Raw genomic sequence first — 115,343 nt, forward strand, 5'->3', positions numbered from 1 at the left:
GGACGTCGCGTCGAAGCGATTCGACCTGCTGTTCCAGTTTCGTACGCTCACTGTCCGGTGCTGGCTTCTTCTGGCGTTTCATGGATGCTGGGGCTTCACGACCGAGTAGCTGGTTCTTCCAATTGTAAAGCGTCGGCCTGCTCACGCCTGCTTTCTGGGCAAGCAGGCCCACGCTTTCCTTTCTGGTGCACAGTTCAATGACTGCAGCCTGCTTCACCGCTGGCGATTTCGGAATGCTGCCAGTTGCTCTGCCGACAATGCGTTTTCCGATTTCAGGATGCAGCTCTTCGATCCAGGCGGCGAGGGTTCCCCGACTCGGATATCCCAACGCCCTCAAGGTCGCAGCAGCACAACGGCCATGGCCCAGATAATGATCGACGGCCACCTCCTTCTGTACAGTCGAATACCTCGGCCGAGAACGAACATAGCCAGTACGCAAATCATGACTCTGTTCGTATTCGCGATGCCAGGATTTGAGAGAGTTCTTTGTCGGGTACCCCAGTTGTCGAATGGTCGCTCTGATGCGCTTGCCCAACTTTAAGTACAGCCGAACCGCTCGAAGACGGTCTTCGTACGAGTACATGGACTACCTCCAGGTAGTCCAAGTTTTCGTCCGCACCCCCGGATCAGCCGTGGTTTGAGGCATCAAAGCATCTTGATTGGTACGAGATGCTTAAGCGAACGGCGTACGCGCTAGTACGGAGTTGGAAGGTGGGTCACTATTCGCGACTGAACAGCTACACTCTTTCGCGCCTGCCGCAGATTCGTGCCTCGAGTAACTTCAGCGAAGAACGGCAGGCGCATTATATCTTCGACTAAGTCTGACGCAAGCTACTTTGCAGATGGGTGCTTCATATTTGCTTAAGTCAGATTAATACCAGATTAATTGCTATCACAGCAATTAATCTATAAAACGTTGCAGCCAACCAAGGTCAAAAAAACATTCTGAAGAATGGATTGGATGGCTGTGCCTCACCGCGAACTGGTCCTTAGATCCGCTTTCTCACATTCCTTCATGGTTTTGTTATATTCGATCTCGGCATGCGTCTCGCTTGTACGTGTTCCAGATGCGTAAGTCTTGATCAGCTTCCACAACAGTTGTCCCATCGGTAAGCGATAGATATCGCTGTGCGCTCCGCCGCCCGAACCAGGGCTGTTGAACATGGTCACTGTGTCGCTGGCATCGATATACAAGATTTTTCGGTTTTCCGAGGAGGATTTGAGGTTACATGCCTCCGACGCGTCACTATCCTCGCAAACCTGGAAAAGATGTGGAGGTATCCAGGTAGCGGGGGTCGAAGGCGAACTAACCTCCGGTACAGCCACGCTCTTTCGTTTTGAGTCGGTACGCCGGCAGTCGAAGATAGTCTTTAAATCGTTAGAGTCGGATTTGCAGATGCTCTCCCATGTGCGATACGACCCGGAGGGCTTATACCAGAGTGGGAATGCGGTCGCGCTGTCGCCCCGAGAAGCGGTTAGCGCGACCTGCGTGTTCATCAACTTTCCAAAATCCCGGTAGGGTGCACCCTCGTGGCTTCGCTGAGGGATAAACCTGTTGATGCTGACCGCACCCTGTAATCCAACGAGCAGATTAACTTCGGACACAGGGCGATCGGTGACGGGCGGAGTCGGAAGAAGTAGTGGGCTACTGAACAGGGCACGCATAGCGGCCCGGGCACCGAAGCTATGTCCAATCAGAATCACATTGGGTCGTACATTAGCTTGGGATAGCACGACGGGAATCGTGCGATTGACGATGACATTAAGCCATGAAAGCCCTAGCTCGTCTGCATCGTCTGCCTTATTTGCGTAGCTGAAAAGATTCGTGAACGAGTTACTCCAGTACGAAGGCCATGTTACGCCGAGAACGAGGGGCCTGAATGGTGCTACCTTCTTAGTCACCGGGTCGACATCCTCGTTACGCGCCTCGATAATGTTGCCGATGATATCGTTGAAATTGCGAATAGCTTCGTCCTGCGAAGTATTCCAACCCATGACTAGCACCAGTAGATGAGTATATCCATCCTGGTGGATGTGTGAGGATAGCCCGCATTCAAGCTTTTTCATTGCATCCAGGCCCCCACCATAAAGATCGTGCACGGGACGAGGCGCCTGATACTGCGCCTGTGTGAGATCGATCTGTTTGCGTGTCGCGGGGTTGCCTTCAACCTCTTTGACAATTTCTTTTTTGGTGTTTGGGTCAAGCTTTGATCTGGTCAGCGTATTGTCCGGGCCAAGGGCCAGCCGTGGGCAGTGATGCCAGACCATACCATGGAAGTCCACGCTAACCTGCGAGGGTTTGGCGCCAGGAGGTGACATATCGGACTCAAACGCGTTATAGATGAAGCATTGATCGATAAAGCGACCATTGTCGTTGTTAGTCGGGCCCTGGTATTTAATGATGTGCGAAACGAAGAGTGATTTCCGGTCACGTTTCTGGAAGCCTTCGATGAGCTCTTTCGTGTCCCGATCATGACCGTTGTTAGTTTCCGTACCCAGATACGCCGCGCGGGAATCAACTATCCGTTCGGACGGTGGTTGATCGATGATTGCTTTAGGGCTTTTCTCGAACGCGATGATGTAGCCGGGATAATGAAGCGCCTCGCCCTTTGGAAAATATAGGGTGGTATGGAACTGGCGCTCAGTTTCGTTTGATATATCCAGGGCATCTTCCTGGCGTTCAAGCGCAGTTGGAACACGACCGCAGGATGCGAGTAAAAGGAGAACGCCAATTGCGAAGCATTTACGGGCATACATACGACCCTCCTGAGAACTCAGACTGATGACTAGAACCGGGCGGTTCAAGGTCGCGCTAAATTCAGATGGTAAGGACATAACTATCCTGTCGAGCTCAGCGGGCCGAGATAGGATGCGTCCGGTGCCTCGGGGGCATGGATTCATATCATGACGGTCAGCTTCCAGGCGCACTGGTGGCCTTTATGCGAAGGCCGTGCAACCCGTTTGGCTCGCGTTTGAGCCGGTCTCGTCGCGTTTGCGGGCGGGAGGTCGGTACGCAGCAACGGCAACGCGTGTACAGGAAGAGATGCAGTCGGCAGGTGAGCTGCGGTGCCGCCCCTGACATGCCCCGTCAGAAAACAAAGCGGGAGCGAAGAAAAAAGCCGTGCAATAACGATGATAGTCATAGGGCCCTCTCTATGACGATGACGCTGCAATCCCTGGGCAAAAGCTGTAGCAGCGATCAGCGGGACCGTCGCCACTTGTCCAGGCGTTCTCTCTCTCTCTCTTGGTTTTTGTTTGCGTCAGTGACGTGAGTTAAATCTCTACGGAGCGCAAACTACGAGTTTGGTTTTTCGAGACGCTAGCGCTGAGGCTAAGCTTGGACGGTGCGGTACCGTACACTACGGTATGGAAAAGGAAAATCCGATTAGTGAGGTATTTTCTCAGAACGGAAAATGCCAATCTTCAGGCCTTAATTGCTTCCCTTCTACAGCATAATCAGCGAAAGAGGTAGTAAGTACTGAGCGAATTATAGAACTATCTCGGTGCATCCATCGATACAGATGTCCTCCAGGAAGTGATGCGGGCATGTTGGGACTGACTCAGAGTGACGAGTCTCGTGTTCGGCAACGAGTAACGGCAGGGAGCCGTTTGTAGATTCTAATGGCGTCGCAGCAAACGGCAACAATGCCATTTCGATAATGGGTGCCCGTGAAGAGGGTGAGAGTTATTTGAACCATTTCTTCTTCACCTGCTCGACTACGATTGTGGCATGCGCGTCGGCACTAGATTTGGTTTGAACCAGCTCAGAGGGCGTCTGGCTTGCTGTCATGCACGCGTTACGGTAGGTTGGCGATGCGATTGCACACGCGAGCGCCATCTGGTTACTTAACTGAACATCCCCTGTCCGCTGATAAAACGCGATTACTTCTGGCCATAGCTTCGGTGCTTTCCCGAAATACTGAAATTGCTGGTCGATGAATTGACGTGCTCTGACCTTGTCCGTTACCGAAACACGGTTCGCAATCTCAAGCTGGACTCGCCATGAGCGTTCGGTGGACTTCAGGTTTCGCATGAGTATGTCTGTGACTGATCCCTGCTTCAAAGTCCGTGTTTCCTCACTGGCCGTAGCAAGTGTCTCGACCATTGTCGCATCATGAACTGTGAGTCCTGAAGCGGCCTGGCTGGCTAGTCTCAGGCCAGCTTGTTTTTCTGGGCTCGCCAGAAGGTCCATAGCCTTCCATACCATTGAGTAGTGTGAGAGGATTTCCGCTGTTTGTTTTTGCTTTCGCGCTGCGTCCCACTCGTGCGTATGAGCGGGCAGCCGATTGCGTTTAATCGCATCAGCAAACTGTTGGCTTAGGTAATCTTCGCGCAAGCTGCCGTCGGGATGGGTCTCCCGGATCTGAGTGATCGTTGTTCGGATGGTGACATTGACGGAACGCCGGACATCGAACGAGCCTTGATCGAGCTTCACTTGTCCGTCAATGAGGGCCGTATTCATCTGCGACAGGACGTTGCTGAGGCTACGAAGCATCGACGATGGCCCATCCTGCGATCCTGCTGTCGCGGCAGCAGGCGAAGACGCTCCCTGCTGGGTGGTTGCGGCAATTCGCGCCAGTGTCTGCTTCTTGACGAGCTCACGCGCGGTCCGCTCTTGTTCGCGCTCTATGGCTTCACGTTCCTCACGCGCCTTTCTGTCGTAGCTGTCGATGCGTTCGAGAAAAGCCTTGAACCCGTAGATATATGAGTATCCACTCCGCAAGCTGATAGTTTCACCAAACATGTCAGCCTGCTCCTCCAGGCTGCGTTCCCACGCCGGCATGAGTACGGTGGTACCGACAAGTTGCACCATCTGGATCTTGTCTACACCGTTCCAGCCAGTATCCGCCGCTTTACGGTTGGCGTAGCTCCATCCCAATGATGCGAGTAATAGCGATGTATCACCGAGATTACCGACCGTATGGGCTGAATGATGTCCAAGGAAGACATGACCCCATTCATGACTCAGTACACTGTATATCTCGTCTTCCGATTCAGCGGATTGTAGCCAGCCGAGAGAGATGTAGATATTGCCTGCTCCGCTTGAACTCGCGGTCAGGGCAGATTCGGCAGTGATGTGAACGCTGCCGGGCCAATCAGAGGTATCCGATGCGGCTTTGATCTTCCGCAGAAGACCGTTAAGGTAGGTTTCCATCTCTGGCATCGAGACAAGACCCCAGCCATCAGCACGATGCTCGTTAAGGTCCAAGTCACTCTTTATCCAGACACGGTCGGGCGGCGCAGGCAGTTCTCCTGCGACAGTAATGGTAGCTCGGCCTGAGCCGATCGCGGCAACATCTACGACACCCGCTGGCAGCGACAGGTTCTGACATCCGGCGCACAGTAGGGTGAGAGCAGCTGTGGCGGCTTTACGCTTTATTTGCATCGGTTGCTGCCTGCGCCAAAGTCGGCGGCAACGGGATCGTTTGGGCCTACAGTACGCGTGCACTTGGCCACGACGGCCAGGTCGGCATGGACGTCGAGAGAGTCCACCCAATAGACCCTGCCCCTCAGTCGAATTTTGTAGAAACCTTTTTGGTCGTCTTCAATTTTCCATGGAAGTGTGGACGCCGGAGCCGAACCCGCCTGCGTGCTTCCGTCTGGGCTCGAGTACAACGTGACTGGATCCGCTTTGGCGCTCACTACCGCTTTCGCCGACGTTGCAGCAGTTGCGTCGAGCCCGTCAAGGAGCAGCAGGCTCGCGAACGCAAGCGAGCAAAGCCAGTGTTTGAATGGGTGGCCGTCAGTTGTGTGCATGAGTTGAGTTTCCGTGTTCTGGGTAAAGCCACGTAATGAGTTTTTCGTTCCACTCGAACCATTCCGCTGCGAGCGAAAAGGTCGCAACAGAGATCACGCTGAAATAACCGATGTTCAGCATGTGTTCGCCGATCAAGAGCAAGCCCGCGACGGCGATCACTGAAAAGAACGCTTTCAGGCTGAACGCGGCCAGTGCCCGTAACGTCACGTGTCGTCTTCGAGACGTGGTCTGCTTCGAGGCGGGCAGCGCTTTAATCCGAAGATCCCGTTGAATCTCCTGATGCAATTCGGACGTGACGAAGAGGCCTGTATCAACAAGATATATTTTGGACGGTGGTGCGTGGGGCGGCGACGGAGGAGCGATTTTTTCTATTAGCCAGGCGTCGATGCTTTTGCGTATGTAGCGAAACGCAATGACGCAAATCAGGCTGACAAGACCTAGTCCGAGCAGTTTGTAATGGTCGACGTCGACTGTCGGGGTGAGTCCCGGTGCACGCTTATAGTTAGAGCCATACGTCAGGAGGTTGTCCAACGCCATGGCGTGAAGGTAGACGCCAGGGATTCTGTCGTGAAGCGGAGATGTGACGAAGTCGTTGGTGTACGTCCGCGAGGTTCCAATCATGACGATCCGGTCGCGGAGGCTGGCGGATATCTGACGGTCGTCATCAGGTGTTGCATTCGCAAGGTCATATGCGTAAACGGTGTCATGAAAGACACACAAAGGCTTTTGCGCGTCACGGTGAAACAGACGTTGTAGGCCCGGTGGCAACATCTCCAGTGCGCCATGCGGCGAGCGACAGTAAGCGGATGCATCTACATCAGGTTGTGCACCCGGTGGGGCTGACATCGACGAAACCCATCGAAGACCGTGCCCGGAGGGTTTGAAACCCCATGAAATCGCCATCGGTACAGTCGGGGTAATCAACGACTTGCCGGAAACGTCGTCGTAGATGGCCAAAGCGGCGCTCCTGGCGACCGTGCCGTGCGTTGAAGAGGCAAGCTCATAAGTCCATGTGAGATGGTCAACCTCGTCTGGCTGGTAGTTCACGCTGACGCTTGTAAAGCAGTGACCGGAAACCTTTTGCAGCTCTGGTCGTAAAGTCAGGCTGCCAGTCGGCGTACGAGACGCCGCAAGATAGACCCGTGCGCCTGCAGCGCCCACCTTACAGATGGTGTCGACCAGACGCTGGATGGACGGGTCGTTGCGCTCACTGGTGAGAATGACATCCAGGAAGATTGCTTTTGGGTGGTAATACGAGATTCCACGTAGCAGACGCGCGTAGAAGCTGTAGGTAGGCGGCCACGTTTGATCGGCCTGGATAAGGGAGTTATCGTCGATGACAACCGTGCTGATGTACTTTCGCGATCCCTCATCGTAAAGCCAGGCGTCGAGCGGGGCGTAAAGTTTTGCGGACTCACGCGCAGCGAAATCCTCGCCCATGACAGCTGGGATTGCGATGGCAGCGAACACGCCAATCAGTACAGACGTGACGGCCGGTAGCAGCACGCCTGCTTTCTTCCCCGATACGGCGATTCGCAGGGGCATGTTTTGCCAAGGGCTCTTGTTCTCTCGCTTTTTCACGTCTTCTGTTTCCAGTTCTCTCTGCCGTTTTATCGACGGTGAGAGCGAAAACTTAAGCCATTCTCTGCTATCTGGATGACGTCAACAGGTCAGATGGCCTCGGGAACTGTGGTCGAGGGTGTCGGGCAAATCATGTTACTGCGTAACACGCAGGTTTTAAGGGTTTTACATCAATTTTTCGGCAAAAAAAGAGGTTTTTTATAGCGTTATCAGGTATTTCAGGCGCCCGAGATCCAAGTATTGAAGCCACCACCTATTATCAATTCGGTAAATTGCTGCTACCGTCGCAAAAAGAGCAAAGAATTCCTGAGAGAGCGACTACACACGGATCCCGCGTCGATATGCGGCAGAGTGTGGTCGGTGGCTGTTTCTTATTCCGAGGCGATCGATGAACTTTGATCTGCGCAACGCCATCAATGCGATTTCTGACGTAGTTCAGAATCGACCTCCTCCGTTACGAGAATTCGACCAGATTTACATGAAGGTCGCGGACATGGTTGTCCAGGCCGAGTATGTCGCTCGAGTCTTCGATGGAAAGGATGTCGTTTTCGTGGGGGATGGCGATGGAATCGCATTGTCCGCCGCCCATCTCAAGGCACAGGACGTCATCTCCTACGGACCGAAATCGATCACGCTGCTCGATTTCGACGAGCGAATCGTGCAGTCCTTCCGGCGGTTCGGAGAGAAGCTGCGTGACCGCGTTCAGATTTCAGCGCACCTGTATAACGTCGCCGACCCGTTACCGGACGAGCCTACGATATTCGCGACTGTCAGGCACAAGATTTTCGCGCAGGCGCCTTGGAGTTTCCGCTGCGTCCGATCGATGCTAAAGATGCGAGAGAGTCTCTTTCAGTTCTTACCGATTAGCGTTATAGTTGGTAACTTCTTCCATTTCCGAGAATTGAACCGCCAGGAAGAGTCGATTGCCAGGTTGGCAGTCGGGCGCATGAGAGACCACTAGAAAATGAATATCGATTTCCACTACGGCGTGATCTACGTCGTGGCACGGCTTGCGGGTATGACATCCGTTGACGCCGAGATCGTCGCACACGCCTGTCAGTACGTTGACGATGCGACTACCGATGGCGTGCTGGTGTTCCAGACAGGTGAAACCTTTGAACGTTTCGCTAGCGCGCATTCAATGCATGATTACCAGAACGCAAAGAATGGTCTGAACCGGCTGGTTTGGGCGCCATTTCACTTTCTGCCTGCAGGTGAGGGACAGACGCTCGAAGAGCGTGCTGTGTGCCGGCCTGATAGCGAGATAGCGCGTGAAACTGTCCGTTATGCGATTCGTAACGCTGGGTCGGAAAACGCGCTACATCGACTTGGTGTGACGCTCCATACCTACATCGACACGTGGGCTCATCAAGGATTCTCCGGGATCGCGAGTGACCTCAATCGGGTGCGAGACATCGAGTCGGTTGACATGAATCCGGCACGCTGGGTTGAGCGGATCAGACAGTTCGCTGGACATTTGTTCACCGAGGCTGAAACAGACATCATCTCCAACGTCTTTCCGTTAGGGCACGGCGCGGCGCTCCATTATCCGGATCTGCCGTGGGCCGAATGGTCGTATCTCGATTCGCACGGCGTACGCGTCTATCGCAACAACTTGCCGGAGTTTCTTACGGCCGCTGATATGGCGTGTCGAGCAGTGAAAGGGTACCTCGCGGGGGACGAGCACTTTGAACAAATCAACGGGCTCCCCGATGAGGTCAAACGGGCGCTCGAGCTTCTGTTGTTAACAAATCGCAATAACGATCCGGATGCGCGGCTCTCGAGCTTACTAGACTCAGTCGTGAGTGGCAGCATTCCTGGCCTGCAGGAACGAATTCCGACGTATATCCCCAAAGGCGAAGGTTCGTGGAAGCACATCGGCACAGGCCTACTGACCGACGGTGATGGCGACGAAAAGCCGGTCTATACGGCGTTGTTCGAGACTAGCGATTACCGCCATTTCCACGATGCGGTGAAGGAACATCGGTTCGCTGTGACGCAGGAGATACTTCCCCAAGCGGGTCTACGTATAGCTTGAAAAAACCAGAGTCGGTTTTTGAGGCTTCTCATCGAAGCACACGTCTTTGGTTCCCGGTCCGTACGAGCCAGACGAACTGCAGCACAAGCTGCTGCGTTCGCGCTGCCTTGTGCTTCAGATTTTTCATCAATAGCGCCACGTTCGCGCGTTATTAGCAAGAAGAAATAATGGGTGAATTTTTAAAGGCAGTACGCTCGGGGGCGATTGCTGGGCCTCGCCGAAGTAAGTTTAAGGCTGACAAATGGAAGAACGCGTTTGATGGTTTCGTTGATTCAGATGATGAAGATCAAGCGCTCTACGATGCGGGCCTCGTCATTCATGCAAAGCTTGAAAACATCCGGGCGCGCTTGAAGTTATCCACAACGCCAAAGCTGAAAGCGGTGGAAAAAACTCGAGCATTTGTCGCAGCGGCAAATCACGGTTTTCTGGTCACGCAAAGTAAGACGCGTGACGCATTCGAGAGAGTTGGTGAGCGATTTGCGGGCCGTGGGGCTGAAGGCTTCCGGCCTGATGAAGTGTTCGCCGAAATCAAACTCGAGTTGCCGGGCGGCTTCGACTGGTCGCCCAATGAGATTGTTGAAAGTCTCGTAGAAGGTATCGAGGTTCCAGTTCGTTTTGCCTTGTCGAAGAATCCCGACTTGAGTGGGAATCCACGTATGGCACACGTGACTTGGGAGGACATCCAGCTTGAGCTTAACCTTGGGATCATGTATCGACACACAGAAGATCTCTGGGATGAATGCTTATGGAACAGCTACGAAGTGATGTCAACGAAGCTCGGAAAGGTCTTTTTCCCTATCGAGGTCGACGTGAAGCGCGCGCAAGCGATCGGCATCGCGAGACGTACCTCATTGTGGGCGGGTTTCACGTTCATGATGCTTGCGCAGTATCGTCAGCTCATGGCGCGTGGGGCCACAGCTCGTATCCGGGACATTAGAGATGTCCGTAAAGATGGCAAACGACAATTGATCAGCGTTGCAAAACCAGGTGAAGGTGATCCTGCAATGCAGGAATCGTTGGCTGTACTGCATGGACTGGCTTCGGAACCGTACTACGAAAAGATAACCGAGGTCAAACTCCCAACGCTTGAGGGCGTGACGCTGTCGGACGTGCTCGATGCGTGGGCGGTTGTCTCCCGCATAGCTTCGATTCAGCTGGAAGCGCTGACCAAGGCAGAGAAGGAAGTTGATCAGGACGAGGACCAGGCTGCGCACAAATGGCTCCCCGCCTTCGTGCCGGTGCTACAAGTTGACGCGCTCGTCCAGGCACTGCTCTTGTCTGCGGATATTCCGCCAGTGAAAGGCCGACGAATCATCGAATTTTTCACATTCAAGGGTGAAGCTGGGCAGGAGCTTTGGGATTGCCCCCTCGTTCCCATCGGGCCGCGCACGGTTTCGCCAGTATTTCCCGCGATTATCACGCCGAATTTGCGACGTCTGGTAGATGTGTGGATGCGACGCGGCGGAATCGACCTTGAGGTCCGTGGTGCGCCCTTTGAAGCGCACATTCGACACGTTGCTCAACGCAGCATCGCTCAATCGGAAATTCTCGCAAACACTGCCGCCGTAATTCCTCACGGCTACAAACTCAAACCGTCGGCGGGCCGCGACGAAGAAATCGATCTTGTTGTAATCATTGGTTCGACGGTGATTCTCGGAGAGTCCAAATGCATCCTCGAACCGACAGAAGCGAAAGGCTTTGCGATGCATCGGCATACGGTGTTTCATGCTGCAGAACAGGCGCAACGGAAAGCGCAGGCTTTACGCGACAATCGTGCCCAATTCGTGAGCGACGTACAGCGACTTGGAATCCCGCTTGACGAAAAGTTTACCGTCGTACCCATCATTGTGGTTAGCACGTCGACGCACGTCGGTGTGCCGGCGAATGGCGTGCCAGTCGTTGACGAATACATCCTGGCCAAATTTCTCGTGGGCGAGCTGGAGGACGCTGCAGTAGATGGGGCCAGCCTGGAAGTGCTTCGCGCAGTCAAGCAGGTGTTCTATAACGACGTCGCAGACGCGGAATCCAAGGCTGCAGAGTATTTCTCATTACCGCCGCAGGTCCGGAAACTCGTGGAAGGCACAGCCGGTCGCATGATTCCTCTTCACGCGATCGATGAAAACGATTGGGAAGGTTTGATGCTCACGATCGAATGTGTGCCTCGAACCGAAAATGACAGACTGGCACCAGGACAGTAAGCTACTGTTCTACAGCCCGGATGAGACCACGGCGAGCGCCGCGTACTCATCCGGGGCAAATGTCACCTAATCGAAGTAGCTGCCGTCTCTTTCAGTTGCTGAAGTAGATCCTTAGGCTTGATTTCGGATACGTGCGAAATATATCGTGCATGTACCCTGTCTGCAGCGCGTTGCCCCTTCGCGGTCGACGCTGCATCCAACACAACCTTCAGATTTGACGAAAAGCTTTCCGACAAGCGCTCCGTCATCTTGCTCATTGCTTGCCCTACCTTGTCACAAGAATCGATAGCAAAGAGAAGATAGGTCAAAGTATCCGTCGTCAGCGAGAGCGGAGGTAGTTTGGCATGGTCAAGATAAATAGTCTTTACCATCGGCGCATCGGGCTCGATAGACTGCAACGACGCTCTCACGTAGCCAGCAACTTCCCGGGCAGCGGGACTAGGCTGAGTGATGATCACAATCTCAAAAGTCTTGAGCGACGTTGAGTGCAAAAATTCCGACTCGAACTGATAAGTCGAGAGGACATCCCGGGGTGCAACGAAGCCGGGGATAAGTCCAGTGACAGAACCAATCGTGCTGACTGCAACTCCAGATGCCGGATGTTTGTTCCAGAGCGTCTGGAGCATATCGACCTCATGGCGATCGCTGCGAGAAACCTGTGGCAGTAAGTGTTCGAAGGTTCGGGTCCGTTCAAGAAAATGCCCGGACGTTACATCTCCCCGCGCAGAAAAGGATAACCCCCGCTTGGTAAGTTCAAGAGGTGGCTTGGGAGAAGCTCTATCTTCGCTCGGCTTAACAGGATGGATCTGGTCAAGAAAATCCAAAACACTCGTCGACGTCGGCCAATGAGGAATCAATGAAGGCTTAGGGCCATGCACCACATAATGAGGAATCAAGCCTCCGCCCCTTGGCTTACCGTTAGGGTCAAACGGGGCCGTCATCCGCACTTTTGCAGACATCTCGTGTGAGAGAAGCAATGGGCTAGCGTTTGACCCGCCGGCGAACGACGAAGGAAGTACGACATCACCAACGACCGTCGTAGTACGTTCGGGACTTTCATGTGGAGTAGTCGCTCGTACTCGCCGTTCTAAAGCAACTAATCTCTGCTGACTCTCAGCAAGCTTAATCAGACTACTTTCCGCACCGGGAGAGATGAAAGCAGTTTCAAGCGTAGACTCGGCCTGTTCCAACAACGCAGTTGCGAGTGCGAGTCGATTACTATCGAGAAATGCGTTTGCCCGCCGAATGAGTTCGTTGGCGACGCCGATCGAGAGATTTGCGTCTTCATCGGTTGACCATGTTTCGCCACCCGGCAAGCTATGGGCTAGGGTCGTAGATGCCTGCTGCAGAACCGCTTCAATGGCATCTCTGCCGACTGATGTTAACGTGTAGACGTTAGAGGGGGCGCCTCGTCGGTTTTTTGCCTTTCCCTGGGCGAACCAATCCGAGGACGTACGTTTGAGCACTGTCCTTACGGTGGCCGTGTTTGCGCCGGCGGCCTTCGCTAGTTGCGGCACAGTGAACGCACGTTCACGAGCGGCCGCAGCAAGAATCCTGATTCGTTCCGACATATCGAGGCTCCACGATGGCCCTAGTATAGCGCCCGGAGGATTATTATTCAGGTGACAAATTAAGCGAATTCTTACAAAAATTGGGGTAGCAACTCCATAATGTTGCCTTCGCGCTGGAAATTCTTGAGTGCCTTTACCAACTGGTCGTCTGTTACGGCCGTTGCAAACCGCTGAGCGCCAACCAACCTCTTTGTAACTCCTTCGACGATCTTGCCGCGTTCTGCATCCGACATATCTGACGCGTTAAGCAGCACAGAAAATCGAATCGTCTGTTCGAGCCCCATTATTTCCCCCAGAACAGCACGACAAAAGCCGGCGAACGCGAGAGCGGCGCGCTTGCCGAAGGCATTGATCTCCGTGTCTGACGTACGATCGACCCGTCGAATGTCACACCGCCAGTTATGGGCTTTCAGGCTGCTGTCCAGGAAGCCCGACAGGTCAGCGGCGACGGCTAGTGGCATGTCCGCGCCTTTCTGGAGATGTGAGTGCAAGACCAGAAACGCAACGTAATCCATCCATCCTTCGTGAAAGCGATCAGAAAGATAGCTGGAGTCACCATTTAGCTTCACACCACACAGCGCATGGACAAAGCATTCATGAAAAAGCGCGTAGAGCAGCTGCTCGAAATCACCGAAGTCGAAAGCCGGAACGTGAAATGAGATGCAGACTTCCCGACAATCTCCGTTCGAATCAGCTTCAGCCGAGGATGCGCTGAATGCGATGTTCGACGCTTCGTTGTTCCGAGTAAGGTGGCCTGTACAAAAGCTGATCTGTTTCGGAACATACGCATCACCGATATGGCGACGATATGTCGCCAACGCAAGTGTGTGACCTAAATCGCATAAGCCACGGAAAGGCGAAAGACACGCTCCGCCGGTCGCAAGTCGCTCACTGTCCAGCAGGGTGTCGTGACCGGTGCAAGGGGCTGATGCGCTACAGTTAGCGCAGATGTCACGCGTAGTTCGCTGGGCAAGTTGCTCGTACAGGTCAGTTGCGCGTCCAGTCGCCCTTGCTTCGGGAAAGTCCTCCTGAACGCGTTTCCAGAAACGCTCCAGAGACGCGGTTAGCGTCGGCACGCCAGCCACTTCATGCGGCGTGATCATGTTGGCGTGGTTGTAGTACGTATCGATGAGCGTCCGTCCCTCATGGACGACGTCATGAACGTACTCTCCTTGCTCGAGGATTGCTTCGATAGCTATGAGACGTGCCGATAAAATCGGCACGTGGCGCCAACCGATCTGTCTCCCCATTATTGTGTCAAGCCTCGGGTGGTCAGTTACGGCTTCGGTTGATCGTTCGCGGTGTCCGCCTTACGAGCTTTCTTCTTTAGAACATTCGTACCGTACTTGTTTTGCAGATAAGGGAGAATTACCGTGGTCCAGAGGTCACGAGTCCCCACCCTGATGCCTTCACCGACGACGGACGCGGCTTTGCTGCCAAGAATAGCGACGGCTACTTCCACAACGGTATGGTCCAGGCCCGCTGCGGTTTTCGTAACCGCAATACCCCGCTCCGACTCAGACGGATCGGTGTTCAGATCGCACTGGTTGGCGATCGCGATACGGTTAAGTTCTGTGCCCGTGGTGTGTGCATCATCCCACGCACGATAGATTTCCGCAGCGATCACGCTGAAGGATACGTCCGAGCTGGTGTCGATGGCGTAATCGAACTGTTCTTTTTCTTGGGCCATGTTTGCAAAGGATAGAGTGAGACGTGAGCGAACCGTTTTGCTGGGCGGTTCTTCGACCCAGAATGTCGGTGGATATCTATCGGCAGATCTAGAATCAGCATCCGGAATGCATGATTGTAGCGGTGGACGTCAAATCTAGTAAGTGCTTGCGAATGAATGCGTTGCATGGTTGCGACGAGTCGACGGAGCGATACGTTCGACGGATTAGCGTTGCAGGCGAGGCGCAGGTAGCGCCAGCACTCATATTCGACTTTGCTAATGTTAAGCAGCGCAGGAACGTCATCCGCTTTGACGAGGCTTCGCTCAAATGCGGTCGCCGCCGCATGCTCATCGCTGAACAAGCGCTGCAGCCGCGCGGCTTCAGTTGACAGTGGCTGGGAAATCGCCGTCGTCTGTTTGTGGGGCGACAACATGATCGGTCGAGGTGGTCTCTGTCGCGGTTTAGAGTTAGCCAGTTGGTCCGGGAAATATTGAAGGGAGAACGCTTCGCGTGGATCCGCAACCGCCGATAAGACAGTCAGAGTCGATTGCGCGGAAACCGTGTCATCCCATCGCGCGCCGACTCCGCGAATTCCAGCGTATGTACCCGTCGACGTGCGTTCCACGAGATATGAGATATCGTTGGTGATGTCGGCCTGCGAAACGTAAAGCCGTTGAAGGCTTGAAAACGGTGTTCCAGCTGCATAAGCTCGATATGCCTCGATGACCAACGATGTGTTTAATTGCCGACGTGCCCTGACAAGATGATCCGGGATCAGGGATGGACCGTCGGAATTGAGAAGGCGGACTGTGTCCTTGTGGTCACGCAGCCCAAACAGGCCCTGAAAGCGGCCAACCACAGTGCCAGGCTTGAGTCACTACTTGGTAATAGTGAGACAAGCAATGTTGTTGCATTAGTACCAGTGTCATTTGAGGATGCACACATAACTGATAGATATCCGTATATCTCCTGGTTTTATCGCAGAAGATCTGGATCTTCTGCCAATCCTGAGACGTCACCATGAGTATGCTTCTGCAATTTCTCACGCACGGAATACTTATGCCAGAGGCGTGCAGAGTTGGCTCGGTCGAGAATAACGATTCTGGCTACGTTACTCAGTAACGAATAGCATTTTCCGTCGTGCTCTCAAGAGGTTCGATGCTTTGGCAAGGACGTGCGGCGGGGAAGTGCAACGCAGGTGTTTCGCAATGGCGGTTCATCAAGCAACACATGTGACATAGGATCGGCACGCCGCGCTGTTGCGGAAGTCTGGACTAGCGCGGACAAATCCGGGACTGCTTGACGACCATATCTTCTACTCTGGAGTAGGTAATTAACCAGCAAGAGGAGGTGGCTCGTGGCTCAGTGGCTATTCAGTTCGGTTGGTCGACCGGTGGCGTTCGTCTCTGGCGAACATGTGTTTTCGGACTCAGGGGAATTTCTCGGTCGGCTCTATGGGGATGAGGTGTGGCACGACACGTATAAAGGCGAGATTCAACGGGATAACCGGATATTCTTTGGTGTGTCGAAGGCTGGCGGCGTCCGGAATGCGGCTAGTGTTCCGGTCCGACCAGGCATTCCTGCAGCCCCCGTACGTCCTCACCCGGTTGAACTTCCTGGTGGCTATCGCGACATCTGACGCGTAGACGTCTTGCAATTGAGGCTGCGAGTATTCAGGCAGACAAAAATAACTTGGCTACTCGTTGCTCGCTACGCCTCAGAGTTAACGTTCAAAGACAGCTCGATATACAACGATTCTCGGTTACCAGCCCTGCGTGATTACGCGCGTGGCGTGCGGCACTTCCTTGCGGCGATCCGTGAGTGAACCTCAATGTTTTCGTAGCCAACCACTGAAAAATGCCCTCTGCACTATCGCTTCCTGCATGAATGTTTCGTGCGCTAGCGCACAGCGAACACAACGCATCGCTGTACTCTCGTAAAAGCGGTGTCAAATATTCAACTTCAAACATCGTGCACTTACAGGGCTTAACAAAATGACGTTTTCAGTCGTCTCCAGCAGATGATGCAGCATGCGATTTTCATGAAGGCTTCGTGGATGAATGCAAGACGTTCGAAGCGGATGCGCAGCCGTCGGAAGTTGTGAAGCCAGGAGATGGTGCGCTCGACGACCCAGCGGGTTTTGCCCAGTCCGCTGCCGTGAGGTTCGCCTCGTCGGGCGATTTCAGTGTCGATGCCGGCAGCGTGTAGTGGACGGCGGTATTTGTCGTGATCGTAACCTCGGTCGTCTTGAACGATCCGGGGTTTCGAAAGCGGGCGGCCAGGTTTGCCGGCGATGCGCGGGATGGCGTCAACCAGCGCGTGAAGCTGGGTGACATCGTGGCGGTTGGCGCCAGTGAGGATTACCGCGAGCGGGATGCCTTGTGCTTCTGTGATGAGGTGGTGCTTTGAACCTGGTCGCGCACGGTCGGTGGGATTGGGTCCCGTTTTTGACCCGCACCAACCGCGCGGATCGAGGAGGAGTCGACGACGACGCGCGACCAGTCTATGCGGTCCACTTCGCGTAGCTTTGCAAGAAGCAGTTCGTGCAGTCGGTCCCAGACACCGGCGGCCTGCCAGTCGCGCAGACGGCGCCAGCAGCTCATGCCGCTGCCGCAACCCATCTCGCGCGGCAGCAGGTCCCAGCGCAGGCCAGTCTGCAGGATGAACAGGATGCCGGTGAGCACTGCCCGGTCATCGAGTGGTTTGCGTCCGGGGTAGCGTGAACGGCGTGGTTTGGGTGGGGGCAGCAGGGGTTCAATGAGTGCCCACAGCTCATCATCGAGTATCGGCTTGGCCATGTCCTTTCCGTTACCGAAACAATGATGAAGTTAACATCAATCGCTGCGAGTTAACAGCCCCTGCATCATTTTGTTAAAGGTTCTTAGAGGCGTTCGGAAAGTGTTGCCAACCTCGTCGCCTGTGTCGTTGGAGCCTACGCAAGCTTTCTCATCAGAGCGCTTGACCAAAAGAGACTACTAGCTCGATGCGACGTATCGAGCGGGTGCTATTCAACTACTTTTTCGGTGAGCAGCCATGCGCTATACGATTGTGTCGATTCTGGCAGCAATCCCGTTGCTGTTTGGTTGCGCCGTTGGCGGTGTGTCACCCAGTGGCAGCGCCTCGTTGCCGTTACAGCGCTGCGATGGTGCAAACACCGTGAATTGCATCATTAATTACGACTCCGGTCGTGTCGAAGAGGTGCGTCCTACAACTGATGTATATCCGCAACTCGGTCTTGCAATGTCTGGTGGCGGTTCCAAGGCAGCTCCGTTTGCAATGGGCGTTCTCAAGCGATTTGTTGATGGCCCGTCTGGTGAACAATGGATTTACAAGACAGACTACCTGTCGTCTGTATCGGGTAGTGGGTACGCGGTGTTCTATATGTATTACAAGGCGTACGAGCTCGCGCAGCACGAGTACCGATATGACCCAGCCTTCCCGGGATTGCAGCGCTTCTTTGTCGACGCTAGACGCATGAACAGCAACAAGGACTGGCCTTACTTTGTCGATCTTCACTCTTTGGATCTCAAGGGTGCGAATGACGTTCAGAGCGTAGCTGAGTCGCAAGATGGCTGCACGCGGCTCTCGGTTCAGAACTATGCTCAGCCAAACGGTCATCCGCCGCCTCCAGGTGTGATTGATCGTCACTACGCGAATTACCAAGGATGGGTCGAATGTTACCAAGACATCCTGATGTCCAAACACTCGGCTATTTCAACCTCTCAACGAGACCGGGGAGAGCTGGGGGGGACCTTCGCGTCAATGGTGACGGAGTCGATCGTTTCGGTCCCATTGCACTACTTCGCGAATCTACTTTTCGACTGGCGTAAGCCATTTTCACCGTCGCAGTACGATTACCTGTTTGGTATTGAGCGAACCTACGCCTACATGCCCGAAGCGGGGACGCAGTTGCCTGTCGGACCACACGATCAGCGGTTCCAGCGGATGGCCAAGGAGCTGACGTTCGCGGATCTCTCCGTAATCTACACCGGCGATGAGGCAGTAACGAAGGCTACGGTAGGTGGCTACCTTCCAAAATGGGTGCTGCAGGCTACGGGTGCGTCGGGAAATATCGGTCTGGATCTTTCTCGAGCACCCTACGATCTGGCGACTGATGTTTTCGAAATCACGTTCGACGAGTTCGGCTCGGGACGCTACGGCTATGTCAGAGGTTCGCCAGAGCTCGTTGGATTGACCGTGCCGCTCGCGGTGCTTGCATCCGCTGCGTTCGCAGACACGGCGCAACGCTCGCTCAAGTATTCACGAGCGGCAGTAAATGCATTGCTACAGGGTCTTAATGTGCGCTGGGGATTCGATATTCCCAACTACAACGAATCAAATGCGAGCCGGGTCAAGCATTCTTTCCTGATCTGGCCGTTCTATTTCCTCGATGATGACGTGACGTCACCTACCGGACCAACTATTCACTTGTCTGATGGTGGGCAGAGCGGAGACAACCTCGGGATGATTTCACTTCTCAGACGGAGCGTTCAGAATATTGTCGTTGTCGCTGGCGAGAATGACTGGCATCGCGACCCGAAAAGTGATGGGTTCGTCTCTCTATCCTCGCTGTGTTCGGTGAATTATTACCTGGTTCAGCATGGCTACACCATGATTTTCGAAGCGGATCCCCGTGATCCGGGAACCGGTCCGACAACACCATTTGACCTGTCAAAACGATGTCAGTGGGATGCAAACCATCGAAGTATATCGATCCCCAACGCGCTTGCGTCGAGCGCAAACCCGACAAAGGACACAACGAACATCACTCCATTTAACTGGCGTCGCCGGGTATGGGTCGCAGACGTGGTGAAGCTGGCTCCAGGTGTGACAGAGAGCCTGACGTTGAATCATGTCGGCCCTGCCGTCGAATATACGCCCAAAGGGCTGGATACAGTAAAGGTCTACTATCTGATGTCAGCGCTTGACCAGAAAGCATGGATCAAGGTGGCCCGAGAATGGTATCAAGCGGCGCCGGAGGGCGTTTCGCGCCCTGTCAGAGTGTGCCGAGGCGCTGTCAAGGGTGAAAGCGACGGTTTAACCTATTCGTGTGGCCTGGTTGAGTATATTCACAATACTATGATCTCATCTGTTCCAGAAGGTGAAGATAGGATGTCTCCCGAGGAGCGAATCGCTGCGGAGGACGGTGGTAAATGGGTGTTCCCACAAAACAGCACGGCGTTCACGACGTACAGCAATAGCATCTATTTGTTCCGCGCTTACCGGGATTTGGGTTGGCTCTATGCAAATGAATTGCCAGACGTCTCGGACCGCATGGCAACCCTGCTCAAGCGCGAGCCGAATCAGCGGCCACCTGGTCTGGACGGCATCTACAGCCCACAAGCCATGGAGTCATCTGCGCGATAAATAGTCAACCGTTGAACGCAGGGCACATGGGCGCATCGCGCATGTCAGGAATCAGAGAGTCCGATCTTGCATGGAAAACTGACCAATGGAGTAACGCTAATCCGATAGCGCTACACACAATAGTAGTCGAGGATTGCGCCGGCTCAATCGAAACCCGACTCACCGCCGGCTCGGATGACGATTGGATGTTGCAACCGCAATACATGCTAGTTAAGGACAAATTCTATGTCTGGCGATCCTCGCACCGAGCATCTGTCTTATCGTCACAAATTAGCGTTCGAGATCTTCGAGGGGCTGCTGTGGCCGGCGGCGGCTGGCAACGTGCTCTGGTCGCTCATAGCCCTGACCACTCTAGAACCTAAACCGTTAACATATCCGATGGTAACTCGAGCATCCGTCCTTCTTCTCCTCGGAGCCTATCTTTGTCTTGAGTGGATACGAAACTATCGCAGCTTGCCGAAGCCAATCACCTGGCGGTTTTGGGTATTCGATCTACTTCATCTTTTGGCCGTAGCCTGGACGGCAATTGTCACCTCTGACGGCTCTGATCTTCTTGTCGTTGCTCTCGTTGCCTACTTTATTATTACCGGTACCGGTCATCTCTCTGGCGCGTACAAATACGCCCAGGGCACAAGGACAGAAACTGTTGGGCTTGCTTTGATCAATTATCTGGGCGTAGCTATCATCTACGCTGGCTACCTGACAGGACACGATTATCGAGCGTCAATGCAATGGACGCTTCCTCTCAGCTTGCTGATTGTCATCGTTCTGTGGCTAGGATGGCGCTGGAGACAACTCTGTGAGCTTCTCGGGTTCGCTGTGTAAATGAAGTAGTGATGCTCGACATTGAACAGGTTCACGGAATATCACAGCCTATGCTTAACGGTGGCGGTTCGAATCGCCGATACTCGAGTGTGAATGGTCGGATGGTCTCAAACCCTTGTAATATCTTAAGCGGAATCCCGTCTTCCTTTAAGTAGGTGCGTATGTGAGAGAGCGTGATACCACTACCTGCCATGGGGGGCAGGGTATTGCTCAGTGGCGCAAACAGGCTGTCCCAATGCGTTACAACAACGACAGACGGCTTAACGCAGCCGACCGTATTTTCGTAGTATCGGCGATGGAACGTCTCACCTCGAAACCCGACACCGCCGATCGGCAGAAATATGGCGTCCGCATGAACGTTGCGTAACGCTCCTTTCAGGTAATTAGCTGAGCCTTTGACCAGCATTGTGTTCGTCCCGTGCGCGATGAGAATGTCGAATGAGCCACCTTCGACATACTGGGACTCTCTAGCTGGCTGGTTTAGTGGCAACGCGACATTTTCGCCAAGGTCATCGTTGACGAACGGAATTGGTGGCGAGTGTTTTGACAGATAAATACGCACACGAAACGTGCCGATAGAAATCCAGCTGTCGCGATTAAAGCGTACGAGCCGGTCTTCGTGCAGTGGCCAACCCCTGCCGATGTTTAACGTACTTTCTGAGCCATACAGTACTGCGCCGGTTTTTTCCGCAATGAACGCGACATCGAGCGCGTGGTCGTAATGCGAATGTGTCACGAAGATTGCGTCTATCTTTGTCGCGCCTATGTCGGTCAGGATGCGACTAACGAGCGCTTTGTTTGTCTCGATTGGGCCGCTAATTACTTCAGGCAGCGGTGGTCGCGTGAGAAAACCGTCGATCAGAATGCGAGTCGTACCATCTTCGATGAGAAGTGTGGTCGTACCAAGAAACGTTACCTTGACTTCTCCTGGTTGCGATGATTCATCAGTTGCAGACACATGTTCTTCAGGCTGCACGTTGAGTGAGGAGCAGGCGCAAAGAAATGTTGTCGCTAAAACCGTGACGAGGAGTCTTGACCAGTTGTGCATGAGTCTGCTCCTAGGTGCAAGCTCAGATCAGTGGCAACCTGGACTACGGTTGCAGGGGCAAAGCGCCCTGACGTCACCGAAAAGACGCTGAGACATGCCATTAGCTGGACCGAACCGTGTGCACAGCCCGCAACATAGCGTAGATCGTGAAAACTGCGTTGTTGCTTTCTAGTTGACGTACGGTTTTGGTTGAACGCGACGAAAAATAGCCTATTGGCGATTGGAGCAGGAGTCAGGGATGAATGCATGTACGCTAACACACACGGTCAGTCGTATTTGACTTGCCGCAGGCGCAGGATTTCTGCTTAAAAATATGAAATTGAGCACCTCCCTGATTTGCGTCGCGATGGCATTTAAGTCGGAATTTCATCGAAATAACCAGTCCTACCTGGAGACTGATATGCACGATTTCCCATCTCCCTTCTGGTGGCTCTCGGCACTAGAGCAGCGAATTGCATGCGCTGTCATGCTTGCGGCAATGTTCGGCTTAATGACATACCTTTCGCACGCGCAAGCGGTATTAACCGGAGTGGTACCGAACGGCGTAGTCGAACTGGAAACACCGCTAACGACGAACAAAGCGGCGGAGATGATCAAAAATCTCAAGGATGCGCACCTGATTGACGAGGCACGTCGTCAGACATACTGGGACTACGCGTTTTTGTTGGTGTATCCAATAGCGCTGTCGCTCGGCTGCGCGATAGCGGCAGGTGCAACAAGTGGAAAGACAGCTATCATCGGGATGTGCATTTCGTGGGGCGTGCTGCTCGCATGTCCGGTCGACGCAGTCGAGAATTTTGCAATTCTGAAGATGCTGGGGGAAAGGACTACCATGCCCTGGCCACTGCTCGCAACGATTTGTGCGTGCATCAAGTTCACATTGGCAGGCGGCGGATTGTTATTCGTTCTCTACGCACTTGTCATCAAAGGATGGGAGTGCATCAAGATCGCGCATTGACAGCGCTGAGGAGATCTCATTTGTCAGCGGTGTGCGAGCGATGTAGGAGATGACGCTGGACGAGTGCTCGTTCCAGGCTTACGAGAATGGATCACACGCCAACGGCAACTTGCAAAGGCTGACGCGTCGGCGGTGATTTTTGCGTTACCAGAAGTGGTCAAGCGGCTTCGACTACCTCTTGAACAACGACTTCCGGGTCACCGTAGATGCGACCGGAGATGCTCAGGTTCGCCGGCGGATGTTCGTGCAACACGACATTGATGATCTTGGGATCGGAGCCGATGGCTCAGGTACGACTTCAGATCTGATTGGCTGCCACGGCTTGAGAGCTAACTAAACAAGGCACCGATTCGTTCCGTCGAGTCTCATTGCTGGAGAACAGCAAGCGAACGACAGATGGACATCAGATATCCGACACTCAGTCGACAGACCTTCGGGCGACCGTAGAGGGTCAGTTCCGCGCGTTCACCGTCGGCCCGGGTTCGGCCAGAAAAGTCACTCGCCCTCTGCGTCGCGCAGGCATCCAGGTCGCAGCTCCGCCCAGCCAACGGCCATTCGATCGCCGAAAGCGTCACTTGCTTCGGCCGTTATTATGGTGAGAAAAGTATCGATCGCGGGTTAAGCGATGTTTTCGGAACCTCTCACTTCTAATCAATGGCAACGAGCGAATTTCGACGCATCCCATCATAGGCGACTGAATTTGATTGTTGTATCAACGCTATGAGCTATTTGACGCTTAAATGTTTGATTGGAGCCCCGTTGTCTCCCTCGCGGATTATTTCTGTGGCGGGAAATTGCCCCTTAAGAGCAGTGATCGACGAATCGTCAAAGTATTTTCGACCCAAATAAAGTAATTTCAGGCTTGGTAGCTGGCTTAGAGCGTTGACATCCTTGACTGGTGTCCCAATTAATTGAAGTTGCGACAAATTCTTTAGTTTTCTTAGCGGAGTAAGGTCGGACACATTTGAATCGGCAAGAGAAAGTCTCTCTAGATGGTTCATGCCGTTTAGTGCGCTGATTTCCTTTATATGACACTCAGCGAGATTAAGGTTTTCTAAATTTTTGAGGCTTTCTAAAGCCTCAATTTTCGTTATCTTTGTCTTCTCAAGATCCAGAGTTCGCAAGCTTGTGAGCGTACTTAAGCCCTGTATATCTTGAATCTCAGTAAAGCCTAGGTCGAGCATCTCAAGGTGCTTCAAACCGGTCATAATTCCAATTTTGCTGAGTGGCGTCCGCCTCAACCTCAATACGCGTAGATTTGGCATATTTTTTAGTGTGCTAATGCTCGTAACCTTGGTGTTTGTCAGGTCTAAAACTTCAAGATAGGTTAGTCCACTTAGTGCCTCGATCTTGTCAACGGGAGCATCTTTAAGTTCTAGCTCGCGTACCCTAAGTCGCTCAAAGCTCGGCGCATAAAGCGATAAATTAAGACTTGAATCTAAAGACGAATATTTATCTAAGCGAGCGGCATCGCTGGCAAATCGTTCCCAAGCGAAACAGCGTCCGTCGTATTGATGGTCAAGCAGGCACGGAGTATTAATAAAACCTCCTTCGCCTAGCACCAATCGGTCGTGACTGTCTTGCCATCCGCGAAAAAGCGCTGGTAATGTTAATATCGACCCGAACCAAAGAATCAGCCCGCAGCTTATAACCCAGGGTCTCACGCGATTCCAAGTCGAAACGTGCATACCAACGAGAATGCGGTCGTAGAGACTTGCGATAAAATCATGTGCCACTTCCCACGTGCCCTGCATATTGTTCAGTTCACGAACGATTCCTTTGCTTGCAAGTTGCAACAGATAGCCGCGCACCTGATTATCGTTGAGGCTGGTGCTGTTGGCGATTTCGCTTTCTGTTATGGGATATTTTGTACCATTGCTGGTAATCATGCACCGAAGAATTCGTGGAGCCACCGTCCGTAGATTCGGCTCCAGAAGCAGGGAGCGTAAATAGGAGCGGAGCAGCGTTCCACGCCGAAATTCCTTGGGAAGAACTTCGAAGCTGCGCAGTACAAGTCCGAAAAGGTTGACTGTTATAGGTCTTATTAGGCCCGGTGTCTGCTCTACTTCACGAGCCTCATCGCGAATCTCGTTTTCACGATCTTTATTGATTTTTAGACCCGATGCGCGAAGAAAAGCCATTGCGTCGCGCTCAAAAAATGGCGGCACTTCTTTAGTGCCATTTTGACATTCAGGCAATCTCAAAGTCGCTAATAAGGGACGATAATCGCTGCGGAGAACCATCAACACCTGCACATTATTTATCGGTCTCTCTGCCAATGCGCGCAAAAGTCTGGTAAATGCTCCCCGCTGTGCTTCTTCGGTGAGAATTAAAAATTCCTCGAACTGGTCGAGTATTAAAAGCAATTTTTTGGGCGCAACTTGACGCGCCGCTTTCATCATTAATTCATCAAGAGTATGAACCTCGTTCGTCGGAGGTTGTTTCCATATCAAGCCCGGAACGGTCAGCGCGGTAATGATCGCGGATATCGGGTCATCGACGATCCTGACGCTAATTACACAGAGCGGCACATGCTCCTCCGCAAGTTTAGGCAGAACCCAAGCCGCCAAAATCGAGCTCTTTCCAGATCCGGATACGCCGCAAAGATAGAGGAGTGGTGCAGGATTGTCCCTCAACCACCGATAAACAGCCTCGTGAAAGTTATCCGCTCTATGAAAGGTCGCACCCAATTCATAAGAGGTGAGGCGGAAGTATTCGGGGTATTTGAGGACGCCGGCAATTCCCCACTTCGCGGCGGCGTTTTTGTGGTGCTGTTCAAGCCACACCGGAACCATCCAGAGGGAGATCAGTGCGGCGGGGATTATTGAGGCAATCAGCCCGATCGGCCAAGGTAGTCCCCACGCGATCGTCAGTTTTGCGACAACAGCAGGGATGCCAGCAAACGCAACAAGAAGCGCAATATAGAGTTTAGTCGCCTTATAGACAGCCTGCAGGGTCGAGAGGAAGGTTCGTTTCTTTGCTCGCGGGGCCGTCTTATTCATCTTCGGGCCGCCAGACGGTGGATGATTCGCAGGCATATAGCGCTCCCGCATCCTGCCTCAGGGTTCGTGAAATTGGGCGCACTCTTGGAAAGGCAATCACGCGCGCACTATCTACATTAGCAGTCGGCGCCGTGAGCGTCGATGGCGCGAGATTTCGAGCGACCAATGCTAATGGTATCAAGGACGTCAGCTAGGCGCGATATAGCCTTCACATCTTTCATAGATGACCATTCGCTCAGCTTCGAGTCGATGACTCGTTCGGGGATGAGACGGCCGACGGCCATCAGCGGCCTGACGGTCGCGCTCCTACGAAGACGATCGTACGTCCGCTATGGTGTCGAGGCCGTGTGACAACGCAAAAATAATCGGTTTTTGGATGCCGCGTTACCCTTCCCGAGTCGCCACCAGGCCGATATGCGGCGATCCGAAGGGTCGTGTCCGATTCGTCCTATCGCGTGCCTGGCGGCGGAGTGGATCGATCGGGACTAGGACTTGTCGATCGTTGGGATGATCGCTCGGCGTATCGGCGCACATGTCGAACTCGGGAACGCAGCGTCGCGCGGGCTCATGGCACTCGTGAAGTTCTGACGTTTTTGAATACATGGACAGCGCAACATTGCGCGTCACTGGTCGCCGTCCAGAAGAAAATATACTTTTTTGTGTGTGCTTTCCAACATCATTTTACGTTCGTGACTTTACTGTCTGCCGCGCGTCGCCTTTCATGTTCTTCACGGCTCTAAATAAACGACAAATACTCGATCAGGGCCGAGACATGGTGTTTGGAAAAGTGAACGTGATAGTTCGTATTCGGATGCGCTGGACAGTAATGCCGGCGAGCGAAGATTCACCACCAATCGGCTCGAGGACGGCGGGTAGCTCGGAAACGCCGAGTTTTTTTGGCGCTCCCATGAAAGCAACTCTCCACCAGAGAACTAACTTGGGGTGATGGATGTGCGGAAGGCCGCGCGCTAGTACATCGCGACGAGGACACATCAATACCTCTTGCGAGGGCAAGCCAAATGAAATCCAAAGAATATGCACTAAGCTTCGAAAAGGTCCAAGAGGAGGAGAAGGCGGAGATCCTGAAGTCCAGGCAGCGCAGCGGACTCGAAAAGCCGGCCGATGAGAACCTTTGGCGCCCGCGTGGGTTGGCGTTTTCGGGTGGCGGAATCAGGAGCGCGACGTTCTGTCTCGGCGTGCTGCAGGCGATTTGCGTGAAGAAGCAACTGAACAGCTACGACTATCTATCGACCGTGTCTGGTGGCGGCTACATCGGTGCGTTTCTCACGACCTGGATTCAGCGCAAGGATGGCGACATTGCGAAAGTCGAAGCGGCGCTGGCGCGGTCCGCACCGACCTCCGACAAGAGCAATGCGGCTGTCGACATGCAGGAACTCGACTGGCTGCGCCGCTATAGCAACTACTTGACGCCACGTGCTGGGCTTCTGTCATTGGACACGATCACGCTCATCGCGGCGTGGCTGAGAAATGTCGCGCTCAACTGGATCCTGATCGTTTCGTTCTGGTGGCTTGTGCTTTTGGCGCCGCGCGTCGTCGTCGTGAGCGATAACCAGCTGCGTCAGCTCGTCAGTCCCTTGCTTCTCAAAGGCGTGACAGGGCTGAGCCTTTGGATCATCGTCGCGGCGGCCGTGCAACTGCAGATTCAGTCCTGGGATCCGGTCAGCCGTGACCGCAAGCAAACGCCATTCCTGGTTCGGAACAGCGATACGCTCGCCAATTTGACGCTGGTGATTCCGATTGCACTCTGGGCGCTCGTCATGATGTTGTGGCTGCACGATCAACCCGCGCTCGTTTCGTGGACATGGGAGAACCGATCGACTATTGAGAAATTCGTCGTCGTCGCGTTGGTTGCGATTTTGTTGACCGAGATGCTCGGGTCGTTACTCAAAGCGCAACGCGCGCGGGACTCGCATCCGGACGCTGCAAGACGGGTGCTGGACTATCTGATCAACGCGACACGCCCCTGTCTCGTCATGTTGCTCTCGTCGGTTTGCGCGCTGACGGTCGGTTTCTGCTTGCTCCTCTGGCTGCAATCGACCTTTTCGATGGATGATTCCAGACAAGCGCTCATCTCGATGTACACCTTCCTGCCGCCGAGCTTGATAGGCGTGTTTTGCTTGATGGGCGTAGTCTTCGTCGGGCTGGCCGGGTCGTTATATCGCGACCGCACGAGAGAGTGGTGGAGCCGGCTTACTGCGCGGTTGCTGGTCGTCGCGCTGCCGTGGCTGGGCGCGTTTTTGTTCGCCTTTTATGTGCCGCCGCTCGTCCGATGGGCTTTGCTCAATGCGCCGTACTGGCTGTCGCTGGTGAGTCTGGGCTGGGTCGTCACGACGCTGCTCGGCGCCACATCCAAAAGCGCGGAGCGTCTGAACACTACCAATCGCGAACGTTACGGGGCGGCGCTCAATGTCGCGGCCGGCGTCGGCGTCATTCTCATTTGCGCTTTGCTGGCGTGGATCCTCGATGCGCTTTTGCCACCCTTGTCGCAGCACAGCCTCATCTTCGATGACCCGATCCGCAACTTCACGCATGGCCATCTCCCGGACTGGTCGGATCTCGCCGCGTCAGCTAGCGCGCGGCTCCAGTTCCTCGAGGGCATGGGCGCAACGGTGTACGGACACCATATTCCGTTCATTGCTGAACCGGTGATCGTGCTGTCGGTGATCTTTCTCGTATTCGGCCTGCGCATCGAGATCAACCGCTTTTCGTTGCAGGAGGTGTACAGGAATCGACTCACGCGCTGTTATCTTGGCGCGAGCAACGAAAAGCGCATGCGCAATCCGTTCACTGGGTTCGATCTCGGAGACGACATGCCGCTCAAGAATCTGAAGTGCGAGGACGACACGATCGTTCGGCCGTTCCACCTGTTCAACACCGCCATGAATATCGCGCAGGGCAAGAATCTGGCGTGGCAGGAGCGCAAGGCCGCTTCGTTTGTCCTAACGCCGCTGCACGTGGGATACCGGCTTTCCAGTGTGCAGGGCGATTGTACTGACCGGATGGGTGGCAAGGAAACTCACTTTGGTTTCCGTCCGATTGCTGAGTTCGCGCGCGGCGCGGACAATGAAGAGGAAGGCATCTCCGTGGGCGGCGCTGTTGCGACATCGGGCGCTGCGCTCAGTCCGGAGATGGGTTACCACACCAAGCCGACTTTGTCGTTCCTGCTGACGCTGTTCAACCTTCGGCTCGGCAGATGGTGCCCGAACCCATCGAAGGAAGACTCGTGGAAATCGCGTCGAAGCGGCTTCGCACCCTGGCGGCTGCTTCAGGAACTGGCCGGCCGCACGAACGAGTACAACCAATACATCTGCCTGTCCGACGGCGGCCATTTCGAAAATCTCGGAATCTACGAACTGATTCGTCGTCAGTGCGAGTTCATCCTTGCCGTCGACGCCACGGCCGACGGTTCACGAGCGTTCGAGGATTTGGGCAACGCGGTGCGTAAATGCAGGATCGATTTCGGGGTGGAGATCAACTTTGATCTCAATCCACTGAGAGGGCAGTCGCCTGAGAACTTACCTCAGGTGACCTACGTCGTGGGTAACATCCGCTATCCGGACGGGCAGCACGGACGAATCGTGCTGATCAAGGCATCGATGTGCCGACCGCCCAGGGAGCCTGCCGATGTCCAGTCCTATGCGACGCGGTTCACGGGTTTTCCGCATCAGTCGACTGCTGATCAGTTCTTTGACGAGAGCCAGTTCGAGAGTTACAGAAAGCTCGGCTATCTCGCAGGATGCGCTGCAAGCACCGCTTGCAAGCATCTAAGCCCACACCGATCCGCGCAAGCTGGGTAAGACGAGAGTGCTGTTGAGGAACGTTAGAGTACTACGAACATCAGTGCCTGAAGCAGGTGACATGAACTCTCGCCACAGTTTTATATCCGACCCAGAAGGTCCGTTTTGCGGTGTCCCGCAATTGTCCGGGGGTGAAACTGCAGAATCTCTGCAACCGGCCACAAACAGCCGTTTGGGAATTCGGGAGGCCTGCCATTGGAAAGGCTGCTTTATTTCCAGAAGCTGACTGACGTGCTACGCGCACAATTCGGCCATTGCTGACGTTGGAGTTTCGACCACTGTGAGGCAGCTGATAGGCGCTTTGCCGCCGTCCGCGCCATCGTAGCCTCGAAAGTCAGGTGCCGATGCAAGTGAACGAGTACTCGCGACCCACTGCGGCCGCTCGTCCCTGCGCCGTCTCAACGACAGCTTAAGAATTGCAAAACGGTCGTTGCGCCACACGCCGCCCGGTTGGACGTAACTGGAGGAAGCCGATTCGTGTTCGTCGTCTCTAGGCTACATGATCCATCCGGGTGTTGGCAGGCAAAGTGCCTTGCATACAGCGGTCCGGCTATTGTGAACCGAATGCTTTTTCGAGAGCAACAGCATATGCCGCGAGCAATCTGGCTCGCGAGCGAAGGACGCTCCTCTCCGTCTCATCAAGTTCGCCGAGCGCTGGCGCAAGCCGCTCAACCAGAACCTCTATAGGCGGAGGATCCGGTGAATGTAGTTTCGAGTAGACCTTGCTGAAAGCCGCGACCGTCAATAGGTCGATTTCGAATAACTCCATGCCGATGCTTAACATTTCACTAGCTCCTTTCTCTTTCTGAAAGTTGGTGTTCCTGGATGGAGTTGACGGCATGCGGCCCAACGCGTTTCCGGCCACCGCATACCGCACTCAATTCACTGTTTGAATCCGACGAGAATCCCTTGGGTTGCCAAGCCACCGCCAATTGCAAGTTGCGGCAACGCTGTGACGAAATACGTATGTGCTTTACCAACTGAAACAGAGGCCACGAGACCGTCCAGCCCGGCACCAGTCGGAAATGCGTTGACCGAGACTGGGGTTCCTGTTCCATCGCCGTCAGGGTTTAAAAAGTCATCTTTCGGCGGTACGGGAGTCGATTCGGGCGCCTCCGTGATCGTAGTACCCTCTGGCGAGGTCGTTGTGGTAGTGCCATCGGTCGTGGTCGTGGTCGTTGTGGTGCGGTCAGGCGTGGTGGTAGTCGTGGTCTGATCTGGCGCTGTGGTCGTGACAGTACCGTCGAGCGCGTTATCGGTCGTCGTGCCGTCGAGAGTTGTTGTTGTGACGGTGCCATCGAGTGCGACCACGGATGTTGTCCCGTCACCCGCAACGGTCGTCACTTCGCCGGTTTTTTGGTCACGGGTCGTGATTGTCCCATTTGTGAAACTTCCCGCCCCATATCCATGGCGCAGAAACGATTCATCAACTCAAGTGTGAGGCGCTGTCCGGAGACGCAGGGGCAAATCCAATGATCTCGACGCGAAAGAATTCGCAGATGCGAAATAGCAGCTCGTTGCCAAAGCGCGGCAACTGGTCTTGCATGACCAGCCCCGAAGGGGCGACACGTCCTCAAAGGATTTGATGCAGCAATCGCTGCAAACCTCTCGTGCGGTAATTCAATCTGGTTCCGAGGTCTGAAATGACTTCGAGCCCATCAAAACCGCTCTCGACGCAATGCTTCTCCAGTCGCAAAGCCTGCGTCTTTCGCTGTTCTGCCTGGTCGTGTGAGCAAACACGGACGTAGCAGATCGTTTTGCCGGTTGAAGCAGGCTCAGCTCCGGTCCCGGTCCGCACGGCATCGCGCTGGTCGCACCGGTGCCCGCCGATAGTCCTGCAAGCTGACATCAATAGTCCCTGCCGATGCCAACGTCGCAATGTGCCCACCGCTATGCCCAGTTCAGCCGCAAATCGCGAAGGCGATGTTGGTGGTATGCGTCATTAAAGTCCAGAGAAAACCATTGCTTAAAAACGAAAGCAATAGAAGTCTGTTCTCTGTGTTTACGACGACTATTGATTAATCGTTGAAAACAAACTGCTTGTTATTAAAGCCTCCGTGAATACCATTGGACGTCAACTTCATGTGCGGGACCGCACATATCTCAATAGGTTGAAGCGCAGATTCAATCATTGGAGTCTAATCTCCTATCGCCAGGTTATGGTGCGTAAGGTAATTGACTATCAAATGAAACGTGCCAAGTGAGCTGAAGTAGCCTTCGGCAAAAACCGTGTGACGCGTATTAACGAAGCGAGTGGATATAAAAGCGCGGGATGGACAAGCCTGATGTCCTGCGAGCACACACGTCCGAGATCAATAGATATTGAACTTCATCTAAAGAGGGCCAAAATGGATCCAATTCTCGACCAGACATTGTCATGGAAAAATGCGCACGCAGCGGTCTCGCCACAATCTGCGGCTGAGCTCGCAATGTTGAATGATCTGCAAGGAAATATTCTTAAAGGACACGGACGGACCTACACAAGCAACCTGTTTGTTGCATTCGACAAAACTAAAGCGCAAGCAGCGCGTCAATTTGTAGCGAGTGTAGGGGATGACGTGAATGCGGCGTTGGATCAGTTATTGGATGCAGAAGCGTTCAGGAAATCGGGGGTTAGCGGAGGAACGTTCATCGCGTTTATGCTGACAGCGAAAGGCTACGATGCGCTCGGATGTACGAATGCAAAACCTGTCGATGAAGCGTTCGAAAAAGGAATGAAAGCGAGAGACTTGGGAGATTCAAAGTTCACCGAGTGGGAGAGTCACTTTGCCGCTGAAATCCACGCGATGATACTCATCGGGTCAGCGAACGAAGGAACGCGAAACACTGAACGCGACAAGATGGCTGCTCGCATTAATGCGACGGCCGGCGCTGCCACCCTTTTGAATCCGGGATTTGGGGAAGACGGTCACGTGATGAAAAACGATGACGATCACGGCATCGAGCACTTTGGCTACGTAGATGGCATCAGCCAGCCACTCGCGCTTCAGGAAGACATTGACGAGGCGAGGAAGAATGCCGGAGGAACATTTATCTGGGATCCGACAATCAAGTTGAGCCAGCTTCTAGTCCCTTGTCCAGGCGGAAAACTCAACGTCAGTTTTGGCAGCTTCTTTGTTTTTCGGAAACTTGAGCAGGATGTTCGTGGCTTCAAGACCCACGAGAAAAATGTATCAGATTCTCTGACCAAGAAACATAAACCGTCCCGAGACGTAGATGTGGGTGCAAGCGTGATTGGGCGATTCGAAAATGGTGTTCCGTTTGCGTTGACGCCGGATGAAAAAGGTCTTGCCGTCGACCCACCGAACAACAACTTCGATTTCGCCAATGATCCTAACGGACTGAAGTGCCCGTTTGCTGGACACATCCGGAAGTCGAATCCTCGTTCAGACGTCGACAAATCGAAATCACATTTGATGGCGCGTCGCGGTATCCCGTACGGGGCGCGGTCTGACAATCCGAATGACGAGCAGCTTGACAACAAGCCGACGGGTGGCGTTGGCCTGCTCTTTATGGCTTATCAAAGCGACATTGCAAAACAGTTCGAGTTTGCACAGCAGAAGTGGGTCAACAATCCAGACTTTAGCGAACCGGGTACCGGTCGTGACGGTGTAATCGGACAGCCCAAGGGTCCGTCCGGTCAACGATGGACAGTCGAATGGGGAGAAAAACTTAGCGATGGGGGAGAAGACGAGCAGTTCTCAGGTTTCGTGACTCTCAAGGGCGGTGAATATTTCTTCGCGCCGTCGATCACTTTCCTGAAGTCGCTGAAGTAGCGCGGTGAAACGGTTTAATGGTGCCAGCAACAATCGTCGATCGTTGACGGCTGAATCTCAGCATCAATGGTTGCTGGCATCGCGACCCGCAAAGCGTAGCGTACCGAACGGGGTACCTCGTAATCATCGCATGGTGCAGTGCCTTGCATTGCCGGGCCTCAACTCGATCGCTGGTCACCTTTTGGAGGGATCAACTCGCCGTACTGGCCAACATTGGTGTAGCGCAGCCTTTCTTCGTTCAATGTTGTTCCCGTGGATGTCAGGTGCGTCCTGTTCGACACGCTGCCATGTCAGATACTCTGCCACTTTCGTTTGCTGCGAGAGCGCCTTAACCAGGCGTTTCGCGCCTTCAGTTGGGGTCTCGTTAAAAACGTCCTCGGGAGTCATTTCGTTTACGATTTCCTCGATTTTGTCTGAGGGAAGACTGTCCTTCGCTTCATTGTCAGTCATCGTGGTTTCTCCGAAATTTGCAACGAAATGGCGTGGGGACGGACGTAACATTGCTGAGGCCAGATGCCGCGTCCGTGCTACGGGTACCAACTCAAGATTCGCGTGCCAGACTGCTGCGGAAGAAGGGCGAGCGCAAACATCTCATCATCAGCGACGTGACATTCAATCACGACCGTGCGGCGCTCGACGAGGCGCTGGACGCGAATATCGCGCTCACATGGCGGCTGCACTGGGACGGGAAGCACTGGCGCGCATTCGTGTGATTCGATCACGCTGCGGCCCGAAAGGTCACACTCGATGCTCAGCATGGCGCGGTTGGGATCGACTTCAATGTTGATCACCTGGCCGTGACCGAGACGGATCCGTTTGGGAACTGGTCTTACGTTGCTTCGATTTCGTCGTGCTCATCGTGGTGCTGTCGTGGATGAAGACCAGTATTGCGTGTGGTTTTATCCGGGCACGACTTGTATCGTCGCTCGGACGACCGTGTTCGTTCACTCGTGTGACGACGGCCGAGAGGTGTGAGTTTCCGACGATGTATGGCAGGCAATCGTTAGGCGTTTAGTGAATTTCAACGGGTTGCAGAGGTCTGAAAGGTTTGAGTGCGTGGCTCATTCACACTGTAAGCTTGTTTTCAAGATATGGCCCTTTACGTTGGACATTTTGCGGTTTGAGTGATTTGCGTGAAGTGCGATGCCGTGGAGGAGTGTTCTGCACGTATGTTCGATACAGCCATCTTGGCCCCGCCGAACGGGCAGTTCACAACATCGTGAATAGTGTTTGACGTCTTTTTAGGCAGAGGCGCTTGATGCTCACGACTTCGATCAAGTGGGCTCGTGGGGCAGATTCGCTGTAAGCCTTTATACGTCCAGACGGTCGTTTCCATCTTTAATGAATCGTGACAACGATCAACCGGTTCGGGGAAACACGCGATGCGTGAGAAGACAATAGACCTGGTGGGCGTGGACGGCTGCAAGGGCGGCTGGTACGCCGTCAGGCAGCACGCCCGGACGGGCGCGATCGAGACGCGAGTCTGCGCGACGTTTGCCGGGTTGCTTGCGTGGGCGCCGGCGCCCGCCATCGTGGCCGTCGATATGCCGATCGGTCTGTCATCGACGGGCTATCGCGCGTGCGATGCCGAAGCGAGGCAGCGTCTGAAGTGGCCGCGCAGCGCGTCGGTGTTTCAGACGCCTGTGCGTCAGACGCTTGGTGCCAGGGAGTATCGAACGGCGTGCGATCTGAACCGCGAAGCGACGGGCAAAGGAATCTCGCAACAGGCCTTCAACATTCTCGGCAAGATCGCCGAAGTCGATACGTCGTTGCGCGCCAGCAGGAGCGATGCATCGCGTGTGTTCGAGGTGCATCCTGAGCTTGCCTTTATGCAGCTTCAGATCGAGCAAGGCGGCGAGGCGGCCGGGCTCAAGGAGGGCAAAACGTCAGAAGCGGGACACGCGAAAAGAAGAGCCTTGCTTGACCCCGTATTCGGCGCCGTTCTAAAGACCGCGCTTGACGAACGCGTTGCCCGGCACGCGCAGAGAGACGACGTGCTCGATGCCTTTGCGGTGCTGTGGAGCGCGCGCCGCATCGCGGCGGGCAGCGCCGTCATGCTGCCCGACGATGAACCGCGCGACGACGCGCTTCTGCCGATGGTGATCTGCTACTGAGCGAACGTTGCGGCCCGCGCTGTTCCGCAACGTTTCAGCACTCGCGCCAAAAGAATCACTCCGCTCCGCGCACGATGCGCAGATCGCGCTCGACGCCATTTCCCAGCGCGGCCAACGCCTTCTTGTACGCCTCGCTGTCGTAGGCCGCGACGGCCTGCTCGTAGGTCGGGAATTCGATCACGACGGTGCGGTCCTTCAGGCCTTGTTCACGCACTTCCTCGGCGAGACCGCGCACGAGAAACTTGCCACCCGCGGCCGTGATGGCCGGCGCCGCCAATTGTGCGTATGCGGCCAGCGCCGCTGGATCGTTCGTCTTACGGTAAACAGTGACCCAGTATCCCTTGCTCATTTCACGTTTCCTCACGTTTAAGGTTTGGCCATGGCGACGCCAGCCGATCCATCCATCTGTCCGTCCGCGCCGCCGACGCCCACGATTCTCGCTCAAGCGCAGCGAGCGCGCTTGCGCGTATCGCGACGCCCGACAGCCTCAGGACTTTAACGCAGCCGACGCGGCCAGCGTCGCGTGAGGGTCGAAGTCGGTCGGCGGCGCGCCGAGTTCGCGGCGGAACATGTCGCTGAAACTGCTCGGCAGATAGCCGAGTTCGCGCGCGATGGTGCTGACCGCGCGTCCTTCGGCGAGCCCCGATACGGCGACGGCCAGCTGCACCTGCCTGCGCCACTCCGCGAAGCCGATACCCAGCGCCCGCGTGAAGAGCCGCGCGAGTGTGCGCACGCTCGCGCCCACCGACGCCGCATGCTGCTCGAAGCTGATCGCATTCGACGGATTGTCGATCACCGCGCGGCACAGCGCGTCGAGCCGCCGGTCCGAAGCATCAGGCAGTGGAATGCGCAGCGACGAGCGCGGCGCCTGTTCGAGTTCGAGCATGGCGAGCCGGTACGCTGTGCTCAGATAGTCTTCGTCGCGCGTATGCGCCTCTTCATGTTCGGCGATCGACGCAATCAGTTCGCGCAGAAGGCCGTTGATCTCGAACACGTCGCTGCGTGCGCTCAGATGGCCGATGCTGCGTTCGTGGAAATACAGATTGCGCATCTCGACGTCGCTCATCATGTGGATCGAGTGCTCGGTGCCGGCGGGTAGCCATACGGCGCGCTGCGGCGGGACGACGAGCGCCTCGTGCCCGGCTTCGACCCACATCACACCCGACACGGCATACAGCACCTGCGCCCACGTATGCGAATGCGGATCGATGCGCAGCCCGCGCGGATAGTGCCGCGCGAGTGAATGGCCTTTGTCCGCGTCATGCAGGGCGGGTGGAGTTGCTTGTGTCATCGCTCAGTGCGCGTCCTTGCGAGGCTTACGGTCCTTGTCGTCATCGCTTTCGCTCTGGTCGATGAACGGCGAGTCGGTGTCGGTGCCGCCCGAGCGCAGCGCACTGCGTGCTTCTTCGGCGAGTTGCTCGTAGCGCTGGCGAAAGCGCCCGAGATCCTTTTCGTTCAGTTCTTCGAGATCGAGCAGCGCGTTGTGTGCGCCGTCGAGCGCGCGGATCAGTTCGTCGAGCTTGATCTGCATCGCGGCCGTGTCGCGGTTTTGCGTGTTCTGGATCAAAAAGACCATCAGAAAGGTGACGATCGTCGTCGATGTGTTGATCACCAGTTGCCAGGTGTCGCTGAAATGGAACATCGGCCCGCTGATGGCCCACACGACGACGAGCCCCACGGCAATCACGAACGTCGCAGGTTTGCCGGCCATCGTGGAGAGACCCGTCGAGAACTTCGAGAACCAGTTGCTGTTTGTCACTGGGCGCTCCTGTCGTGTGAAGTCCAGCCTTGACGATACCCATTCCCCCGCGCGTGCGCCACCGCACCCGTTGGGCCTCGCAGCCGCGAAAAATCCCGCGACGGATTTTCGCCGCTTGCGCGTTTAACCCTAAAACCTGCCGATTTCAAACCGGCAACCGTTCCAAGGGATAACGCAATGAACATGCAAAAACCGGTCCGCATGCTTGCAGCAGGCGTGGCCGCGCTGAGCGCCTCAGCGGCGTTCGCGCAGGCGGTGATCGTCGCGCCGATGGCACCGCCCGCCGCGCGCGTCGAAGCCGTGCCGCCGCCGCGCGCGGGCTACGCGTGGGATTCCGGCCACTGGCGCTGGGCGGACGGCCGCTATGTGTGGGTGGCGGGGCACTGGCAGACCATGCGTCCGGGCTATCGCTGGGTGCCTGGGCATTGGGTTACGCATGGTCCGAACTGGCGCTGGGTGCCCGCGCACTGGGTGCGCTGAGCGTGGCCACGGGAGACTGAAAGATGAAGAAGCTGATGTTATTGGCCTTGCTTACCGCGACGCTCGCGGGTTGCGTGGTGGTGCCGGCGCACCCTTACTACTACCGGCCGGCCGTCGTCGTATATTGAACGGCCTTGAACAGAGGTTGACAGAGCGCATCGCGGAGTTCGCGGTGTTCCTGTGAAGGTGAAGTCACTCGATCAGAACAACAGGGAGCGACAGCAGTGACGACAGCACATCTCGTCGCGACACATGCCGCGCGTGACACGCGGCACGCGTGGAATATGCGGCATACCCGGAGCCGCGCGCGTTGAGCGAACGCGATCCGGACGCGGAACTGGTGGCGGGCGTCGGCAGGCAGGAGCCGGCCGCCGTCCGCACGCTTGTCGCGCGCAAGTTGCCGCGTCTGCTGGCGCTCGCCACGCGGATGCTGGGAGACCGTATGGAAGCGGAAGACGTCGCGCAGGAAGCGTTCATGCGCATCTGGAAGCAGGCGCCGCGCTGGCGCGAAGGCGAGGCGCGTTTCGATACGTGGCTGCATCGCGTCGCGCTGAATCTCTGCTATGACCGTTTGCGCGCGCATCGCGAGGAACCCGCCGACGAACTGCCCGACGCCGTCGATCCCGCCGCCACGCCCGATGCGCAACTCGAAGCGCAGTCGCGCGAGGCACGCGTGCGCGCGGCGCTCGCCGCGTTGCCGGCGCGCCAGCGCGAGGCGCTCGTGCTCAACTATTACCAGGAACTGTCGAACATCGAGGCGGCCGCGCTGATGGGCATTACCGTCGACGCGCTCGAAAGCCTGCTGGCCCGCGCGCGGCGCAATCTGCGCGCGCAGCTGGCGGGCGACGATCTTGCCGGAACGAGGACCAGCCGATGACTCCAGAGAGATTTCGCGCAATCGTCGATGCGTATGGCGCCGATGCGCGCCATTGGCCCGAAGCGGAGCGCGCGGCCGCGAGCGCGTGGGCCGCGCAGCATCGCAGGGAGGCGGACGCTTTGCTTGCACAGGCCGCGCAACTCGACGCATGGCTCGCGAGCGATGCCGCCGCGACCGATATGGCGCCGGATGCAACGCTCATCGAACGCGTGATTGCTTCGGCGCCCGATAACCGACAACCGCGACAAGCGCGCCGGCCGCGCTGGCTGTCGTTGGCCTGGCTGGGCGGTGGCTCGGGGCGCGCGGGCTGGTGGTGGTCGGGCGCGGCGTTCGCGGGCGTTGGTTTGATCGGCGGATTGGCGGGCGCATTCGCGGTGTCGTTCTTCCTCGTGACGGGCAACCCGTCGCCGGGACCGGAGTCTTCCTATCTGACAACTGGATTTGGCGGCACGGCCGCAGACTGGAGTGACGAATGAGCGGACGCGCCTGGAAATTTCTGTTGGTCGGCTCGCTGGTGCTCAACGTGTTTCTGATTGGCGGCGTCGCGGGCGGCGCGTATCAGTGGTTCGTCGCGCATGGCGGCGCGACGGCCGCCACTCAACCACAGCCGCGCGCGCTGCGTTTCGCGGCGGAAGGGCTGTCGGCGGAGCGCCAGCAGCAGTTCGTCGATGCCTTGAAGGACGCGCGCCGCGAAGCGCGCGCGTACGCGCGTGACGGGCGTGAGGATCGGCGCGAGGTGCTGCGGCTGCTAGCCGCGCCGCAACTGGACCGCGCGGCGCTCGACGTGGCGCTGAACCGCACGCGCGAAGCCGATATCGCGCTGCGCTCGCGGGTCGAGCAAAGCGTCGCCGATTTCGCCGCGACCTTGTCGCCCGATGAACGCGTGAAGTTCGCGGACGGCTTGCGCGAGCGTGGGCAATGGCGGCTCGCGCAGGCGCAACAGCGCTTGCAGAAACTGGGCAATCAGCCCGCGAGCGATTGATCGGCCGCGACTGAAAAAAGCAGCGACGGAAAAGCGCCACTCACTCCGTTTAACGCACATCGAACCACGCACGACAGGCGAGACAGGAGCGAGCATGGCCAATTCATCTGCAACTACGGCGCCGCCGTTGAGCACAGCCGCGATCGCGCTGAACCGCTTCGGCCTCGGTGCGCGCGCCGACGAAGCGCCGCCGGTGAATCCGAAGAACTGGCTGCTCGCGCAGTTCGACGCCTATCAGCCGATGCCCGCGGCATGGGCGGCGCAACCGACGTCGCTGGCCATTGCCGCGGATCTGGCCGACGAACGTCAGCAGGCGATGGCAAACACGGCAACGAACGCAACGAACGCCACCGCGAGTGGCGCGAATGCAGCCAGCCCGCCGAACCTCGCCAGCAACGCGGATGACGCGCGCAAAGCCGCCCGTCAAGCCGCGAACAAGGCGCAGCGCATGGAATCGCGCGACACGTACCGCGCGGCCGTGAACGCGCGCGTCGCGAGTGCGCTGACGACGCCCGCGCCGTTCGTCGAACGGCTCGTGCATTTCTGGTCGAATCACTTCGCAGTCTCCATCGACAAAGGCCGCGTCGCGCCGTTCGCCGGCGCATTCGAAGCGGAGGCGATCCGCCCGCACGTGCTCGGGCGCTTCGAAGACATGCTGGTGGCCGTCGAGCGTCATCCCGCGATGCAGCTTTTTCTCGACCAGACGCGCTCGGTCGGACCCGACAGCGTCGCCGCGTTGCGTGCCGCGCAGCGCAATCCGAACCGCAAGCCCGGACTCAACGAAAACCTGGCGCGCGAGATCATGGAACTGCATACGCTCGGCGTGCGCAGCGGCTACACGCAGGACGACGTCACCGAGTTCGCGCGCGCCATGACGGGCTGGAGCATTGCGGCAGCGCAAGGTCCGCAGGCGAGCAACGCAAACAATGCGAACACCGCGCCGCCGGGCGCGTTCATGTTCCGTCCGCAACTGCACGAGCCGGGGACGCGGACCATCATGGGCCGCCGCTACGACCAGCCGGGCGAAGGGCAGACGCTCGCGGTGCTGCACGATCTGTCGAGCGCGCCTGCCACTGCGACGCATATCGCGACCAAGCTTGCGCGCCACTTCGTCTCGGACAATCCGCCGCCCGACGTGGTCGACCAGCTGGCAACAGCCTTCATGCGAAGCCGCGGCGATCTGCCCACGGTTTATCGCGCGCTGATCGACAGTGACGCCGCGTGGTCGCCCGTAGCCGTCAAGTTCAAGTCGCCTTGGGAATGGACGGTTTCGTCGATGCGCGGCCTCGGCATGCACAACCTCAACGACGGCGCGAACACCGTGCAGATGGCGCCCGTGCTGACGCAACTCGGCCAGCAGGTGTGGCGTCCGGGCTCGCCGGCCGGCTATGACGATATCGCCGCGAGTTGGGCCGCGCCCGATGCGCTCGTGCGGCGTGTCGAGATCGCGCAGCGTTTCGGGGCGCGCGTCGGTGACCGGCTCGATGCTCGCTCGCTCGGGCAGACGCTGACGGCAGGTTCGCTGAGCGAGCCGACGCAGCTTGCCGTGTCGCGCGCGGAAAGCGCATCGACGGCGCTCGCGCTGCTACTCGTCTCGCCCGATTTCCAACGGAGATGACCATGCTCACTCGCCGCAGTTTCGTGCGCATTGCAGCCGCTGGCGCGGGCGCGATGCTCGTCGCGCCGCAGATCGTGTTCGCACGCGCTGCGACCGACCGCCGCTTCGTGTTCGTGATCCAGCGCGGCGCCGCCGACGGGCTGAACATCGTCGTGCCGTACGCGGACCCTGCCTATTCGACATTGCGTGGCGCGCTGGCCGTCGATACGTCGGCTTCGACCAAGCTCGACGGCACGTTCGCGCTGCATCCGTCGCTCGTGCAGATCGGGCAGATGTACGGGCGGCGCGAGGCGCTGTTCGTGCATGCCGTCGCGTCGCCGTATCGGGACCGCTCGCATTTCGACGGACAGAACGTGCTGGAGACGGGCGGATCGTCCGCGTATCAGGTGAAGGACGGCTGGCTCAATCGGCTCGTCGGCATGATGCCGGGCGCAGCGTCGACGACGCACGAGAACGCGATCGCGTTCGCGCCGACCGTGCCGATGGCGTTGCGCGGCGCGTCGAACGTCGCGTCGTATGCGCCTTCCGGGCTGCCGCAGGCGCCCGACGATCTGCTCGCACGCGTCTCGCAACTCTACGAACAGGACGCGCAGTTGCGTCCGCTGTGGGAATCGGCGATGGCGGCGCGCGGTCTCGCGGGCGATGCGGGCGCGCGCCAGGACCCGGCGAGTCTCGGCAAGCTGGCGGCCGGGTTTTTGTCGCGCGAAGACGGGCCGCGTATCGCGATGATCGAAACGGGCGGCTGGGACACGCACAGCGCGCAGATGCCGCGCCTCGCAGCGCAACTCAAGGCGCTCGACACGATGCTCGCAGCATTGCGCGACGGACTCGGACCGGCGTGGAACAAGACGACGGTGCTGGTCGCCACCGAATTCGGCCGTACTGCTGCGGCGAACGGGACGGGCGGCACGGACCACGGCACGGCATCCGTGGCGATGGTGATCGGCGGCGCGGTGGCGGGCGGGCGCGTCGTCGCCGACTGGCCGGGCTTGCGGCAAAGCGATTTGTACCAGGCGCGCGACCTGAAGCCGACGGCGTCGCTCGATTCGTTGATTACGGGCGTCGCGAGCGAAAGCCTCGGGCTCGATCCGCACAGGACTTCGCGCACGCTGTTCGCGCAAGCGGGCAGCGTGCAGCCGATGACGGGCCTGATCCGTGTCTAGGACGCGCGAGCCGATTTAACAATCAAGCCAACAACCGATCAACAGGGAGATGAACTCGACGATGAATGGTCTGAACCTGAAATCCACGAAACTACGCGCGCTGCTGGCGGCCATGCTCTGCGCATCGACACTTTCCGCCTGCTATGTCGTCGAGCCCGCACGGCCGGCGCAGCCCGCGCCCGTCGCGGAGGTGATACCCGCGGCGCCTGCGCCGGGGTATCGGTGGGTGAAGGGTCACTATCGCTGGGAAGGCAATCACTGGGCATGGGTGCCGGGGCACTGGCGGCCCGTTTGACCCCGTTCGATCCGGTTCGAAAAAAATATCGGTCGCGCGTGTCGATCTGAAGGTGGTTCACTCGTCGTAGTGGTGAAGACTCGCTAATCGGGCGAAACTTCGTCACTCATGAAACTCTTCACATCAGGAGACACGATCATGTCCACGCCAGCCGTCAAGCCCATCCCCGAAGGGATGCACACGTTGACACCGCACATCATCGTTGCGGGCGCGGCCGAAGCAATCGAGTTCTACAAGAAAGCGTTCAATGCAGTCGAGCAGGTGCGCCTGCCCGGTCCCGGCGGCAAGATCATGCACGCACAGCTGAAAATTGGCGATTCGACGCTGATGCTGGTCGACGAAATGCCCGATTGCGGCAACGGCGCGTCGTTCGGGCCGAAGGAACTGAAGGGCACGCCCGTCGTGCTGCATCTGTATGTCAACGACGCGGACGCCACCATCGCACAGGCAGCGGCAGCGGGCGCGAAGGTCATCATGCCCGCCACCGACATGTTCTGGGGCGACCGTTACGGACAGGTCGAAGATCCGTTCGGCCACCGCTGGTCCGTCGCGACGCACAAGCGCGACGTCACGCCCGACGAAATGAAATCGGCGATGGAGCAGATGGCGCAAGGCCGTCAATAACGACCGTCGCGGGCGCGTGAATCGATGCGCGGTGATGCATCGCGCATTTCACCGCACGCTGCCGCGCCCGATACAACCATCCAAGGAGATGTGATGGACAAGATTGCCACGTGCCTGTGGTTCGACGGCAATGCGGAGGAAGCCGTCCGGTTCTACACGGGCATCTTCGGGAATTCGAGCATCGGCGACATCACGCATTACGGCGAGTCGATGCCCGGCAAGGCGGGTGAAGTGCTGACGATCACCTTCCATCTGGAAGGCCGCGAATTCCTCGCGTTGAACGGCGGCCCGCAGTACACGTTTTCTCCGGCGATTTCGATGTTCGTGAAGTGCGAATCGCAAGAGGAAGTCGACACGTTGTGGGACGGGCTGCTCGAAGGCGGCGGCTCGCCGGTGCAATGCGGCTGGCTGACGGACCGCTACGGCGTGTCGTGGCAGATCGTGCCGACCGCGATGATGAAGTTTCTGACGGACAAGGATCAGACGAAGGTTCAGCGCGCGATGCAGGCCATGATGCAAATGGTGAAGCTCGACGTAAAGGCGCTCGAAGCGGCTTTTAACGGGCAGTGATTTCTGTTGAGCGTGGCGCGCGCCGCGCGTGAATGGCTTTTGCTGCGGCGCGCGTATCTGCGATCATCGGCGCTTTCCTCTCTGCCGGCTCCTGCCGGGTACGCGCGATGAATCCTTCCGTCCTTGAGCTTGAAACCGATCGTCTGATCTTGCGTCCTCATGTTCGCGAGGACTTCGACGAGAGCTACGCGCTGTGGTCCGATGAGACCGTTACGCGCTTTATCGGCGGAAAGCCGTTTAGCCGCGAAGAGGTATGGTCGCGGCTGCTGCGCTATGCCGGGCATTGGGCGCTGCTCGGCTACGGCTACTGGGTGATCCGCGAGAAAAACAGCGGCCGATTCGTCGGCGAGATCGGCTTTGCGGACTACCAGCGCGACATCGAACCGCCGCTCGACGCACCTGAGATAGGCTGGGCGTTGATGCCGTCGATGCATGGCATCGGCTACGCGACGGAAGCCGTGCGCTGCGCGCTGACATGGGCCGATGCGAAATGGCCGGAGCGTGAGACCGTGTGCATCATCGCGCCGGATAACGTGGCGTCGCGTCGGGTCGCGGCGAAATGCGGCTACGTCGAGGCGCGGCAGGCGACATACAAAGGGCATCCGACCGGGGTGTTTTGCCGCGCTGTCTAGGAGTTTTTCGGGCCTTTCCTAGGGTTCCTATATCTTCCGGCCGAATTGTTTGAGGCCGCCGCCGATGCGAAATTAACTACGCGAATGCATCGGTCATCTGAACCACCCAATCGCACGTAGATACAGCGTTGACACATCAACCCGCGCCGCGTAGCATCAAGGTATCTACATTGTAGATACGCGCGGCGCTTCTGCTCCCTCGGGGGTTTCAAAGGAGGCAATCGTGTATCTGGATTTCTCGGGCGAAGGTGGGGCTATGGCTATTCAGACAATCAAGCGGTGGGGCAACAGTCTTGCGGTGCGCATTCCAGCAAGCCTGGCGGACGAACTGCACCTGCGCGAAGATCAGGAAGTCGACATGGTGGTAGCGGATGGAGCGCTCGTCGCAACGCCCGCCATCAGGACGTTCAATTGGGACGAGTATCGCGAGCAACTCGCGGCGCGGCCCGGCGACGTGCATCCGACCATCAATCTTGGCGTGGCTGTGGGTTCCGAACTTGCCGATCCAACGGGCCAGGACGACTGGTAAGGAGCAACATGAAGAACGGCGTTCCCGAGATCGGCGATGTGTGGTGGATGAGTCTCGAACCCGTGGTCGGGCACGAGCAGGGCGGCAGTTATCCTCGGCCCGTGGTGGTGTTGTCGCACGACGAGCACAACGGTCCGGCACAGCGCATTGTCGCCGTGCCGTGTACGTCGAAGATACGCGGCTTTTCGACGGAGATTCCCGTCTCCGCGTTGTCCAAGCCGTGCGTCGCGCTGATCGACCAGGTCACGACGCTCGACTGGGTGGCGCGGCGCGGTGAATTCAGGGAAGAGCGGATCGCGCAGCCCGAACTGGATGCGATCCGCCGCAGTTTGAAAGCATTCCTGATGATGTAACGGCGTCGCCGCGTTACGGGCGTTGTGCCGCAATGCACGCCTGTAACGTGCGCCGCTGTGTGCCCTGCACGTCGAAGTTCGCTTCGTCGAGCCATTGCGCGAAGCCGGCGCGCAGCGCCGGCCATTCGCTGTCGATGATCGAGAACCACGCCGTATCGCGGTTACGGCCTTTGTAAGTCACGGCCTGGCGGAAGATACCTTCGTACGTGAAGCCGAAGCGGGCCGCCGCGGCGCGCGAAGGCGCATTCAGCGAATCGCATTTCCATTCGAAGCGCCGGTAGCCGAGTTCGTCGAATACGCGCTGCATCAACAGGAAGATGGATTCCGTTGCCATGCGCGTCTTTTGCAGACGCTGCGAAAACACGACGAAGCCGACTTCGATCACGCCGTTCGCCTTGTCGATCCGCATCAGCGAAAGCGTGCCGATGGCTTTGCCCGTCGCGAGATCGATGACGGTGTGATGCAGCGGGTCGGGGGAAGCCGCGCAGGAAGCGAGGAAGTCGCGGTACGCTTCCCGCGTGTCGAACGGGCCTACCGAAAGATAGGTCCAGTCGCGGGCGTCGTGCGCGGCGCTGTAGGCGTCGTACAGATCGTCCGCGTGGCGTTCGACGTCGACCCGTTCCAGCCGGCAGTAGCGGCCTGTCATCGGCTGATTGCCTGGCGCCTTCGCGGGCTGCCACTGTGCCATGGGTTCGCCGATAGCCTGGCCGTATTCGTTGACTCGTTGCACCACGTCATTCTCCCGTCGCGTGTAGCGTTTTGAAGTATGCCAAGCGGGCAAGATACGGCAAAGGCCGCGCGTCTGTAAGAACCAGGTGGGCGCGATTCGATGGAGCCAGCGTCGTGGTGTCTCGCCGCCGGTCGTGAAAGGTGCGCCGATTGCGAACGTTTGGAAGTGAAAGGCTGCTGGTTCAGAATGATCGCGATCATTCCCCATTCGTGAGAGGTCCGCATGCTCGACGTTGCTGATGAAATCGCCCGGTTCAATGCGGGCCGTGACCCCGACCGCCTCGCGATGAAATACGCGCGCATGCGCGCGTCGCCATTCGTGTTCCTGCGCGGAACCTGTCATCTGTTCTACAAGCGTCTGTCCAAAGGCACGGTGCTGGACGGCTCGCCGCACGCGTGGATCTGCGGCGACATGCATCTGGAGAATTTCGGCAGCTACAAGGGCGATAACCGGCTCATCTATTTCGACATCAATGATTTCGACGAGGCGTGTCTTGCGCCGTGCCTGTACGAAATGATCCGTCTGCTGTCGAGCGTGCTGGTGGCCGCCGACGACCTGAAGCTTAGTCGCGCCGAGGCGCTCGCGCTGTGCCACACACTCACCGACGCCTACGCCGCCGCGCTGCGTTTCGGCAAGGCGCGCTGGATCGAAGAGGAGACGGCCGAGGGCATGGTCGGCGAACTGTTCGCGGCTTTGCATCAGCGCTCGCGCGTCGATCACCTGAACCGGCGCACCGAATTGAAGGGGAAAAAGCGCACGCTGCGCGTCGACGGCAAGAAGGCGCTGCCTGTTACAGCCGACGCGCGCGCCAAGGTCGTCGCGTTCATGAACGATTTCGCGAAGCGCGAGCCGAATCCGCAGTTCTACGAGATCATCGACGTCGCGCGCCGCATTGCCGGTACGGGCAGTCTGGGCGTCGAGCGCTATGTGATTCTCGTCGAAGGCAAGGGCTCGCCCGACGGCAATTACCTGCTCGACATGAAGCTGGCCTTGCCTTCCGCCACTGCGCCGAACGTCCATACGCCGCAGCCCAAATGGGGCAGCGAGGCCGAGCGCGTCGTCGAGATTCAGAGGCGCAATCAGGTGGTGTCGCAAGCCTTTCTGCATGCCGTCGAGTTCGAACAGCGGCCGTTCGTGCTGCGCGGCCTGCAGCCATCGGAAGACCGCGTCGCGCTCGACAACTGGAACGGCAAGCTGCCGAGGCTGGAGTCCGTCGTGCGCAACATGGCCGAGCTGGTCGCGTGGGCACACTTCCGCAGCAGCGGAAGGCAGACTTCCGCGATCGCCGACGACCTGATCGCGTTCGGCGAAGACAGCAAATGGCAATTGCCGTTGATCGAACTCGCGACACAGTGCGAAGCGCAGGTCGTCAGCGACTGGAAGGCATACTGCGAAGCGTTCGATCGCGGCGCCTTTACGCTGAAGGCGAAAGCGTGAATGTTCGCGGCCGAACGTTTCGGACCGTACGTTCGATAAATCCGAATATGTTGCCGGGCTTTACGGCGACAGGCGAGATGTGTAAATCTGGTGGTGCGTCGTGGTCAAAAAGTGCGTCGTTTTCTGGGTCCGTTCGCCCTGCAAATCCCGGACCGCGCCATGACCCGACGCCGTGAGCGGGCGCGCCGCCCGTAAGGCATAAACAATGCCTCCCTATGAGTCACTTCCACGACAGGAGACGGCACTATGGAAATCGAAGCGACCGCATGGTACCCGCTGGACGACTATGCGCCCGTGCGAGATGGGTGGTACGAAGTCCAGCTGGTGAGCGGAGACACGGCATTCGCTAAATTTATCGAAGGCGGATGGTCGGAGAAGCCGCTTCTCGTGTTCACCCACTGGCGCGGACTGAGCGAAGATCCCGCCCGCGTGGACGAACCGGAAACCATCGACGCGGAGGCCACGGCAGCCGAGGGCGTGCGCGCCGCATGGAACGCCTTCTTCCCCGGCGCGAACGGCGAAGCGCACAAACCGCTCGACGTCACGCACGGCAAGCCACCGACTACGCACTGAATTTGCATCCTGCGGATCTGCGGGCGGCGCATTGGCGCCGCCGTTTTTTTGCCCCGCGTTTTTGCATCTGCATGTCGCACAACGCACGCTCGTCCGGCAACTTTTCCGCCACGACACGAAAGCTTCGCGTTTTGCCCGCCTTCGCTAGAATGCAGCGATCGATATCGCGAAGGTCTCTCATGCAATCATTCCGGCAACCCGTCGATCTGGCGCGCGCGACGCGCCTTCTGAACCATGGTCCCGTCACGTTGATCACGAGCGCACACGACGGGCGCTCGAACGTGATGGCGGCTTCGTGGGCCATGCCGCTGGATTTCGTACCGCCGAAACTCGTCGTCGTGATCGACGCGAAGACATTGACGCGCCAACTGGTCGAAGCGAGCGGCGTATTCGGCCTGCAACTCCCCACGCGCGGCTTCGCGCGCCATACGCTCGCGGTCGGCTCGAACGCAGGCGTCGAAATCGACAAGTTCACCGCGCTGCAGCTCGAGACATTTCCGGCCGAAAAGATCGACGTGCCGATGCTGGAAGGGTGTGTGGCGTGGTTCGAATGCAAGGTGATTCCCGACGACGCCCAGCGGCACGATCTGATTCTCGCCGAAGTGGTCGCGTGCTACGCGGACAGCCGCGTCTACTCGGACAACCGCTGGCACTTCGGCGACGATCACGACATGCGCACCTGCCATTACGTCGCGGGCGGCACGTTCTTCGAAACGGGCGACACATTCGAAGTCGAAGCAGCGCCCGTTGGCGGCACGCGCTGATTCGCGTCTGCGCCGGGTTCGCGCTTCAGTTCCTGAGCGGCAGCCAGATTTCAACGCCGCCCATGCCCGTCACGGGATTGAACTGCTCGCTGTAGCGCTCGAAGTTGGGTGCATCCGCGGGGGCGTGCCCGGATTCCGGCAGCCATTTGTTCCAGATTGTGTTCCACGTGCGGCGTATCGTCGAAATGTGCTCGCTGTGCGTGAACACCGCGTAGCGCTGCGTGCCGATGCGCACGCGGCTTAGTTCGTCGGGCAAGCCCGAGAAATCCGCGACTTCAACGCCGCACAGATAATCGAAGTTGCCGGAGTCGTCGGCGTTGTAGCAGACGCCGTACGCGACACGGCCGACCTGTCCGGGTATCTTGCCGAAGATCGCGTTGAAGCGCTGCCATTGCGCGGGAATGCCCGAACTGCTTTCACAGTGATAGCGTTCGCTCGATCCCGCGACGAGCAACGGTTTGCCGTCCACGAAACGCGGCGGCTCCAGATGGGCAAGAAGTGATTCATCCATTTTGATCGGCTCCATGAGTGCGAGGTTGTCGAGATGACCTTGCGCGCGCAACGCTTCGGGCGTGAGCCCGAACTGCTCGCGAAACGCGCGCGTGAATGCCTCGTGAGAGCCGTAACCCGCATCGACCGCGACGGCGAGGATATCCGGCGCGCCGCGCGCTAGCCGCCGTGCAGCTTCCGTCAGGCGGCGCGCGCGTACATAACGCATCACCGCAAAGCCCGTTGCCGCTTCGAACGCGCGCGACAGATGAAAGCGCGAGACGCAACCGCAACTGGCGATATCGTCGAGCGACAGTTCCTCATGGAAGTGGCTTTCGATAAACCACAACGCCTTTCCCGCAGGGTTTCCGATCAAGTTCATACGGACTCTCGTTTCGGCATGAACCCAGCATATCGATCGGACGGACTGTTCATTTGATCGCGCTTGCGGTTCTGCGGATGCAGCGGCCGTCAATCCGCCGATACGTCTTTCGCGGGCGAACCGAAATAGACCTGCACTTCGACGATCTTGCCGTTCTCGACCCGGAAGAACTCGGTGTTGCGAAACGCCTCGCGATTCATCGGCTTGCACGCATAACGCACGAACGCTTCGTTGCCTTCGCTGAACAGCTTCTCGATCTGAAAGAGCTCGACTTGTTCGTTGAACGGCCAGCAGCGTTCGAAGTATTCGCGCCGGTCGATATGATCGTCGCGCGGACTCGTGAAATGAAAATCGTCGGCGAGGATCGCTTCGATCTCAGCACGGTCCTTGTGCTGATACGCCGCGAAGCAGCGGCGAACCAGATCGGGAACATCCGTGGTCTTGCTCATGGCGATTGCTCCATTTGCTGCTTCAACGTGTCGTCGTCGCGCTCCCGTTGCGCGGCGGAGGATGAGGCGGCCCGCAGCAAGGCGCCGCCGATCGTCGCAGCCATGGCCGCAAAGATCGCGCCGACGAGAAACGCAACGTGATAGCCGCTCGCGAGCGCAGCGGGCGTATCGGCTTGCTGCGCACCGCTGTTCGCCGATTGCGCAGCCGCGAGACTCGCCAACACCGCGAGTCCCAATGCGCCGCCCATCATGAACGACGTGTTGACGATGCCCGACGCGAGCCCGGAATCGGCGGGATCGACATCGCTCATTGCGGCGAGCAGCATCGGATTGAACGCGACGCCCGCGCCCACGCCGAGCAACACCATGCCGGGCAACACATCGACGACGAAGTGTCCATCGACGGGGGCGCGCGCAAACAGCAGCAGCCCGAGTGCCGCGAGAAAGAGACCAACGGCGAGCGGCCTCCGGATGCCGAAACGCATCACCATGCGCGCCGACAGGCCGAGCGAGAAGAAGCCCATGATGAGGTTCGCGGGCAGAAACGCGAGGCCGACCTGAAGCGGCGCATAGGCGAGCACGCGCTGCAAATAAAGCGCGGAGATGAAGAACCACGCGAACATCGCCGCCGCCCACAACACGCCGACCACGTTGGCCGTCGCGACATTGCGCAACGTGAAGAGCTTGAGCGGCATCAACGGATGCGCGACGCGCGCCTCGATGACGAGAAACGCACCGAGCAGCGCCAGCGCGACGACAATCAGGCCGACGGTTTGCGCGGACAGCCAGCCCGCCTCGTTGCCGTTGACGATCGCATAGACGGCCAGCATCAGCGACGCAGTCACGGTTGTCGCGCCCGCGACGTCGAGCCGTTCGCCATGCGCGTGTCCACGGCCCGCCGGCATCAGCGCGATGCACGCCCCATACACGGCGATTCCGATGGGCAGATTGACGAGAAAGATCCAGTGCCAGCTCAGCAGATTGGTCAGCAATCCGCCGAGCAGCACGCCGATGCTGCCGCCGCCCGCGCACACGAAGCCGTAGACGCCCATCGCCTTGGCGCGCTCGCCCTCTTCGGTGAACAGATTCATGATGAGCGACAGCGAGACGGCAGACACGACCGCGCCACCCAGACCTTGAATGGCGCGCGCGCAAACCAGCATGACCTGCGAGTTCGCGAGTCCGCATGCGAGCGACGCCAGCGTGAACAGCGTAATGCCCGCGAGGAACAGCTTGCGGTGTCCGTACAGATCGCCGAGCCTGCCCCCGAGCAACAGAAAGCCGCCGAAGGTCAGCATGTACGCATTGACGACCCACACGAGCGCGGTTTCGGAGAAGCCCAGATCGGCCGCGATCGACGGCAGGGCTACATTGACGATCGTCGTATCGAGCACGATCATCAGCACGCCCATGCATAGCACGATCAGTGCGAGCCAGCGTTTCTTGCCTTCGATGTTATGCGTCATGCGCGCGTGTCCTCCTTGGCTGTCGATGCGCTTTCAGTCTAGCGAGCATCCGTTCCAGACGGCAACTGCAATTCCCTGCTCGCGCACGTTTCTATTCAAGCGACGATCGAATGCAGCCGGAATCGACACGGCTCAGCTCAATAAATCGTACTTGCCGCCGCGTTCGAGCGCACGCTGATAGGCGGGCCGGGCATGAATCGTGTCGAGAAAACGGGCGACGGACGGATATTTCGCATCGCGGTTGCCGCGAGCGGTGGCGGCTTCGAGCGGGAAGCTCATTTGAATATCGGCGGCCGTGAATTCGCTGCCGACGAAATAGCCGGTTTCGCGCAGCGAATCTTCGATAAAACTCATATGCAGCGCGATCTGTGGATCGATGAAGGTGGATTGCAATGTCGACGAAATCTTCTTCGCAATCGGCTTCGCGAAGAACGGCATCGGCGCGCTGCCGATGCGCAGCGCAACCAGCTTCAGCAACAGCGGCGGCATTGCAGAGCCTTCCGCATAGTGCATCCAGTATCTGAACTTCTGGCGCTCGGGCGTGCCGGCAGCCGGTTCGAAGCGGCCTTGTCCGTAACGTTCGAGCAGACACTCGATGATCGCGGCGGACTCAGCGAGGGTCTGACCATCATCAGTGACGACGGGCGACTTGCCGAGGGGATGAATGGCCCGCAGTTCGGGCGGCGCGAGCATCGTCTTCGGATCGCGCTGGTAACGCTTGATTTCGTACGGCACGCCCAGTTCTTCGAGCAGCCACAGCACGCGCTGCGAACGGGAGTTGTTCAGGTGGTGGACGGTGAGCATGAGCGGGCGGCGAGTCGTGCGGAAAGGCCGTGTATCGGCGGAGCGAACATCATACGAGGCCGCGCGAGAGGGCGGCCTCTATTCTTCGCGATGCTTTACGATGTGCGCGCAACCATCACGCCGACCACTTGTCGCCCATCAACTGATTGGACGGCAGCTTCTCATCGAGCAGCTTGCGCGCGCTCTCGATGCCCGCAACGGGCAGGCCCTTCGGATCGAGCAAGCCGACCTGCACGAGCACGGAAGCCTGATCCCAATAGATATGCTCGTTATACAGCTTGTCGCCGCGAAAACAGACGACGGCGAGCATCGGCACCTCGAAGTATTTGCCCGTCGGCGCGACGCCCGGCAGGAGCCAGTCGATCTCGCAACTATGCGTGCAGGCAAAGATGAATTCATCAACGATGCGATCGGAACCGATGGTCCGCGAGATCGGAATCAGCTTCGTGTCCGGTGGATTCGAATTGACGAAGTGATTCGTGTAAAAGCGCTTGAGATTGTCATAACCGACGCCTCCCGTCATCGTCGGCACGTGGTTGACGTATGGCTGCGCGACCATGGTTGGCATCACGGCTTCGACGTCGCGCGTCGCGAACTCGAAATAGCAGTGCTGTTCCCACAGCGTATTTAGATCGTAGATCGGGCCAAGCACCTTGCGCAGCAGCGCGAGCGTGCGCGAGTACGCCATCATCGCGGCGGGCTTGTCGTATTGCGGGCGCGCGGGCGCGGCAAACGCGTGATCGCAGCCGGGATACACATACTGCTCGATGTTGGGATGCGCGCGAAGCGCGGTCATGATCTGCTCGCGCACGGGCGGCGGGCAGTACGCGTCGTTCTCGGGGAAGTGAAACACCATCGGGCAACGAATGTTCTTCACTTCGTCCAGATACGCTTCGAGCCCGACGCCGTAATAGCTCACCGCACAATCGACGTCCGTGCGCGCAGCCGCGAGCATCGCGAGCTTGCCGCCGAGGCAATAGCCGACCGTGCCGATCTTGCCTTGTTGCTCGGGCAGCGCGCGCAACGCATCGAGCGTCGCGGCAATATCCTGCACGGCGAGATCGACATCGAACTTCGCGTGGAAGTCGAGCGCGCGTTTCATGTCGTCGCCGTCATAGCCGAGCACGACATTCGGCTGCATGCGCCAGAACAGATCGGGCACGAGCACGACATAGCCTTCTTCGGCGTAACGGTCGGCCGTTTGCTTCAGATAGTCGTTGATGCCGAAAATCTCTTGCAGCAGAACGAGGCCCGGACCGGACCCCTGCGCGGGGCGCGCCATGTATGCGTTGAAACGGCCGCCATCGCGAGCGGCGACTTCGATAAAGGAACCGGCCATCAAATGCTCCTCGATTGTGGGACGACGGGGACTGCGCGCATCGCCGCTCGCCGTTATCGAATGAAGCGTGATGCGCTACATCGCACGCAAAGCGAACCGCTTGATCTTGCCGGTTTCCGTGCGAGGCAGCGCGTCGATGAAGGCGACGACGCGCGGATACTTGTACGGCGCAACGGTATTCTTCACGAATTCCTGCAACTCCGCGACCAGTTTCTCATCGCCGCTATAGCCCGCATTGAGCACGACGAATGCCTTTACGATCTGTCCGCGCGTCTCATCGTGTACGCCGATCACGCCGCATTCGGCGACGGCCTGGTGCTGCATCAGCACGCTTTCCACTTCCGGGCCGGAGATGTTGTAACCCGCCGAGACGATCATGTCGTCGGCGCGCGCCTGATAGAACACGTAGCCGTCTGCGTCGATATAGACGGAATCGCCGGGCAGGTTCCAGCCGTCGCGCACGAACTTCAGCTGACGCTCGTCGGCGAGATAGCGGCAGCCGGTCGGTCCGCGCACGGCGAGCTTGCCGAGCGTGCCGGTGGGAACCGGGCGCATGTCGTCGTCGACGGCTTGCACGACATAGCCAGGCACGGCCTTGCCGATCGCGTGCGGCCGCACATCGTGTCCCGCCGACGAGATGAAAATATGAATCAGCTCAGTGCCGCCGATGCCATCGATCATTTCGATTTCGCTCGCCTCGCGCCACAGCACGCGCGTCGAATCGGGCAGCGCTTCGCCTGCGGACACGGTCTTTTTCAACGACGCAATGTCGAAGCGCGGAATCAACGGCGCCATCTGCCGATAGAACGTCGGCGCGGTGAACATCACGGTTGCCTGAAAGCGCTCGACGTTTTGCAGCAGCGTTTCGGGCGTCTGCTTTTCGATCAGCACCGTCGATGCGCCCGCGCGCAACGGAAAACACAGCAGCCCGCCAAGGCCGAACGTGAACGCGAGCGGCGGCGTGCCGCAGAAGATATCGTCGACGGTGGGCTTCAGGATGTGGCGCGGGAACAGATCGCACATCGCCAGCACGTCGCGGTGGAAGTGCATGCAGCCCTTCGGCGCGCCTGTCGTGCCGCTCGTGAAGGCGATCAGGCAGACGTCATCGGCGGCTGTGTCGCAGGCCTTGAATTCAACCGGCTTTGACGCCGCCAGTGTTTCAAGCGAACCTGCTGCGTCGTCGTCGTGAAAGACCAGCGTGTTTTTCAGGCCTTCACAAAAATACTCGTCGCCTTGCGTCGCGCAGCGCGCGAGTTCTTCCGTCAGACGCGTGTCGCACAGCGCCGCACCGATTTGCGCCTTGTCGATGATCTGCTTGAGTTCCTTTGCGCGCAGCAACGGCATGGTCGGCACGACGACCAGACCCGTCTTCAACGCCGCGAGAAACGCGACGGCCATCTGCAACGTGTTCGGCCCGCGCAGCAAGATACGGTTGCCCGGCCGCAAACCCATCTCGTCGATCAGCACGTGTGCGCTGCGATTGACCATTGCGAGCAGTTCGCCATAAGTGGTCGCATGCGGCTTGCCGTCGACATCGGACCAGATCGCAGGCCGGTCGCGATGGCCATTCTCGACGGCACGATCGAGCAGTTCAGTCGCGCAGTTGAAACGCGCCGGATATGCGACGTCCGGATTGTCGAGCAGGAACACCGGCCATTGGTCCTGTGGCGGCAAGTGATCGCGCGCGAAAGTATCGACGTGAGCTGACGGTTCCATCATGAAACTCCCCTGCCATACGTGCGTGATGTGCGAAATGGTTTGGACTGCGCGGCTCGAAGCGCGGCTAGTCGGTAATCACGGCGGTTGCTTCGATTTCAACCTTGGCGTCGTCCTCGATCAACGCGACGACCTGTACGGCGCTCATCGCGATGTCGTAGTCGCCGATCAGCTCGCGGAATGCCTGGCCGATTTCCTTGAGCGACGCGAGGTACTCGCGCTTGTCGGTGACGTACCACGTCATGCGCACGAGGTGCTCAGGCTGTCCGCCTGCTTCGCGCAGTACCGCGAGCACGTTGCGCAGCGCCTGCACGGCCTGTTCGGCGAAACGGTCGCTCGTCATGCGCGCCTCTTCGTTCCAGCCGATCTGTCCGGCGATATACACCTGCGTGCCATTCGCCGCGACACCATTGGCATAGCCCTTCGGCTTGACCCAGCCTGCGGGCAGAAGCGATCGTTTTTTCATGAGCGTTGCTCCTCGGATTGAACGGCATGCGGCGCGAATGCCGCGAGCGCGGCGGCGATGTCGTTGGGAATATCGATCGACTGGCCGCTTTCCAGTGACGTCGTGACGAGCACTTGCGCCGAGCGAAAGCGCACTTCATCTGCGCAACGGGCGACGATTGCGATGCCTATCGAACGGCGTCCGATGCGCGTGACATCCAGCGAAAGCGTGATCGTTTCGCCCATGCGGCTCGGCCTCGAAAACTCGCAATCGAGCTTCACGATAGGCAGGCCGACGCGGCGCGTCTGGATCATGTGCGCGTAGTCGATGGCAAGACGCTCGTTGAACCACTCTTCGACGAGCATGTTCGTCATCACCAGATACTGCGGAAAGTAGACGATGCCCGCCGGATCGCAATGTGCGAAGCGGATGCGCATGGGCATGTCGAACGTTGCACTCATGATTCGCGTTCCTGTTTCGCGGCTGCATACGCCTTGAGCAGATCGCGTCCGACGATCAGTTGCTGCACTTCCGTCGCGCCTTCATAGATGCGCAGCGCGCGAATCTCGCGATACAGCCTTTCGACCGTCGTGCCGCTTTGCACGCCCATGCCGCCCCACAGTTGCACGGCGGCATCGATCACCTGCTGCGCGCCTTCGCTTGCGTGCCACTTCGCCATCGCGGCTTCGCGCGTGACGCTCTCGCCCTGATCGCGCAGCCATGCGGCGCGATAGACGAGCAGCGCGCTGCTGTCGATGGTCAAGGCCATTTGCGCGAGCTTCGCCTGCGTCAACTGAAAATCGCCGAGCGTCTGGTTGAACATCTTGCGCGACGCGGCGCGATCGAGCCCTTCCTGTAACGCGCGTCTTGCAAAGCCCAACGATGCCGCTGCGACCGACGTGCGGAAAATATCGAGCGTGCGCATCGCGATCTTGAAGCCTTCGCCGGGCGCGCCGAGCATCTGGCTGCGCGGCACGCGCGCGTTGGCGAAATGCAGACGCGCAAGCGGATGCGGCGCGATGACGTCGATGCGTTCGGCGATCTGCAAACCGGGCGTGTCGGCATCGACAATGAATGCGCTGATACCGCGCGCGCCGGGTGCTTCGCCCGTTCTCGCAAACACGACGTAGAAGTCGGCGATGCCGCCGTTCGAAATCCACGTCTTGTCGCCGTCGAGCACGTAGCTGTCGCCTTCCGCGCGCGCTTGCAAGTTCATCGCCGCAACGTCGGAGCCTGCTTCAGGTTCGGACAACGCAAACGCTGCAATGGCTTCGCCCTTTGCGACGCGCGGCAAATAGCGCGATTTCTGTTCATGCGTGCCCGCCAGCGTGATCGAGCCCGAACCGAGGCCTTGCATGGCGAGCGCGAAGTCCGCGAGTCCGTCGTGTTTCGCGAGCGTCTCGCGCAGCAGACACACGGCGCGTGTGTCGATCGTGTCGCCATGTCCGCCGTATTGCGTGCCGCCGACGCCGTACTTCAACCAGCCCGCTTCGCCCAAAGCGCGCACGAGTTGGCGGCATGTCGTGTCGGCGTCGTCATGCGGTACGTGTGCGAGATGCTGCGCAGCCCAGGTTTCTATTTCTTCGGCCAGTTCGCGATGACGCGCTTCGAAGAATGGCCAGGCCAATGCGCCGTGCGGATCTTTAGACTTCACGGTCAGTCTCCTTCGAACACGGGACGCGACTTCGCCGCGAATGCGCGATACGCGCGCTCGAAATCGCGCGTCGTCATGCAGATGGCCTGTGCCTGCGCTTCGGATTCGATCGCTTCGTCGATGCTCATGCTCCATTCCTGGTGCAGCATCTTCTTCGTGACGCCGTGCGCGAACGTCGGGCCGGCGGCGAGGTCGGCGGCGAGTTTCGATGCTTCGTCGAGCAGCGCTTCTGGCGCGCACAGGCGGTTGTAGAAGCCCCACGCGCAGCCCTCATCGCCGCTCGCGGAGCGCCCCGTGTACAGCAGTTCGGCTGCGCGCCCCTGGCCGATGATGCGCGGCAGGATCGAGCACGCGCCCATGTCGCAACCGGCAAGGCCCACACGCGTGAACAGAAACGCGAGCTTGCTGCGCGCGGTGCCGAGGCGCATGTCGGATGCCATCGCGAGAATCGCGCCCGCGCCTGCACAGACGCCGTCGACAGCCGCGATGATCGGCTGCGGACAATGCCGCATCGCTTTCACGAGATCGCCGGTCATGCGCGTGAAGAGCAGCAGTTCGGGCATCGGCAGATCGATCAGCGGCGCGATGATGTCATGCACGTCGCCGCCCGAGCAGAAATTGTCGCCCGCGCCGTGCATAACGACGACCTTCACGTCGGTTGCATAGGCGAGTTGCCGGAACAGATCGCGCAACTCCGCATACGATTCGAATGTCAGCGGGTTCTTGCGCTCGGGGCGGTTCAGCGTGATCGTCGCGACGCCCGCGTTGACGGACCAGCCGAAGTGCTTCGCCTCATACGCGGCGAGCGTCGTGCGATTGCCGGCCAGAAGGGCTTCGGCAGCGGAACGGGTCATCGTTGTCTCCTCTTTTGCAGATGTCGCGCGTCAGCTCTTGATCGTGTTCAGCAGATGCTGCTTGAGCTTGCCGAGCTTCTGATGCGTGTGCGATTTCTCATCGAGATCGAGGCCGCCGAACATCTCGACGACCCATTGCTCGTGTGCGACGGCCATTTTGTCGAACAGCGCGCGGCCTTCCGGCGTGAGCCGCACGCTGATCGAACGGCGGTCGTTCGGATCGGTGTCGCGCGCGACGAGTCCTTCCTTTTCCAGTTGATCCGTAATGCCGGTGATATTGCCGCCCGTCACCATCAGACGGCGCGACAGTTCCGTCATCTTCAGGCCCTCGGGATGACGCTCCAGTTGCGCCATCAGATCGAAGCGCGGCAGCGTCGTGTCGAACTCGTTGCGCAGACGCTTGCGCAATTCCGCTTGCACGAGGTTGGTGGTGGTCAGCATGCGCAGCCACAGGCGCAAACCCATGTGGCTATCCGCGCCCGTGCTCATTTCCATGTCCACGACGTTCTCCGCGGGTTTCGCAATGCCTTTGCGCGCCGGTTTGGTTTCGGTGGCGACGGCCGTCTTCTTCTTTGCAATGTTGCTCATGTGACTTCTCCGCCTGAAACGGAAACAGATTGACCTGTGATGGATTCGGAGCCGGGCATGCACAGCCACAGCACGGCATTCGCGACTTCGGCGGGCGCGACGAAGCGGCGCTGCGGGTTGTTGCGCACGAGAACGCCGCGCGCTTCCTGCTCGCTGCGCGAAGTCTTCGCGGTGATCTGGTCGAGCGACGCGCGCAGCAGTTCCGTTTCCGTGTAGCCGGGACAGACGGCGTTGACGGTGACGCCCTTCGTCGCGACTTCGAGTGCGAGCGAGCGCGTGAGGCCGATCACGCCATGCTTGGCCGCGCAGTACGCGGCGACGTACGCATAGCCGATCTGTCCTGCCGTGCTCGCGACGTTGACGATGCGGCCATAGCCGCGTTCGAGCATCGACGGCAACACGGCGCGCGTGCAGAGAAATACGCCCGTCAGGTTGACGTCGAGCATGCGTTGCCACAGCGCAATATCCGTGTGTGCGAAGGGTGCGGCTTGCGCCTGGCCGGCGTTGTTGACGAGCACATCGACAGCGCCCGCAATCGACGATGCTTCAGAAAATGCCTTGTTTACCGTGCTCTCGTCGCACACATCGACGCTGATGCAAGCCGCGATCTCGCCATACGCGCTCAAGGTTTCGCGCTGCGCGGCAAGACGTTGCGCGTCGCGGCCCATCAGCGTGACGCGCGCGCCTGCTCGAACCAGCGCTTCTGCCGTCGCCGCACCGATGCCGCTGCCGCCGCCCGTCACGACCGCGTGCTTTCCCGCCAGGGTGCTGTTCATCAAACCGTTCCTTCCGCGCGTTGCGCGCGTTCGATCGGCGACAGGCGCGCATTCTCGGCGGCCTGCGCGCGCTCGCGTTCGTAGTTGCGTTCGAGCTGCGATTTGGCCGCCGTGTACTGCTTCGGCCAGTTGACGTCGAAGTAGCCGATCTTCGCCGCCTCGTTCAGCGTCCACGACGGATTCGCCAGATGCGGACGCGCGACCGCGCACAAGTCCGCGCGGCCTGCTGCGATGATGCTGTTCACGTGATCCGCCTCGGAGATCGCGCCGACCGCGATCGTCGCGATGCCCGCTTCGTTGCGGATGCGATCGGCGAACGGCGTCTGGAACATGCGCCCATACACGGGCTTCTCTTCCTTGCTGACCTGACCCGACGACACGTCGATCATGTCGGCACCCGCCGCCTTGAACGCGCGTGCGATCTCGACGGCGTCGTCGGGTGTCGTGCCGCCATCGACCCAGTCGTGCGCTGAAATACGCACCGACATCGGCTTGTCCTGCGGCCACACCTTGCGCATCGCGGCGAACACTTCGAGCGGATAGCGCAGACGATTCGCAAGCGTTCCACCGTATTCGTCGGTGCGATGATTGGTGAGCGGCGAGAGAAAGCTCGACAGGAAATAGCCGTGCGCGCAGTGCAGTTCGAGCCAGTCGAAGCTTGCTTCCGCGGCCATTTCCGTTGCGCGCACGAATTGCGTTTCGATCTCGCGCAGTTCTGCATGCGTCGCTTCGCGCGACCACTGGCTCACGCCGCGCAGATATTGCTGCGGCGATGCCGACACCAAAGACCAGTTGTCATCGGGCAAGGGCTGATCGATGCCTTCCCAACTGACGCGCGTCGAAGCCTTTGCGCCCGCGTGGCCGAGCTGCATGCCGATCTTCGCATCGGATTGCCCATGCACGAACTGCACGATGCGGCGCCACGCGGCGAGATGCTCGGGCGCGTACATGCCGGGGCATCCCGGCGTGATGCGCGCCTCGGGCGACACACACGTCATCTCGGTCATCACGAGCGCCGCGCCACCCATGGCGCGCGCGCCGAGATGCATCAGGTGATAGTCGCCAGCGACGCCGTCGACGGCCGAATACTGCGCCATCGGCGAGACGACGACGCGGTTCTTCAACGTCACGCCGCGCAGTTTGAACGGCGTGAACATGGGCGGAACGGAGTGCTTGTCCGGCGCGCGTTCGATGCCCGCGCGCGCCGCCAGCCAGTCTTCGAATGACGAGAGATAGCCGGCATCGCGCTCGCGCAGGTTCTCGTGCGAGATGCGCTGCGAGCGCGTCAGCAGCGAATACGCGAATTGCTCCGGCTCGAAAGCGGTGTAACGGTCGACATGCTCGAACCATTCCGTCGAATTGCGCGCGGCGTTCTGGATGCGCAGCACGTCTACGCTGCGCACTTCGGTGTAGTGCGCGAGCGCGGCGGCGAGGTCGTGCGGATGCGCGTCGATGCTGTTCGCGAGTTCGATCGCGTCTTCGAGCGCGAGCTTGGTGCCGGAGCCGATCGAAAAATGCGCGGTGTGCGCGGCGTCGCCCATCAGCACGACGGGTACGCGTTTGCCGTCGGCGCCTGTTTTCCAGTGTACCCACTCGCGACTGACGACACGCGGAAAGCGGATCCATTGCGACGAGCCACGCAGATGGCTCGCGTTCGACATCAGCGGATGGCCGTCGAGGTACTTCGCAAAGAGCCGCTCGCAGAACGCGATGCTGTCTTCCTTGCTCATTTCGTCGAGTCCGGCCGCGCGCCACACGCGCTCAGGCGTTTCGACGATGAACGTCGAGGTTTCATCGTCGAAGCGGTACGCGTGGGCCTGGAACCAGCCCCATTCGGTTTTTTCAAACGCGAACGTGAAGGCGTCGAAGAGCTTCTTCGTGCCGAGCCACACGAAGCGGCAGTCGCGCATGTCGATGTCGGGTTGATAGGTTGCCGCGTATTTCTGGCGGATGGCGCTGTTCAGGCCGTCGCTGGCGATGATGAGGTCGGCGTCGTATTCGTCGTCGTTCGTGACCTGGGTTTCAAAGACCAGCTTTACGCCGAGTTCTTCGCAACGCGCCTGCAGGATGTTCAGCAGCCGCTTGCGGCCGATGCCACAAAAGCCGTGTCCCGACGAGCGTACCTTCGCGCCGCGAAAGTTGATTTCGATGTCGTCCCAGTGGTTGAACGCGTCGAGGATCATGTCGGCGCTTTTGGTGTCGGCGGCGCGCAGATTGCCTAGCGTCTGGTCGGAGAACACGACGCCCCAGCCGAAGGTGTCGTACGGCCGGTTGCGCTCGACGATAACCACTTCGTGCGCCGGATGCCGGTGCTTCATCAACAACCCGAAATACAGCCCAGCCGGGCCGCCGCCGATACAGACAATGCGCATGCTGGTTCCCCAACGTGTGTGCTCGGCTTTACTTTAGGTTTTGATAGTTTAGATGTCAAGTAAAGTTCGACAGGAAGGCGGATTGAGATCCTGTGATTTGATCCTGCCTGGAAATAAAGGCGTCGGATGCCTTTACGTGTGGAGTGGCGTAGTTGCCTGGAAACAATCGCTGGTGGGCGGTGACGTCGGACCTTGCGCGAGTCTTTTTGCGTTTCCTCGTCCAGGCGTCACGTAGCGTTCGACAACCACGCTGCTAGTCGAACAATACCGATCAGCGCACCGGCGCCCACGATACTGAATCCGGCAGCACGGCGAATGTAACGTGCAGCGTTTCCGCGTGGCCGGCGAGCATCCACATTTCTACCGTTGAACCATACGTTCATCGTTTCACTCCCGGTGTCTGCTTCAACCCGTGATGGACATACATCGCCCGACTGTCACGGGTGCGTGGACGTTCCAGCGCGGTCAGCGGTGGTGGCAAGCTTTGCGCATTCGGCTATCAAAATGACAAGCAATAAATTATTTGCACTCCGAACAATATCGCGAGGCCGATGACGTTGGGAACATGGATCCGGCCGCCGCCCGTCAGGTGCCGCGATACGTCGTCAAGTGACAAACACGCACCTTACGCCACCATATCACATTTCCTTCGTAAATGCGAATGAGTCGCATTTGATAGTTTTGGTAAGAAATGCGGCTCGGCTAGTCGAGAGCCTCCACCAGTCGGCGCAAGCGCCAACGACGCACGAACAGCACACTGTGGCGCGGTGACTACTAAATGTACTAAACGGTCAAATTTCATTGCAATTGCGAATCGTTGTCATTACCATTCACCCGAAATTTCGCCACCGTTTACACCAGGTGTTTCGCAACCCGCCTGCCATAACAACGAATGAAGATTCTGAAGTCTGACCACCACGCGCTTTCTACTCACCGTTTTTCCCGTTACCAGTCGGTTCTCGGCGCGGCGCTGCTCATCAGCGTCGGGCTTGCGCTATCGACTGCGCCGTCGCGCGCACACGCGGAGGACGCCGTTGCCGCAGACGCGACACTTCCTACCGTCAGCGTGAAAGCGTCGGCTGACAACAATGGGGCGCAGGCCGACAAGATCAGTGCTGGTGCGCTCGGCACGCTCAAGCAGGTCGACACGCCGTTTTCGACGCATGTCGTGACGAGCGAAGAGGCGCAGGATCTGTTCGCGAATACGGCCAACGACCTGTTCCAGTACGACCCTGCCGTGTCGATCACGAGCACCAACGCCATCGGCGAAAACTCGATGTTCAACGTGCGCGGCCTGCCGATCGACACGCTCAACAGCATCAAGGTCGATGGTCAGAGCTTCCCGTCGTGGGATACCGATCTCGCACTCGAACCGTTCGAGCAGGTGGAATTGCTGAAAGGGCTGTCCGGCTTCATGTACGGGTTCGGCTCGCCGGGCGGTATCGTCAACTACGTACTGAAGCGTCCGACCGACACGCCGTATCGCAGTTTTTCGGTGGGCTATCAGTCGGCGGGTGTCTTCAGCGAGAAGCTCGACGTCGGCGGCCGCTTCGGTACGGACGACCGGTTCGGCTACCGCTTCAACCTCGTCAACGAAGAAGGCAATACGGCCGAGGCAAATGGTCATCTGCGACGCCAGGTGGCGTCGGCGGCTCTGGACTTCCGTATTACGCCGGATCTGACCTGGACGGTGGACGCGTTCTACACGAAGCGCAAGCAGGAAGGCACGATCTTCGGCCTGATGTTCGGCTCGGACGCGGGCGGCATTCCTGACGCAAGCAAGGTGACGCACAACCTGTCGCAGCCGCAGAACTACTATCAGGTCGAAATGGCGTCGTTCGGAACGGGTCTCGACTATCGGCTCTCCGAGAACTGGCACGCGAGCGTGAAGTACCGCTTCGCGAAGGAAAACCGCACGAACTCGGACAGTCTGCTGTACGTGTACAACACGGCGGGCGACTACTCCAACACGCTATATGCGGCGATGACGCGATACTTCTATCAGAACGTCGATGCGATGGTGGAAGGCAAGTTCAACACGGGCAGCATCAAGCACGATGTCGTGTTCGGTGCGGGATATCAATCGCAAGTCACAGAGTACGACAATAGCGAAGGCTGGAACGACGGGTATAGCCTCGGCATCGGTAACATCTATAGCAGCACGTTCCTGACCAATGCCGACGTGCATATCGGCGAGAACCTCTACAAGCAGTCCCGCACGACACAGGCCGCGGTCTACGCGAGCGACACCGTGCAGTTCACACCGCGCATTTCGGCGCTGCTCGGCTTGCGGTACACGCAGTTCCATCAGTTCACGTACGATCCGACGGGTGCGACCACGGCGAACTACAGCGCGTCCCCGGTGACGCCGACTGTGGCGCTGATGTACAAGACGGATCCGTATTCGACGCTGTACGTCAGTTACGTCCAGTCGCTCGAGCAAGGCGGTTCGGCTGCGAACACCAATCTCAACTACCCGGCGACATTCGGTCCACTGCGCAGCAAGCAGTACGAAGTGGGCTTCAAGACGGATCGTAGCAAGTGGGGCGCGAATCTGGCGCTGTTCCGCGTCGATCAGGGCTACTACTACACGAACTCCGCCAACATTTTCGTTCAGGACGGCACCAAGCGTTATACGGGCGTCGACGCGAGCGGCTGGCTTCAGCTTGCCAGCGACTGGCGCGTGATGGGCGGCGTGATGTGGCTCGATACCAAGGCCGTCGATATCGACGATCCGACCATTGAGGGCAAGCGCATCTATGGGGCACCGCGATGGACGGTGACGGGCCGTGTCGAATACAACCCGTCGTACATGCGTCGTCTTACGCTGGCGTTCGGTGGCCGCTACGTCAGTGATATGGCCGTGGATGCTGCCAACACGCAATTCGTACCGGCATATACGGTGTTCGATCTGAGCGGCAAGTATGAAACGCGTATTGCGGGGAAAGAAGTGACGTTCCGCGCGGGTATCAACAATCTCTTGAACCGCCGTTACTGGACGACCGCGTGGGGCTACTACGTCAGTCCGTCCGCGACGCGTACGGCGGTGGCTAGCGCGACGATGCAGTTCTAAGCAGGGCGCCGCAATAATCAGCGCAGAGAGGTAAGGAAGCGACGGGCACACTGTATCGTGTGACTGTCGCTTCTAACGCATCAGAAGCACCAGGAAAATCTATCTTATCCGAACGTTCATCGGCAGATTGACGCTTCGGATACAGCCAAACGTACGCCATTGATTGACACCTCCCAGGTGTCAGCTTCATTCGATGGCCTTCCTTGCAGATAACAGATTAGTAATCGAGCGGCCAGATTATGGTCATCCGCGCTCGACAATAATCTAACCGTCACATACCTGGTCCCAAGCCTGATGCCCAACGGCAACTTGAAATCGCTGTGAGCGAATAAGGAACCGTTAAGTGTTTTGGACCTAATCTGAACGGGCATCTTTTGAACCCGCTCATCAAGGAAGGAGAGTTCGATGAAAACCTCAATCACCGTCGCGATGCTGACTGCCGCGCTTTTAGTGCCCGCAATCTCGTATGCGAAGATCGATTCGAATGAAAGTACGACGCGCGCCGAAGTCAAGGCGCAAATTGTGCAAGCCGAGAAAGACGGCACGCTGCATCAATCGAAGGTACATTATCCCGACTACAACGCGAACGGAGCTACGGCCGCCCGGCAATCGGCAAGCGACTACGGAACGATGCCGTTGAATTTTTCGCAGTCGGGATCACCGGCGAAAGGCATGAGCGATAGCAAGCTGTTCGAACATCATTGATGAACAGTGTGCAGCTGAGTAGCGCATGTCTAACGTTTGATGGCCCAGTCTATTGCGGCATCGAACAATTGCTGGCCTGACTGCGCGAGGTTCGCGAAGGAGTCGTTGCTCATGAAGAACATCACGCGTCGGGCAGGCGCGAGCGTTTCGTAATCCATCGTCGCCCCCGTTTCGTAGGCGAAAATGGCAGCCTTGTCGGGCTGACCATAGACGCTCGCGATAATGGATGCGCCGAGGCCCGGCTTGCCCCAACTCATCGTCGCCTGCTTCCCGTACACATTGGCGATGCCTGCCGGCAAGCCCGCAGCAATCGGATGCGGCGCATTCACGAGCCACAGGTAACGCTCTTTTTCTGTCTCGCCGAAATCGACATCATGGCGCTTGCCGCTCATCGCCAGATCGTCGAGCAGATCGTTTTCCCAGGTGACGAGCGGCACAGATAGCGTGCGCCACCCAGGCAGCACATCCTTCGACGATACCGTCGACGATATGACGATTAGTCTCGCGTCACGCGCGAGTTCGGGACGGTAATCCTGATCGACGAGTTGAACCGAATAGCCTCGTGTACCGAGATGCGCGGCGATGCGCTGATCGGTTGCAAGGTTGGGGCCGTTCAGTTGTACGACCATCACGATACTTTTCTGCGTGTCTTTGGCGTTGGCGCGAGCGATGGAAGGTAAGAGCGCGGCAGTCGCCAGACCCAGCAGGGAAGAGAGCGCGTAACGTCGCGTGTGATCGATCGTGGCCGTTTGATTGCGTTTCATGGTGAACTCCTCGTAGCCGGGTTCAGAATTCGAGCGTGGAAAGGAGCGACACCTGCCGCGCATCGCCGACCGCTACGAAATAGCGATTCGCGCTGGACGGGTAATAGGTCTTGTTGAAGAGGTTCTTCACATTCAACTGGAACGACACATTGTGTCCGCCCCATTTCGTGTTGTAGTTCGCGAACGCATCGGCGACGGTATAGGCGGGCAGGGTGAAGCTGTTTGCGGAATCGCCGGGCCGCTCGCCGACATAGTGCGCGCCCGCGCCCACGCGCAATTGATCGCCGCCGAAGATCGCGCCGAAGTCGTAGACGGCGGCGAGCGACGCCGTATGCTGCGCGACATTCCACAGCCGGTTGCCCGCATAAAGCGGGTCTTCCGTCGTTTTCGCGTCGATGTACGCGTAGCTCGCAATGACGCTCCAGCGTTGGCCGATCTGCCCGGCGACATCGAGTTCGATGCCGCGCGAGCGCGCCTTGCCTGACGTTCGCCAGTCGGTTTGCTTGGTCGTGTCGTTGTACTGCGACACCAGCACGTTCGATTTGTCGATATTGAAGAATGCGAGCGTGCCCGTCACTCCCGCAGGCATCGCGACTTTCGCGCCGACTTCCCACGAGGTCGCTTCTTCCGGCAGCACCGATGAGTCGATCACGACACCCGAGCTGAGCGGAGCGATGGTCGACGTCGGCTTCAGCGATTGCGTATAGCTTCCGTACAGTGAGACGGTATCGGTCCACTTGTAGACGACACCCGCGCGCGGCAGCCATTTGGTGCCGTTCAGATCGGTGTTCACCTGGAACGGACGGCCGCGTCCTGCGACCTGGTTGTACGACAGGAACCGCGCGCCGCCGACGAGTATCCACTTGTCGGTCAGATGCAGACTATCCTGAAAGAACACGGATGCGTCGTGCAACGTGTCGGTCTGGTCGCTGTCGCTGGCGGATACGGTGGTCGACGGGCTTTCGAGTCCGTAGACGGGGTGCAGGTAGTTGAACGTGTACTTCGTCGCCTGCCGCAACAGGTCCTTGCGATAGATGCGCCGGTATTCGTCATCGACACCCACCTGCAGGTCGTTGCGCAAACCCGCCACCGTGAAATGTCCATCGATATAGGCGATCGCGTAGCTATCCGTGCTGAGCGCACCGTGCGTCGCGTCGTTGCTGCGCGAGAGCACACCCGTCGTGCTGTTGACGCCTTGCACGCGCAGCTGGCCGGCGTCGTACGTTTCGCGGTTGTAGCTGTAGCCGAAATGCGCCTTCCAGTTCGCGTCGATCTGGTGATCGACAGTCAGTTGCGCGAGATTGGATTCGCCATCCATTTCGTTGAACGGCTCGTCGAGACGCTCGCGCGCGGGGATGGCCAGTGGCTTGTTGGTCTTTGGATCGAGCGCGGTGCCGCGATCGAACGGATAAAGGAACTTGCGATACTCGTATGACAGTACGACCTGTGTATCGCGTCCATACCAGGCAAGCGAAGGCGCGACGAGCGTCTCGCGATGTTCGCCAAAGTTGCGCCAGTATTGTTCGTTGACCTGGTCGACGACGAGACGGTACGCAAGGCCTGAATCGCCGATTGGCCCTGTCAGATCGAGCGTGCCGTCCGCGCCGTTGCGGCCGTGGCCGTAAGTCGAGCCGAGCAACGAGATGGCGTGATAAGGCGTGAGTAACGGCTGCTTGCTCACCACGTTGACGACGCCGCCCGGGTCCATGATGCCGTAGAGCAGCGATGCCGGTCCCTTGAGCACTTCGACGCTATCGGCTGCGGCGTTGAGGCCGCGGCCCTGCACGAGCGGCATGCCGTTGTGCATGATCGAGCCGTCGCGGTTGCCGCCGAAGCCGCGTTTGAGCAACGTGTCCTGCGTGCCCGCCAGCGTGTTGCCCTGGACGATGCCGCTGACGTTGGCGAGCGCGTCGTCGAGATTGCGTGGGCGCTGATCGCGCAACACTTGCGCGGGCACGGTGTTGATGGCTTGCGGCACATCGATGACGGGAATGTCGGAGCGCGTGACATTTGCTTCGGGAGGCGGTCGGTAACTCCCCGCGCGAATGCCTGTCGCGGCGACCTTGACGGTGGGCAACACGGCACTGTCGTCGAGTTCGACATTGCTCGCATCTTCGACCAGCGTGTAGCTGCCGTTGGTCTGCTGGACGGACGACAGCCCCGTGCCGCGCAACAGGCGCACGAGCCCCTGCTGCGTATCGTATTCGCCGTGCAGGCCCGCGCTATGACGATTCGCTGTGAGCGCGCTCGGATACGACAGCATGATTCGCGCTTGCTGCCCATACTGGTTGAGCGCGCTTTCGAGCGGCCCAGCGGCGATGTCGAAAGACTTGCGCGGCGAGGCTTGGGCCATCTCAGTTGCATCGGCGGCGAAAGCGGCGGGAGATGCGATGGTCGCGAAGATCGTTGCCGTCGCGATACCGATGATGTGCCGCCCGGGGAACGCGCGACGACGTAATTCACGTGCGGCGTTATTCGCGCAGGCTCTTGCAGAAAGTCCCATGTTTTACGAAGCTCGAGGAGGTAGATGATCTGGTGTTCTCATCTGCCTTGTCCCGCGAGAATCGAAAACAGCTCAATACCGACGAAAATTTTTTACCGCGTAATGATTGCCGCGCTAGGAACGCGCTGGCTTCACCGTTACCCAATAGCGCGTGATGTACTCCACCTCGACAGACAGCGTGCTCGCAAGCGTGTTGAGCACGCGATCCGTGTCCGATAGCGGATAGGTGCCCGACAGTCGGAAGTCCGCGATCGAAGGATCGCAGCGCACGTAGCCGTCCCGGTAGCGCCCGAGTTCGGACAGGAAGTCGGCGAGACGCATGTTGCTCGCGACCAGCATGCCTTGTGTCCATGCGGCCGTATCGGCGCTTGCCGGTTCGATCGGCATGATCTGCGTGGCGGTGAAGCGCATGCGCTCGCCTGCACGCACCACCTTGGACACGCCCGGCGCGCGGCCCGGTTCGACCTTGACCGCACCTTCGTACACGTCTAGCCGCGTCGTCGAATCTTCCTGTCTGAGCGAGAAGCGCGTGCCGAGCGGTATCGAAACACCTTGTGCCGTCTGCGCGACGAACGGACGCGGCGCGGGGCCGTCGTCGTGTCCCGTGATGACCATGATTTCGCCGCGAAGCAGAACGATGCGACGCTCGGTGTCCGAGAAGCGGACATCGACGGCGCTCGCGGTATTGAGCATGAGCCGCGTGCCGTCAGCGAGCGTCACGTTGCGCTGCTCGCCCGTGCTGGTGCGCAGGTCCGCGTTCCAGCCGCGCCACGCGATCTGATCGCGGGCAAGCCAGGCCGTTCCGCCCGCAAAGAAGAGCAGAACGAGCGCCTTGACGCCGGCGCGCCGTGCGGGCGAACGAGGACGCGTCAACGCGGCCCGAGCGGCCGGGCTTTCATTGACCATTTGAAGACGTTGACTCACAGACTGAATGTGCCGCCACGCGCGATCGTGATCGGCGTGTTCGGCTCGCCAGCATTCGAAGGCCCGTCGTTGCGAGTCGGTGATGTCACCGGACTGCAGATCGAGCCACCATTCGACCGCGCGACGCGCGACATTCGGAGCGATGCCAGGAGGACTGCCGATATTCACGCGTCTATTCCAGTTTCATCGCGAAGAAGCATTGCGCTGCCGCTTTCAGCAGATAGCGCTTCACCGTCGCGAGGGAGATACGAAGCGTGGCCGCGATTTCCGTCTGTGTCGCGCCGTCGAGTTGCGCCATCAGGAACGCGCGTTTGACGGGTACGGGCAGACCGTCGAGCAACGCGTCGATCTCGCACAAGGTTTCGAGCAGCACAGCACGTTCTTCGGGCGACGGCGCAAGCGGCTCGGGCACCAGCGCGAGCGCTTCGAGATAGGCGCGCTCGATCTGCTCACGTCGCCAGTGATTCGCCAGGACGCGCTGGGCGACCGTCGTGAGGAAGGCGCGCGGCTCGAGCAATTGAAGCGGTTCGTCGCGCGCGAGCAGGCGCATGAAGGTGTCGTGTGCAAGGTCGGCCGCCCGATGCGCGCATCCCAGCTTGCGGCGCAACCACGTATGAAGCCAGCCATGATGGGCGACGTAGAGGTCTTCGACCTCGAGACGCAACGAGAGATTGTCTGCCGGCATGCGCGGTCTTCCGGACGAGTCCAGTAAGCAAAAGTAAAGCTACTAAATGAGAATTATTCGTATTGTCGCACAAGGGAATGCCGTCTTGCACGCGATCAAATTTCCCGCGCGTGCTTCGCCTGCCGCCGGGAATGGCGCGTGGGCATACGTCCTGCGGCTGCGTTGAACGCCCGCGGCGCGCCGTTGCACGGGCCTGACGACCGTCGGTGCAAGGCCATCGCCCATCCCGCCGGTGCGTCCTGTCAAAATCACGGCTCGGCGTACGCCTGCATCGTCCGTCAAATGCTTGCTGGATGCGCATTGGCACGTTTCTTACGTCGCGGATGCCGCCGATCGTAGTAACGTATCGAAAATTTTGTCTTTCGCCTGGCCAGTTGATTCTCGAGGCGCATATGTCCACCGATACCGACACCACCATGACTGATGAGCAGGTCGCAGCCGTTGCAGACCGCATGACCGAAGAAGGCCGTCTGGTTTCCCCCGTCACGATCTGGGCGGAGGTCCGCAGCGGTTCGATCGTTGCCGTCGCCGCCGCGCTGCAACGCTGGCGCGAGGCGCGCGAGCCGCAGCCGCCGGCACCGGAGACGCAGGCCCAGAAGGCGCTGCCGGGCGAACTGGCGGAAACCTTGATGGAAGCCGCGCGCCGCATCTGGACCGCTTCACAGGACGACGCCGGGCGGTTGCTCAGCGAAGGTCTGGGCGCGGCGAGCCAGCAGCTCGATGTCGTGCGCAGGGAGCGTGACGAGGCGCTTGCCGCTTATCAGCAGACGGGTGAAGAAGCCGCGACGGGGCGTGAGCGGCTGGACAGGTTGCGCCACGACCTCCACGCGTTGCAGGAATCCGCCGCACAGGTTCGCGCCGACTTCGAAACAGTGACCGCCCGCGCGGATGCCGCCGAGGCGAACGTCCAGAACCTGACCGAGCGCGCATCGGCGGGTGAAGCGAAGCTCACGGCGATCCAGAGCACGCTAGAGGATCAGCACCGGGCAAACGAATGGCTCGCCGCGACGGTTTCGGGCAAAAACGAAGAGATCGCGCGGCTTGGCCGCGAGCGCGACGACGCGCGCCGGCAGATCTCGACACTGGACGAGGCTTGCCAGGCGAAGTCGGAAGAAGCGGAGCGCTGGTCTCAGGAAGCGGCCGCAGCAGTGTCACGCGCCGAAGCAGCGACGGCGCAGGCGAACGAGAGCACCGCGCGCCTCGCATCGGTCGAGGCCGACTTGAGCGAGACTCGCAACGCACTCGCCGCGGAACGCGACGCCGCCCTTGAACATGCCGCTGACCTCTCCGAGCAGCGTGGCGCACTGGAGCGCGTCACACGCGAACTGGACGAATCCCGAGCGCAGATTGGCGCGCTGACCGAGGCGCACACGCTGGCGGCAGCCGAACTGGCGCGCGCGACGCAGGACGCGTCTGCCGCGAACGAACGAGCCGACGCAGCGGAACAGCGCGCAGCGCAGCTGGACCAGAGCCTGACGGTCGAACGCGAGGCCACGGCTGCGCAGCGCGACGAACTGCAGCGCGTCACGCGCGAACTGGAAGAAGCACGGACGCGCGCCGATACGCTGACCGAGGCGCAGACGGCCGCAAGCGCGGAGCTGGCGCGGGTCTCGCAGGACGCCTTCGCCGCGAAGCAAAGGGCCGATGCCGCCGAGCAGCGCGCGTCGCAACTCGAGCAGAGCCTGACGGTAGAGCGCGAGACAACGGCGGCGCACAGCGACGAACTTCAGCGTGTCAGGTCCGAACTGGAAGAAGCTCGCGCGCAGATCAATGCGCTGAACGAGGCGCAGACGGCCGTAAGCGCCGAACTGGCGCGGGTTACGGAAGACGCATCATCCGCAAAGCAACGCGCGGAGTCGGCCGAACAGCGTGCAGCGGAACTGGAGCAAAACCTGGCAGCGGAGCGCGAGGCCACGGCGGCGCAAAGCGACGAACGGCAGCGTGTCACGCGCGAACTGGACGAAGCCCGTGTACGGATCGACGCGTTGACACAAGACTCGACCGCCACGAAGCAAAGGGCAGAAACCGCCGAGCAACGCGCAACCGAACTGGAGCAGAACCTCGCGAGCGAGCGGGAAGCATCGGCGGCGCGGACCAGCGAACTGCAGCGCGTCACGCATGAACTTGAAGAAGCGCGAACACAGATCAACGCGCTCACCGAGGCGCAGACGGCGACAAGCGCCGAACTGGCGAACGCCAGGCAGGAAGCCGCCGCCGTACAGCAGCGGGCCGAAGCCGCCGAACAGCGCGCCGTCCAGTTGGACGAGAGTCTTGCCGTCGCGCGCGAAGCAGCCGTGGCGCGTAACAGCGAAGCGTCCGCTCAGTTCGACGAATTGCAACGCGTCACGCGCGAACTCGAAGAGACACGCACTCAGATCAACGCGCTGACCGAGGCGCAAACGGCGGCAGCCGCTGAACTGGCGCAGGTGACGCAAGATGCATCCGCCGAGAAGCGCCGTGCCGATGCAGCCGCGCAACTGTCGGCCCGTCTGGAACGCGACCTCGCTGCGGAACGTGAGGCAGCGACAGCGCGAACCGCTGAAGCGTCGGCGCAATCGAACGAGTTGCAACGCCTCACGCATGAACTCGAAGAAGCGCGCAATCGGATCAACGCACTGACCGAGACACAAACGGCCGCCGACGCCAATCTGGCACAGGTCACGCAAGACGCATCCGAGGCGAGGAATCGCGCGGAAGCGGCCGAACATCGTGCAGTCCAACTGGAACAAACGTTCGCAGCGGAACGCGACGAAGCGCGCAAACATGTGAGCGCTTTGACGGATGCCCAGTCCGTTGCAAGCGCCGAGCTATCGCGGCTCACGCAAGAAGCATCCGCAGCAAAAGAAAGAGCAGACGCAGCCGAGCATCGTGCAGCGCAACTGGAACAAAGCCTCGCAGCGGAACGCGAAGCCGCCGCGACGCGCAACAGCGAAGCGTCGTCGCAACTCAACGAACTGCAACGCGTCACGCAAGAACTCGACGAAGCCCGCAAGCAGATCGGCACGCTGACCGACGCGCATACGTCGGCCAACGCAGAACTGGCGCGGCTCGCACAAGAAGCATCGGCGGCGAAGGAAAGGGCGGACGCAGCCGAACGGCAGGCAGCGCAATCGGAGCAGAGCCTTGCGTCCGAGCGCGAGGCGGCGGCAGCGAAAAGCGACAACGCGTCGACGCAGCTCGAAGAGTTGCAGCGCGTCACGCGCGAACTGGACGAAGCCCGCGCGCAGATCAGCGCGATGAGCGAGTCGCAGACGGCGGCCAGCGCCGAACTGGCGCGCGCGACGCAAGACGCGTTCGACGCGAAGGAGCGGGCGGATGCAGCGGAACAGCGTGCAGCCGAGCTGGCGCAAAGCCAGGCCGAGCGCCCGCACGAACCGGCGTCGGCGAAGGGCGCGCAAGGCGGTGAACTGACGGGCGGAGCCGATGTCGCGGAAGAACTCGCTTCTTTGCAACGCCAGATCGCGGCTCAGGCGAAGACTCACACGAAGGCCTACAACGAGCTTCGTGCGAACGCCGAGCAATGGGTGACGTACGCGAAGGACATCAAGCAGCGGCTCGACCAGGCGAACGAAAAAATCCTCTTCATCGATGCGCGCAGCACCGGCGAAGTCGCGCTCCTGCGCAGGCTCTCGTTCGAACTGGAGCGCCTGAAGCCCGACCACGAACTGGTGTTCAGGGAAGCGCAGAAGAAGCTGATCGGCGCGACGATGACCCAGCAACTCGCGCAGAAAGGCTACCAGTACGATGCGGCGACGGCTGTGATGTCGAAGCTGGAGGGCTGACGCGCACCACGCGCATTCAGCCCTCGATCAGCCGCTCGAGGACATCGACGTCGCCCATCTGTCCGCCCTTGAACATGATCTCGGTGCCGTCGAGCCAGGGCTCGTCGGCGTGCAGGCGACACACGGTGACGCCCGCCGTCAGCGGCGCGCGATAGGACAGGCCCCATGCGTCGAGCGCCTGGACTGCGTGGCTCGACGCCTTACTTCGCGAAGAGCTGGCCGATATCCTTGAACGCCTTGAACTCCAGCGCGTTGCCGCACGGATCGAACAGGAACATGGTCGCCTGTTCGCCGACCTGCCCTTGAAAGCGGATATACGGCTCGATCACGAACTTCGTGCCGAACGACCTCAACCGTGCCGCGAGCGCTTCCCATTGATCCCACGCAAGCACGACGCCGAAATGCGGCACGGGCACGTCATGACCGTCGACGGGATTGCTGTGTACGCTTTCTTGCGAAGCCGTCTTCGGATGCTCGTGAATCACGAGTTGATGACCGAAGAAATTGAAGTCGACCCATTGCGCGCTGGAGCGGCCTTCTTCGAGGCCGAACACGCGTCCGTAAAAGTCGCGCGCGGCGAGAAGGTCGTAGACGGGAATGGCCAGATGAAAAGGGGAAAGGCTCACTGTTGTCTCCATGTGGGGCGCTCGCAGACCGCTCATAGTACGCGGCGGAATTGGAAAATAGAATCAATATATAATTTCGTAAAACACAAATGAAATTTATCAATGATCCGTGAACTGAAAACGCTGATCGCCGTTGCCCAGGAGGGTACATTCGCCGCTGCCGGCAAGCGGATCGGTCTGACACAGGCTGCCGTCAGCGCGCAGATGCAACGGCTCGAAGCGGAAATGGGCGTTGCACTGTTCGACCGCGAAGGGCGAACGGCGCGTTTGAACGCGAGTGGTCAGCAGATACTCGTGCAGGCGCAGGAAGTCGTCCGGCTCTACAACAATCTCAGTTCGACGGCGGCAGGCCCAGCCGCCACCGTGCGCGTGACGGTCGGTGCGATTGCGTCGGTGCAGCGCTCGTTGCTGCCCGATGCATTGGCGCGGTTTCATGCGCAATGTCCGGGATGCACGACGCGTGTGATTCCCGGTGTGTCGATGGAACTCGTCAACCTGGTCGATGCCGGCGAGATCGACATCGCCGCGATCATTCGTCCGCCGTTTTCGTTCCAAAGTGATCTGCGCTGGACGACGCTCGTGCAAGAACCGTTCAGGCTGATCGTGCCGCGTGGCGTGAAGGGTAAGGACTGGGCGGAACTGCTGGCGAATCAGCCGTTCATTCGCTACGACCGCGCGTCGTTCGGCGGGCGACAAGTGGACCGGTTCCTGCGCCGCATGCACTTCACCGTGCGAGAAGTGTGCGAGCTGGACGAACTGGAAGCCATCGTCAGACTGGTGGAAAACGGCGTCGGCGTGGCGCTCGTGCCGCAGACGGCGACGTATCGGCGCTGGCCCGCGAAGGTGCGCGCTATCGATCTCCAGCATCACACGTTTCATCGCGACGTCGGCCTCGTGCATCGCGCGCCGCAGCATTTAAGCGAGCCTGTGAAGGTGTTGCTGCAGTTGATCGAAGCGCAGGCGCGCAAGAAGCCCGCAACCGACGATCACTAATCACGCTTTCTAGATCACGAAGCAGGCGGCAGATTCTCCTGCAGATAGATCGACATCGGCGTTTGTAACGGAAGCCCAGAAGGCGTGCCCCGGTTGTAGTGACCCAGTATCGCTTCAACAGCGCGCACTGCTTCGACAAAAGGACTCTGATCGAGCACGGCGTCCATCACGCCTTCTATCAGCAATGCTCGGCTGATCTCCGTCAGCTCGTGGCCGATCAGTACCGTCGAATGCTCGCGCTTGAGCGCCTTGAGCGCACGCGCGATGCCCTCGTCGCCAACCGACAGGTTGTAGATGCCTCGCAAATGAGGGTACTTTTTGAAGGCATCGCGCGTCAGACGCTCGGTTGATTTTTCGTCTTCACGGCTTTCGACAGTCGCCACCACGTCGCACGCAGGAAACTTGCGGCGCATGACCGAGCGGAACGCTGCTTCGCGTTCTTCGTGCCCGAGATACGTGCGCAAGCCCGCAATCACGATGACCTGCCCGCCGTCGCGCCCGATAAAGCGGCCCATCAGTTCGCCCGCGGTTCGCCCCGCGCAGCGGTTGTCGATGCCGACATACGCGAGCCGCCCCGTGTCCGGCAGATCGCTCGCAAGTGTCACGACAGGAATCTTGCGCGCGACGCGCGAGATCGCATCGACGACGACGCTGTGCTCATACGCGACGACGATCATCGCGTCCGCCTTCTGCGATGCGCGATTGATGACGGCCGCCAGCGACTTCGGTTCGAGGTCGTCGAAAAACGTCAGATGACACACCACGCGATGCGTTTCGAACGACTTTTGCGCTAGCTCGAACCCCTGTCGTAGCGCAACGTAGTACGGCGACGAAGGCTGTTGCGTGAGGATCGCGATGCGCAGCCAGCGTACGGACACTTCGTCGAGCGCGCGATCCATCTTGAGCTTGCGCGCCCATTCGAGCACGCGCGATTCCTTCTCGCGGGCCACACCGCCACGCCCGTTCAGCACGCGTTCGACAGTCGAATAGCTGACGCCCGAAGCCTTCGCGACATCTTCCATGGTCGGCTTGCGCCTGACGTTCATGCGGTCCCTCCAGTTTGAAGAAATATCCTCAATAAACCGTTTGAGAGCGGAGATTCGATCAACTAGATTCTAACCACCGGAAGCGACCGGGCGTTAGCGATAAAGCCCCGGCGACAAAGACCCGGCGGCCCAGCGCCGCGCATACACGCAGACGCGCATTCCGCCATGCCAATCCCATGTCAGGAGACAACCATCATGGACAAGCCCGCATTTCGCGCAACTCAACGCGCGGTCAAAAGAATCGCCGCTGCGCTCGCAGCGCTGACGCTCGTCACCGGCTTTGCCGCGAACAGCGCTGCCGCCGACGAGCGCTTCGTGATGGTCAGTCATGGCTCGGACTCGAACGTCTGGTGGAACACCGTCAAGAACGGCATGCGCGACGCGAGCGAAGATTTCAACGTGCCCGTCGATTACCGCAATCCCCCTTCGGGCGATACGGGCGACATGGTCCGCATTCTCGAACAGGCGGCGGCACGCAACTACTCGGGCGTGATCACGACGGTGCCTAACTTCGACATGATCCAGAAGGGACTGACAGGCGTGAAGGCGAAGCACATTCCGCTTGTCACCATCAACGGCGGGCCCGAATCGGGCATGAAGCTCGGCGCGCTGATGCACATCGGGCAGCCCGAATACGATGCCGGCAAGGCGGCGGGCGAGCGCGCGAAAGCGGCGGGCATCCATGAGTTTCTGTGCGTGAACCACGGCGCGGACATTCAGGCGCTGTGGGACCGTTGCAAGGGTTTCGCCGATGCGATCGGCGTCGACTACAAGAAGGCGACGATGGATAGCGGCGAAGATCCGACGGTGATCGAAAGCAAGGTCGCCGCCTACCTGAGATCGCACCCGACGACGCAAGCGATTCTCGCGCTCGGTCCCGATCAGGCGACGGGCGTGCTGCGCGGCGTGAAAGACGCGGGCCTGAGCGGGAAGATTTACGTTGCCACGTTCGATCTTTCTCCCGACATCCTGAAGGCGATTCAGGCAGGGCAGATCGCATTCGCCATCGATCAGCAGCCGTATCTGCAAGGCTATTTGTCCGTCGCGGCAATGGCGATTGCGATTCGCGACAAGACGAACGACTCCGCGCGGATCGTCGCGGCATTGAGAGAGGACAAAAAAGTCGCGGCGCGCCTCGCCAAATACGACCTGAAGCCGGTGTATACGGGTTCGACGGTGAGTTCCGGGCCGAGCTTCGTCACGAAGGACAACCTCGCGCCTGTGCAGAAGTACGCAGGCTCATATCGCTAATCGTGTGGGGACAACGCAATGAACATCGATATGCACGCGTGGCACCGGGTCGACATCGATCGCAAGATGCTCAAGGATTTTTCAACGCGTTCCGATGCACGCGGACTCGCGCAGGCGGGCGGTTTCTTCGTGCTCGTTGTTGCGACAGGTGCGCTCGCGTGGGCATCGCTCGGCACGGCGTGGGTGATTCCCGCGTTTCTCTTGTACGGAACGGTGTTTGCGTTCAGCGAGGCCGCCGCGCACGAACTGGGGCACGGCACGGTGTTCAAGACGCGCTGGCTGAACGAGGCGGTCTACTGGGCGATCTGCTTCATGTCGTGGCGCGAGCAGGTGTACAGCCGCTGGCTTCATGCAAAGCATCACACGTACACGCATCTGACGGCGGCGCCTTATAAAGATCCTGAACTGGCGTTCAAGCATCGCCCGCATAGCTATGTAAAGCTGATGACGGATTTCGTTCGCATATCGCATGGCGTGCAGTTTCTCAGCGCGATCTTTCTGCACAGCTTCGGCATTATCACGAAGGGCGCGAAAGAGGTGGTGCCCGAGGCGGAGTACAAGAAGATGTGCGACAACTCGCGTGTGCTGCTTGCGTGCTATGTCGCAGTGTTCGTTTGGGCCGTGCTTGCGCATAGCTGGTTGCCCATCGTGTTTCTGTTCCTGGCGCGTGCTTATGGAACCTGGTTGCATGAGCTGTGCGCGTTGACCCAGCATACTGGCCTGAAGGAGAACGTGCTCGATCATCGCGTGTCGAGCCGTACCGTGAAGCTGAACCCTGTTGTGCGCTTGCTGTACTGGAACATGAATTACCACATCGAACATCACATGTTCCCGAGTGTGCCGTTTCATGCACTGCCGAAATTTCACGAGGCGGTTGCTGGGCAAATGCCGCAACCGTATGCGGGATTGTGGTCTGCGTGGCGCGAAATTCTGGTGATATTTGCGAGGCAGCGGCGTGATCCCGAGTATGTCGTCGTGCGCGAGTTGCCGGTTGGCAAGCGGGGGAGTGCGGTGGCGTGAACTTGTGCTGCATCTGAACATCGCGCCGCATGCTCCATGCGGCGCGACGTTGAGGCAAGCTGCAATCAAGTCGACAGAATAGTGACCAGCGCAACCGCCGAATCCCCCGCCAGTTGCCCGCCATTATTCTCGGCCAGCGCCACCTTCGCCCCAGGCCGTTGCCGCGCACCCGCCGTGCCGCGCAATTGCTGCGTCAGCTCGACGATCTGCGCGACGCCTGTCGCGCCGACAGGATGACCGCGCGACAACAAGCCGCCGCTCGGATTCACGGACACCCGCCCGCCGATATCCGTATCGCCGGAACGGATCAGCTTCGGCGCGTCGCCGGGCGCGCACAGACCGAGGTTCTCGTAGTGAATGAGTTCGGCAGGCGCGGAAGCGTCGTGCAATTCGACGACATGCACATCCGACGGATCAATGCCCGCCTGTTCATACGCCGTGTTCGCCGCGCGCACCGCGACCAGTTCGCCCGATCCATCCGCTTTCGCCGACACGATCGAACTCGCGCGTATGTACACCGGACGAATGTCGCGCTTCGCCGCGAATTGTTCCGAGCAGATGAACACAGCCGCGCCACCGTCGCCGATCGACGAGCACATGAAGAGCGTCAACGGATCGCTGACCATCCGGCTGGCGAGCACTTCTTCGACGCTGGTTTCGTTGCGGAACTGCGCATGCGGATTCAGGGACCCGGCGCGCCGGCTCTTCACGACGACGCGCGCGAAATCGCTCGCCTGCGCGCCCGTCTTCTCCATCCATTTGCGCGCCTTCGCCGCATAGAGATCCATGAAGAGCGAGCCCGTTCCCGTCGTCACGCCTTCGGGCAGCGGCTCTTCGAGATCGACGGCTTTTGCGAACGCGCCGAACGAGACTGCCTTGTCTTCGTGCGTGAGCTTTTCGACACCGACCACGAGCGCCGTTTCCGACTGTCCCGACGCGACGGAAAGCCATGCGAGATTCAACGCCGAGCTGCCCGACGCGCACGCGTTCTCGACGTTGAACATCGGCTTGCCGTCGAGCCCCGTATTGCGCAGCGACGACTGCGCGCGAATCATTTCCTGACCCGTGACGACGCCTGCCGCCGCATTGCCAAAGAACACACGGTCCACGTCGTCGACGCCGACGCGCGCATCCTTCAATGCGAGCGAGACCGATTCTTCAGCGAGCGACTTCAGATTGCGCTCCAGGAACTTGCCAAAGGACGTCATGCCGACGCCGCCAATTACAACCTTGCGCATTGCTGCCTCCAATAAAAGTACTTCAGAACCTGCGACGACGAGCGAGTCTGCTTAACCTTCGCCAGCGCTCAATCGAGAACCTTCCCGCGCGTCTCCGGCATCCGCGCATAGACCACGAAGCCCACGGCGCACACGGTCGCGACATAGACCCACAGGTATTGCGCCAGACCGGAACTCGACATGGCAGTGACGATGTACGGCAGCGTCCCGCCGAACAGCGCCGCCGATACCGCATAGGGCAGCGCGACACCCGTCGCACGCACTCGCGCCGGGAACTGCTCGGCCATCACCGTCGCGCAGGTTGCCGCGAAGCCCGACGAGAGCAGCATGCCGATCGTGACGATCGCGGTGGCGCTCCAGAAGTCGTTGCTGAGGAAGTGCAGCGCGGGCCATGCGAACAGCGCTGAGCCGCCTGCGAAAACGAGCAGCACGGGCTTGCGGCCGATACGGTCCGACAACTTGCCGATAAACGGAATCGCAATCAGCGAGACGACGATCGAAATCACGCTCGCGTTGAACGCGTCATGCAGCGGCAAGCCTGTGCGCAGATGAGCGAGCGTCGGAAACAGCACGAGCCACAGATAGATGCAGAGGTTGCCCGCCATCGCGATGCCGATCACGCGCAGCGCTGCGCGAGGATGCTCGCGAACGATCTCGAGAAACGGATGACGCGTGCGTTGATGCGTCGCGGCACTCTTCTTGAACGCATCGGTTTCGGCGACGGCGAGCCGGACCCACAGCGCGACGAAGCCGAGCAGACCGGCAATCGTGAAGGCAACGCGCCAGCCCCACTTCGCCATGCCCGCATGATCGATCATCGACGTGAGGATCGCGCCGATCAGCGCCGCCACCAGCACGCCCGCGTTGACCGCGAAGTGCTGCCACGATCCCGCGAAGCCGCGCCGCGAAGGCGCAGACGATTCGATCAGGAACGTCGACGCAGAGCCGAACTCGCCGCCCGCCGCAAAGCCCTGAATCAGCCGCGCGAGCACAAGTATCAGCGGCGCCGCAATGCCGATCGATTCGTAGCCGGGACACACGGCGATCACGAGCGAGCTGCCCGCCATCAACGCAACCGACAGCGCGAGACCGTTCTTGCGGCCGTGCCGGTCGGCATACGCGCCGAGCAGCGCGCCACCGATAGGCCGCATCACGAAGCCGACTGCGAACACGGCAAACGCGGAGAGCAGCGACACGCGGTCGTTGTTGGCGGGAAAGAAGTGCCGTGAAAACAGTGCGGCGAAGGTCGCGTAAATGATCCAGTCGGTGAATTCGACGACCGTGCCGAGCGTCGCCGCCACGATTGCTTTTTTCTGCGCTCGCGTGAGCGGCGTAGCGGCTTCTTCGTGCGCAACGCCCGGAAGGATGGTGTCCATGCTGTCTCCGTGTCTCTTGTGGTGAGCGCGCGCTGGTTGCGCAACGCAGGTGAAAAGTGCTGGACGTATCGCTTGATCCGGCACATGGACGCATCCTAGGTTTCGCCTGACGCGCCACGCAAACGACTTTTTCTGTGCTTTCGATTGATATTTTTTGCAGCCGGGCGGCAGACGGCCGACGCGTGGGCGCGAGCGGTTTCGATTGAGCGAAAGTCAATCGAAGCCGCGAAAAAAGTCGTTTGAACGTGGGGTGTGGCGCGCCCTAGCATGGGATGCACAGGCTTTTCATTCCATGGAGACACGTCATGAACGCATCACCTCACAACCCGGCCGCCGAGGTCGCCATCGTCACGGGCGGCGCGAAGGGTATCGGTTTCGGCATCGCGGCTGCGCTGGCTCGCAATGGCCGGCGCATCGCGCTCTTCGATCTTGACCGTACGGCCCTTGATCACGCCGCCAGCACGCTGGCCGCGGCGGGCGTCGACGTGATCGCGCTGCCCGTCGATGTGACGAATAGCGCATCCGTCAACGAGGCGGTCGAAGCTGTCGTCGAACGCTTTGGCCAGATCGACGTGCTGGTGAACAACGCGGGCATCGTGCGCGACAAACGCATCACGAAGATGAGCGACGACGACTGGGACGCTGTGATTGGCGTGAACCTGAAGTCGCAGTTTCTGTGTTGCCGCGCCGTGCTTGCACACATGAGCGTCGCGCGCTATGGGCGCATCGTGAACATCTCGTCGCGCGCTTGGCTGGGCGGTGTCGGACAGTCGAACTACTCGGCCGCGAAGGGCGGCGTGGTGAGCCTCACGCGCAGTCTCGCGCTCGAATGGGCGAGCGCCGGCATCACCGTCAACGCGATTGCGCCGGGCATCGTCGATACGCCGTTGTTTCAGGCCTTCGATGCGGACCTTCAGGAGCGGCTGAAGAAATCGGTACCCGTGCAGCGCATCGGCACGCCCGACGATATCGCGCAGGCTGTCTTGTTCTTCGCGCAACGCGAAGCGTCGTACGTCACGGGGCAGACGCTCTATGTATGCGGCGGCCGTTCGCTGTCGTCACCGAGCGTTTGAGGAGCACATCATGACGATTCACTACAGCGTGTCGGACCATGTGGCGACGGTGAGCCTGGACCGTCCCGAAGCGCTCAATGCGCTCGACCTCGACAGTCTCAAGGATTTACGCGCGGCACTCGCCGAAGCGCGCGACGACGATGACGTGCGCGTGATCGTGCTCACCGGCGCGGGGCGCAAATCGTTCTGCGTCGGCGCGGACCTGAAAAATACGCTGCCGCCTTCGACGAGCTTCAGTTCGTCGTTCGTGCGATCCATCGACCGCGCTGCTGCCGAAGGCATCTATGTGCGCCTGATGGATCTCAGTTCGCTGCGCCTTTTCAAGCCGGTTATCGGCGCGATCAACGGCTATTGCCTCGGCGGTGGACTCGAACTCGCGTTGCAATGCGACTTGCGGATCGCCTCGACGGATGCGGTGTTCGGCTTGCCGGAAGCCGTCGTCGCGAGCATTCCCGCTGTGTGCGGCATTCAGGCATTGCAAAAGGCTGTGCCTTCGGCGATCGCGATGAAGATGCTGCTGACGGGCTGCAAGATTGACGCGGCGTACGCGGAGCGGATCGGCCTGATATCCGATGTCGTCGCGCCCGAAGCGCTGATGGACAAGGCGCTCGAACTCGCGCGCACGATCGCATCGAATGGTCCGCTTGCCGTGCAGATGATCAAGAAGGTCGCGGAAACGAGCAGCAACGTGCCGCTGGCGCAGGCGCTCGAATTTACCGAGCTGGCGTGGGGCGCGATGCGCGATTCGGAAGACCGCGTGGAAGGGCGCAAGGCGTTCGCCGAAAAACGCAAGCCGCAGTTCAAAGGCCGCTAGACGCGTCAGATGCGTTAGGCGGTGGGCGCTTCGCCAATCGAGAGAATCCAGTTGCGGAACTCGGCGAACTCGGCATTCGAAAGATGCTCGCGCGGATAGATCAGGTAGTACGTGAACGCGCCCTGATCGAGCACGAACGAAAAGGGCATCACGAGCGTGCCGTCGCGCAACTGATCGGCGACGAGCACGCGCTGCGCCATCGCGACGCCCACGCCTTGCGTCGCCGCGAAGTACGCGAGGATCGAGCTTTCGTAGCTGAGGCCGCTCAACGGATTGACGCCGCGCACGCCTGCCGCGTCGAGCCACTTGGCCCAGTCTTCGCGCCGCGCCAGCGAATGCAGCAGCGGCACGTTGCGCAGTGCTTCGGGCGTCGCGTCGGTGAGATCGGGATGCGCGCGCAGGAACTCGGGGCTGCACACGGGCACCAGTTCGTTCGGCACGAGCCGGTCGAAACCGAGATCCGACGATGGCGCATGCGACAGGCGGATCGCAGCGTCGACGTCTTCGGTGTTGAAGTCGACGGGTTGCAGCGAGGTGGTGAGACTGACTTCGATATCGGGATGCTCGCGATGAAACGTCGACAGACGAGGCAGCAGCCAGTTCATCGAGAACGTCGTGTAGCCGCGAATCTTCAGCGTGCGGCGGCGGCGGGCTTCCGTGAGATTGATCGTCGCGGTGCGCAGCGTTTCGAAGCCGCGCACGACGTCGGCGAGGTAGCGCTCGCCCATCGGCGTCAGTGCGATCGCGCGATGACCGCGCTCGAACAGCAGCACGCCAAGCTGGTCTTCGAGCAGCTTGATCTGCCGGCTGACGGCAGCGGGCGTGACGTTGAGCTCGTTCGCGGCGAGCTGCACGCTCAGCAGGCGGCCGCAGACCTCGAAGGCGCGCAGCGCGTTGAGTGACGGAAGGGTTCGCATCGAAAAATGGTAGCACGCGCTTTGCAAGCTGCATGCCGGGATTGCTACGTAGAAGCGCGTTTGCATGTCCGTTGCGCTCGCGTCAGCAAAACTCAATCGAGTGCGCAGCAAATGTCGTTTGAGCGTGCCTGTTGCGCGCCGTATCGTTGATTCAAAGGCAATCTGTGAGACTGAAGGAGACAACCATGCTGGACGGTGTGCGAATTCTGGCCTGGGGCTCGCGCCAGGCAGTGAGGCTCGGCGCAACGCTGCTCGAACGCGCCGGCGCGCAAGTCACGTTTGCGCAGGCGCAGCCAGCGGGTGGCTTCGCGTATGACGTGATCGTCGTTTCATCGGATGTGAGGGCGGCGAGCGAACGAAGCACGATCGCGGAGTTGAAGGCGGCGGGCAAGCACATCGTCTGCGATATCACCGCGACGGGACCGCAAGGCGCGCGCGCGGGCATGTGCGCCTCCGATGCGCAGATCCAGGCGATCAGCGGCCTGATGGACACGACGGGCTTTGCGCAGGGCGAGCCGGTGCGCATCGGCGTGCCGTTCACGGAGATATCGGCGGCGCTGTATGCGTGCGCGTCGATTGCGGCAGCCGTCCGCGTGAAGCGTTTGCACGGCATCGCGCAGACTATCGACGTGACCTTGTTCGGCTGCGCGGCGAGCGCGCTCACGACGTTTCTGCCCGCCGCGTTTGCGCAACGGACGGTTGGCCGCGTCGGCAATCGTCATCCTGCTTGCGCGCCGTGGAATGCGTATCGGACGCTCGACGGCTGGGTTCTGATTTGCACCAGCACCGAAGAACAGTGGCGCAAGATCAAGAGCGTGGCTCACGTGCCGCAACTCGAGGACTCGCGCTTCGACACGTTGCGAGCGCGCGTGTCGAACGTCGATGAACTCGATGCGCTGATCGAAACGTGGACGTCCACGCTGACCACGGATGAGTGCTCGCATCTGTGCGAACAGATCGGCGTGGCGGCCGGGCCGATCGTGTCCGTCGCGGGGCTGTCCAGCGAGCCGAACTTTCGCATGCGGCACGCGAATGCGGCGGCGCAGATCGACGCGTGCGGCATCGATGGCGAGACGTATCGGCAGATGTCGATTTTCAGCATGGCGCGTCTGACAGACGACGCATCTTTTAAGCTGCAAGCAGGCGTCGAAATCGCTGCGCGAACGCAAGAGGCCGGGCCGCTCGCAGGCATCAAGGTCGTCGAGATCGGCCAGTACACGACGGCGCCGCTGGTCGGCAAGCATCTCGCGGCACTCGGCGCGGAAGTCGTAAAGATCGAGCCGCCGGATGGCGAGGTCGCGCGCGCGTGGACGCCGGGGCAGGCGGGCACGAGCTACTTCTTCGCGCTCAACAACACAGACAAGCAGACCTTGGCGCTCGATCTGAAGCAGCAGGCCGACCGCGCGCATCTGAGCACGCTGCTCGCCGATGCCGATGTGCTCGTCGAAAACCTGCGGCCGGGTGCGCTCGCAAAGCTCGGCTTCGGGCGCGAGGCGCTCGGCGAGATCAACCCGCGTCTGATCTATTGCTCGATCTCGGGCTTCGGCATCGCGTCTGCCTACCCAGCGCGACCCGCGTTCGACACGGTCATCCAGGCGATGGGCGGACTCATGGACCTGACGCGCAGCAACGGGCAGCCGGTGAAGCTCGGCGCGTCGGGCGCGGACATTCTGGGCGGGCAGGCGGCGCTGCTGGCAATCCTTGCGCTTCTCGCCGATCCTGCGCGGCAGGCCGGGACCTTCGTCGAAATATCGATGCAGGACGTGGCTGCGTGGTGCGCGCTGTTCGCATCGGGCAATCCCGAACGGGAGGGGATTGCGGTCGCGTGTATCGACGGTCATGTGTGGCTCGAAAGCGATGAGCGTTTCGATGTGGCTGCGCTCGCGGCAAGCGCCAGGCGCGAGCGGTGCGGCTCGCTGTCACGTGCGTTGGCCGTTGCCGCGCTTGCGAATGCGGGCGTTAGCGCGGTGCCTGTGGCACGCGTCGATGAACTGATCGAAGACGGCGATTTTCTCGCCGATGTGCTGAGCGTCGCGCGCGATGCGAGTGGCGCGTTCTGGCCGATTCTCAAGGTGCCGTACCGCTTGTCGCGCACGCCTGCACGCGTTCGCGCAGTGCCGGGCGCGCCCGCGCGATATGCCGAAGAGACTTCGCGAGGGTCGCCGTCGAGATGGGGAATGGTCGAGGCGGGTTGAACGCTTGCTGAAGCGTTGGTGTACGTCGTCTTCCGCCAAGGACTATCGAAAGCCGACCGCTTGCTCTGTCGGGTGAACGCGCCACTTCGCGCCGACAACGGCGGCCGGCTTTGTTGTGCTCAATCTGCTGTGCAACAGGTTGACGCCTGGACGTCTCGGGCGATGGCTCGGTGTCGTTGGGCTCGGTTCGAGGCGACGCTCAATGCGTCCGTGGTCCTGCGGATCTGGGAAGCACGTATCGCGTTTCACCCTGCGCGCGGTCATCCAGGGCGGCGGATACATCGTCAACTCCTCACCCGCCGCCATCGAGTGCGAGACGCATCGCACCGAACTTCCGCCGGTATTGTGCAGGCGTCAGGCACACACTGCGGCGGAACAGCCGGTTGAAGAAGCTCGCATCTTCGTAACCGACTTCATTGGCGATCGCTTCGATTGGCTGCTGGTTGGATTCGAGCATCTGCTTGGCCTCTTCGAGCCGCAGCGTGTGTACGTAGACCAGCGGCGACATGCCCGTCGCCTGCTGGAAGCGCCGCTTGAACGAGCGCTCGGGCAGGCCGCTCAGTTGCACCATCGCCGCGACGGGGGACGCCTCGGCGTAATGCCCGGCGATCCACGCCTGACAGCGCGCGATCACGGCGTCCTCGACCTGCCGCGTGCGCGCAAGCCGCGCGAACGGCTGCTGGCCCACATCGTTCCAGACGACCAGGTTGATGCGCGCCGTCTGCATCGCGATTTCTACACCCGCGAGCCGTGCGATCAGATACAGCGCGAGATCCAGCCATGAGGTTCCGCCGCCCGCCATGATGAGACGCTGGCCGTCGCCTGACGCGACGAGCGCCCGATGCCTGCGCACCTTGACGGCCGGGTAGCGGCGCGTCATCAGATCGCAAAAGGCCCAGTGCGTGGTCGCTTCGTGACCGTCGAGCAGCCCGGCTTCGGCGAGCAGGATCGCGCCGGAGCAGGCCGTCGCGAGAATCTTGCCGTCGGCGTAGCAGCGTCGCAGGCTATCGATCTCTTCCACGAAGCGTCCTTCGAGCGCTTCGCCCGGCGCCACCATCAGCTCGGGCACGCAAACGACGTCGGCGTGCGCGCAGGCATCGAGCGTCGCGTCGGGCGTGATGCGCACATGGTTCGCGGCGACCAGCGAAGCGCCGTGCCGCGACACGACCTGCGGGGCGAACGGTGCAACGCCGGGCGCGCCTTCGACGATCAGGCCCCAGTCCCTTCCCGCCGACATGAACATGTCGTACATCCCGTACACCACGGAAGCCGAGGTTTCGGGCATCGCCAGGATGGCGACGCGCACGGAGGTGCGGGTCTTCTCTTTCATGGCCGATTCGTCCCATTCGTGGCCGATAACGCTTTAGTCGGAAGCGTGCGTACGCCGTATCGTGACGGCGTCGTAGATGTAATTTAAGTGTAAGGATCGCGTTTATGCCAGGCCGGCGACGGCTGGCTTATCGCGTTTGTCGCGCTTGTCTCGTCGCGTCGATGGATGGGCGCGATCGTTCGAAGGAGCTTCCATGAGTCCGTATCGCCAGCACCTGCCGCAACTCGCCGATTCCCTGTTCATCACGGACGGCGGCCTCGAAACCACGCTGATTTTTCATGACGGCATCGACCTGCCGTGCTTCGCCTCGTTCGCGCTGCTGCGCGACGAAGAAGGCACGGCGATGCTGGAGCGATATTTCGCGCGCTATGCAGAATTGGCGCGCCGCGAAAACGTCGGCCTCGTGCTGGAATCGCCGACCTGGCGCGCGAATCCCGATTGGGCGGCCAGGCTCGGTTATACGGCGGCCTCGCTTGCCGATGCGAACCGCCGCGCGATCGCCTTGCTCGCGCGCGTTCGCGCCGCGTATGAAACGCCGGCGACGCCGATCGTCATCAGCGGCAACCTCGGTCCGCGCGGCGACGGCTATCGCGCCGACGCGCGCATGAGCCAGAGCGAAGCACGCGCCTATCATCAGCCGCAGATCGAAACCTTCGCGGCGTCGGACGCCGACATGGTCGCGGCCTTCACGATCAACTATGCGGACGAAGCAATCGGCGTGATCCAGGCGGCGCAGGCGTGCGCGATGCCTGTCGCGATATCGTTCACGCTGGAGACGGATGGACGGTTACCGTCGGGCGAGTCGCTAGCCGACGCGATCGCGCGCACCGATGCCGCGACAGATCACTACGCGGCTTACTTCATGATCAACTGCGCACACCCGTCGCACTTCGCGTCGATGCTCGCCGACGCGGGCGCGTGGCGCGAGCGCATTCGCGGCGTGCGCGCAAACGCGTCGAAGCGCAGTCATGCCGAACTCGACGAAGCCGATGATCTCGACGACGGCGATCCGGACGAACTCGGCGGCAGTTATCGCGCGCTGCGGCATCTACTGCCGTGCATGACGGTGGTTGGCGGATGCTGCGGCACGGATCACCGGCACGTCGGGCAGATCTGCCAGGCGATGAAGGCGCCTCTTGCCGCCGATACGGTTTGACGTTCAGCGCGCGAGGGCCGCTCGCGCCGCCGCCGTGCCCGCGCCGATGCTCACGCCTGGCCGAGCGTGAGCGCAAATTCGTCGAGTTGCGTGATGCAGGTGTTCCAACCGTCGAAGAAGCCGAGTTGTTCGTGCCGGTCGCGCGTCGCGACGTCGGGATGCATGACGCGCGCGACGTAGCGGCTGCCTTCGCCTTCTTTCGACATCGCGATGTCGGCGGTGAAGCCAAGCCACGGCGTGTTTGGACGCCAGCCCGCCGTGAGCATCGACGTGAACACGATGCGCGCTTGCGGGATGACTTCGAGAAAGCAGCCGGGGTTGTCGCTCGTGCCGCCATCGGGACCTTGCATGAAGGTGTGGAAGGCACCGCCCGGACGCAGATCGAACGCGCGAACTTCAGTGGTCCAGGGCTTCGGGCACCACCATTCCTTCAGCAAATCCGGTTCGGTCCACGCGCGCCACAACGCAGCCACCGGCGCGCGCAGCACGCGAGTGATGACGAGATCGTTCGACTCAGCGCTTTCGACGGGTTTTGTTGACATCAGCTTGCTCCTCTTGATGAAGCTGTTCGACGAATTCGACCATCCGGTCGGATCGTGCTTCCCACACGGCGCGCTGCGCGGCCAGCCATGTTTCGACTTCCGTCAGCTTCGCGGGTATCAGTTCGCAGGTGCGCGCGCGGCCGATCTTGTGCGTGCGGATCAGGCCGCTGTGTTCCAGCACGGCGACGTGTTTCATGAACGACGGCAGCGCCATGTCGAACGGCTGGGCCAGCACCGAGACGGTCTGCGCGCCGCGCCCGAGCATGCTGACGATCGCGCAACGGGTCGGATCGGACAGCGCCTGGAACACTTCGCTTACTGCGGCATGATAGTTAGCCATATGGCTAAGTATAGTGCAAAAATGGCGGCGCGGCGAAGGCGTACGTAGTGACGGGCGCGCACCTAAGCTATCAGCATGGGTTGAGCGTCAATCGCGAGAAACCTGAGAAACGGAGGCGTTCGATGAACACACCCAACGACACCGGCTTCACCGGCTCGATTCCTGAAATCTACGAGCGCTACCTCGTGCCGATGATCTTCGAGCCGTACGCGCGCGATCTCGCGAGCAGGGCGGCGTCGGTTCAGCCGTCGCGCGTGCTCGAAATCGCGGCGGGCACGGGCGTCGTCACACGAGCGCTGGCGGAAGCGCTGCCCGAGCATGTCGAGATCGTCGCGACGGACCTCAATCAGGCGATGCTGGACTGCGCCGCGACACTCGGCACGCACAGGCCCGTGACCTGGCAGCAGGCGGACGCGATGCAACTGCCATTCGACGATGCGAGCTTCGATCTGATCGTTTGCCAGTTCGGCGCGATGTTCTTTCCCGACAAGGCGCGCGCGTTTGCCGAGGCGCGGCGCGTACTGCGAAGCGGCGGCGTGCTGCTATTCAACGTTTGGGATCGCATCGAGGAGAACGCATTTGCCGTCACCGTTTCGGACGCGCTCGGCAAGCTGTATGCGGCGGACCCGCCGAGTTTCTTGCAGCGCGTGCCGCACGGTTATTGGGACACGAACATCATTGCGCGCGATCTCGCGGACGGCGGCTTCGATGCGCCGCCGCCGCGTATCGAGACGATCGCGAAACGCAGCGGCGCGGGGTCGGCGCAGGCTGCCGCGATCGCGTTCTGCCAGGGCACGCCGATGCGGGCCGAAATCGAAGCCCGTTCGGGCGCAACGCTCGACGAAGCGACAGCGGTTTGCGCAACCGCCCTGCGCAAGCGTTTCGGCGCTAGCGCAATCGACGGAAGGATTCAAGCGCACGTCGTCACAGCACAACGTTAAAACGACGAAAAAGTGTGTCCTGCTGAGCGCAACGATCCCTCCGAAAGCCGCTCCCGCCTTATCTGACGGGCCGGACGGCGTTTGCCGGGCGGAAATTGTTACACCTCTTACTGGAAGGATTGACCGGTGTTACGAACGCCTTTCAGACGTTGGTTATACTCGCCCCGTCTCAAAAACTACTGATCAAACTATGTCGAAGCGAATCATTCAGATGGTGGCCATTGCAGCGCTGACGGCTGCGGCGTCGTTGCCGGCGATGGCCGGCGATATGAACAATGCGCTTGGCGGCGCGCTCGGCGGCGTCGCCGGAGCGGCATTGGGCGGCGCGGTGGGCGGCAGCACGGGTGCCGTGATCGGCGGCGCGGTGGGCGGCGGCGCGGGTGGCGCGGTCACGTCGAACCGCCGTGAGCGCACGGGCGCGATCATCGGCGGCGCGCTCGGCGGCGGTGCGGGCACCGCGGCGGGCAACGCGATGGGCGGACGCGGAGGCGGTCTGGTCGGCGCGGCGCTGGGCGGCGGTGCCGGCTCGGCGCTTGGCGGCAACATCTCGCGTTCCAACTCGTACGCCGACGACTATTCGCACGGTTCGTACGGTTCGCACAGTTCGTACAAGCGCAAGCACAAGCATCGTCACTACGACGACTGATTGGCGAGCTGACGGCCTTGCGAGTTCATTGAACGGCGAACTCGCGGGTCGGACGGGCACGACGGCGCGGCGGCGCAAGCGCTGTGCGACAAATCATCGCAGGGAATTGTCGCGGATCAAAAACGAGATAAGCGCCATTTGAAGGTAGGATTGTCGAAATTCCCTTCTTTTGCAGGCGTCATCGTGCCCGTTGACTATCTTCGCGGTTTTACATCTGCCGCTCGCACTGACGCCGCTAACCGGCGGCTTGGCCTCGCGCTCGCCGGGATTGCCGGCGCGGCAAACGCGGGCGGCTTTCTGGCGATTGGCCAGTACACGTCGCACATGTCCGGCATGGTGTCGTCGCTCGCTGACAGTCTCGCGCTCGGCAACCTCGCGTTCGTGCTGTCGGCGGCGAGTTCGATTTTCGCGTTTCTCGCCGGTGCGGCGAGTTCGGCCATTCTGATCAACTGGGGCCGACGAAGAGGGACGCAGAGCGTCTACGCGATGCCGCTCGTGCTCGAAGGGCTTCTGTTGTTGTGCTTCGGCGTGCTCGGCGCGAACCTGGAGCAGCACCGTCTGCTGTTCGTGCCCGCTACCGTCACGCTGCTTTGCTACGTGATGGGACTGCAGAACGCGATGATCACCAAGATATCGAAAGCGGAAATCCGCACGACGCACGTCACGGGACTGGTGACGGATCTCGGCATCGAAATCGGCAAGGGCTTGTACTGGAACCGGGGCGTGCCGTCGACGGAAGCGGCTTACGTCGGCGCCGACATGCGGCGGCTCGGTCTGCTCGCCTCGCTGCTCGGCATGTTTCTCGCGGGCGGGCTTGCCGGCGCGATTGCGTTCAAACAGGTCGGGTTCATCGCGACGCTGCCGCTTGCGGCGTTGTTGCTGGTGCTGGCGGCCGTGCCCGTTGCCGATGATCTGTTGAGGTATCCGCGACGGGCGCGGTGAATTGCGCTCGCCGGACGCTTCTCACGCGCGCACATCGCGCGCCACGACTTTTACTTCTCCCAGAGCTTGCGTCCCAGGAAGGTCAGCGTCCGGTCCCACGCCATTTCCGACCACACCGGGTCGAACTGCGTGCCGGCGATGCGGCTGAAGCCGACGGCGGTTTCGTTGGCGAACGCGTGGTGCGCGAGATAGCGGTGAAACTCGACGTCGACGTTCGCGTCACGCAGCTTCGATTCGAGCGTTTCGACCGTCGCGATCGGGAAGAACGCATCCTGCGTCGCGTAGTGCCCGATAACCGGCACCTTGATTTTCGACGCGTCGATATAGTCGAGCGGAGGGAAGCCGTAGAACACGACGCCCGCCGACACTTCCGGGCTTTGACCCAGCGTGAGCAGGGTTAGTGCGCCGCCCATGCAATAGCCCATCACGGCGACGCGGCCTGAACGCTGCTTCAGATATTGCGCCGCGCCGCGAACGTCTTGCGATGCGGCATCGCCGAAATCGAGACCGTCCATCAGGTGATGCGCTTCTTCCTCCTCGACCGTCGACTTGCCGCGATACAGATCGGGCACGAGCGCGAAGTAGCCGGCTGCCGCGAGGCGATCCGCGACGCCGCGAATCTGGTCGTTCAAGCCCCACCATTCCTGAATGACGACCACCGCGGGCGCGCCATCCGTTTTCTCGGGCGTGGCCAGATAACCTTGCAGTTCTTTACCGTCTGGGCGGCTGAAAGTGATCATGGAGCCTGGGGTCGTGTTCATGGGCGTGTTCCTGTTGAATGGGCCACTAGCATAGCGCCAATGCCGGCCGAATGCAGGCCTACGGCCTTGTCAGAAATGAAAACACCCTGCAAGCCTGAGCGCTTGCAGGGTGTCGCACTTCACTCGCGAATTCTGGATTCTTTAGTCGCCTGGAAGCCAGTAGCAATCCGAAGGATTCCAGCTTGGATCGCAAATCCAGTAGCCGAATGCGAGCTTCTGATCGGCGACCGAAGCGCTTTTCGGGCCGTCCGACTTCATTGCGAACGGCTGCGCTTCCAGCGCGTTCGGCGCTGCCGATGCGGACTGGGCGAAACACGACAACATCGATGAAGCGAGCAACGCAAGTAACGCAGATTTCACTTTCATGTCAAATGCTCCGTTGTTATCTGAAGATCACGATGCACCGTTCATCGAGGTGTCACCGTACGGAAGACTTTATTGACAGGAGTGAGCTTCGTTAATCAGATCTGTGTCCAGCGCTCGTCAGGATTTTCCGATTTCGCGGAGATTCGGCGCGAGGTCAAATTCTGTTTGTTGTTCTGTTGACTTGGTGCGATTGGCGGCATATGGCTCGCAAATCCTGTCCATAAAAAAAGCGGGCATTGTTGCCCGCTTTCTTCACAAGCCGCCGAAGCGCTTTAAAGCCTCGTTACGCCGGCATCTTGCGGAACGAAATCGCGAAGCGGTTCCATGCATTGATCGCCGAAATCAGCAACGTCAGATCGACCAGCTCGGCCTCGCTGAAATGCGGCTTCACGGCTTCCCACACTGCATCGGGCACGTGATTCTCGGACACCAGCGTCACGGCTTCCGTCCATTCCAGCGCTGCGCGTTCGCGTGCCGTGAAGAACGGCGTTTCGCGCCACACGACGACCGTCGCCAGACGGCGATCCGTCTCGCCGCCCTTGCGCGCATCGGTGGTGTGCATGTCGACGCAGAACGCGCAGCCGTTGATCTGCGATGCGCGCAGACGCACCAGTTCCGTCAGCGATTTTTCGAGGTCGCTCTTGCCGATGCGTTCTTCGAGCGCGAGCATCGCCTTGATCGCGTGCGGGTTGGCTTTGTAGAAGTCGAGACGTTGTTCCATGATCGTTTCCTCAGTGAGAGTGCGCTTTAGCTGCGCGACACATGAAGATTAGGCGCGAAACTGGCCGCAGGAAATGGCCAATTTTGAGCAATTTGAGGTAACCACTTCTGAACTGTTGCGGAACAACTTTACAAGGCAGCGGGGAACGATGCAGACGAAGGGCCGCCGCCGCGCGACGGCCCTTGTGTGACAGGAAGAAGACCTTACTTGACCGCGCCGAGCGCGAGGCCCTTCACCAGATAGCGCTGCAGCCACGCGAACACGATCGACACCGGCAACGTCGCGCACAGCGTCGCGGCCATCACCAGATGCCATTCGACGACGTACTTGCCCGCCACCATATCCGTCACCTGCACGGTGAGCGTCTTGTTTTCGGGCGAGCGGATCAGCGTATAGACGACGGCGAACTCGTTCCACGCATTGATGAACGTGAAGATGGCCGTCACGACGATAGCGGGCACAGCGAGCGGCAGAAACACCTTGAACACCGCGCGCGTGCGGCTGCATCCTTCGAGCCACGCAGATTCTTCGAGATCGCGCGGCACGGTCTGGAAATACGACGACAGCATCCACACGGCGAACGCGATATTGAACGCCGCATACGAGACGATCACGCCGATTTTCGAATCGACGAGATTGCCGTCACCATACGGAATCATCGCGGCGAGACGGAACAGGCCGACCACGAGCAGAATCGGCGAAAGCATCTGCGTGACGAGCAGAAACTGCCGATACAGCCCGCGCCCGCGAAACGGAAAGCGCGCGAGCGCGTACGCGGCGGGCAGGCTGACGGCGAGCGCGAGCGCTGTCGAAAGCAGGCTGATGACGGTGCTGTTGCGCAACGCGACGCCGAAGTTCGCGGCCGTCCACATGTCGACGAAGTTCTGCCATTGCCAGTGCATGGGCAACCAGCGCGCCGGATAGACGAACACTTCGTTCGCGGGCTTGAGCGCTGTGAAGAACATCACGGCAAACGGAAACAGCACGACCACGATCAGCGGCGACAGCGCGAGCCAGCACCACACGGTGCGTTTCATCTTCGCGTTCATGCGGGTTCTCCTTCCTTCGACGGCTGAATGCGCAGATACAGCACCGAGAACACGAACAGCATGATGAGCATGACCAGCGACACGGCAGCCGCCTGGCCGGGACGCCCGAGCCTGAAACCGAGTTCGTACAGATACGTGACGAGAATATGCGTGCCGTTGTCGGGGCCGCCTTGCGTCATCACCCAGATGATCGGAAACGAGTTGAACACGTAGATCACGTTGAGCAGGATCGCCATGTTCACGAACGGGCGCAGCAGCGGCAAGGTCAGTTGACGGAACTGCTGCCACGCGCTCGCGCCGTCGATGCGCGCGGCTTCGTAGATATCGCCGGGCACGGACGACAGGCCGCCGAGCAGAATCGTCACCGTGAACGGAATCGACACGAGAATACCGACCGCGATCTCGACGGGAAACGCGAGCTCGGGCGTCGCCAGCCAATGAATCGGACCGCCGATCAACCCAAGCCGCTGCAACGTCACGTTGACCATCCCGTAGTCGTCGTTGAAGGCCCAGCGCCAGACGACGGCTGTCATGGTCAGCGACACGGACCACGGCAGCATGATGATCGTGCGCGCGATGCCGCGGCCGTGGAAATCCTGATTCAGCACGAGCGCGACGGGCACCGAAATGATCACCGTGCCGCCGACGACGGCTGCCGTCCACACAATGGTCCGGCGCAGCGAATCGAGAAACACGGGGTCGGCGAACACCGTGAAGAAGTTCTTGAATCCGGTGAAATCGCGAATCGCGCCGAAGCGCGAGACATCGTGTACCGACTGATACACGATGTTGAAGATCGGGTAACTGATGATGAACAGCGCCAGGATCAGACTCGGCGCGATCAGCCACCAGGGCGCGGCGGCGCGCGGGGCAATGGAACGGCTCATGCGTGCCTGATCGACGGATGCTTGGGCGTTGGAACTCATGAAGCCCTCGGGACGGAATGGGCCGGATGCAACACGCCGCTTCGCATGAAAGTTGGCATCTAAATTCGCACGAAAGGAAGCGCGCTCATCGAATGTGAAGCCGCATCGGCGTCGAGCCGATGCGGCTTCCGGTACTACGCTAACGGATCATCAAACTGCGCATCAAAACGCGCGGTTACTGGCCGAGCGCCTGATTCGCCTGGCTCGCGGCCTGCTTCAGCGCATCGTCAGGCTTGGACTTGCCGAGGTACACGGCCTGCATCGCGTTGGTCACGGCCTTCGCGGTGTCTTCCCAGCCGGACACCGTCGGCGCGAAGCGCGCTTGCGGCAGCAGCGCGATGAACGCCTTCGTGTCCGCATCGTTGAACGCGGGGTCGGCGGCCTCGGCCTTGGTGGTCGGCAGGAAGCCTTCCGTGCTCGTGAACTCGACGCGCGGCTCCTTCGTGAACAGATAGTCGAGGAACTTCCAGGCGTCCTTCTTCACCTTCGAGTTCTTGAACATCACGATCGAGTCGGTGACGGCATACGTCGCGCCATTCGTGCCGACGGGCAGCGGATCGATGCCGTACTTCAGGTTCGGCGCTTCCTTCTTGATCTGCTTCGCGAGGAACGGCGCGGAAATCATCATCGCGACGCGGCCTTGCTTGAAGAGGTTCTGCACGTCTTCACGGCTATAGCCCGTGACGCCCGGCTGCGTCAGGCCCTGGTCGATCATCGACTTGTACAGCGTCGCCGCCTTGATGCCCGCGGGTGAATCAAAGCCAGCCTTGCCCTGCTTGTTCAGCACGTCGCCGCCGTTGGTCCACAGCGCGTAGTAGTAGTACACGTCGGTTTCGATTTCCTTGCCTTGCAGGCCGAAACCGGCAACACCCTTTGCCTTCAGCTTCTTCGACGCGTCGATCACGTCATTCCACGTCTTCGGGCCATTCGGATAGCCGACGCTCGCGAGCAGATCCTTGTTGTAATACAGCGCGCGTGCCGAAGCGGCAATCGGCAGGCCGTACGTCTTGCCGTTGATCTGGCCGGGCGCGAGGAACGGGCCAATGAAGCGGTTCTTGAAGTTCGCGTCCATGTACGGGTCGAGCGGCTCGGCGACGTCGTCCTTCACGAAGTCGAGCAGCCAGCGCGTGCCGACGATCGCGAGGTCGGCGTTGGCGTTGCCCGAGATATCCGTTTGCAGCTTCTGTTGCAGCGTGTCCCAGTTCACGTCCTCGATCTTGATCGTGGTGCCGGGATTAGCCTTTTCGAACTGGCGTGCCATTTTCTCGAAGTACGGTGCCGTCGCGTCGCTGTAATGCGCGACCGTCACACGCACCGTATCGGCGTGCGCCGATAGGGCAAGACCTGCAAACGCGAGCGCTGCGGCGACTTTGCCGAGCGTAAGGGAAGCACGTGCATGCAACGACATTTCGTCTCTCCTGGGGTGGTCTGCCGCCGTAGCCGGCTGCTTGGGTTAAATTGTTTGAAAAAATCCTACACACGAAAAAAAAGCTTGTCACGTAGGGCTGACCATATTTTTTATCGCGCGGTTTTTTGCATAACATGCTGTAAAGGATGGGCTTTTTGTGCGCTGCGGGGTATTCGTCATTTGTAGCGTCCGAATGGTCCGCAGTCCGTGAAAATGTGCAATATGTAGGAAATTTACAAGACGGGAGTGGCTTTTGGCTTACGCGAAGGCCGCCCGCCGCAATTGCGAAAATCGCGAAGAGGACAGGACATGAAGCGTGTCGTGCTGGTGACGGGAGCATGCGGCGGAATCGGCAGCGTGTTGTGCCGGCGTTTCGTGCAGGACGGCGCGACGGTGCTCGCGCTCGATGTCGATGCGGCCGCGCTGGATCAGCTGGCTGCGGAACTGGGCACCGACAGCGTGACGCCCATCGCCGTCGATCTCTGCGATGCCGACGCCGTGCGCGAACGTGTCGCGCAAGCTGTCGATAAACGCGGTCCCGTCGACGTGCTCGTCGCGAACGCGGGCGCGGCGCAAGGGCTGACGCTTGCGAAGACGGATGCCGCAAGCTGGCGGCGCGACGTCGAGCTGAATCTGAACGGCACGTATCACACGGTCGAAGCGGTGCGCGCGTCGATGATCGAGCGGCAGCACGGATCGATCGTGCTGATCGGCTCCGTGAACGGCCTGGCGGCGCTTGGACATCCCGCGTACAGCGCGGCGAAAGCGGGGCTGATCAGCTACACGAAGTCGCTGGCGATCGAGCTTGGCCGCTATGGCATACGCGCGAACATCGTCTGTCCGGGCACGGTGAAGACGCAGGCGTGGCAGGCGCGCGTCGACAAGAACCCGCAAGTTTTCGAGGACCTGAAGAAGTGGTATCCGCTGCGTGACTTCGCGACGCCCGACGATATCGCCGACGCCGTGTTGTTTCTCGCGTCGCCGATGGCGCGCGTGATCACGGGCGTGGTGTTGCCCGTCGATGGCGGCCTGATGGCGGGCAACCGGCTGATGGCCGAAGAACTGACGCTCGAATCGCTCTAAACGCCGAGAGCAAGCACGCGACACAACCGCAACCGAAGATGAGGACAGCATGGCAGCAGTGCAACTGAGCGGCATCTACAAGCGTTACGGCGACACGCAGGTCGTGCATGGCATCGACCTGCATATCGACGACGGCGAGTTCGTCGTGCTGGTCGGCCCGTCCGGTTGCGGCAAGAGCACGTTGATGCGGATGGTCGCGGGCCTGGAGGAAATCAGCGGCGGCGACCTGATGATCGGCGGCACGCGCGCGAACGGCCTGGCGCCGCAGCAGCGCAACATCTCGATGGTGTTCCAGAGCTACGCGCTATATCCGCATCTGTCCGTGTACGACAACATCGCGTTCGGTCCGCGTATCCGCAAGGAAGCGTCGACGAGTTTCAAGCCGCGCATCGAAGCCGCTGCGAAGATGCTGAACCTCAGCGGCTATCTGGACCGCTTGCCGCGCGCGCTGTCGGGCGGCCAGCGCCAGCGTGTCGCGATGGGCCGCGCGGTGGTGCGCGAGCCGTCGCTGTTCCTGTTCGACGAGCCGCTGTCCAATCTCGATGCGAAGCTGCGCGTGCAGATGCGCACGGAGATCAAGGCGCTGCATCAGCGGCTGAAAAACACGGTGATCTACGTCACGCACGACCAGATCGAAGCGATGACGATGGCCGATCGCATCGTCGTGATGAACGCGGGGCGCATCGAGCAGATCGGGCGTCCGCTGGAGCTTTACGACCGGCCGGCGAATCTGTTCGTCGCGAGCTTTCTCGGCTCGCCTTCGATGAATTTCGCCGAGGGCGAAGTGGTGAGCGCGCCGAAGGGTGTCGCATTGAAACTCGCGGACGGCGCGTTGATTCCCCTTGCGGGCATGAGTCAGGCGGCGGCGAAACTGGGCGCGAAGGTCACGCTAGGCGTGCGGCCCGAACATATCGAAGCGTCGAATGAAGGCATTCCGATGGATGTCGAAGTAGTCGAGCCCACGGGCGCGGAAACGCATCTGTACGGCAAGATCGGCGGCGCGGCGTGGTGCGTGACGATGCGCCAACGCGCGTCGATCGAGCCGGGCCAGCGCGTGACGGTGCGCTTTCCCGAGCAGCACACGCATCTATTCGACACGGAGAGCGGCAACAGACTGGGCTGACAGCATCAGACGGGCACCAAGACATGCCGCTGATTCATCCTCCATCCAAAGGAACGCACGGGTGTCCGCACCGAACCTGATTCCTCACATCCGCAGCGCGCTCGAATCGCTGCGGCCCGCCGAGCGCAAGGTCGCCGACATGGTGCTGTCCGATGTCGACTTCGCGATGCGCGCGAGCATCACCGAGCTTGCGCAGCGCGCGGACGTGTCGGAGCCTTCCGTCACGCGCTTTTGCCGCGCGGTGGGCGCACACGGTTTGCGCGACTTCAAGATGCAGCTCGCGCAGAGCGTCGCGGGCGGGATGCCGTATGCGTCGACGGCCGTGGCGCGCGGCGACGATACGCAGACGCTGATCGACAAGGTCGGCGAAGCGGCTGTCGAGGGCATCACGCAGGCGCGCAGCGCGATCGATCCTGTTGCGGTGAATGCGGCGCTGGCTGCGCTCGCGAGTGCGCGCCGCGTGTATTTCTTCGGTGTCGGCTCAGGCTCGGGACTTGTCGCGCAGGACGCGGCACTGCGTTTCCTGCGGCTCGACATCGCCGCGAGCGCTTTCACCGATGCGCATTTGCAGCGTCTTTACGCGGGCCTGCTCGAACCCGGCGATGTCGCGTTCGCGATTTCGCATTCGGGGCGCAGCGTCGAAGTGAACGAGAGCATGCAGATCGCGAAGGAGCGCGGCGCGACGACGATCGCGCTGACGAATGTCGGCTCGAGGCTTGCGTGGCTGGTCGATATTCCGTTGTTGCTGCGCGTGCCGAGTCCCATCGATCCGAACACGCCGGGCGTGTCGCGGCTCGTGCATCTGTGCGTGATGGATGCGCTCGCGATTGGTGTGGCGTTGCGGCTGGAGCCGCATACGCTGGAGAAAATGCGGCACGCGAAGGCGAGGCTGTCGCAGGAGACGGATGCGGCGGCGGAGGATGGGGCGCAGTAATCTGCGGCGCGCTCAGCCCGAAACGTAGCCAAACCGCCGCGACAACCGCTGAGTCGCCGCCAGCAAGGTCTTCGCTGCGCCGCCTTGTGTATCGCTGTCGAAACTTCCCGCTGTGCCCATCAACGCGATCACCAGCACGATGCTGCCCGTGTGATCGAACACGGGCGCCGCCAGCGTGTTGATGCCGGGAATAGGCTTGTTGAGCGCGGTGTCGATGCTTTGCTCGCGAATTTGCGCGAGACGTTCCGCATACGGCTGCGCGAGCTTTGCATCGCGCGTATCGGTCGTCGACGCGCCCGCCAGCCGTAGATGATCTTGCGCGAGCAGACCATGCCGCACATCGTCGGCAACGTGCGCGGCGAACACGCGGCCAATCGCTGTATTCACGAGCGACATCACCGTACCCACGCGCAAGCTCACGTGCAGCGGCCGCGCCGATTCTTCGAGCCGCACGACGGTCGGCCCAAGCGGACCGAGCACGGCCATCGCGACGCTCATGCCCGTCGTCACTGCAAGATCGACGATCTCCGGTTCGGCTTCGCGCGTCGGCGACAGACGTTGCAAGCCGATCAGCCCGAGTTCGAGCGCAAGCGGTCCCGCTTCGAAACAGCCGGACGTATCGCGGCTCAGCAAGCCGATCTTCTGCAAGCTCACCAGATGAGGAAACGCCTTCGCGGGCGGCATATCCGCAGCCGCCGCGAGATCGCGCAGCGACAACGGCTTTCCCGCCGCGACCAAAGCAGCTAGCAATTCGCCCGTGCTGTCGAGCGATTGAATGCCGCGCTGCTGTTTCGCGTCGGTGTTCGCGGACGATGTGTTATCGAGTGATTCTTTCATGTTCAATTCGCCGCGATATCCGCGCCGATTTCGCGCGCCGCCTGTCGAAGCGCGCGCGCGATCGGTCCGTCCCAGTTCACATCGATTGCGCCGCTCGGCCCGATCACCGTCAACGCGAGACACAACTGCCCGTGGGCATCGAGCACGGGCGCGGCAAGACTGCTGATGCCGGGGCTCGGCGCATCGATGCCTCGTTCGATGCCACGCTCGCGGATCCCCATGAGCGTCACGTCGAATGCTTTGCGTTCTGAAGGCGCAACGATATCGCTCGCTCCGCCCGACTGGTTCGCCCACATCGTCTGCAATGTCTCGGGCACGAGGTAGGCGCAGAACAAGCGCCCCGTCGACGTCGCAGGCAACGACATCACGGTGCCCACATGCAGGTTCACATGCAGCGGAAACCCCGCATGCTCGTATCGGACGATGGTCGGGCCTTGCGGTCCCACGGTGCAGATCGCGACGCTGAACCCGATCTCTTCGGCGAGCGCCGCGACGCGCGGCACGGCGGCGCGAAACGCCGGCTGGTTCGCCAACTGCATCAGACCAAGCCTTAAGGACAGCGGCCCCGGCTCGTAGCGCCCCGAAAGTTCGTCGCGTTTGATGAGACCAAGCCGCGTGAGGCTCACCAGATACGCATGCGCCTGGCCGGGTGCGATGTCGGCGCTCGCGGCGAGATCGGACAGCGCGAGCGGCGCGCGTGCTCTCGCGAGCGCATGCAGCAGCCGTCCGCCGACCTCGACGCTCTGGATACCGCGCTGCTGCTTGCCCGAGCCCGTCGTCTCGTCGTCTTTTGCCGTCTTCGCCATGCCGCTCACGTCGCCTGTCTGTATCGAAAAAAGGTCCATGTTAAACGAACGCCAACCTTCGCCCCGTTCGATCCTGGAAACGCCCAGGGTATACGAAAAATTAGCGTATAGCGATACGTTTCGCTATTGACAAATAATCGGCAGAGTCTAAGATGAAATCACTCCGGCCTAATAGTCGCCGGACATCATTCCAATCAGACTGGACGAGACACCTCCTTACCGCTGCGCCAGCGTGCGCCGCGTCTCGCCCGTCGCCCCTCAATCAACGGAGACGAGCATGGCCAAAGCATTCGCATCGCAAGCCGACCTCGAAGAAAAGAAGATCACGTGGACGCAGCTGTCCGAGAACGCGTATGCGTACACGGCGGAAGGCGACCCGAACTCGGGCGTCGTGATCGGCGACGACGGCGTGCTGATCGTCGACACCACCGCGACGCCGGCAATGGCGCAAGACCTGATCGCGAAGATCCGCAGCGTGACCGACAAGCCGATCAAATACGTCGTGCTGTCGCACTATCACGCGGTGCGCGTGCTGGGCGCATCGGCGTATTTCGAGGAAGGCGCGCAGCAGATCATCGCGAGCCGCGGCACGTATGAAATGATCGTCGAGCGCGGCGAGGCCGACATGAAGTCGGAGATCGAGCGCTTTCCGCGTCTCTTCGCGGGCGTCGAAACGGTGCCGGGTCTCACGTGGCCGACCCTCGTGTTCGAGAAAGAAATCACGCTGTTTCTCGGCAAGCTCGAAGTGCGCATCGCGCATCTGGGCGCGGGTCACACGAAGGGCGATACCGTCGTGTGGCTGCCGTCGCAGAAGGTGCTGTTCTCGGGTGACCTGGTCGAATACGACGCCGCCTGTTATTGCGGCGACGCGCAACTCGAACAGTGGCCCGCCACGCTCGAAGCGCTGCGTGCGCTGAACGCCAACCAGCTCGTGCCGGGCCGCGGCCCCGCGCTGACCACGCCGGAAGACGTGAACAAGGGCCTCGACTATACGAAGGACTTCGTCACGACGCTGCTGCAAAGCGGCCGCGAAGCCGTTGCCGACAAGCTCGATCTGAAAGCCGCGATGGCGCACACGCGCAAGTCGATGGACCCGAAGTTCGGCCATGTCTTCATCTACGAGCATTGCTTGCCGTTCGATGTATCGCGCGCGTTTGACGAAGCGAGCGGAATCACGCATCCGCGCATCTGGACCGCGCAGCGCGACAAGGACATGTGGGACGCGCTGCAGGCGTGATGACGCAGCAATAGCACAGCGCAGATGGATGGAGACAGCAGAATGAGCAGCATCAACTATCAGACCTTGTCGTTCGAATACCGGCGCTGCGCCGAGCAGGATGCGGCAGCGGCGCGGCATCCGGTGATTGTCGTCGGCGCGGGGCCCGTCGGTCTCGCAACGGCGATCGATCTCGCGCAGCAAGGCGTACCTATCGCACTCGTCGACGACGATTGTTCGCTCGCCACAGGTTCGCGCGCAATCTGTTTTTCGAAGCGCTCGCTCGATATTTTCGACCGCCTCGGCTGCGGCGACCGGATGGTCGAGAAGGGCATCAGCTGGAACGTCGGCAAGGTGTTCCTGCAGGACGAGATGGTGTACACGTTCAATCTGCTGCCGGAGGCGGGGCATCATCGGCCTGCGTTCATCAATCTGCAGCAGTACTACGTCGAAGGCTTTCTGCTCGAACGCGCGCAGTCGTTGCCGAATATCGACATCCGCTGGAAGAGCAAGGTGGTCGGCCTGCAGCAGCACGGCGAGCCGGGTTCCGCCGATGCGTTCGTCACGCTGACCGTCGAGACGCCCGACGGCGAGTACGCGTTGTGCGGCCGCTATGTGGTCGCCGCCGACGGCTCGCGCAGTCCGATCCGCAACATGATGGGCCTCGACAGCAAAGGCCGCGTTTTCAAGGACCGCTTCCTGATCGCCGACGTGAAGATGGAAGCGGAGTTTCCTAGCGAGCGTTGGTTCTGGTTCGATCCGCCGTTTCATCCGAATCAATCGGTGCTGTTGCATCGGCAGCCGGATAACGTGTGGCGTATCGACTTTCAACTCGGCTGGGACGCGGACCCTGCGCTTGAAAAGACGCCCGAACGCGTGCTGCCGCGCGTGCGCGCGCTGCTCGGGCCCGACGTCAAATTCGAGCTGGAATGGGTCAGCGTTTATACGTTCTCGTGTTTGCGCATGGAGCGCTTCCGGCATGGCAACGTGCTGTTCGTCGGCGATGCCGCGCATCTGGTTTCGCCGTTCGGCGCGCGCGGCGCGAATAGCGGCTTTCAGGATGCGGAGAACGTCGCGTGGAAACTCGCGATGGTGCTGGACGGCCGCGCGCCCGATGCGTTGCTCGACACCTATGCAAGCGAACGCGAATACGCCGCCGACGAGAACATTCGCAACTCGACGCGCTCGACGGATTTCATTACGCCCAAGTCGCCCGTCAGCCGTACGTTCCGCGATGCCGTATTGAAGCTTGCGCGCAAGCATCCGTTTGCGCGTCAGCTCGCTAATAGCGGGCGGCTTTCGGTGCCCGCCGTGCTGCGCGATTCGACGCTCAACTCGGCCGATAACGACGGCTTCGAAGGCAAGATGGTGCCGGGCGCTTCGTGCGTGGATGCACCTGTTTTATCGAATGGCGCGCCCGCGTGGCTGCTCGCGCAACTCGGCAATGCGTTCACGGGCATCGTCTTTTGCGGCAAGGATGGTATCGACGCGGCGACGCAACGCGCGTTGAAGACGCTGCAGACAGGTTCGATTCCGTTCAGGGTGGTTGTCGTTGCGTCGCATGGCATTCGCCATGCCGTGCACGATCTCGAAGATGCCGTCGTGCTCGAAGACGCGGAAGGTCTCGCATGGTCGCGTTATGACGCCACGCCGGGCACGTTCTATCTGATTCGTCCGGACCAGCACGTGTGCGCGCGCTGGCGCACGTTCGACGCAACGCAAGTCGACGCGGCGCTCAAGCGGGCGTTGTGCGTGGAAGGCGTTGCCTGAACGCAGTAGCGCACATCGATACGATAAAAGTTGGAGACAAACGTGGCACTCATCACGCAACTCAATCTGACGCAGCCCGACGACTTCTACGAAGCGCTGATCGACATGCACCGCGATTTCGACGAAGCGCAAAGCCAGGCCGCAAATGCGCAGCTGATTCTGCTGCTCGCGAATCATATAGGCGATTACGCGACGCTGATGGAAGCGATCCGATACGCGCGCGAAGGCGTCGATCAGCCGAATCCATCCGCCGCGCAGCACACGGCCGACGCGCCGCGCGTCGCCGCCTGATCCCTCGATGCCGCTCGCCCGTTAAACGAAGCGCGAGCCGTCTTCCCTGACAACACGGCGCAACAGACGCCGGACCCAATGGGTCCGATGGACCCGCATTGCCTGGAGATCTTGATGAGTCAGTCAATCACGCATGCCTATGAGCCCGGCGAGGCCGCCGCCGCGTTTCAGGACGACACCGCGCTGTATCGCAAGGTCACGTTGCGGATCGTGCCGTTTCTGTTTCTCTGCTACGTCATCTCGTTTCTCGATCGCATCAACATCGGCTTCGCGCAGTTGCAGATGAAGCACGACCTCGGCTTCAGCGATGCGATGTACGGACTCGGCGCGGCTGTCTTCTATATCGGTTATGTGCTGTGCGAAGTGCCTAGCAACCTGCTGCTCGCGCGTTTCGGCGCGCGCCGCACGTTCACGCGGATCATGCTGCTTTGGGGCGTTGCGTCGGTGTGCATGATGTTCGTGTCGCAGGCTTCGCATTTCTATCTGCTGCGCTTCATGCTCGGCGTGTTCGAAGCGGGTTTCTTTCCAGGCATCGTGCTGTATCTGACGTACTGGTATCCGGCGCGTCGGCGTGCTGTGATCCTGTCGATCTTCTTCGCAGGCGTTGCGGTCGCGGGCGTGCTCGGCGGTCTCATCTCAGGATGGATCATGCGCGACATGGCGGGCGTGATGGGCCTGTACGGATGGCAATGGATGTTCGCTATCGAAGGCGCGCCCGCTGTCGTGCTGGGTCTGCTTGCGGCATTCTGGCTGGTCGACGGCCCGCAACATGCAACGTGGCTCACGCAGCAGGAAAAGGCGCACCTGATCGAGCAGCGCGACAGCGAGCATCGGCCTGCCAGTTCGCATTCGTCGCGCGCGTTCGTCGAGGCATTGCGCAATCCGCGCGTCTATCTGTTCGCGTTCATCTACTTCTCGCTGACGTGCGCATCGTTGACGCTCAACTTCTGGATGCCGCTGATGATCCGCGACTTCGGCGTTCACGACGTGCTGTGGATCAGTTTGTACACGGTGATTCCGAATGCGATCGGCGCGGTTGGCCTGATTCTGATCGCGCGACATTCGGATCGTCATGGCGAGCGGCGCAAGCATTTCGCGGCGTGTACGATCGGCGGCGGTATCGCGCTTTCGCTGTTGACGCTGCATTTGAGCAGCTTTGCCGCGATGCTCGGGATTCTTTCGATCGCCGCTGTGCTGATCTTCGCCGCGCTGCCGATCTTCTGGACGGTGCCGTCTGGTTATCTGTCGGGCAAGGCGGCGGCGGCTGGAATTGCGTTGATCAGCAGCATTGGGATTACGAGCGGCATCGTGAGCCCGTGGGTGATTGGTCTCATCAAGACGCATACGGGCAGCATGGATAACGCGCTGTATCTGCTGACGGCTTTGTTGTTCATGAGCGGTATTGCGCTGCTGCGCGGGGTGCCGGAGAAGCGGGTCGTGGGATAAAAGCGCGCCTCCTCCTTGTCAACGTTCATGCGGCTCGCCGCATCCGCGCTCGCGACGTTATCTGTCGACGAGCGCGAACGCGTGGGCGGATTCCATCGTCGTCACGACGCGATCTGCTTTGCCGCTATGCGTTCGACGTTATCTGCGACCGGAATCTTGACCGAAGGCGTCAACAATTCAGTGCATTTCAAGCAACTAACCGTCCGTCGGCGCGGCGCCCACAGATGTATGCCTCGCTTACGGGGCTCCTTGCCCATCATTTAACGTAGAGACGATTGCCATCAGTGCGCGAGGAAATCTGCTCAATCAGCTCGCTATCTGCTCAATCAGCTCACTATCTGCTCAAAACTCGTCATATCTGCTCATTCCATGGACGCGTAGGCAGGCACTCCAGTCACCCGAACGCTCTTCGGCCAAGACGATGCCCGGCGGTCGAGACCTAGGGGCATCTTGGGCAATGACGCGGACTTCATCAACACGCCAAGTGAAGGGCTGGCCAGCCGCCCAGCCCCAATCCACACAAGGCTATGCGCCCTGCATCGCCCGATTCCATGGCTTCGCAAAAAACCATCCGTCAAGCATAAATGTCACCAAAAAATAATAAGAATAGTCGGATATATGATTGAGAATGATTCGCGTTTACGTTAGATTCGCTTCCATCTGACCGATAGCGACATGGAGACGATTCGATGGCTGAATCAATGGCGAGGTTTGCAGCACGGATCGACCGTCATCCGGCGGCGTTCGCACAAGGCGCATTGGACGACATCGATTGCGAGCCGTCCGAAGCGCACACGACCGCAAGCGAAGAACGCGGCTGCGAAGGATTGCTGCTCGACGTGCTGATCGAAAACCGCCGCTCGCTGATTCAGCTTGCGCGGTCGTTCGTCGGTTGTTCGAGCCGTGCCGAGGACGTGGTCCACGACGTATTCATCAAGCTCACGGGCTTTTCGAACCAGGACGACGTGCGGCAGCCGCTCGCCTACGTGGCGCGCATGGTACGCAACGCATCGATCGACGCGTGCCGCCGCCAGTCGCTCGAAAACACGTGGCACGCGTGTGAGGAAGATGGGCTCGATGTGCCATCGCCCGAACCGTCGCCCGAGTCCGCGCTCGTCACGCGCGACTCGCTGCGCCACGCGTTCGACGCGCTCGCGCAATTGCCCGAGCGCACGCGCAGCGCCTTCGAGCGCGTGCGTCTGCGCGAAGAGACCTTGCAGGAAACCGCCCGCGCCTTGAACGTTTCGCAGACGCTCGTGCATTTCATGGTTCGCGACGCCGCGAAGCATTGCGCGGACTGCATGCACGCGGGCGCGCAAAACGTCGCGTATGCAAAGACGGCGGGTCGCAGTAAAAAAAGCTGCGCGTCGAACGTCAAGCAGATGACGGCCTCGTGAATTCACGAAGGCAAACGTTCAACTGCATCTCACCTGATACGCAAGCAGACACGACATGACCCAGAACACGCATCAAGACGCACAGGACGACGTTCAATACACGGTCGTCATCAACGACGAAGAACAGTATTCGATCTGGCCGACGTTCCGCGACGTTCCCGCCGGCTGGCGCGAAGTCGGCGTGCGCGGAGCGAAAGCCGCGTGCCTCGAACATATCGAAAGCGTGTGGACCGACATGCGCCCCGCGAGCCTGCGCCGTCACATGGACGCCGCGCTGAACACGCGCTGAGCCTTACGCTGCCGCCCTGCAACAGCAGAGCGCAGCAAAGATTCTCGCGCGCCACGAGCGCGCCGCGCGAGACCGTTCTTCGAGCCACGCCGACGCGTTATCAACGCATGATCGGCGCGGCCCGCCACTGAGGACACGTCATGACAGCGTCTCTCCCGACACTCGACGATTTGCGCATCGAGCCCGGCCTGCCGACCATCGTTTCGCCGCGCGTTGACAGGTCATTCACGCTCGAAGCCGCCGCGCCGCTGTTGCGCGACATCGCGAACAACTGCATCGAGCGCGCTGGCGGCGTGCTGTTCACGGGCTTCGCCGTGCCGTCGATCGACACGTTCCAGCAGTTCGCCGCCTCGTTCGGCTCGCCGCTGATCGGCTATGAATTCGCGTCGACGCCGCGCAGCCAGGTCGAAGGCGCCGTGTACACGTCGACGGAATATCCGCCGCATCGCTCGATACCGCTGCACAACGAGCAGTCGTACACGCGCGAATGGCCCATGCGCATCTGGTTCCATTGCGCGCTTGCCGCGCGTTCCGGCGGCGCGACGCCGATTGCCGACAGCCGCGCGATCTATCGCGCGCTCGACCCCGCGTTGATCGAACGCTTCGCGCGACGCGAACTGCTGTACGTGCGCAACTTCGGCCAGGGACTCGACTTGCCGTGGCAACAGGCGTTCGGCACCGAAGACCCACGCACCGTCGATGCGATGTGCGCGGCGCGCGGCATCGATTGCGAATGGCGCGAGGACGACGACGGCGAACCGCTGCTGCGCACGCGAGAGCTTTGCCAGGCGGTCGCTGTGCATCCGCGCACGGGCGAGCGCGTGTGGTTCAACCAGGCGCATCTGTTCCATCTGTCCGCGCTCGATGAAGACATGCAGGAGGCGCTCGTCGATGCAGTGGGCCTCGACAACGTGCCGCGCAACGTCTATTACGGCGACGGCGCGCCGCTCGAAGCGGACGCGCTCGCGGAGATTCGCGGCGTGCTGGATCAACAGCGCATCGTGTTTCCGTGGACGGGCGGCGATGTGGTGATGCTCGACAACATGCTGACGGCACATGCACGCGATCCGTTCGAAGGCCCGCGCAAGGTCGTCGTCGCGATGGCGGAAAGCTACAGCGTCCCGGCAAGCGCGCGACTGCCAAGAACATTCGCCACCGCTACATGATCCAATGAAAAGCAGTTCCAACCTGGCACTGTCGGCGCGATCGCTGACGGTGGGATATCGCGATCACGTCGTGATCGATTCGCTCGACATCGACATTCGCGCGAATCGCGTGACCGCGTTGTGCGGGCCGAACGGTTGCGGCAAAAGCACGCTGCTGCGCTCGCTCGCCGGTTTGCAGCCCGCGCTGGCGGGCGAGGTGACGGTCGCGGGCAAGGCGCTCGCGTCGTATCGGCGGCGCGATCTCGCGCGCACGCTGACGATGCTCTCGCAGTTCAACCAGATTCCCGCCGGTCTTTCCGTGCGCGATCTGGTCGCGTACGGACGTTACGCACACGGCGGCTGGATGCGCGGCTTGTCGAAGGAAGATCGCGCTGCGATCGACGACGCGCTCGCGGCAGCCGGTATCGCCGACGATGCCGCACGCGATGTCGCCGCGCTCTCAGGCGGCGAGCGCCAGCGCGCGTGGATCGCGATGGCGCTCGCGCAACGCGCGCCCATCGTGTTGCTCGACGAGCCGACCACGTATCTCGACATTCATCACCAGCTCGACATTCTCAGCGAACTGCGCCGGCTGAATCGCGAGCGCGGTCTGACGATCGTCTGGGTGCTGCACGATCTGAATCAGGCTGCCGCATACAGCGATGAAATCGTGTTGATGCGCGCGGGCCGCATCGTCGCGCAAGGCACGCCGGACGCGATCATCGACCCGCAGCATCTCGAAGCGACCTTCGGCGTGCCGATGCTGCGCATCGCGCATCCGCAGACAGGCGCGCCGATGTGCGTGCCCGCGCATGCCGAAAGCGACGAACTGGCAAGCGCATCCGACGACAAGGGCCTTGCCGCATGACCACGCTGGCCGCAAGAAAACGCATGCAGCGCGCGCAGACACGCGCGCTGCCGCGCTGGCGCGAGGCACAGCATAGCCGCGTCGGCGTGTTGACGTGTACGCTGCTCGCGTTGATCGTGATCGTCGCCGCGTTGCGCCTCGCCCCGGATCTGTCGATGCTGCTGCACGCCGCAACGTCGAATGCAGCGCATGACACCGACGAACACGCGCTCGCGCATGTGCTGCTGTTCAATCTGCATTTGCCGCGCGTGCTGGCCGCATTGGTGGCGGGTGGATGCCTTGGTGTGTCGGGTGCGCTGTTCCAGTCGCTGACGCGCAATCCGCTCGCGTCGCCGGATCTGCTTGGCATCACGGGCGGCGCGCAGCTCGGCCTGCTCGCCGCGATGCTGATACCGGCGTTGGCGGGCACGGCTTCCGTGCCGCTGCTGTTCGGCTGCGGCCTGGTCGCCGCCGCGTGCGTCGCGGCGGCAGCGGGCGGCTGGCGCGCGACGCCGTTGCGCATGGTGCTCGCGGGCAGTGTCTGCATGTTGCTGTTCTCGGCCATCTCGACGCTCACGCTCGCGTTCTTCGAGCAAAGCATCGCGGGCGTCGCGCTGTGGGCGAGCGGCAGTCTTTATCAACCGGGCGCGGACGGACTGGTTACCGCGGTGCTGTGGCTGCTGCTGCCGCTCGCGGCGCTGCCCTTCGTCGTGCGTCCGCTCGACCCCATCGCGCTCGGCGACGACGCCGCGCTTGCCGTCGGCGTACGCGTCGATGCAGCGCGCTTCTATGCGCTGCTCGTCGCGATCGGCTTCGCGAGCGTCGCGGTGAGCGTTGCGGGGCCGATGTCGTATGTAGGGCTGATTGCGCCGAATCTGTTGCGTCATCTGCGCGGCTCGCGCTCGACGCGACTTGCCACACTCGCGCCGTTGTCCGCGCTGGTCGGCGCGCTGCTCGTGCTCGCAACCGATAGCGCCGTGCTCGCGCTCGATCTGGACGGCACGCTGTCGACGGGCGTGGCAATCGCGGTCGTCGGCACGCCGCTGATGCTCGCGATGATCCGTCACGGCGGCGCATGGACCTCGGCGCTTACGCAAGCTGCCGACGCGCCCGCACAATCGGCGCGCGGCCGTTTCGCTACATGGATCACGGGACGTTCTCCGCTTGGCGCTGGTTTGATCGTCATTGCCGTTGCGGCCATTTCGATCTATACCGCAGGCACGTTGGGCGAGACCAGGCTCGATCCGTCGCGCTGGCTCGCCGCATTGAACGGCGGCGACAGCGTCGCGCGCATGCTGCTCGATCTGCGTTTGCCGCGCGTGGTGTGCGCGTTGCTTGCGGGCGCGATGCTCGCGGCCAGCGGCGTGCTGATGCAAAGCGTCGTGCGCAATCCGCTTGCCGGGCCGGAAGTGCTCGGTGTTACGCAAGGCGCTTCACTCGCGACGCTCGTCGCGCTGCTGTTCTGGCCGCTCGCCGCGCACGCGACGATTGCGGCGTCGTCGCTGATCGGCGGCGGCGTCACGCTCGTCGCGATTCTCGCGCTGAACCGGCGCATGCGTTATGCGCCGCTTGCGGTCGCGTTGACGGGACTGGTCGTCGGCACGCTGTGGACGACGCTCGCGCAATGGGTGATCGTGCAGGAAAGCGTGCAACCCGCGCGCTTCGTCGTGTGGCTGGTGGGCGGCACCTACGGACGCAGCTGGAGCGATGTGCTTGCGCTGTTGCCGTGGTGCGCGGTCGCGTTGCCTGCATTCGTGCTGCTGGCGCGTCCGCTCGATCTGCTCGCACTAGGCGACGATCAGGCCGCGTCGCTCGGTTTGCCTGTCGCGTTGCTGCGTCCGCTTGCGCTGACGGTGGCGACTATCGCCGCTTGCGCGGCCGTTGCGGCTGTTGGGCCGATCGGCTTTGTCGGATTGATGGCGCCGCATCTGGCGGCCTTGCTGGGGGCGCGTGCGCATCGGGTGCGCTTGTGGCTCGCGGCGACCTGTGGCGCTGCGGTTCTCGCCGCTGCCGATATCGGCGCCCGCACGCTGCTCGCGCCGCGCGAAATTCCTGCGGGCGTGCTGACGGCACTGATCGGCGCGCCGTATCTGCTCGCGTTGCTGATCGTACAGGCAAGGCGCGAACGCAAGCGCGGACGGTGAACATGTCCTCTGCTGCAAAACCGTTTGCGTCGCTCGTTGCCGATTCGCCGTTCGCCACGTATATCGAACGCGTGTGGCTCGGCGTGCCCGCTGAAACTTCAAACACCGGCGACGCCGCGCAAGTGCGCGTGCCGCTCACGCAACTCGCGACGCAGCGCGAAGCGATCCTCGATGCAATGCTCTTGCGCTACGGCGGCGATCCCGAACGTCATGCGCGCGCGTTGCTGTCGCAGTGGAGCAAATACTATTTCGGCCTCGCGGTGCCCGCTGCACTGGTGTCCGCGCTCGTCTTGCAGAGACCGCTCGACATGAACCCTGCGCGCTGCGTGCTGTTGCTGCGCGAAGGCATGCCCGAAGCGCTGTATCTGCCGCACGATGCGCTCGCGGACTCGACTGACGATCCCACGCGGCTTTACGCGTCGTTGATCGATGAGCATCTGCGCGGCGTGATAGACCTGCTCGCGAGCATGACGAAGATCGCGCCGCGCGTGCTATGGAGCAACGTCGGCAATCTGCTGGACACATTGTTCGAGCAATGCGCGGCGATGCCGGGCGCGGCCCGCGACGCCACGTGGATGTTCGAATCGTGCGCGCTGTTCGGTGGCGACGAGCCGAACCCGCTGCGCGTGCCCGTGCGCAACGTGACGCCGCGTTCGGCGCTGTTGCCTGCGCCGTTTCGCGCGCGACGTGTCTGCTGCGTGCGCTATGAAATACCCGGAGAAGATCAACTGTGTGCGAGTTGCCCGCTATTACTCACGATGAGCGACGAAGACCTCGCGCGGCAAGAGGCAATACGATGAAGCAGATGCTGCGCGCGACCGTATGCGCCGCGTGCCTCGCGTTCGCCTGTTCCGCGAGCGCGGCAGGCGTGACGCCAGTGCCTCGCGACACGGCCGCGCTCGCGTGTACGCCGCTGTCCGCGAATCCCACTGTGACGCAGGCGAGCGACACGTTGCCCGCGCATCCGAAGCGTATCGTCGTACTGGAATTCCTCTTCGCTGAAGCGCTCCTTTCGCTCGATGTCACGCCTGCGGGCATGGTCGACACCGCGTATTACCCGTCGTGGATCGGCTATGACGTCGAGCGCATGCAGTCGGTGCCCGACGTCGGCACGCGCCAGGAGCCGAGCCTCGAAGCGATTGCCGCGCTCAAGCCCGACCTGATCATCGGCGTCGGCTTCCGGCATGCGCCGATTTTCGGCGCGCTGAAAACGATCGCGCCGACCGTGCTGTTCCAGTTCAGCCCCGAGATGAAGCTCGACGGCGCGCAGGCGACGCAGCTCGAATGGGCGCGCAGGATCTTCGATACGATTGGGTGCATTACGGGGCGCACGATGCAGGCGCAAGCCATCGAACGGCAGCTCGACGAAGGCCTTGCACGCGATGCAAAGCGTCTCGCCGATGCGGGCCGTACGCATGTCGATTTCGCGTTGTTGCAGGAGCTGGGTTTGCCCGACCG

103 protein-coding genes (1 of these 103 running past the window's edge) are annotated in these 115,343 nt (G+C 60.4%); 52 read left to right on the forward strand and 51 right to left on the reverse strand.

What is annotated here, in order from left to right; all coding sequences use genetic code 11:
- The 4 genes from BLT65_RS15905 to BLT65_RS15925 all read right to left on the reverse strand — a co-directional run.
- Window positions 1-583, reverse strand: a 583-nt coding sequence (locus tag BLT65_RS15905; protein WP_143036519.1) for a transposase, incomplete at its 3' end; no start/stop codon positions are given.
- Between the two features lie 389 nt (window positions 584-972).
- A complete protein-coding gene (locus BLT65_RS15910) occupies window positions 973-2,757 on the reverse strand; it encodes an alpha/beta hydrolase (RefSeq protein ID WP_208545776.1) in 1,785 nt (594 codons plus the stop codon).
- Between the two features lie 928 nt (window positions 2,758-3,685).
- The gene (locus BLT65_RS15915; protein ID WP_091779005.1) at window positions 3,686-5,386 is read right to left on the reverse strand and encodes a M48 family metalloprotease; all 1,701 of its coding nucleotides are present in this window, start codon (window positions 5,384-5,386) and stop codon (window positions 3,686-3,688) included.
- A 357-nt stretch (window positions 5,387-5,743) separates the two neighbouring features.
- Window positions 5,744-7,339 carry a CHASE2 domain-containing protein gene (locus BLT65_RS15925; RefSeq protein ID WP_091779009.1) on the reverse strand — a complete coding sequence of 532 codons (1,596 nt, stop codon included), beginning with the start codon at window positions 7,337-7,339 and terminating at the stop codon, window positions 5,744-5,746.
- A 388-nt stretch (window positions 7,340-7,727) separates the two neighbouring features.
- Between BLT65_RS15925 and BLT65_RS47630 the strand changes: the two genes are divergently transcribed.
- From BLT65_RS47630 to BLT65_RS15940, 3 genes are all read left to right on the forward strand, one after another.
- Complete coding sequence (locus BLT65_RS47630) at window positions 7,728-8,300, forward strand: bis-aminopropyl spermidine synthase family protein (RefSeq protein ID WP_208545777.1); 573 nt, start codon at window positions 7,728-7,730, stop codon at window positions 8,298-8,300.
- Window positions 8,301-8,303: 3 nt separating this feature from the next.
- Entirely contained in the window at window positions 8,304-9,377 is a 1,074-nt protein-coding gene (locus BLT65_RS15935) for a DUF6765 family protein (RefSeq protein ID WP_091779011.1), read from the forward strand.
- 167 nt (window positions 9,378-9,544) lie between these two features.
- On the forward strand, window positions 9,545-11,575 hold the full coding sequence (locus BLT65_RS15940; RefSeq protein WP_091779013.1) for an NERD domain-containing protein: 2,031 nt from the start codon (window positions 9,545-9,547) through the stop codon (window positions 11,573-11,575).
- 62 nt (window positions 11,576-11,637) lie between these two features.
- On the opposite strand, the gene BLT65_RS46465 is transcribed toward BLT65_RS15940, so the two are convergent.
- The 3 genes from BLT65_RS46465 to BLT65_RS15955 form a co-directional block, all read right to left on the reverse strand.
- Window positions 11,638-13,146 (reverse strand): COG3415 family protein, encoded by a 1,509-nt coding sequence (locus tag BLT65_RS46465; protein WP_143036520.1) that lies wholly within the window; start codon window positions 13,144-13,146, stop codon window positions 11,638-11,640.
- A 71-nt stretch (window positions 13,147-13,217) separates the two neighbouring features.
- The gene (locus BLT65_RS15950; protein WP_091779017.1) at window positions 13,218-14,396 is read right to left on the reverse strand and encodes a hypothetical protein; all 1,179 of its coding nucleotides are present in this window, start codon (window positions 14,394-14,396) and stop codon (window positions 13,218-13,220) included.
- Window positions 14,397-14,422: 26 nt separating this feature from the next.
- Window positions 14,423-14,836, reverse strand: coding sequence for a hypothetical protein (locus BLT65_RS15955; protein ID WP_091779019.1), 414 nt, complete (start codon window positions 14,834-14,836; stop codon window positions 14,423-14,425).
- A gap of 1,337 nt (window positions 14,837-16,173) precedes the next feature.
- Here BLT65_RS15955 and BLT65_RS48710 point away from each other — a divergent pair.
- The gene (locus tag BLT65_RS48710) at window positions 16,174-16,455 is read left to right on the forward strand and encodes a hypothetical protein (protein WP_425273130.1); all 282 of its coding nucleotides are present in this window, start codon (window positions 16,174-16,176) and stop codon (window positions 16,453-16,455) included.
- Between the two features lie 347 nt (window positions 16,456-16,802).
- On the opposite strand, the gene BLT65_RS15965 is transcribed toward BLT65_RS48710, so the two are convergent.
- Window positions 16,803-17,614 (reverse strand): IS5 family transposase gene (locus tag BLT65_RS15965; RefSeq protein WP_091779023.1). Its coding sequence is split into 2 segments (ribosomal slippage): window positions 16,803-17,266 and window positions 17,266-17,614, totalling 813 coding nucleotides; the frame shifts between segments, so codons are not numbered across the junction.
- Window positions 17,615-17,849: 235 nt separating this feature from the next.
- Between BLT65_RS15965 and BLT65_RS15970 the strand changes: the two genes are divergently transcribed.
- Both BLT65_RS15970 and BLT65_RS15975 read left to right on the forward strand, forming a co-directional pair.
- Window positions 17,850-20,183 carry a hypothetical protein gene (locus BLT65_RS15970; protein ID WP_143036521.1) on the forward strand — a complete coding sequence of 778 codons (2,334 nt, stop codon included), beginning with the start codon at window positions 17,850-17,852 and terminating at the stop codon, window positions 20,181-20,183.
- Between the two features lie 225 nt (window positions 20,184-20,408).
- Window positions 20,409-21,008 (forward strand): hypothetical protein, encoded by a 600-nt coding sequence (locus BLT65_RS15975; RefSeq protein ID WP_091779027.1) that lies wholly within the window; start codon window positions 20,409-20,411, stop codon window positions 21,006-21,008.
- Between the two features lie 31 nt (window positions 21,009-21,039).
- Here BLT65_RS15975 and BLT65_RS15980 read toward each other — a convergent pair whose 3' ends face one another.
- Window positions 21,040-22,056 (reverse strand): MBL fold metallo-hydrolase, encoded by a 1,017-nt coding sequence (locus BLT65_RS15980; protein WP_091779029.1) that lies wholly within the window; start codon window positions 22,054-22,056, stop codon window positions 21,040-21,042.
- A 313-nt stretch (window positions 22,057-22,369) separates the two neighbouring features.
- Here BLT65_RS15980 and BLT65_RS15985 point away from each other — a divergent pair, with 313 nt between their 5' ends.
- Window positions 22,370-23,014: a hypothetical protein gene (locus tag BLT65_RS15985; protein ID WP_091779031.1), complete on the forward strand. Its 645-nt coding sequence runs from the start codon at window positions 22,370-22,372 to the stop codon at window positions 23,012-23,014.
- 725 nt (window positions 23,015-23,739) lie between these two features.
- On the opposite strand, the gene BLT65_RS15990 is transcribed toward BLT65_RS15985, so the two are convergent.
- Complete coding sequence (locus BLT65_RS15990; protein ID WP_167306495.1) at window positions 23,740-26,052, reverse strand: leucine-rich repeat domain-containing protein; 2,313 nt, start codon at window positions 26,050-26,052, stop codon at window positions 23,740-23,742.
- Window positions 26,053-27,035: 983 nt separating this feature from the next.
- On the opposite strand from BLT65_RS15990, the gene BLT65_RS15995 reads away from it, so the two are divergent.
- Window positions 27,036-29,834 (forward strand): patatin-like phospholipase family protein, encoded by a 2,799-nt coding sequence (locus BLT65_RS15995; protein WP_091779035.1) that lies wholly within the window; start codon window positions 27,036-27,038, stop codon window positions 29,832-29,834.
- A gap of 882 nt (window positions 29,835-30,716) precedes the next feature.
- Here BLT65_RS15995 and BLT65_RS46470 read toward each other — a convergent pair.
- Together BLT65_RS46470 and BLT65_RS48715 are read right to left on the reverse strand one after the other, a co-directional pair.
- Entirely contained in the window at window positions 30,717-31,145 is a 429-nt protein-coding gene (locus BLT65_RS46470) for a hypothetical protein (protein WP_143036523.1), read from the reverse strand.
- A 262-nt stretch (window positions 31,146-31,407) separates the two neighbouring features.
- The gene (locus tag BLT65_RS48715) at window positions 31,408-31,770 is read right to left on the reverse strand and encodes a MerR family DNA-binding transcriptional regulator (RefSeq protein ID WP_425273131.1); all 363 of its coding nucleotides are present in this window, start codon (window positions 31,768-31,770) and stop codon (window positions 31,408-31,410) included.
- Between the two features lie 412 nt (window positions 31,771-32,182).
- Between BLT65_RS48715 and BLT65_RS16005 the strand changes: the two genes are divergently transcribed.
- Window positions 32,183-33,610, forward strand: a complete 1,428-nt coding sequence (locus BLT65_RS16005) for a Dyp-type peroxidase (RefSeq protein WP_167306496.1) — start codon at window positions 32,183-32,185, stop codon at window positions 33,608-33,610.
- A 174-nt stretch (window positions 33,611-33,784) separates the two neighbouring features.
- Here the strand turns inward: BLT65_RS16005 and BLT65_RS16010 are convergent, their stop codons facing one another.
- Window positions 33,785-34,060: a magnesium and cobalt transport protein CorA gene (locus tag BLT65_RS16010; protein ID WP_091779040.1), complete on the reverse strand. Its 276-nt coding sequence runs from the start codon at window positions 34,058-34,060 to the stop codon at window positions 33,785-33,787.
- Between the two features lie 932 nt (window positions 34,061-34,992).
- On the opposite strand from BLT65_RS16010, the gene BLT65_RS16020 reads away from it, so the two are divergent.
- Entirely contained in the window at window positions 34,993-35,724 is a 732-nt protein-coding gene (locus tag BLT65_RS16020; RefSeq protein ID WP_091779042.1) for a DUF429 domain-containing protein, read from the forward strand.
- A 55-nt stretch (window positions 35,725-35,779) separates the two neighbouring features.
- Here the strand turns inward: BLT65_RS16020 and BLT65_RS16025 are convergent, their stop codons facing one another.
- From BLT65_RS16025 to BLT65_RS16035, 3 genes are all read right to left on the reverse strand, one after another.
- Window positions 35,780-36,073, reverse strand: coding sequence for a DUF1330 domain-containing protein (locus BLT65_RS16025; RefSeq protein ID WP_091779044.1), 294 nt, complete (start codon window positions 36,071-36,073; stop codon window positions 35,780-35,782).
- Between the two features lie 138 nt (window positions 36,074-36,211).
- Window positions 36,212-37,015 carry an AraC family transcriptional regulator gene (locus BLT65_RS16030; protein ID WP_091779046.1) on the reverse strand — a complete coding sequence of 268 codons (804 nt, stop codon included), beginning with the start codon at window positions 37,013-37,015 and terminating at the stop codon, window positions 36,212-36,214.
- 3 nt (window positions 37,016-37,018) lie between these two features.
- Window positions 37,019-37,483, reverse strand: coding sequence for a low affinity iron permease family protein (locus BLT65_RS16035; protein WP_042304348.1), 465 nt, complete (start codon window positions 37,481-37,483; stop codon window positions 37,019-37,021).
- Between the two features lie 177 nt (window positions 37,484-37,660).
- Between BLT65_RS16035 and BLT65_RS16040 the strand changes: the two genes are divergently transcribed.
- The 12 genes from BLT65_RS16040 to BLT65_RS16095 all read left to right on the forward strand — a co-directional run bounded on the left by BLT65_RS16040 (window position 37,661) and on the right by BLT65_RS16095 (window position 45,606).
- A complete protein-coding gene (locus tag BLT65_RS16040; protein ID WP_091779048.1) occupies window positions 37,661-37,963 on the forward strand; it encodes a YXWGXW repeat-containing protein in 303 nt (100 codons plus the stop codon).
- A 310-nt stretch (window positions 37,964-38,273) separates the two neighbouring features.
- Window positions 38,274-38,840, forward strand: a complete 567-nt coding sequence (locus tag BLT65_RS16045; protein WP_042304501.1) for an RNA polymerase sigma factor — start codon at window positions 38,274-38,276, stop codon at window positions 38,838-38,840.
- Window positions 38,837-39,316 carry a hypothetical protein gene (locus tag BLT65_RS16050; RefSeq protein ID WP_091779050.1) on the forward strand — a complete coding sequence of 160 codons (480 nt, stop codon included), beginning with the start codon at window positions 38,837-38,839 and terminating at the stop codon, window positions 39,314-39,316. The genes BLT65_RS16045 and BLT65_RS16050 overlap by 4 nt, the downstream gene beginning before the upstream one ends.
- Complete coding sequence (locus BLT65_RS16055; protein ID WP_091779052.1) at window positions 39,313-39,822, forward strand: periplasmic heavy metal sensor; 510 nt, start codon at window positions 39,313-39,315, stop codon at window positions 39,820-39,822. The genes BLT65_RS16050 and BLT65_RS16055 overlap by 4 nt, the downstream gene beginning before the upstream one ends.
- Before the next feature lie 94 nt (window positions 39,823-39,916).
- Complete coding sequence (locus BLT65_RS16060; protein WP_091779054.1) at window positions 39,917-41,440, forward strand: DUF1800 domain-containing protein; 1,524 nt, start codon at window positions 39,917-39,919, stop codon at window positions 41,438-41,440.
- Window positions 41,441-41,442: 2 nt separating this feature from the next.
- A complete protein-coding gene (locus BLT65_RS16065; RefSeq protein ID WP_091779056.1) occupies window positions 41,443-42,603 on the forward strand; it encodes a DUF1501 domain-containing protein in 1,161 nt (386 codons plus the stop codon).
- 112 nt (window positions 42,604-42,715) lie between these two features.
- A complete protein-coding gene (locus tag BLT65_RS16070; protein ID WP_425273132.1) occupies window positions 42,716-42,898 on the forward strand; it encodes a YXWGXW repeat-containing protein in 183 nt (60 codons plus the stop codon).
- A gap of 138 nt (window positions 42,899-43,036) precedes the next feature.
- Window positions 43,037-43,522: a VOC family protein gene (locus tag BLT65_RS16075; protein ID WP_042304342.1), complete on the forward strand. Its 486-nt coding sequence runs from the start codon at window positions 43,037-43,039 to the stop codon at window positions 43,520-43,522.
- Window positions 43,523-43,615: 93 nt separating this feature from the next.
- Entirely contained in the window at window positions 43,616-44,092 is a 477-nt protein-coding gene (locus BLT65_RS16080) for a VOC family protein (RefSeq protein ID WP_091779060.1), read from the forward strand.
- 107 nt (window positions 44,093-44,199) lie between these two features.
- Complete coding sequence (locus tag BLT65_RS16085) at window positions 44,200-44,724, forward strand: GNAT family N-acetyltransferase (RefSeq protein ID WP_091779417.1); 525 nt, start codon at window positions 44,200-44,202, stop codon at window positions 44,722-44,724.
- 256 nt (window positions 44,725-44,980) lie between these two features.
- Entirely contained in the window at window positions 44,981-45,253 is a 273-nt protein-coding gene (locus BLT65_RS16090; protein WP_091779062.1) for an AbrB/MazE/SpoVT family DNA-binding domain-containing protein, read from the forward strand.
- A gap of 8 nt (window positions 45,254-45,261) precedes the next feature.
- A complete protein-coding gene (locus BLT65_RS16095) occupies window positions 45,262-45,606 on the forward strand; it encodes a type II toxin-antitoxin system PemK/MazF family toxin (RefSeq protein WP_091779064.1) in 345 nt (114 codons plus the stop codon).
- Window positions 45,607-45,619: 13 nt separating this feature from the next.
- On the opposite strand, the gene BLT65_RS16100 is transcribed toward BLT65_RS16095, so the two are convergent.
- Window positions 45,620-46,339 (reverse strand): GNAT family N-acetyltransferase, encoded by a 720-nt coding sequence (locus tag BLT65_RS16100; protein WP_091779066.1) that lies wholly within the window; start codon window positions 46,337-46,339, stop codon window positions 45,620-45,622.
- Between the two features lie 219 nt (window positions 46,340-46,558).
- On the opposite strand from BLT65_RS16100, the gene BLT65_RS16105 reads away from it, so the two are divergent.
- From BLT65_RS16105 to BLT65_RS16115, 3 genes are all read left to right on the forward strand, one after another.
- Window positions 46,559-47,773 (forward strand): DUF2252 domain-containing protein, encoded by a 1,215-nt coding sequence (locus BLT65_RS16105; protein ID WP_042304338.1) that lies wholly within the window; start codon window positions 46,559-46,561, stop codon window positions 47,771-47,773.
- A 246-nt stretch (window positions 47,774-48,019) separates the two neighbouring features.
- A complete protein-coding gene (locus BLT65_RS16110; protein WP_007583025.1) occupies window positions 48,020-48,346 on the forward strand; it encodes a hypothetical protein in 327 nt (108 codons plus the stop codon).
- A 179-nt stretch (window positions 48,347-48,525) separates the two neighbouring features.
- On the forward strand, window positions 48,526-49,110 hold the full coding sequence (locus BLT65_RS16115) for a flavin reductase family protein (RefSeq protein WP_007737595.1): 585 nt from the start codon (window positions 48,526-48,528) through the stop codon (window positions 49,108-49,110).
- Window positions 49,111-49,135: 25 nt separating this feature from the next.
- Here the strand turns inward: BLT65_RS16115 and BLT65_RS16120 are convergent, their stop codons facing one another.
- The 13 genes from BLT65_RS16120 to BLT65_RS16180 all read right to left on the reverse strand — a co-directional run bounded on the left by BLT65_RS16120 (window position 49,136) and on the right by BLT65_RS16180 (window position 62,444).
- A complete protein-coding gene (locus BLT65_RS16120; protein ID WP_091779068.1) occupies window positions 49,136-49,981 on the reverse strand; it encodes an AraC family transcriptional regulator in 846 nt (281 codons plus the stop codon).
- 89 nt (window positions 49,982-50,070) lie between these two features.
- Entirely contained in the window at window positions 50,071-50,430 is a 360-nt protein-coding gene (locus tag BLT65_RS16125; protein WP_091779070.1) for a nuclear transport factor 2 family protein, read from the reverse strand.
- Entirely contained in the window at window positions 50,427-51,896 is a 1,470-nt protein-coding gene (locus BLT65_RS16130; RefSeq protein WP_091779073.1) for a DHA2 family efflux MFS transporter permease subunit, read from the reverse strand. Before BLT65_RS16130 ends, BLT65_RS16125 begins: the two co-directional genes overlap by 4 nt.
- A gap of 132 nt (window positions 51,897-52,028) precedes the next feature.
- Window positions 52,029-52,700 (reverse strand): glutathione S-transferase, encoded by a 672-nt coding sequence (locus BLT65_RS16135; protein WP_091779075.1) that lies wholly within the window; start codon window positions 52,698-52,700, stop codon window positions 52,029-52,031.
- Window positions 52,701-52,815: 115 nt separating this feature from the next.
- Window positions 52,816-54,039, reverse strand: a complete 1,224-nt coding sequence (locus BLT65_RS16140; RefSeq protein ID WP_091779077.1) for a dienelactone hydrolase family protein — start codon at window positions 54,037-54,039, stop codon at window positions 52,816-52,818.
- Window positions 54,040-54,114: 75 nt separating this feature from the next.
- On the reverse strand, window positions 54,115-55,755 hold the full coding sequence (locus BLT65_RS16145) for an AMP-binding protein (RefSeq protein ID WP_091779079.1): 1,641 nt from the start codon (window positions 55,753-55,755) through the stop codon (window positions 54,115-54,117).
- Window positions 55,756-55,822: 67 nt separating this feature from the next.
- The gene (locus BLT65_RS16150) at window positions 55,823-56,221 is read right to left on the reverse strand and encodes a RidA family protein (RefSeq protein ID WP_042304329.1); all 399 of its coding nucleotides are present in this window, start codon (window positions 56,219-56,221) and stop codon (window positions 55,823-55,825) included.
- Window positions 56,218-56,661 (reverse strand): acyl-CoA thioesterase, encoded by a 444-nt coding sequence (locus tag BLT65_RS16155; RefSeq protein ID WP_091779081.1) that lies wholly within the window; start codon window positions 56,659-56,661, stop codon window positions 56,218-56,220. Before BLT65_RS16155 ends, BLT65_RS16150 begins: the two co-directional genes overlap by 4 nt.
- Window positions 56,658-57,854 (reverse strand): acyl-CoA dehydrogenase family protein, encoded by a 1,197-nt coding sequence (locus BLT65_RS16160; protein WP_091779083.1) that lies wholly within the window; start codon window positions 57,852-57,854, stop codon window positions 56,658-56,660. Before BLT65_RS16160 ends, BLT65_RS16155 begins: the two co-directional genes overlap by 4 nt.
- 2 nt (window positions 57,855-57,856) lie before the next feature.
- The gene (locus BLT65_RS16165; protein ID WP_091779085.1) at window positions 57,857-58,708 is read right to left on the reverse strand and encodes an enoyl-CoA hydratase family protein; all 852 of its coding nucleotides are present in this window, start codon (window positions 58,706-58,708) and stop codon (window positions 57,857-57,859) included.
- A gap of 30 nt (window positions 58,709-58,738) precedes the next feature.
- The gene (locus BLT65_RS16170; protein ID WP_091779086.1) at window positions 58,739-59,296 is read right to left on the reverse strand and encodes a MarR family winged helix-turn-helix transcriptional regulator; all 558 of its coding nucleotides are present in this window, start codon (window positions 59,294-59,296) and stop codon (window positions 58,739-58,741) included.
- Complete coding sequence (locus BLT65_RS16175) at window positions 59,293-60,072, reverse strand: SDR family NAD(P)-dependent oxidoreductase (protein WP_091779088.1); 780 nt, start codon at window positions 60,070-60,072, stop codon at window positions 59,293-59,295. Before BLT65_RS16175 ends, BLT65_RS16170 begins: the two co-directional genes overlap by 4 nt.
- Window positions 60,072-62,444, reverse strand: a complete 2,373-nt coding sequence (locus tag BLT65_RS16180; RefSeq protein WP_091779090.1) for a bifunctional salicylyl-CoA 5-hydroxylase/oxidoreductase — start codon at window positions 62,442-62,444, stop codon at window positions 60,072-60,074. The genes BLT65_RS16175 and BLT65_RS16180 overlap by 1 nt, the downstream gene beginning before the upstream one ends.
- An 892-nt stretch (window positions 62,445-63,336) precedes the next feature.
- Between BLT65_RS16180 and BLT65_RS16185 the strand changes: the two genes are divergently transcribed.
- On the forward strand, window positions 63,337-65,517 hold the full coding sequence (locus BLT65_RS16185) for a TonB-dependent siderophore receptor (protein ID WP_091779091.1): 2,181 nt from the start codon (window positions 63,337-63,339) through the stop codon (window positions 65,515-65,517).
- Between the two features lie 405 nt (window positions 65,518-65,922).
- Window positions 65,923-66,222 (forward strand): DUF4148 domain-containing protein, encoded by a 300-nt coding sequence (locus BLT65_RS16190; protein WP_091779093.1) that lies wholly within the window; start codon window positions 65,923-65,925, stop codon window positions 66,220-66,222.
- 29 nt (window positions 66,223-66,251) lie between these two features.
- Here BLT65_RS16190 and BLT65_RS16195 read toward each other — a convergent pair whose 3' ends face one another.
- The 4 genes from BLT65_RS16195 to BLT65_RS16210 form a co-directional block, all read right to left on the reverse strand.
- Entirely contained in the window at window positions 66,252-66,986 is a 735-nt protein-coding gene (locus BLT65_RS16195; protein ID WP_091779095.1) for a hypothetical protein, read from the reverse strand.
- A gap of 22 nt (window positions 66,987-67,008) precedes the next feature.
- Window positions 67,009-69,489, reverse strand: coding sequence for a TonB-dependent siderophore receptor (locus tag BLT65_RS16200; RefSeq protein ID WP_091779097.1), 2,481 nt, complete (start codon window positions 69,487-69,489; stop codon window positions 67,009-67,011).
- Window positions 69,490-69,603: 114 nt separating this feature from the next.
- Entirely contained in the window at window positions 69,604-70,581 is a 978-nt protein-coding gene (locus BLT65_RS16205; protein ID WP_091779099.1) for a FecR domain-containing protein, read from the reverse strand.
- A 4-nt stretch (window positions 70,582-70,585) separates the two neighbouring features.
- The gene (locus BLT65_RS16210) at window positions 70,586-71,098 is read right to left on the reverse strand and encodes a sigma-70 family RNA polymerase sigma factor (protein WP_091779102.1); all 513 of its coding nucleotides are present in this window, start codon (window positions 71,096-71,098) and stop codon (window positions 70,586-70,588) included.
- 392 nt (window positions 71,099-71,490) lie between these two features.
- Here BLT65_RS16210 and BLT65_RS16215 point away from each other — a divergent pair, with 392 nt between their 5' ends.
- Window positions 71,491-74,880, forward strand: a complete 3,390-nt coding sequence (locus BLT65_RS16215; protein WP_091779419.1) for a DNA-binding protein — start codon at window positions 71,491-71,493, stop codon at window positions 74,878-74,880.
- A 16-nt stretch (window positions 74,881-74,896) separates the two neighbouring features.
- Here the strand turns inward: BLT65_RS16215 and BLT65_RS48720 are convergent, their stop codons facing one another.
- Together BLT65_RS48720 and BLT65_RS16225 are read right to left on the reverse strand one after the other, a co-directional pair.
- A complete protein-coding gene (locus BLT65_RS48720; RefSeq protein ID WP_425273133.1) occupies window positions 74,897-75,196 on the reverse strand; it encodes a nucleotide-binding domain containing protein in 300 nt (99 codons plus the stop codon).
- Window positions 75,081-75,506, reverse strand: coding sequence for a VOC family protein (locus BLT65_RS16225; protein ID WP_091779104.1), 426 nt, complete (start codon window positions 75,504-75,506; stop codon window positions 75,081-75,083). The genes BLT65_RS48720 and BLT65_RS16225 overlap by 116 nt, the downstream gene beginning before the upstream one ends.
- Before the next feature lie 102 nt (window positions 75,507-75,608).
- Between BLT65_RS16225 and BLT65_RS16230 the strand changes: the two genes are divergently transcribed.
- Complete coding sequence (locus BLT65_RS16230; protein WP_091779106.1) at window positions 75,609-76,499, forward strand: LysR family transcriptional regulator; 891 nt, start codon at window positions 75,609-75,611, stop codon at window positions 76,497-76,499.
- A 14-nt stretch (window positions 76,500-76,513) separates the two neighbouring features.
- On the opposite strand, the gene BLT65_RS16235 is transcribed toward BLT65_RS16230, so the two are convergent.
- Entirely contained in the window at window positions 76,514-77,545 is a 1,032-nt protein-coding gene (locus tag BLT65_RS16235; RefSeq protein WP_091779108.1) for a LacI family DNA-binding transcriptional regulator, read from the reverse strand.
- Window positions 77,546-77,740: 195 nt separating this feature from the next.
- Here BLT65_RS16235 and BLT65_RS16240 point away from each other — a divergent pair, with 195 nt between their 5' ends.
- Together BLT65_RS16240 and BLT65_RS16245 are read left to right on the forward strand one after the other, a co-directional pair.
- Window positions 77,741-78,796 carry a sugar ABC transporter substrate-binding protein gene (locus BLT65_RS16240; RefSeq protein ID WP_091779110.1) on the forward strand — a complete coding sequence of 352 codons (1,056 nt, stop codon included), beginning with the start codon at window positions 77,741-77,743 and terminating at the stop codon, window positions 78,794-78,796.
- 18 nt (window positions 78,797-78,814) lie between these two features.
- Window positions 78,815-79,816, forward strand: coding sequence for a fatty acid desaturase (locus BLT65_RS16245; protein WP_091779112.1), 1,002 nt, complete (start codon window positions 78,815-78,817; stop codon window positions 79,814-79,816).
- 65 nt (window positions 79,817-79,881) lie between these two features.
- Here BLT65_RS16245 and BLT65_RS16250 read toward each other — a convergent pair whose 3' ends face one another.
- Entirely contained in the window at window positions 79,882-81,054 is a 1,173-nt protein-coding gene (locus BLT65_RS16250) for a thiolase family protein (protein ID WP_091779114.1), read from the reverse strand.
- Between the two features lie 68 nt (window positions 81,055-81,122).
- Window positions 81,123-82,430, reverse strand: coding sequence for an MFS transporter (locus BLT65_RS16255; protein WP_091779116.1), 1,308 nt, complete (start codon window positions 82,428-82,430; stop codon window positions 81,123-81,125).
- A gap of 305 nt (window positions 82,431-82,735) precedes the next feature.
- Here BLT65_RS16255 and BLT65_RS16260 point away from each other — a divergent pair, with 305 nt between their 5' ends.
- Both BLT65_RS16260 and BLT65_RS16265 read left to right on the forward strand, forming a co-directional pair.
- On the forward strand, window positions 82,736-83,503 hold the full coding sequence (locus BLT65_RS16260) for an SDR family oxidoreductase (protein ID WP_091779118.1): 768 nt from the start codon (window positions 82,736-82,738) through the stop codon (window positions 83,501-83,503).
- Between the two features lie 10 nt (window positions 83,504-83,513).
- Window positions 83,514-84,317 (forward strand): enoyl-CoA hydratase/isomerase family protein, encoded by an 804-nt coding sequence (locus BLT65_RS16265; protein WP_042304291.1) that lies wholly within the window; start codon window positions 83,514-83,516, stop codon window positions 84,315-84,317.
- Between the two features lie 14 nt (window positions 84,318-84,331).
- Here the strand turns inward: BLT65_RS16265 and BLT65_RS16270 are convergent, their stop codons facing one another.
- A complete protein-coding gene (locus BLT65_RS16270; RefSeq protein ID WP_091779421.1) occupies window positions 84,332-85,234 on the reverse strand; it encodes a LysR substrate-binding domain-containing protein in 903 nt (300 codons plus the stop codon).
- A gap of 185 nt (window positions 85,235-85,419) precedes the next feature.
- Between BLT65_RS16270 and BLT65_RS16275 the strand changes: the two genes are divergently transcribed.
- Window positions 85,420-87,429 (forward strand): CoA transferase, encoded by a 2,010-nt coding sequence (locus BLT65_RS16275; RefSeq protein ID WP_091779120.1) that lies wholly within the window; start codon window positions 85,420-85,422, stop codon window positions 87,427-87,429.
- A 292-nt stretch (window positions 87,430-87,721) separates the two neighbouring features.
- Here BLT65_RS16275 and BLT65_RS16280 read toward each other — a convergent pair whose 3' ends face one another.
- Window positions 87,722-88,759 carry a GlxA family transcriptional regulator gene (locus BLT65_RS16280; RefSeq protein WP_042304290.1) on the reverse strand — a complete coding sequence of 346 codons (1,038 nt, stop codon included), beginning with the start codon at window positions 88,757-88,759 and terminating at the stop codon, window positions 87,722-87,724.
- Window positions 88,760-88,952: 193 nt separating this feature from the next.
- On the opposite strand from BLT65_RS16280, the gene BLT65_RS16285 reads away from it, so the two are divergent.
- Window positions 88,953-89,915: a homocysteine S-methyltransferase family protein gene (locus BLT65_RS16285; RefSeq protein ID WP_091779122.1), complete on the forward strand. Its 963-nt coding sequence runs from the start codon at window positions 88,953-88,955 to the stop codon at window positions 89,913-89,915.
- 50 nt (window positions 89,916-89,965) lie between these two features.
- Here BLT65_RS16285 and BLT65_RS16290 read toward each other — a convergent pair whose 3' ends face one another.
- Window positions 89,966-90,457 (reverse strand): SRPBCC family protein, encoded by a 492-nt coding sequence (locus BLT65_RS16290; protein WP_091779124.1) that lies wholly within the window; start codon window positions 90,455-90,457, stop codon window positions 89,966-89,968.
- Window positions 90,429-90,797: an ArsR/SmtB family transcription factor gene (locus BLT65_RS16295; protein ID WP_091779126.1), complete on the reverse strand. Its 369-nt coding sequence runs from the start codon at window positions 90,795-90,797 to the stop codon at window positions 90,429-90,431. Before BLT65_RS16295 ends, BLT65_RS16290 begins: the two co-directional genes overlap by 29 nt.
- 122 nt (window positions 90,798-90,919) lie before the next feature.
- Here BLT65_RS16295 and BLT65_RS16300 point away from each other — a divergent pair, with 122 nt between their 5' ends.
- The 3 genes from BLT65_RS16300 (at window position 90,920) to BLT65_RS16310 (ending at window position 93,326) form a co-directional block, all read left to right on the forward strand.
- A complete protein-coding gene (locus BLT65_RS16300; RefSeq protein WP_091779128.1) occupies window positions 90,920-91,738 on the forward strand; it encodes a class I SAM-dependent methyltransferase in 819 nt (272 codons plus the stop codon).
- Between the two features lie 190 nt (window positions 91,739-91,928).
- Window positions 91,929-92,384: a hypothetical protein gene (locus BLT65_RS16305; RefSeq protein ID WP_042304285.1), complete on the forward strand. Its 456-nt coding sequence runs from the start codon at window positions 91,929-91,931 to the stop codon at window positions 92,382-92,384.
- Between the two features lie 183 nt (window positions 92,385-92,567).
- Window positions 92,568-93,326, forward strand: coding sequence for a YoaK family protein (locus BLT65_RS16310; protein WP_091779423.1), 759 nt, complete (start codon window positions 92,568-92,570; stop codon window positions 93,324-93,326).
- A 50-nt stretch (window positions 93,327-93,376) separates the two neighbouring features.
- Here the strand turns inward: BLT65_RS16310 and BLT65_RS16315 are convergent, their stop codons facing one another.
- The 6 genes from BLT65_RS16315 to BLT65_RS16340 all read right to left on the reverse strand — a co-directional run bounded on the left by BLT65_RS16315 (window position 93,377) and on the right by BLT65_RS16340 (window position 98,557).
- Window positions 93,377-94,087: a dienelactone hydrolase family protein gene (locus BLT65_RS16315; protein ID WP_091779130.1), complete on the reverse strand. Its 711-nt coding sequence runs from the start codon at window positions 94,085-94,087 to the stop codon at window positions 93,377-93,379.
- A 141-nt stretch (window positions 94,088-94,228) separates the two neighbouring features.
- The gene (locus tag BLT65_RS16320; protein ID WP_091779131.1) at window positions 94,229-94,453 is read right to left on the reverse strand and encodes a hypothetical protein; all 225 of its coding nucleotides are present in this window, start codon (window positions 94,451-94,453) and stop codon (window positions 94,229-94,231) included.
- A gap of 283 nt (window positions 94,454-94,736) precedes the next feature.
- A complete protein-coding gene (locus BLT65_RS16325; RefSeq protein ID WP_007577985.1) occupies window positions 94,737-95,174 on the reverse strand; it encodes a carboxymuconolactone decarboxylase family protein in 438 nt (145 codons plus the stop codon).
- Window positions 95,175-95,377: 203 nt separating this feature from the next.
- Window positions 95,378-96,223: a carbohydrate ABC transporter permease gene (locus tag BLT65_RS16330; RefSeq protein WP_035999640.1), complete on the reverse strand. Its 846-nt coding sequence runs from the start codon at window positions 96,221-96,223 to the stop codon at window positions 95,378-95,380.
- Window positions 96,220-97,110 carry a carbohydrate ABC transporter permease gene (locus BLT65_RS16335; RefSeq protein WP_042304310.1) on the reverse strand — a complete coding sequence of 297 codons (891 nt, stop codon included), beginning with the start codon at window positions 97,108-97,110 and terminating at the stop codon, window positions 96,220-96,222. The genes BLT65_RS16330 and BLT65_RS16335 overlap by 4 nt, the downstream gene beginning before the upstream one ends.
- A 214-nt stretch (window positions 97,111-97,324) precedes the next feature.
- Window positions 97,325-98,557 (reverse strand): ABC transporter substrate-binding protein, encoded by a 1,233-nt coding sequence (locus BLT65_RS16340; RefSeq protein ID WP_007577988.1) that lies wholly within the window; start codon window positions 98,555-98,557, stop codon window positions 97,325-97,327.
- Between the two features lie 309 nt (window positions 98,558-98,866).
- Between BLT65_RS16340 and BLT65_RS16345 the strand changes: the two genes are divergently transcribed.
- From BLT65_RS16345 to BLT65_RS16355, 3 genes are all read left to right on the forward strand, one after another.
- The gene (locus BLT65_RS16345; protein ID WP_091779134.1) at window positions 98,867-99,640 is read left to right on the forward strand and encodes an SDR family oxidoreductase; all 774 of its coding nucleotides are present in this window, start codon (window positions 98,867-98,869) and stop codon (window positions 99,638-99,640) included.
- A 49-nt stretch (window positions 99,641-99,689) separates the two neighbouring features.
- A complete protein-coding gene (locus BLT65_RS16350; protein WP_091779136.1) occupies window positions 99,690-100,763 on the forward strand; it encodes an ABC transporter ATP-binding protein in 1,074 nt (357 codons plus the stop codon).
- A 61-nt stretch (window positions 100,764-100,824) separates the two neighbouring features.
- Window positions 100,825-101,697 (forward strand): MurR/RpiR family transcriptional regulator, encoded by an 873-nt coding sequence (locus BLT65_RS16355; RefSeq protein WP_091779138.1) that lies wholly within the window; start codon window positions 100,825-100,827, stop codon window positions 101,695-101,697.
- 12 nt (window positions 101,698-101,709) lie between these two features.
- Here BLT65_RS16355 and BLT65_RS16360 read toward each other — a convergent pair whose 3' ends face one another.
- Window positions 101,710-102,534, reverse strand: coding sequence for an IclR family transcriptional regulator (locus tag BLT65_RS16360; RefSeq protein ID WP_091779140.1), 825 nt, complete (start codon window positions 102,532-102,534; stop codon window positions 101,710-101,712).
- 2 nt (window positions 102,535-102,536) lie between these two features.
- Window positions 102,537-103,379, reverse strand: coding sequence for an IclR family transcriptional regulator (locus tag BLT65_RS16365; protein ID WP_091779142.1), 843 nt, complete (start codon window positions 103,377-103,379; stop codon window positions 102,537-102,539).
- A gap of 238 nt (window positions 103,380-103,617) precedes the next feature.
- On the opposite strand from BLT65_RS16365, the gene BLT65_RS16370 reads away from it, so the two are divergent.
- The 11 genes from BLT65_RS16370 to BLT65_RS16420 all read left to right on the forward strand — a co-directional run.
- Window positions 103,618-104,577, forward strand: a complete 960-nt coding sequence (locus tag BLT65_RS16370; protein WP_091779144.1) for an MBL fold metallo-hydrolase — start codon at window positions 103,618-103,620, stop codon at window positions 104,575-104,577.
- A 42-nt stretch (window positions 104,578-104,619) separates the two neighbouring features.
- Complete coding sequence (locus tag BLT65_RS16375) at window positions 104,620-106,326, forward strand: FAD-dependent oxidoreductase (protein ID WP_091779146.1); 1,707 nt, start codon at window positions 104,620-104,622, stop codon at window positions 106,324-106,326.
- A 42-nt stretch (window positions 106,327-106,368) separates the two neighbouring features.
- The gene (locus tag BLT65_RS16380) at window positions 106,369-106,617 is read left to right on the forward strand and encodes a DUF2783 domain-containing protein (protein ID WP_007577998.1); all 249 of its coding nucleotides are present in this window, start codon (window positions 106,369-106,371) and stop codon (window positions 106,615-106,617) included.
- A gap of 114 nt (window positions 106,618-106,731) precedes the next feature.
- On the forward strand, window positions 106,732-108,063 hold the full coding sequence (locus BLT65_RS16385; protein ID WP_091779148.1) for an MFS transporter: 1,332 nt from the start codon (window positions 106,732-106,734) through the stop codon (window positions 108,061-108,063).
- Window positions 108,064-108,752: 689 nt separating this feature from the next.
- The gene (locus tag BLT65_RS16390) at window positions 108,753-109,460 is read left to right on the forward strand and encodes an RNA polymerase factor sigma-70 (RefSeq protein WP_091779150.1); all 708 of its coding nucleotides are present in this window, start codon (window positions 108,753-108,755) and stop codon (window positions 109,458-109,460) included.
- A 55-nt stretch (window positions 109,461-109,515) separates the two neighbouring features.
- Window positions 109,516-109,749, forward strand: coding sequence for an MbtH family protein (locus tag BLT65_RS16395; RefSeq protein ID WP_091779152.1), 234 nt, complete (start codon window positions 109,516-109,518; stop codon window positions 109,747-109,749).
- A 140-nt stretch (window positions 109,750-109,889) separates the two neighbouring features.
- Entirely contained in the window at window positions 109,890-110,915 is a 1,026-nt protein-coding gene (locus tag BLT65_RS16400; protein ID WP_091779154.1) for a TauD/TfdA family dioxygenase, read from the forward strand.
- 4 nt (window positions 110,916-110,919) lie between these two features.
- The gene (locus tag BLT65_RS16405; RefSeq protein WP_007737690.1) at window positions 110,920-111,762 is read left to right on the forward strand and encodes an ABC transporter ATP-binding protein; all 843 of its coding nucleotides are present in this window, start codon (window positions 110,920-110,922) and stop codon (window positions 111,760-111,762) included.
- Window positions 111,759-113,885 (forward strand): Fe(3+)-hydroxamate ABC transporter permease FhuB, encoded by a 2,127-nt coding sequence (gene fhuB / locus BLT65_RS16410; protein WP_091779156.1) that lies wholly within the window; start codon window positions 111,759-111,761, stop codon window positions 113,883-113,885. The genes BLT65_RS16405 and fhuB overlap by 4 nt, the downstream gene beginning before the upstream one ends.
- A 2-nt stretch (window positions 113,886-113,887) precedes the next feature.
- Window positions 113,888-114,685 carry a siderophore-iron reductase FhuF gene (gene fhuF, locus BLT65_RS16415; RefSeq protein WP_091779158.1) on the forward strand — a complete coding sequence of 266 codons (798 nt, stop codon included), beginning with the start codon at window positions 113,888-113,890 and terminating at the stop codon, window positions 114,683-114,685.
- Window positions 114,682-115,343 carry the 5' portion of an ABC transporter substrate-binding protein gene (locus BLT65_RS16420; protein WP_091779160.1) on the forward strand. It continues 370 nt past the right edge of the window, so the window shows 662 of its 1,032 coding nt (coding positions 1-662); its start codon is at window positions 114,682-114,684; the stop codon falls past the right edge of the window. Before fhuF ends, BLT65_RS16420 begins: the two co-directional genes overlap by 4 nt.

Source organism: Paraburkholderia steynii (assembly GCF_900100565.1).
Lineage (GTDB): Bacteria > Pseudomonadota > Gammaproteobacteria > Burkholderiales > Burkholderiaceae > Paraburkholderia > Paraburkholderia terrae.

Bases quoted from the DNA above. Each gene is read 5' to 3' on its own strand.
- fhuB (WP_091779156.1), top strand. From the start codon at position 111,759: ATGACCACGCTGGCCGCAAGAAAACGCATGCAGCGCGCGCAGACACGC.
- BLT65_RS15985 (WP_091779031.1), top strand. From the start codon at position 22,370: ATGAAATTGAGCACCTCCCTGATTTGCGTCGCGATGGCATTTAAGTCG.
- BLT65_RS16295 (WP_091779126.1), bottom strand. From the start codon at position 90,797: ATGGCTAACTATCATGCCGCAGTAAGCGAAGTGTTCCAGGCGCTGTCC.
- BLT65_RS16010 (WP_091779040.1), bottom strand. From the start codon at position 34,060: ATGACTGACAATGAAGCGAAGGACAGTCTTCCCTCAGACAAAATCGAG.
- BLT65_RS16335 (WP_042304310.1), bottom strand. From the start codon at position 97,110: ATGAGCCGTTCCATTGCCCCGCGCGCCGCCGCGCCCTGGTGGCTGATC.
- BLT65_RS16375 (WP_091779146.1), top strand. From the start codon at position 104,620: ATGAGCAGCATCAACTATCAGACCTTGTCGTTCGAATACCGGCGCTGC.
- BLT65_RS16180 (WP_091779090.1), bottom strand. From the start codon at position 62,444: ATGCGCATTGTCTGTATCGGCGGCGGCCCGGCTGGGCTGTATTTCGGG.
- BLT65_RS15915 (WP_091779005.1), bottom strand. From the start codon at position 5,386: ATGCAAATAAAGCGTAAAGCCGCCACAGCTGCTCTCACCCTACTGTGC.
- BLT65_RS16020 (WP_091779042.1), top strand. From the start codon at position 34,993: ATGCGTGAGAAGACAATAGACCTGGTGGGCGTGGACGGCTGCAAGGGC.
- BLT65_RS16090 (WP_091779062.1), top strand. From the start codon at position 44,981: ATGGCTATTCAGACAATCAAGCGGTGGGGCAACAGTCTTGCGGTGCGC.
- BLT65_RS16120 (WP_091779068.1), bottom strand. From the start codon at position 49,981: ATGAACTTGATCGGAAACCCTGCGGGAAAGGCGTTGTGGTTTATCGAA.
- BLT65_RS16150 (WP_042304329.1), bottom strand. From the start codon at position 56,221: ATGAAAAAACGATCGCTTCTGCCCGCAGGCTGGGTCAAGCCGAAGGGC.
- BLT65_RS16130 (WP_091779073.1), bottom strand. From the start codon at position 51,896: ATGACGCATAACATCGAAGGCAAGAAACGCTGGCTCGCACTGATCGTG.
- BLT65_RS16270 (WP_091779421.1), bottom strand. From the start codon at position 85,234: ATGCGAACCCTTCCGTCACTCAACGCGCTGCGCGCCTTCGAGGTCTGC.
- BLT65_RS16040 (WP_091779048.1), top strand. From the start codon at position 37,661: ATGAACATGCAAAAACCGGTCCGCATGCTTGCAGCAGGCGTGGCCGCG.
- BLT65_RS16085 (WP_091779417.1), top strand. From the start codon at position 44,200: ATGAATCCTTCCGTCCTTGAGCTTGAAACCGATCGTCTGATCTTGCGT.
- BLT65_RS16255 (WP_091779116.1), bottom strand. From the start codon at position 82,430: ATGGACACCATCCTTCCGGGCGTTGCGCACGAAGAAGCCGCTACGCCG.
- BLT65_RS16215 (WP_091779419.1), top strand. From the start codon at position 71,491: ATGTCCACCGATACCGACACCACCATGACTGATGAGCAGGTCGCAGCC.
- BLT65_RS16025 (WP_091779044.1), bottom strand. From the start codon at position 36,073: ATGAGCAAGGGATACTGGGTCACTGTTTACCGTAAGACGAACGATCCA.
- BLT65_RS16115 (WP_007737595.1), top strand. From the start codon at position 48,526: ATGCAATCATTCCGGCAACCCGTCGATCTGGCGCGCGCGACGCGCCTT.
- BLT65_RS15910 (WP_208545776.1), bottom strand. From the start codon at position 2,757: ATGTATGCCCGTAAATGCTTCGCAATTGGCGTTCTCCTTTTACTCGCA.
- BLT65_RS16070 (WP_425273132.1), top strand. From the start codon at position 42,716: ATGCTCTGCGCATCGACACTTTCCGCCTGCTATGTCGTCGAGCCCGCA.
- BLT65_RS16315 (WP_091779130.1), bottom strand. From the start codon at position 94,087: ATGAACACGACCCCAGGCTCCATGATCACTTTCAGCCGCCCAGACGGT.
- BLT65_RS16110 (WP_007583025.1), top strand. From the start codon at position 48,020: ATGGAAATCGAAGCGACCGCATGGTACCCGCTGGACGACTATGCGCCC.
- BLT65_RS15940 (WP_091779013.1), top strand. From the start codon at position 9,545: ATGGGTGAATTTTTAAAGGCAGTACGCTCGGGGGCGATTGCTGGGCCT.
- BLT65_RS16165 (WP_091779085.1), bottom strand. From the start codon at position 58,708: ATGACCCGTTCCGCTGCCGAAGCCCTTCTGGCCGGCAATCGCACGACG.
- BLT65_RS16080 (WP_091779060.1), top strand. From the start codon at position 43,616: ATGGACAAGATTGCCACGTGCCTGTGGTTCGACGGCAATGCGGAGGAA.
- BLT65_RS16230 (WP_091779106.1), top strand. From the start codon at position 75,609: ATGATCCGTGAACTGAAAACGCTGATCGCCGTTGCCCAGGAGGGTACA.
- BLT65_RS16125 (WP_091779070.1), bottom strand. From the start codon at position 50,430: ATGAGCAAGACCACGGATGTTCCCGATCTGGTTCGCCGCTGCTTCGCG.
- BLT65_RS16370 (WP_091779144.1), top strand. From the start codon at position 103,618: ATGGCCAAAGCATTCGCATCGCAAGCCGACCTCGAAGAAAAGAAGATC.
- BLT65_RS16260 (WP_091779118.1), top strand. From the start codon at position 82,736: ATGAACGCATCACCTCACAACCCGGCCGCCGAGGTCGCCATCGTCACG.
- BLT65_RS16385 (WP_091779148.1), top strand. From the start codon at position 106,732: ATGAGTCAGTCAATCACGCATGCCTATGAGCCCGGCGAGGCCGCCGCC.
- BLT65_RS16395 (WP_091779152.1), top strand. From the start codon at position 109,516: ATGACCCAGAACACGCATCAAGACGCACAGGACGACGTTCAATACACG.
- BLT65_RS16290 (WP_091779124.1), bottom strand. From the start codon at position 90,457: ATGTCAACAAAACCCGTCGAAAGCGCTGAGTCGAACGATCTCGTCATC.
- fhuF (WP_091779158.1), top strand. From the start codon at position 113,888: ATGTCCTCTGCTGCAAAACCGTTTGCGTCGCTCGTTGCCGATTCGCCG.
- BLT65_RS16275 (WP_091779120.1), top strand. From the start codon at position 85,420: ATGCTGGACGGTGTGCGAATTCTGGCCTGGGGCTCGCGCCAGGCAGTG.
- BLT65_RS16175 (WP_091779088.1), bottom strand. From the start codon at position 60,072: ATGAACAGCACCCTGGCGGGAAAGCACGCGGTCGTGACGGGCGGCGGC.
- BLT65_RS16190 (WP_091779093.1), top strand. From the start codon at position 65,923: ATGAAAACCTCAATCACCGTCGCGATGCTGACTGCCGCGCTTTTAGTG.
- BLT65_RS16345 (WP_091779134.1), top strand. From the start codon at position 98,867: ATGAAGCGTGTCGTGCTGGTGACGGGAGCATGCGGCGGAATCGGCAGC.
- BLT65_RS15990 (WP_167306495.1), bottom strand. From the start codon at position 26,052: ATGCCTGCGAATCATCCACCGTCTGGCGGCCCGAAGATGAATAAGACG.
- BLT65_RS16240 (WP_091779110.1), top strand. From the start codon at position 77,741: ATGGACAAGCCCGCATTTCGCGCAACTCAACGCGCGGTCAAAAGAATC.
- BLT65_RS16390 (WP_091779150.1), top strand. From the start codon at position 108,753: ATGGCTGAATCAATGGCGAGGTTTGCAGCACGGATCGACCGTCATCCG.
- BLT65_RS16325 (WP_007577985.1), bottom strand. From the start codon at position 95,174: ATGGAACAACGTCTCGACTTCTACAAAGCCAACCCGCACGCGATCAAG.
- BLT65_RS16145 (WP_091779079.1), bottom strand. From the start codon at position 55,755: ATGGAACCGTCAGCTCACGTCGATACTTTCGCGCGCGATCACTTGCCG.
- BLT65_RS15950 (WP_091779017.1), bottom strand. From the start codon at position 14,396: ATGGGGAGACAGATCGGTTGGCGCCACGTGCCGATTTTATCGGCACGT.
- BLT65_RS16400 (WP_091779154.1), top strand. From the start codon at position 109,890: ATGACAGCGTCTCTCCCGACACTCGACGATTTGCGCATCGAGCCCGGC.
- BLT65_RS16065 (WP_091779056.1), top strand. From the start codon at position 41,443: ATGCTCACTCGCCGCAGTTTCGTGCGCATTGCAGCCGCTGGCGCGGGC.
- BLT65_RS16155 (WP_091779081.1), bottom strand. From the start codon at position 56,661: ATGAGTGCAACGTTCGACATGCCCATGCGCATCCGCTTCGCACATTGC.
- BLT65_RS16170 (WP_091779086.1), bottom strand. From the start codon at position 59,296: ATGAGCAACATTGCAAAGAAGAAGACGGCCGTCGCCACCGAAACCAAA.
- BLT65_RS16105 (WP_042304338.1), top strand. From the start codon at position 46,559: ATGCTCGACGTTGCTGATGAAATCGCCCGGTTCAATGCGGGCCGTGAC.
- BLT65_RS16245 (WP_091779112.1), top strand. From the start codon at position 78,815: ATGAACATCGATATGCACGCGTGGCACCGGGTCGACATCGATCGCAAG.
- BLT65_RS16250 (WP_091779114.1), bottom strand. From the start codon at position 81,054: ATGCGCAAGGTTGTAATTGGCGGCGTCGGCATGACGTCCTTTGGCAAG.
- BLT65_RS16210 (WP_091779102.1), bottom strand. From the start codon at position 71,098: ATGCCGGCAGACAATCTCTCGTTGCGTCTCGAGGTCGAAGACCTCTAC.
- BLT65_RS15975 (WP_091779027.1), top strand. From the start codon at position 20,409: ATGTCTGGCGATCCTCGCACCGAGCATCTGTCTTATCGTCACAAATTA.
- BLT65_RS16030 (WP_091779046.1), bottom strand. From the start codon at position 37,015: ATGACACAAGCAACTCCACCCGCCCTGCATGACGCGGACAAAGGCCAT.
- BLT65_RS16280 (WP_042304290.1), bottom strand. From the start codon at position 88,759: ATGAAAGAGAAGACCCGCACCTCCGTGCGCGTCGCCATCCTGGCGATG.
- BLT65_RS16320 (WP_091779131.1), bottom strand. From the start codon at position 94,453: ATGAAAGTGAAATCTGCGTTACTTGCGTTGCTCGCTTCATCGATGTTG.
- BLT65_RS15980 (WP_091779029.1), bottom strand. From the start codon at position 22,056: ATGCACAACTGGTCAAGACTCCTCGTCACGGTTTTAGCGACAACATTT.
- BLT65_RS16340 (WP_007577988.1), bottom strand. From the start codon at position 98,557: ATGTCGTTGCATGCACGTGCTTCCCTTACGCTCGGCAAAGTCGCCGCA.
- BLT65_RS15955 (WP_091779019.1), bottom strand. From the start codon at position 14,836: ATGGCCCAAGAAAAAGAACAGTTCGATTACGCCATCGACACCAGCTCG.
- BLT65_RS16300 (WP_091779128.1), top strand. From the start codon at position 90,920: ATGAACACACCCAACGACACCGGCTTCACCGGCTCGATTCCTGAAATC.
- BLT65_RS16140 (WP_091779077.1), bottom strand. From the start codon at position 54,039: ATGGCCGGTTCCTTTATCGAAGTCGCCGCTCGCGATGGCGGCCGTTTC.
- BLT65_RS16055 (WP_091779052.1), top strand. From the start codon at position 39,313: ATGAGCGGACGCGCCTGGAAATTTCTGTTGGTCGGCTCGCTGGTGCTC.
- BLT65_RS46465 (WP_143036520.1), bottom strand. From the start codon at position 13,146: ATGTCGGAACGAATCAGGATTCTTGCTGCGGCCGCTCGTGAACGTGCG.
- BLT65_RS16135 (WP_091779075.1), bottom strand. From the start codon at position 52,700: ATGCTCACCGTCCACCACCTGAACAACTCCCGTTCGCAGCGCGTGCTG.
- BLT65_RS16330 (WP_035999640.1), bottom strand. From the start codon at position 96,223: ATGAACGCGAAGATGAAACGCACCGTGTGGTGCTGGCTCGCGCTGTCG.
- BLT65_RS16365 (WP_091779142.1), bottom strand. From the start codon at position 103,379: ATGGACCTTTTTTCGATACAGACAGGCGACGTGAGCGGCATGGCGAAG.
- BLT65_RS16075 (WP_042304342.1), top strand. From the start codon at position 43,037: ATGTCCACGCCAGCCGTCAAGCCCATCCCCGAAGGGATGCACACGTTG.
- BLT65_RS16350 (WP_091779136.1), top strand. From the start codon at position 99,690: ATGGCAGCAGTGCAACTGAGCGGCATCTACAAGCGTTACGGCGACACG.
- BLT65_RS16185 (WP_091779091.1), top strand. From the start codon at position 63,337: ATGAAGATTCTGAAGTCTGACCACCACGCGCTTTCTACTCACCGTTTT.
- BLT65_RS16405 (WP_007737690.1), top strand. From the start codon at position 110,920: ATGAAAAGCAGTTCCAACCTGGCACTGTCGGCGCGATCGCTGACGGTG.
- BLT65_RS16060 (WP_091779054.1), top strand. From the start codon at position 39,917: ATGGCCAATTCATCTGCAACTACGGCGCCGCCGTTGAGCACAGCCGCG.
- BLT65_RS47630 (WP_208545777.1), top strand. From the start codon at position 7,728: ATGAACTTTGATCTGCGCAACGCCATCAATGCGATTTCTGACGTAGTT.
- BLT65_RS15995 (WP_091779035.1), top strand. From the start codon at position 27,036: ATGAAATCCAAAGAATATGCACTAAGCTTCGAAAAGGTCCAAGAGGAG.
- BLT65_RS16235 (WP_091779108.1), bottom strand. From the start codon at position 77,545: ATGAACGTCAGGCGCAAGCCGACCATGGAAGATGTCGCGAAGGCTTCG.
- BLT65_RS16095 (WP_091779064.1), top strand. From the start codon at position 45,262: ATGAAGAACGGCGTTCCCGAGATCGGCGATGTGTGGTGGATGAGTCTC.
- BLT65_RS15970 (WP_143036521.1), top strand. From the start codon at position 17,850: ATGCGCTATACGATTGTGTCGATTCTGGCAGCAATCCCGTTGCTGTTT.
- BLT65_RS16200 (WP_091779097.1), bottom strand. From the start codon at position 69,489: ATGGGACTTTCTGCAAGAGCCTGCGCGAATAACGCCGCACGTGAATTA.
- BLT65_RS16360 (WP_091779140.1), bottom strand. From the start codon at position 102,534: ATGAAAGAATCACTCGATAACACATCGTCCGCGAACACCGACGCGAAA.
- BLT65_RS16305 (WP_042304285.1), top strand. From the start codon at position 91,929: ATGTCGAAGCGAATCATTCAGATGGTGGCCATTGCAGCGCTGACGGCT.
- BLT65_RS15935 (WP_091779011.1), top strand. From the start codon at position 8,304: ATGAATATCGATTTCCACTACGGCGTGATCTACGTCGTGGCACGGCTT.
- BLT65_RS16005 (WP_167306496.1), top strand. From the start codon at position 32,183: ATGGATCCAATTCTCGACCAGACATTGTCATGGAAAAATGCGCACGCA.
- BLT65_RS16195 (WP_091779095.1), bottom strand. From the start codon at position 66,986: ATGAAACGCAATCAAACGGCCACGATCGATCACACGCGACGTTACGCG.
- BLT65_RS16285 (WP_091779122.1), top strand. From the start codon at position 88,953: ATGAGTCCGTATCGCCAGCACCTGCCGCAACTCGCCGATTCCCTGTTC.
- BLT65_RS16265 (WP_042304291.1), top strand. From the start codon at position 83,514: ATGACGATTCACTACAGCGTGTCGGACCATGTGGCGACGGTGAGCCTG.
- BLT65_RS16050 (WP_091779050.1), top strand. From the start codon at position 38,837: ATGACTCCAGAGAGATTTCGCGCAATCGTCGATGCGTATGGCGCCGAT.